Raw genomic sequence first — 88,141 nt, 5'->3', positions numbered from 1 at the left:
CGCCCAGGGCAAGATCAAGCCGGTGATAGACCGCACCATGCCCATGGCAGACCTCAAGGCGGCTTACGCGCACATGGGTTCACGGGGCGTGAAGGGCAAGCTGGTGATGGTGAACTAGGCCAAGCATGCCGCCATGCAAAACGCCCACCGAAGTGGGCGTTTTTCATTTCATGCCCACCAAGATGGGCGTTTTTTATTTGGGGTGGCTGATGGGGCTCGAACCCACGACAACAGGAATCACAATCCTGGACTCTACCAACTGAGCTACAGCCACCGGAGCCCTAGATTATAGCGGCAAGTTGAGCCAATAGTTACTGGGTGACCGCTTCAGCCGCACCAATTTTGCCCGGCGCCGGCCTGGCCACCTTGATTTCAGTCTTGAAACGCTCTTTCAAGGTGTTGTAGTAAGCCAGGCTTTCTGCCGAGGTCCACCACTGCGAGTACTGGTTGCGGTCTTGCCGGGCTGCAGCCTCGGCAGGCGCTTCGCGCGGCACGACTTTGCTGACCTTGACAATGGCATACCCTTGGGCGCCAAGATCAACGCCGGCAAAGGCCGGCAAAGCGCTGGCATCGGTGCGCAGGGCTGCATCGACCAGCTGGGCAGGCAGCTTTTGCGGGGCATCACGGGACACCAGCACGGCTTCTGACAGCACGGCAGCCGCTGGGCTGGCTTTCCAGGCAGCGAGCTTGGCGGCGCCTTCCTTGCGCGCTGCCTCGGCGCCGCGCACGGCCAGCCAACGCTGACGAACACGCTCTTTGACTTCAGCCAGGGGCATGGTCCGGGCGGGTGTGTACTGCGTCACGCGGCCTGAAACCAGCAGGTTGGGCGCCACTTCAATGGCTTCGGTGTTGCGCTTTTTCTCGGTCGCGTCAGATGCAAAAATGGCATTCAAAAACTTGGGGCTGGCCAGCACCCCTGCGGCGCCCTGAGGGGGCGTACGGGTCAGGCCAGCGGCCGTTTTGATGTCCAGCTTCAGGCGGTCGGCAACCGGCTTGAGGCTGTCCGACTGTTCGTAAACGCCATTGGTGAAGGCTTCGGCGGTTTCAGAAAACTTCTTTTGCGCCTGCTGCTTTTTCAGCTCAGCCTCCAGCTCGGGCTTCATCTCTTCAAAGCTGCGCTGCTTGGGCGCCTTGATGTCCGTCAGCTTGATGATGTGGTAGCCAAAGTCAGACTCCACCACATCGCTGATATCGCCTTTTTTCAGGGCAAAGGCCGCATCTTCAAACGGCTTGACCATGGCGCCGCGGGCAAAAAAGTCCAGATCGCCGCCGTTGGGGGCCGAACCGGAATCCTGCGAGTTCTTGCGCGCCACATCGGCAAACGAGTCCGGTGATTTTTTGACCAGCGCCAGCAGCTCGACGGCTTTGGCCTTGGCGGCCTGGCGTTCTGCAGCGGGCGCTGTTTTGGGCGAGTTAATCAAGATGTGGCTGGCGCGGCGCTCTTCAGCGCCGCTCAGGCGCTGGACATTCTGCTCGTAATAGCCTTTGAGATCCTGCTCGTTGATCGTGATGTTTTTCTTGACGGTGTCCACATCAAGGACGACGTATTCAATCGTGGCCTGCTCGGGTGCCTGGAACAGGTTTTCGTTGGCTTTGTAGAACTGTTCGAGGTCAGCATCCGTTGGACTCAACTTGGCCGCGAAATCGGCGGTGTTGAAGCGTGCCAGCTGCACCTCGCGTTTTTCAAAATAGGCGTTCAGCGCGGCATCGGCCACTGATTTGGCGCTGAACCCGGTGCCGGCAACCCCCACCAGGACCTGGCGGGTCGACAAGTCGGAACGCACGCGGGCTTCGAACATTTCGGGCGTCATGCCCTGGCTGCCTAGCAGCTGGCGATAGCGCTCCATGTCGAGTGTTCCATCCGGCTTGCGCAATGCAGCGATCTCGGGGTTCTCCTGCAGCTCGCGCGCCAGGCGCTGGTCACTGGTCGTGAGCTTGGATTGATCGGCCGCCGCCACGATGACCCGGTCGCGCACCAGGCGCTCCAGCGTGGCGTAGCGCGCTTCGGGCGAATCCAGCAGCTTGGGGTCGAGCGAAGGCATGGAAGCGCGCAGCCGGTCCACCTCGTTTTGATGCGCCCTGTCCCACTCGGACTGGATGATGTCTTTGCCGTCAACGCTGGCGACAACAGTACCTTGCTCACGCGACCGGTTGTAACCATCGAGACCGAACAAAATAAACGACGGAACAATCAGCAAAAACAGCAAGGCCATGGTGACTTTGGTGTGCTTGCGAATGGAATCAAACATCTCGAACTTCCTGTAGGGCTGACAATATGGCGGTCAATAAAACAAGGGCCATGAATGAAAAAGGCGAACCATCAGTTCGCCTTTGTTCAGTCTGTGGTGGGTGCTGACGGGCTCGAACCGCCGACCTACGCCGTGTAAGGGCGCTGCTCTACCAACTGAGCTAAGCACCCCACCTTAAACTTTTAAATCATGAGCATCAGTTCAAAGCGTCTTTAAGCGCCTTGCCCGGACGGAACTTTGGAACCTTGGCTGCCTTGATTTTAATCGCATCGCCGGTGCGCGGATTGCGGCCCGTGCGGGCAGCGCGTTTGCCCACGGCAAAAGTGCCAAAACCCACCAGAGACACAGAGCCTCCTTTTTTCAGGGTTGTCTTGACAGCGCCAATGGTTGATTCAAGCGCACGCGTAGCGGCAGCTTTGGAAATGTCGGCGTGTTTGGAAATGTGCTCTATCAGTTCAGTCTTGTTCACAAGGAGCCCCTCGGTGATAAAAGTTAATCTGGGTTGTCTCTAAAAAATATCTCCCGGGATATCGATATACAGATATCAGCGGGAGGCGGCGTGTGCAGGTTTTCTGCTGATTCCAATTAGAGCCATGGACTTCTAACGTGTCAATACAGCAGCGAGTTTTTACAACGTGCGGAGGCGGATTCTAGTCTTTTTTTCCACGCTTTCATGACTTAATCGTAAGTGCGCCGTGCAATTTTCCACTTGATGCACGCCTGATGTGAACTTGACAACACGCAATACGCAACCCGCAGATCAGCCCAGCGCCTCGGCGATGGCTTTACCCACATCGGCAGTCGTCGCCTGCCCCCCCAGGTCAGGGGTGAGCGGCGCACCACTGTGGGGAGCAAGCACTTTTTCAATGGCCGCCAGTATGGCGTCATGGGCAGCCTTGTGGCCCAAAAACTCCAGCATCATCGCGCCGCACCAGATCTGCCCGATCGGATTGGCGATGTTGCGGCCCGCGATATCGGGGGCAGAGCCATGCACCGGCTCGAACAGCGAAGGAAACTTGCGCTCGGGATTGAGGTTGGCACTGGGCGCAATGCCGATCGTGCCGGTACACGCCGGGCCCAGGTCGCTCAGGATGTCGCCAAACAGGTTGCTGGCAACCACCACGTCAAAAAAATCAGGGCGTTGCACAAAATGCGCGGTCAGGATGTCAATGTGAAACTTGTCCCACTGAACCTGCGGATACCCCTTGGCCATTTCAAGCACACGCTCATCCCAGTAAGGCATTGAAATGGAAATGCCGTTGGACTTGGTTGCGCTGGTCAGATGTTTTTTCGGGCGCGACTGCGCCAGTTCAAAGGCGAACTTCAGGACACGGTCGACACCGGTGCGCGTGAACACCGACTCCTGGAGTACAAACTCGCGCTCGGTGCCCGGGAACATTTTTCCACCAATGCTCGAATACTCGCCCTCGGTGTTTTCACGGACAATGTAAAAATCTATTTCGCCGGCTTGCCGGGGGCTGCCATCGCGGCGCACCACCGGCGCAATGATGCCGGGCATCAGACGCGCCGGACGCAGGTTGATGTACTGATCAAACTCACGGCGAAACATCAGCAGCGAGCCCCACAGGGACACATGGTCGGGAATCTTGTCGGGCCAGCCCACCGCGCCAAAATAAATCGCATCGTGCCCGCCGATCTGGTCCTTCCAGTTGTCGGGCAGCATCTGGCCATGCTTTTCAAAATAGTCCCAGCTGGAAAAGTCAAAGTGATCAAACTGCAGGTCAATGCCAAATTTTCGTGCGGCGGCGTCCAGCACGCGAATGCCTTCGGGCATCACCTCCTTGCCAATGCCGTCGCCGGCAATCACTGCGATCCTCTTTTTGCCGATGTTCTTGCTCATGGTGTGGTCCTTTGATTTAAGTTTTGAAAAAATTCAGGGCTTGCGCCAACAGCAGCGCTGGCGCTTCTTCAGCAATGTAGTGTCCGCAAGGCAGGCTGAGCCCTGACACGTCACTGGCACGCTCCCGCCAGAGGCCAGGCACGTCGAAACACTGGCCTACCGCACCATGCTCCCCCCACAGCACGCGCAGCGGCTGCTCCAGCTTGCGGCCTGCGGCCACGTCGGCGCGGTCATGCACCAGATCCAGCGTGGCCGATGCGCGGTAGTCTTCGCAAATGCTTTGGGCGGTGCCGGCAATCTGCATGCAGCGCTCGTATTCAGCCAGCGCCTCGGGCGCAAAGGCGGCCAGCCCCGCATGGCGCTTGCCCATGACGCTGCGCAGATAGCGCACCGGATCGGACGCTATGAGCGCCTCGGGCAAAGGCGGCGGCTGGATCAGAAAGAACCAGTGCCAGTAGGCCCGCGCGAAAGCATCCGAGGTGTTGTCGTACATGGCAAGGGTCGGCGCAATGTCCAGCAGCATCAGCCGCTCGACCCTGGCCGGGTGATCGGCCGCCAGCCGGTGCGCAACGCGCGCACCCCGGTCATGCGCCAGCACCTGGAAGCGCTCAAACCCGTGGTGGCGCATGACGGCCACCGCATCCAGCGCCATGGCGCGCTTGGCGTACGCAGCGTGCTGCGCATCGGCAGCCGCACGAACCGAATCACCGTAGCCGCGCAAATCCATCATGACCACGGTGAATGTTCTGGCCAGCTCGCCCGCCACGCGATGCCACATGACATGCGTTTGCGGGTGCCCGTGCAGCAAAAGCAGCGGCGCCCCGCTGCCGCCGCGCAAGGTGCGAAGCAAGCCCGCCGGGCCTTCGACATCACACGCTACAAATCCTTCAAACATCAATCCGCCTTGATGCCCTTTTGGGCGATCAGTTTCTTCCAGCCAAGGGCTCGCAAGGCAGCAGCTCGCATCAGCGTGCATTGTGTGCTTTTGGCGGGGTCAACAAAGTTCATGCGGGTCTCCTGTGTTTTAGGTCTGCTCAAGCCAGCTTGTATTCTGGGCAATTCACCGCATCGATTCAAGCAATAATCAGGCAATTGATTATTTCCAAAAAGGAACGAATGGATCGCAGTGACCTTGAGCTGGTGCTGGCCGTGCGCGATCACGGCAGCCTGAGTGCGGCGGCCTTGAGTCTGGACCTGGCACCGCCGGTGGTGACCAAGCGGCTCGCGGCGCTGGAAGCGCGCTTGGGCCAGCGGCTGTTCCAGCGAACCACCCGGCGCGTCAGCCCCACGCCCGAAGGCGAAACCGTGTGCGCGCGGGCGGCGGTGCTGCTGCAGGGCTTTAACGAGCTGGAAGCCGAACTCCAGGAGCGCCAGACAGAGCCGGCGGGGCTCATCCGCATCGCGGCGACCTTTGGTTTTGGCCGCCTGTGGCTGGGGCCGGCACTGGCCAGTTTCCAGGCGCGTTATCCGCGTTTGCAAGTGCAGTTGCTGCTGACCGAGCAGTTGCCCGACCTCGCGCTGGAAGGCTTTGACGGTGCCGTGTGGTTGTGGCCGGTCCAGGGGCGGCAGGCCGCGCAATGGGTGTCCCGGCGACTGGCCCGCAACCAGCGCGTGCTGGTGGCCTCGCCGCACTACCTGAAGCAGCATGGCACGCCGGCGAGCCTGGAGGCCTTGCAGGAGCACGCCTGCCTGATCGCCCGGGAAAACGGCAATGCAAGCGGCGATGCGGCTAGGCAGCGTTTTGATGTCTGGCAGTTGCACAAGGAGCGCGACCGGACGCCGGTGCGCGTGCGGGTCCAGGGGCCCCTGTCGAGCAACTCCGGCGAACTCGTGAGGGACTGGTGCGTGCAGGGCCGCGGCATCATGCTGCGCAGCCTGTGGGATATTTCGCCGCAACTGGCGTCGGGACAACTCGTGCGGGTGCTGCCGGCTTACTCGATGCCGGATGCCGACATTCACTGGCTGGCGCCCTACCGTGCCAGCGTGCCACGGCGCATCCGCCTGCTGATCGATTTCCTGCTGGAGCAGTTTAAAAACGACCCGTGGAAAACTACGCCACCCGCAGCTTCGCGGGCCGGACCACGAGGCTCACGCCCAGCGCCGTAAGGGCGGTCCCCAGCACCGTGGCGGCGGTGATGGGCTCGCCGAACAGCGCCCAGGCCATGATGGCCGTGGTGGGCGGCACCAGGTACAGCAGACTGGTCACCGACGTGGCGGCCCCACGCTGGATCAGCAGGTACAGCAGCGAACTGCCGCCCAGCGTCAGCGCCAGCACCGACCAGGCCATCGCCCCCAGAAACTGGTGGTTCCAGACAATGGCCTCGGACTCCAGAAACACCAGTGGCAAGGTCAGCAGCAAGGCCGCCGCCAACTGGATGGCGTTGGCGCTGCGCACATCGGCAGGTTTTACAAAACGTTTTTGGTAGAGCGTGCCGGCCGTGATGCTGAGCAGCGCAAAGACCGCGGCCCCCAACGTGAACGCGGTGACCTCGCTGCCCACGCCGAGCTTGCGCCAGACCACCAGCAGCAGGCCACCCAGACCCAGCGCCAGGCCCAGCCATTGCCGGGTCGTGACCCGGCTTTCCTGGTGACCGACGCCACCGGAAGCCCCCATCCTGGACACCCACAGCGCGGTCAGCACGGGCTGCAAACCCACAATCAGCGCCGTCAGGCCCGAGCCCATGCCCGCCTTGACGGCCACCCACACGCCGCCCAGGTAGGCCGCATGCATCAACACGCCGCTCACCCCCAGATGCAGCCACTGCCGGCCGGTTCGGGGCCAGGCCGCGCGGGCCAGGACGATCCAGACCAGGAAGCAGACGATGGACAGGAAATAACGGATCGCCAGAAAGGTCAGCGGCGGCGCATAAGGCAGGCCGTATTTGGCGACGATGAAACCGGTGCTCCAGATCAGCACGAAAACGGCGGGCATCGCCTTGACCAAGGCGCCGGGCGACGGCGAACTCATTTGGTTCGTGCGCGGATTTCCGGGATGGCTTTTTGCAGGTAGTAAACCATGGACCAGACCGTCAGGACGGCGGAGAGCCAAATCAGCCAGGTGCCCCACACGCGGGTGTTGATGATGCCCAGCAGCAGGCCGTCAAACAGCAAAAAAGGAATCGCGATCATTTGCACCGTGGTCTTGACCTTGCCCAGCATGTGCACGGCCACGCTTTTGGTGGCGCCAATCATGGCCATCCATTCGCGCAAGGCGGAAATCGCGATTTCGCGGCCGATGATGATCAGCGCCACAAACACATCGGCGCGCTGCAGATCAACCAGCACCAGCAGCGAAGCGCAGACCAGGAACTTGTCGGCCACCGGATCGAGAAACGCCCCGAACGACGAGGTCTGGTTGAGCTTGCGGGCCAGAAAGCCGTCGAGCCAGTCGGTGGCCGCAAACACCACGAACAACAAGGTGGCAATCAGGTTGCGGCTGGCGGGTGCCATGTCCAGATAGAAAACCCCCACAATCAGCGGAATCGCAACAATGCGGGTCCAGGTCATCACTGTGGGAATGGTCAAAAACATGGGGTGATTTTGGCATGAGCGGCCGCCGGCTTGCCGGCGCCCACCGCCGCAACCCTTAAATACCAGGGCTTTGGAGGAACATCGTTGCGCAAAAACGTCTGATCGCCGGCTTTGAATGCTTCAGTGCAGCGAACGCATCAGTGCAGCGCCCGGTAGATTTCTTCGGCCAGCTCTTTGGAGATGCCGTCGACCGTGGCAATGTCCTCCACACCGGCCGACGCCACGCCGCGTATGCCGCCGAAACGCTGCAACAGGCTGGCGCGTTTTTTGGGGCCAATGCCGGCAATGTCTTCGAGGCGGCTGCCGCCCACGCGCACCTTGGCACGTTTGGCGCGCATGCCGGTGATGGCAAAGCGGTGCGCCTCATCGCGGATTTGCGCGATCAGCATCAGTGCGGCCGAGTCGCGGCCCAGGTAAACCTTCTCGCGCCCGTCGGCAAACACCAGCTCTTCGAGGCCCACCTTGCGGCCCTCGCCTTTCTCGACCCCGGCAATCAGGCCCAGGTCCAGCCCCAGCTCCGCAAACACTTCGCGCGCCATGGCCACCTGGCCCTTGCCGCCGTCAATCAGCACCAGGTCGGGCAGCCGAGCGCCATGGCTGCCTGCGGGGTTGCGAACGGCTTCGGCCAGCTTGGTGTAGCGGCGCGCAAGCACCTGGCGCATGGCCGCGTAGTCGTCGCCGGGCGTGATGCCCTCGATGTTGTAGCGGCGGTACTCGGCGCTTTGCATCTTGTGGTCGTGAAACACCACGCAGGACGCCTGCGTGGCTTCGCCGGCCGTGTGTGAAATGTCAAAGCATTCGATGCGCAGCGCGTCCAGGTTGTCCATGGCCAGATCCAGCGCCTCGGCCAGCGCGCGCGTGCGGGCCTGCTGCGAGCCCTGCTCTGCCAGCAGGCGCGCCAGCTGAATGTCGGCATTTTTCTGCGCCATCTCCAGCCAGATGCGGCGCTGTTCACGCGGCTGGTGAATCGCCGTGACCTTGATGCCGGCCTGCGCGCCCAGCGCGTCCATCAGGTCCTTGTCCACCGGCTCGCTGCACACCAGCGCGGGCGGCACCGGCACATCGATATAGTGCTGCGCAATAAAGGCTTCGAGCACCAGGGCTTCCAGCGGTTTCCCGGTTTTCCCCGGCGCCGGCACGCCCGCGCCTTCAGCGTCTTCATCGAACCCGGTCATGTCGGTGGCGTGTTCCACATGCGTGGGAAAGTAGGGCCGGTCGCCCAGATGGCGGCCGCCGCGCACCATGGCCAGGTTCACACAGGCTTTGCCGCCCTGCACTTTCACGGCCAGGATGTCCACATCCTTGTCGCCACCGGTTTCCATGGACTGCTGGTGCAGCACTTTGGACAGCGCCGACATCTGGTTGCGCAGCTCGGCGGCCTGCTCAAACTCCAGCTTGTCGGCATGCGCCAGCATCTGTTTTTCCAGCTCGGTCAGGATGTCCTGGGCCTGCCCCTTCAAAAAGCGCTCGGCATTGGCCGTGTCGATGGCGTACTGCTCGGGCGACACATGGCCCACGCAGGGTGCGGAGCAGCGCTTGATCTGGTACAGCAGGCAGGGCCGGGTGCGGTTGTTGAACACCGTGTCTTCACAGACTCGCAACTTGAACACCTTTTGCAGCAGCAAAATGGTTTCCTTGACGGCCCAGGCGCTCGGGTAAGGGCCGTAGTAGCGGTGCTTTTTCTCCACCGCGCCCCGGTAATAGGCGATCCGCGGAAATTCATGCGATGCGAGCTTGAGGTAGGGGTAGCTTTTGTCGTCCCGAAACAGGATGTTGTACTTGGGGTTGAGCGTCTTGATCAGGTTGTTTTCAAGCAGCAGCGCCTCGGCCTCGGAGCGCACCACCGTGGTTTCCATGCGGACGATCTTGGTCACCATGTGCCCGATGCGCGTGCCGCCATGGTTCTTCTGGAAATAGCTGGACACCCGCTTCTTCAGGTTGCGGGCCTTGCCCACATAAAGCACCCCGCCCTCGGCATCAAAATAGCGGTACACGCCCGGCAGGGCGGGCAGCGCGGCCACTTCACTGAGCAGTTGGGGATCAAATTCGTGGGGCTTGGTCATGGGGCAACATCCGGGCGATGCCGTATTGTGGACAATCCTTTCATGAATCGCCGTCTGCAGTGGGACATTTTTTGCAAAGTCATTGACAACTTCGGGGACATTGGCGTGTGCTGGCGCCTGAGTGCCGACCTCGCCTCGCGCGGCCACCGGGTGCGGCTGTGGCTGGACGACGCCCGCGCGCTGGGCTGGATGGCCCCGGCGGGCTGCCCAGGCGTGCAGGTGCTGCCCTGGGCGCAGCCCCTGGCGCTGGACGCAGCGGGCCTGGCCGAGTCCCCGGGCGATGTGCTGGTCGAAGCCTTCGGCTGCGAAATTGCTCCTGAATTCATAGCTGCTTGCGCCCAATTGGCGAGGGAAAGAGGCCAAAAACCTGTATGGATCAACCTCGAATACCTGTCTGCCGAAAGCTATGTCGAGCGCAGCCATGCCATGCCCTCGCCCGTGCTGCGAGGTCCGGCAGCGGGCTGGACCAAGTGGTTTTTTTACCCCGGCTTCACTCCGCAAACCGGCGGCCTGCTGCGCGAGGAAAACCTGCCCGCCCGACAGGCCGCGTTCAACCGGGCCGGCTGGCTGGCGGCGCACGGCGTGGCCTGGAGCGGCGAAAAACTCGTGTCGCTGTTCTGCTACGAGCCCCCGGCGCTGGCGCAATGGCTGGGCCAGCTGGCGCAGGCCGGGCTGGAGGGGCAAGCGGTGCGCCTGCTGGTGGCGGCCGGACGCGCCGAACACGCCGTGAAGGCCCATTTTGAGAGCAAAAAAGACTTCCAGCCCGCGTCTGATGGGCGCCAGCTGCTATCGATTTCATACCTTCCCCTGCTCACGCAAACCGGGTTTGACGAGCTGCTGTGGGCCTGCGACCTCAACTTTGTACGCGGTGAAGACTCGGCGGTTCGCGCCCTGTGGGCCGGCAAACCCTTTGTCTGGCAAATTTACCCGCAGGACGATGGCGCACAGTGGCCCAAGCTGGACGCGTTTTTGGACATGCTGTCGGCGCCGCGCCCGCTGCGCGACTTTCACCGGCTGTGGAATGGTGACGGCCAGGGCCACCTGCCCACGCCAGACCTGGCCCGCTGGGGCCAGGCTGCCAGGGCCGCGCGCGCGCGCCTGCAGCAGCAGGACGATTTGGTCAGCTGCCTGCTCCAATTTGTACGAAAAAACCGTTAAAATTAAAGGCTTTGCGGAATTTGCCAGAATTGGCAATCTGCACATCCCGCCGCGGAACTTGCTTCGAGCCCGAAGCATTGAGCGGCCTACCTCAGAAACACGTTATGAAAATCGCTCAAGAAATACGCGCTGGCAACGTCATCATGCACGGCAAAGACCCGATGGTGGTGCTCAAGACCGAATACAGCCGTGGTGGGCGCAACTCCGCCACCGTCCGCATGAAGCTCAAGAGCCTGCTGAACAACTTCGGAACCGAGGTGGTGTTCAAGGCCGACGACAAGATGGACCAGGTCATCCTGGACAAGAAGGATTGCACCTACTCCTACTTCGCCGACCCGATGTACATCTGCATGGACGCCGAGTACAACCAGTACGAAGTCGAGGCCGAGAACATGGGCGACTCGCTGCACTACCTGCAGGACGGCATGGAACTCGAAGTCGTGTTCTACGAAGGCAAGGCGATCTCCGTCGAGATGCCCACCAGCGTCGAGCGCGAAATCACCTGGACCGAGCCCGCCGTCAAGGGCGACACGTCCGGCAAGGTGCTCAAGCCCGCCAAGATCGCCACCGGTTTTGAAATCGGCGTGCCGATTTTTGTGGCCCAGGGCGACAAGGTTGAAATTGACACGCGCACCGGCGAATACCGCAAGCGCGTCTGACCCGCCGCGCAGCATGATAAAAAGGCTCCTCACGGAGCCTTTTTTGTTGGGGTTAACAGCTCGGGCAGCACGGCAAGGGCTTTAGGCGTCAAAATAAATCCAACCGAACTCATCCACAATCAAGCCATGAACCACACCGAAAATTTATCCGAGCGCCGCATGGCTGACGCCTGGGCCGAGCTGCAATCATTGTCCAGCGACGAAACCCCGCTGCAACCCGATGCCTACCGCCTGGCGTTTGCCGACCCCGAGTTTTTGCTGCGCCGCGAAACCCGCAGCATCCGTTTCCAGCTGGAAATGCTCAAGCCCGAGATCGACCAGCACGCCCAGGACATTGAAAACACCGTGGTGGTATTTGGCAGCGCGCGCTTTCCGGCCCCGGAACAGGCCGATGCCCGCCTGAAGGAAGCCCAGGCCAGCGGCGACGCGGACGCCCTGGCGCTGGCCCAGCGGCATGTGCGCAATGCACGCTACTACGAGCAGGCCCGGCTGTTTGCGCGGCTGGTCGCCACCTACAGCAAGTCGTGCCCGCCGCAGGATCAGCTGTTCATCTGCACCGGCGGCGGCCCCGGCATCATGGAAGCGGCCAACCGCGGCGCCCACGACATGGGTGCGCTGACGGTGGGCCTGAACATTGCCCTGCCCCACGAGCAAACCTCCAACCCCTATGTGTCACCCACGCTGAGCTTCAAGTTTCACTACTTCGCCCTGCGCAAGATGCATTTCATGATGCGCGCCAAGGCCCTGGTGGCCTTTCCGGGCGGCTTCGGAACGCTCGATGAGCTGTTCGAGGTGATCACGCTGGTGCAGACCGGCAAGGCCAAGCCCGTGCCCATCATCCTGTTTGGCACGGACTACTGGAAGCGCCTGTTCAACTTTGACGTGCTGGTCGAAGAAGGCGCCATTTCGCCCGAGGACCTGCAGCTGTTCCAGTACGTGGACGATCCCCAGGCCGCCTGGGAGGCTATCAGGAAGTTTTATCAACTCTAGAGTAACGCGCCCCCACGTTCGCTCACTGCGTGTAGCTCTCTGCCCCCCGAGGGGGCTAATTTTCCTAGGGGCGGCCCGTCGGAAAAGTAACGCGCCCCCACGTTCGCTCACTGCGTGTAGCTCTCTGCCCCCCGAGGGGGCTAATTTTCCTAGGGGCGGCTCGTCGGAAAAGTAACGCGCCCCCACGTTCGCTCACTGCGTGTAGCTCTCTGCCCCCCGAGGGGGCTAATTTTCCTAGGGGCGGCCCGTCGGAAAATTGCCCCCATTTTCTCTGAGCAGCCAGGCCATCCGCGAGCCGGCCCCAACCACCGCGCCCGTGGCCCAGAACACACCGGCAATGCCGATCAGCGCGCCCGCCGAACCAAACAGCATGGGCATCAGGACGCTGGACGTATTGATCGCCATCATGCGCAGGCCCAGCGCCTCGCCGTGCCGCGCTTCGGGTGTGATCTGGTGCAGCATGCTCATGACCATGGGCTGCACCGCGCCCAGTGCCAGGCCCAGCAGCACGGAACATACGCCCATGGCCAGCGCTGACGGCATCAGCGGGTAGACGCCAAACAGCGCCGCCGTGACCAGCATGGCACCCGCCAGCACCGCCCATTCACGCAGGTGCGCCGCCACCGACGGCATCGCCACGCGAATGACGGTGGCGGCTATGGCAAACGCCCCCAGGATGGAGCCTATCACCGACGCGCTCAGCCCCCGCTCAAAGCCCAGCACCGGCACCACGAAGGTGTGAACATCCCAGCACGATGCCAGAAACCAGTTCACCAGCATCAGCCGGCGAAACATGGGCTCGCGCAGCAGGTCCCACGCTTTGGGCCGCGTTGCGCCGCTCGCGGCAATCACCGGCGGCAGCTCCCGCGTGCGCCTGACCAGAAACCAGCTGGCCAGCGGCAGCACCGCCATCAGGAAAAAGGCGACCCGAAAACCGGCATGATCGATCAGCAGACCGGCCGCGAACGGACCGACAAAGTTGGAAACGGCCGGACCAATCGACAACCAGCTGAAAATCTGCTTGAGCTGCAAGGGGCCTTCGGCCACCCGACCTACATGGCGCTGCAGCGAGATCACGGCGGCGCCCGTCGCGCCCCCGGTCAGCAACGCGGACAGGCAAAGCACCGGAAACACCGGAAAGGCCACGGCAAGCCCAGCCCCGACAACCGCCGCCACGACGCTGTAGCCGATGGGCCGCCTCAAACCGTGCCGGTCGGCAAACCGGCCAGCGGGCAGCGCCAGAAACACCTGGGTCAAAGCAAACAGCGCCAACAGCACCCCCACCGCGGCCGCACTGTAGCCCTGCTTGAGCGCCAGCAGCGGCGCTGCCATGCGCATGGCGGCCATGCAGGCGTGCAGGCAGATTTGCGCGAGAATCAGGCGGGCCAGTTCGGCGTTCAAGCCTCATCCGTTTCTTTGTCCAGAGGCTCCAGGGGAATCAGCCGGACCGAATCGGCCTCCGGCAGCGCCTCCACATTTCTCAGGGCCTTGCCCATCACGCGGCTGCGCTGCTCGGCGCTGCTCAGCGTGTTGAGCACGGTTTCCGTTTGTGATTTCACCTTGGCCAGCACATCGCCAAATTTGCCGAACTCGGTCTTGACCGCGCCCAGCACCTGCCACACCTCGCTGGAGCGTTTCTCCAGCGCCAGCGTGCGAAAGCCCATCTGCAGCGAATTGAGCATGGCCAGCAAGGTGGTCGGGCCGGCCAGCGTGATGCGGTGGTCGCGCTGCAGGCTCTCCATCAGGCCGGGGCGGCGCAACACTTCGGCGTACAGGCCCTCGGTCGGCAGGAACAGGATGGCAAAGTCGGTGGTGTACGGCGGCTCGATGTATTTTTCAGAAATCGACTTGGCCTCCAGCCGGATGCGCGCTTCCAGCGCCTTGCCCGCCATTTCTACGCCCGGCCCATCGGCGCGTTGTTGTGCGTCAAGCAGGGCCTCATAGTCCGCACTGGGAAATTTCGCATCAATCGGCAGCCACAGCGGCTCGCCCGAGTCGGACCGGCCCGGCAGCTTGATGGCGAAATCCACGGGATTTTTACCACCGGGGCGCGTAACGACCTGCGCCGCGTACTGATCGACGGTAAACACCTGCTCCAGCAAGGCCGACAGCTGCGCCTCGCCAAAGATGCCGCGGGTTTTGACATTGGTCAGCAAATGCTTGAGGTCGCCCACGCCCTGCGCCAGCGTCTGCATCTCACCCAGCCCCTTGTGCACCTGCTCCAGGCGGTCGGCGACCTGCTTGAAGCTCTCGCCCAGGCGGTTCTCCAGCGTGGCCTGGAGTTTTTCATCCACCGTCTTGCGCATCTCGTCGAGCTTGGTCGAATTGGTCTGCTGCAATTGCGCGAGCTGGGTCTCAAGGGTGGCGCGCACCTCCACCATGCGGCGCGCATTGGATTCGCTCAGGGACTGCAACTGGGTGCTCAGCGTGTCGGACAGGTTTTTTTGCAGCAGGCCGAGCTGCTGCGCAAACGCGTCAATCTGCGCGTTCTGCGTCCGCGTGGCTTCCGCGCCCTGCTGCAGCAGGGTTTGCTGGAAGGTGGCAAACGTGGTGCCCAGCTCCTGACGGCCGCTGCGCGAGCTTTCGCTGATCTCGCGGCGCAGTTCGTGCTCGAGTTTGTCGTGGCCCGCGGCCATGCCGGCCAGCAATTCGGTGCGGCCATTGCCAGAAGATTCAGGAGGTTTGCGCACAAGCAGCCAGACCAGCAACAGCAGGTTGGCCAGCAGCAGCGCCAGCATCCACCAGGTTTCGGGGGTGTTCATCAATGTTTTCGCTATTTATTTGATAGCTAATACCGCAGGATTTATGGGCGTCAAGGGCTTTTTATCCTTAAAAAATCCGATCAGGTTATCGGTCGCCAGGTTGGCCATGGCCAGCCGCGTGGGCACGGTGGCGCTGGCAATGTGCGGGGTGAGCACCACGTTGGGCACGGTCAGCAAGTCCGGGTGCACCTTGGGCTCGCCCTCGAACACATCCAGGCCGGCCGCCGCAATGCGTTTATCTCGCAGGGCGGCCGCCAGCGCGGCATCGTCCACAATGCCGCCGCGCGCAATGTTGATCAGTGTGGCGCTGGGCTTCATCAGGGCCAGCTCTGCCGCGCCTATGCTGTGGTGCGAAGCGGCCGAGTAAGGCAGGACCAGCACCAGGTGATCGGCCGTCTTGAGCAGCTCTTCCTTGCTGACGTAGCGGGCTTTGCACTCCGCCTCCAGTTCCGGGGCCAGGCGCGAGCGGTTGTGGTAAATCACCTTCATGCCAAAGCCGAGGGCGCCGCGTTTGGCGATGCCCTGCCCGATGCGGCCCATGCCCAGAATGCCCAGCGTGGCGCCGTGGATGTCGGCGCCTGCAAACATGTCGTAGCTCCACTGGGTCCATTTGCCGGCACGCAGGTAATGCTCGCTCTCGGTCATGCGGCGGGCGGTGGCCATGAGCAGGGCAAAACCGAAGTCGGCCGTGGTTTCGGTCAGCACATCGGGCGCATTGGTGGCCAGCACGCCGGCCGCCGTCATGGCGTCGATATCGAGGTTGTTGTAGCCGACCGCCATGGTGGAACAGATTTTGAGTTGGGGACAGGCCGCCAGCACGTCGGCGTCAATCCGGTCACTGCCGGTCATGAATGCGCCGTCTTTGTCGTGCAACTGCGCAATCAGCTCCGCCTTGGTCCAGGCCTTGTCAGCCTGGTTGGCCTGCACCTCGAAGTGCTCTTCAAGCCGGGAAATGACTTCAGGAAAAATGGCGCGCGCCACGAAAATCTTGGGTTTGCTCATGGTGTTTTTATGATTTCAAACTGGTTGATGATTGATGATTGATGGAAATCCGGTTCACCGGAACCAGATCCAGGTGATGAGGATGAACAGAGGAATCAGCACGACCCCTGACCACGCCATATAGCCAAAGAAGCTCGGCATTTTGACGCCCCGGTTTTCGGCGATGGCCTTGACCATCAGGTTGGGCGCGTTGCCAATGTAGGTATTGGCGCCCATGAACACGGCGCTCGCAGAAATGGCCGCCAGCGTGGGGGCGAGTGTGGTCATCAGTGTTTTCGGATCGCCCCCGGCCGTGTTGAAAAACACCAGGTAGGTTGGTGCGTTGTCCAGAAACGAGCTCAGGATGCCGGTGGCCCAGAAATACATGGCCGGGTCGGGCTGACCGTCGGGCCGCGTCACGCCCGACACAATGGCGCCAAACGGACCCTGGGTGCCGGCCTTGAGCATGGCAATCACCGGGATGATGGTCAGGAAAATGCCGGCAAACAGCTTGGCAACCTCGGCCATCGGCCCCCAGGAGAACTGGTTGTCGTCGTGCACCTGGCGCGGCGTGATGCGCAGGGAAATCAGGGTCACGACAATCAGGCCGATATCGCGCACCAGGCCCGGCAGGCCCACGTCGGTGCCCGCCACATTGAACCTCACCGGCGACTTCCATAAACCGCTGAGCAGCACCAGCGCCACCACCGCGCCCAGCAGCCAGAAATTGACGGCCCCATCAAAGCCGATGCGGCGGGTATCGGGCGTGGGATCGACAGGCGTCACGCCTTCCTTGTTGTAGTACCAGCGATCGAGCAGGTAAAAAATACCCAGCAAGGTGCCCAGCAGAAACAGGGTTTCAGGAAAGATGTGGCCTACGGTCCAGAAGAAATCGACACCCTTCAAGAAACCCAGAAACAGCGGTGGATCGCCCAGCGGCGTCAACGAGCCCCCGATGTTGGAGACGATGAAAATGAAGAAGACCACCACATGGGCCTTGTGGATGCGGTTGTCATTGGCACGAATCAGGGGGCGGATCAGCAGCATGGAGGCGCCGGTGGTCCCCATGAAGCTGGCCAGCACCGCGCCAATGGCCAGAATGCCGGTATTGAGCGCCGGACTGCCGTGCAGGTTGCCACGGATGAAAATGCCCCCGGCCACCGTGAACAGCGCGGTCAGCAAAATAATGAAGGGCGCGTATTCAGCCAGCAGGGCATGCACCAGATTGACGCCCGCCGCGGCCGGCCCGAACAGCAGCGCAAAAGGCAGCAAAAATGCCAGCGCCCAGGCCGCCGACACCTTGCCGTAGTGGTGGTGCCAGAACGACGGCGCCAGCAGGGGCATCACGGCAATCGACAGCAGCAGGCCGGCAAAGGGCACGGCCCACAGCGGCGTCAGGCTGCTGCCGTCAAGCTCGGCGGCCACGGACAGGCCGGGCCACGCCAACACCGCCAGCAACATCCCATACCGATATGCTTTCATCCAGGTCTCCGTTGTACGTTTTGCAAATTGCGTACGTTGTACGTTGTTAGCCGCAAGTGCCGGACCGTCATGCACCCCGCTTGCATGGCCAAGCTCAGACAATGTCAAAGACCTGGCGCAAATAGGCCAGGTATTTTTCATCGTCACACATGTTTTTCGACGGTGTATCCGACAGTTTGGCCACCGGCTGCCCGTTGCAGCGCACCATCTTGATGACGATCTGCAGCGGCTCATAGCCCAGGTCGTTGGTCAGGTTGGTTCCAATGCCAAACGCCAGCAGGCAGCGCCCCTTGAACTGTTTGTACAGCTCTATCGTCTTGGGCATGGTCAGGCCGTCGCTGAAGATCAGGGTCTTGGTGAGCGGATCCACGCGGTTCTTGAGGTAGTGGGCCAGCATGCGTTCACCCCACTGGAAGGGGTCACCGCTGTCATGGCGGGCGCCGTCGAACAGCTTGCAGAAGTACATGTCGAAGTCGCGCAAAAACGCATTCATGCCGTACACATCCGACAGTGCGATGCCCAGGTCCCCGCGGTACTCTTTGGCCCAGGACTCAAAGCCAAACACCTGGCTGTCGCGCAGACGCGGGCCCAGCGCCTGGCAAGCCTGCAGGTACTCATGCGCCATGGTGCCCAGCGGCGTCAGCCCCAGCTTCATGGCAAACAGCACATTGCTGGTGCCGGCAAACTGGCCCGGGCCGCCCCTGGCTCCGCCCCGTTCGGCGCCGGTGCCCAAACGGGCCGTCAGCGTGCGCAGGACTTCTTCATGCCAGGCCTTGCCAAACCGGCGGCGGCTGCCGTAATCGGCAATCTTCAGTTCGCTGAGCTCTTGAGCCTGCAGCAGGGCAATCTTGGTGTCCAGCCGCTGGCGGCCCTCAACATAATTGGGCAGCTTGCGGGTATTGCGGAAATACACCTCGTTGATGATGGCCAGCACCGGAATTTCAAACAGGATGGTGTGCAGCCACGGCCCCTGGATGCTCACCTCGATTTCACCCGAAGGCAGCGCCGTGACGCTCACATACTTTTCATTGAGGCGAAACAGGCCGAGGAAATCCACGAAGTCGCTTTTGATGAAGCGCAGGGACCGCAGGTAGGCCAGCTCGGCATCCTGAAAGCGCAGCATGCACAGGGACCGGATTTCCTCGCGGATTTCATTGACATGCGGCGCCAGCGGCTCGATGCCCGGGCTGCCGGCGTTGCGGCACTTGAACTTGTACTCCACCTGCGCACCCGGAAACTGGTGCAGCACCACCTGCATCATGGTGAACTTGTACAGATCGGTGTCTAGCAGGCTGGTGATGATCATGGGAAAAAGTGGTGTCCTTTAGAGCCTCTTCATTCAGGTGCCCAGAAATTCCACTTCAAACAGCAAGGTGGCGTTGGGCGGAATCACGCCGCCCGCGCCGCGTGCTCCATAGCCCAGCGCCGCGGGAATGATGAGGCGGCGCGTGCCACCCACCGACATGCCCTGCACGCCTTCGTCCCAGCCGCGAATGACCTGGCCGGCGCCCAGCGAAAACTCGAACGGCTGGCCGCGGTCTTTGCTGGAGTCGAATTTGCTGCCCTGCACGCCATCGTTGTACAGCCAGCCGGTGTAGTGCACCTTCACGTTCTGGCCGGCTTTGGCAATGGCGCCCGTGCCCAGAACGGTGTCTTCGTACTGCAGACCGGAGGGGGTGGTATTCATGGGGAATGTCTTTCGTTAAAAAAATGAAACCGATGTTTTCAGGAATCCCTGACTTTACCCGCAAGCAGCAGCAGCAGCCGCCGCCGGTCGGCCCTCATGGGAAGCGTCCTTCGATACCTCAGGACGAACGGAAGTGTGGCGGCGGGGGAACCCAAGCATTTTCCCGACAAGCCGCCCAAGGAAAATTAGCCCCCGAGGGGCTGACGTCTGCGGCTCCAGGCCAGCCTGCGCAGACTTGGACGGACCAAGAGAACACCGCGCTTCGCGGGGATAACCCCGTGCGCAGTGCCGGGCCGCCCCAAGCAAGCACAGCCCCTCGGGGACGCGAAGCGACAAGCGTGGGGGCCATTCAGTCCACCCAGGTCGTGAATTCCCGGGCGCTGATGCGCGGCGTGCGAAAGGTGTTGACGACGTGGCTCTCGTCGGCATAGCCCAGCGACATGCCGCAGACCAGCATTTCGTCCTCGCCGGCGCCGATGTGCGGCAGGATGATTTTGGCAAACCCGTTCCAGGCGGCCTGCGGACAGGTGTGCAGGCCGTGGCCGCGCGCGGCGACCATGAGGTTTTGCAAAAACATGCCGTAGTCCACCAGCGAGCCGCGGCCCATGATGCGGTCCACCGTGAACATCAGGCCCACCGGGGCGTCAAAAAACCTGAAATTGCGCTGGTGCTGGGCGTGCATCCTGTCCTTGTCGCCTTTGCCGATGCCCAGCAGGCCATAAAGGCCCCAGCCGTTCTCGCGGCGGCGGTCGATGTAGGGAGACACCCAGCTTTCAGGGTAGTAGTCGTACTCTTCCTTGTAGTGCACCGCCAGCTCGGCATTGGCGCGCAGGGCGTCGTGGGCGGCGCAAACCTGCTCGACCAGGCTGTCTTTGCCGGCGCCCTGCAGCACATAGACCTTCCAGGGCTGGGTGTTGGTGCCCGACGGTGCGCGGCTGGCCACGTCCAGCAAGTGCGTGAGCGTCTCGCGCGGCACCGGCCTGGGCAAAAAGGCGCGTGTCGACATGCGGCTGGTAATCGCTTCGTCAACGGCGTTGGGAGCAAGGTTCACGGCATCGGTCACATCATTCACTTCAGGGTCTCCAGTACAGACAATAATTTTGAAGGCAAAGGCACGGGGCGGCGGGTTTGGCGGTCTACATAAACGTGAATGAAATGGCCTTTGGCCGCCGTCGTGGCCGCACCGTCGGGCGAGGACGCGCCAAACAGGCCCACCTCGTAGCGCACGCTCGACGCGCCGATGTGCGCCACGCGGATGCCGGCCTGCACGGTGTCCGGAAATGCCAGCGGCGCAAAGTAGTTGCACTGGGTTTCGATCACCAGCCCGATCACGTCGCCGGCATGGATGTCGATCGCACCCTGCTCCACCAGGAAGCCGTTGACGGCCGTGTCAAACCAGCTGTAGTAAACGACGTTATTGACATGGCCGTACACATCGTTGTCCATCCAGCGCGTGCCTATGGAGCGGAAAGCCTTGTAGGCGCTGCGGGGTTCGGCTTGGGGGCGCATCGGGGACGTCATGGGCATCTATTTTGCCAGTGCAGGCGGTAAGGTCCCCATGGGCGCTTCCACAGTGAGAACCCAAAGAGAAGAAAGCAATTTTCCGACGGGCCGCCCCTAGGAAAATTAGCCCCCTCGGGGGGCAGAGAGCTACACGCAGTGAACAAACGTGGGGGCTTACAGACTCCAGCGCTGCCAGTATTCCAGCGCGACGCGGTAAGTATTCATTTGCACTTGCACGGTGTCCTCAAGGTTCACGCCATAACCCCCCGCCATCGAGAACGCCAGCGGAATGCGGCGCTGCCAGGCCCAGTCAAACACGCGGCGGTCGCGCGCTTCAAGGCCGTCAAAGCTCAGGCTCAAGCGGCCCAGCCGGTCGCCTTCATGCGGATCGGCCCCGGCCAGGTAGAACACCAGGCCGGGCTCAAAGCGCCGGTCCAGCTCGTCCAGCGCGTGCTCCAGTGCCTGCAGGTAGGCGGCGTCGGTGCAGCCGTCGGGCAGGTCCACATCGAGGTCGCTGGCTTCCTTGCGAAACGGAAAATTCTTCTGCCCGTGCAGCGACAGCGTGAACACGCTGGTGTCCTTGCCAAAAATGCTGGCCGTGCCGTTGCCCTGGTGCACATCGAGGTCGATCACGGCCACCCGCAAAGGCTGGCGGTCAATACGGGCCCACTCGGCTTGCATCAGCCGCGCGGACACTGCCGCGTCATTGAACACGCAAAAACCGCCGCCCTTATGGGCATAGGCGTGGTGCGTGCCCCCGGCCATGTTGGCGGCAACGCCCTCGGGTTTGTGATGCTCGCCCAGGCCCAATGCCACCCTCGCTGCCGCGACCGTGGCCCCGGCCGAACGGCGTGCCCGTTCGGCCATGGCCGGGCTCCAGGGAAAGCCGATCTCGCGCTGCGCAGAAGCGGGCAGCGTGCCGTGGCTGATGGCCTCGATATAGGCCGGGGTGTGCACCAGCGCCAACTCGCCGTCGCTGGCGGCCGGCGCCTGGGCCAGGCGCACCTGGGGCAATTCGCTGGCCACCCGGTCACGCAGCCGCTGGTACTTGCCCATGGGAAAGCGGTGCCCGGGCGGCAGGGGCAGCACAAAGTTGTCGGCATAAAAAGCTTGCAAAGCGTACCCGCCTGAAAAAGGAAACCGTCACGAAATCCATATACCCATGAAAGGGAATTGTGTCTGCACCATGAAAACCGCGCTGGCACTGCAATGCTAGGGCTTGATCTCTAAAATGCTGCATTGCAACAAAAATCACTTGCAAAACCTCGGGCAAGCCCTACACTTCAGGTCATGTTGCAGTGCAGCAATTCTGGATGGCGCAGCAACTACTTACCGTTCATCCACCCAACCCTGGAGATTTAAATATGTTGACCGCTGAACAAGTTCTGGCTTCCCAAAAAGCAACCGTTGAAACCCTGTTTGGTCTGACCAGCAAAGCCTTTGAAGGCGTTGAAAAACTGGTTGAACTGAACGTGCAGGCTTCCAAAGCCGCCCTGGCTGAAACCGCCAACACCACCCAATCCATTCTGGGCGTGAAAGACGCGCAAGAACTGCTGGCGCTGCAAGCCGGCCTGTTCCAGCCCCTGGCCGAGAAAACCGCTGCTTACAGCCGTCACCTGTACGACATCGCTGCCGGCACCAGCACTGAATTCGGCAAGGCCTTCGAAGGCCAGGCTGCTGAAGCCCAAAAGAAATTCCTGGGTCTGGTTGACAGCGCCGCCAAAAACGCACCCGCCGGCTCCGAGACCGCCGTGGCCGTGATGAAAAGCTCTGTGGCTGCTGCCAACAACGCTTTTGAGTCCGTGCAAAAAGCGGTCAAGCAAGCCAGCGACATCGCTGAAGCCAACTTCACCGCGGTCACCAACACTGCTGTGAGCGCTACCAAGACGGCCGCCAAAAAGCGTTAATCCGCTTTGAGGTGCAGGCTTTGCGCCCTGGCCGGGCTGGCAAATCTGCCCGGTTTCTGGAGCGCAAACTCTACCTCTTCTGGGGCCACCAACCGATACTCTCGTCTGACTGGATGAGAGATCAAACAGTTGTCTCCTCGGGTCCTTCCAGAAATTCATTTTCACGGACCCCTTAAAGCCCGATCGCAAGGTCGGGCTTTTTTTTGGATCAAAAAATCCCTCTAGCCCACTGTAGTTGTGCACCAGTAGCTATCAAATAAATAGCAAACTACTGGCCTCCACGTTTTTCACTTCGTGTAATGCGCTGCCCCCCGAGGGGGCCGTCGCTTGCTCGGGGCGGCCCTTCGCGGCGCTAGTGCGCCGGCACCGCCAGGGCCTCCAGCCTGGCTCTCAGCGCCGGCAAGGCCGCCTGCATCGCGGCCCGCCCGGCGTCAATGGCACGCTGGCGGGCCGAAAAGTCGGCGCTTTTAAGCCCCACCTGCGAAGGACGCACCACCACGTCGGCCTCCTTGAGCTCGTACTGGTTGATGCTTTTGCCCATGATGGCAAAGGTCTGCAGCAGGATCTGCAGGGTGCCGCCGGCCGGATTGGCTTCGGGCGGACTCGAAATATCCACGGCAATCACCAGCTCGGCCCCCATTTGTCGCGCAAAGCGCACCGGCACCGGCGACACCAGCCCCCCATCGACATACTCGCGGTCATTGATCTTGACCGGCACAAACACCGCCGGCACGGCGCTCGATGCCCGCACGGCGGTGCCGGTGTCGCCCCGCTGGAACAGCATGGCCTGCCCGCTGCCCAGGTCGGTGGCCACAATGCCCAGCGGGATGCGCATGTTTTCGATCAGGCGCCCCGCCACCAGGTCGTTGACGTAGCGGGCCAGCGCATCACCGCGAAACATGCCGCGGCCCACAATCGGCAGCATCCAGTCGGTGATCGCCACCTCTTCCATGTTCAGGGCCGTTTGCTGCAGCTGCGCGCTGCTTTTGCCGCTGGCGTACAGCGCCGCCACCAGGCTGCCGGCAGAGGTGCCCACCACCAGATCGGGCTTGAGCCCGGCCTCTTCGAGTGCGGCAATCACGCCCACATGGGCAAACCCTCGCGCCGCGCCGCCACCCAATGCCAGCCCGAGCCGGGGCGGCCGCTTGACCGTGGTTTGCACCGCCGTTGCCGGCTGGCTCGGGGGCGAAGGCGGCGTGACGGTGCAGCCGGCCAGCAACAACGCCGCCGCGCCCCAAGCCACGCATGGCGCTAGAAAACCCGCCTGGAGCCGCCTGGGTCGAGCAATCTTATCGAGAATGGTTCGTATTTGCTTTATCATTGCGGTTGTCGTAGCCATTTTTCATAGTCATTAAAGGATCATTGTCATGCTGAAAAAACTTGCCTGTCTGTCCACCCTGGTGCTGCTGGCCGCAGGCGCTGCCTCGGCCCAGGAACAGGTGGTCAATCTGTACTCGGCCCGCCACTACTCGACCGACGAAGCGCTGTACAGCAATTTCACCAAAGCCACAGGCATCAAGGTTAACCGGGTCGACGCCGATGACGCCGGCATCCTGGCACGCCTGAAGGCCGAAGGCGCGGCCTCCCCGGCTGACGTGATTTTGCTGGTCGACGCCGCCCGCCTGTACAAAGGCGAGGTCGAAGGCCTGTTTCAGCCCCTCAAGTCCAAGACGCTGGAAGCCGCCATTCCCGCGCAGTACCGCGGCAAACCCACGGCTGACGGCAGCACGCCCTGGTTTGGTTTTTCCACCCGCGCCCGCGTGATCGTCTATGACAAGGTCAAGGTCAAGAAAGAAGACGTGGACACCTACGAAGAGCTGGGCGACCCGAAAAACAAGGGCAAGGTCTGCCTGCGCTCGGGCTCCCACCCCTACAACCTCTCGCTGTTTGGCGCCGTCACCGAGCACCTCGGCGAAGCCAAGGCTGAGGCCTGGCTCAAGGGCATCGTGGACAACATGGCGCGCGCCCCCAAAGGCGGCGACACCGACCAGATCAAGGCCGTGGCGTCCGGCGAATGCGCGATTGCGGTGAGCAACTCCTATTACATCGCCCGCCTGATCCGCTCGACCAACCCCGAAGACAAGGCCGTGATGGAAAAAGTCGGCGTGGTCTTCCCCAACCAGGCGTCCTGGGGCACCCACCTGAACATCGCCGGCGGCGCCATGGCCAAGAACGCCAAGAACCCGGCCAATGCCGTCAAGTTCCTCGAGTACCTGGCCAGCACCGAAGCGCAAAACTACTTTGCCAACGGCAACAACGAATGGCCCGTGGCCAAAGGCGTGAGCGTCAGCAATGCAGCGCTGCAATCGATCAGCGGCGGCTCGTTCAACGCCGAAACCATCCCGCTGGCGGCAGTCGGCGCCAACCAGACCAAGGTGCAGCAGATGCTGGACCGGGTTGGGTTTAAGTAAGGCGCGAAGCGAAGGGCGAGGGCCCCGCGCAGCGGGATCGACCAGCGCAGCGACTGGCGAACGAGGTGCCCTCGATGGGCACCTCGTGAGAACCGCACCATCAGCCCGCCCGAGCGCGGGCTTTTTCATGAGCGATAATTGACGTTTACGTTAACGTCAATTTCAACCACTTTCTGGAGCACAACATGGAGATTGCAGGCAAGGTATTCATCGTCACTGGCGGCGCATCGGGTTTGGGCGAAGGCACGGCACGCATGCTGGCCGCCAACGGCGCCAAGGTGGTCATTGCCGACATGCAGGCCGACAAGGGCGAAGCGATTGCCAAGGAGATCGGCGGCGCGTTTGTGAAGTGCGACGTGAGCCAGGAAGCCGACGGCCAGGCCGTGGTGGCTCAAGCCGTGTCCATGGGCAAGCTGATGGGCCTCGTCAATTGCGCCGGCATCGCCCCGGCCGAAAAAACCGTCGGCAAGAACGGCGCGCACAGCCTGGCCGTGTTCAGCAAAACCATCACCGTCAACCTGCTGGGCAGCTTCAACATGATCCGCCTGGCTGCCGACGCCATGTGCAAAAACGAACCCGAAGCCACCGGCGAGCGCGGCGTGCTGATCTCCACCGCCTCGGTGGCCGCCTACGACGGCCAGATCGGCCAGGCCGCCTACAGCGCGTCCAAGGGCGGCATTGTCGGCATGACGCTGCCGATCGCGCGCGACCTGGCGCGCAACGGCATCCGCAACATGACCATCGCCCCCGGCATCTTCGGCACCCCCATGCTGTTTGGCATGCCCAAGGAAGTGCAGGACGCACTGGCCGCCGGCGTGCCCTTCCCTTCACGCCTGGGCACGCCCGAGGACTACGCCAAGCTGGCCAGGCACATCATCGAAAACGAGATGCTCAACGGCGAGGTGATCCGCCTCGACGGTGCGATCCGCCTGGCACCGCGCTGACGCAGTACTAGCCGCCGGGGTGCAACTGCGCCAGGCGGCCGGCAAACAGCGCAGAAAGCTGATCCATCACGGCCTGCACGCGCGCGGGCACGTAGCGCTTGCTCGGCAGCACCGCATAGAGCGGCGAAGCCTCGCCACGGTGATCAGGAAACAGCGGCACCAGCCCGCCGCTAGCCAGCGAATCTACCAGTGCCAGCTCGGACTGGTAGATGATGCCGCGCCCTTCCAGCGCCCATTGCAGCGCGATCGACGCGTCGTTGCAGGCCAGCCGCCCGGCTACACGCACCGGTAGCGGCGTCCCGCCCTCTCTCGCTTCGAATTGCCAAACGTCCAGCCGCCGGCCCCGTACGTCGTAGACGAAACACTCATGCTGCGTCAGCTCAGCGGGATGACATGGCACGCCCTGTCGTGCCAGATAGGCCGGGCTGGCGCAAGCCACCCGCCGCGCAGTGGCCAGCAGCCGCGCGGTATGGCTGGAATCGGCCAGTGGACCGTTGCGCAGAGCTAGGTCGATGCCCTCACGCACCAGGTCCAGATGGGCATCGCTGACCTGCAGGTCCACCGTAATCGCCGGGTGCAGCGCGGCGAATTCCCCCAACCAGTGCGCGATCAATTCACGCGCAAGCACAGCGGCCACGGTGATGCGGATGGTGCCAACCAGGCCCAGCGAGCCGGCAAGCACCCGCGACTGCCCTTCGGCAACCAGTTCAAGCGCGCGGCGCGCATGGTCAATCATCACCTCGCCTTCGGCGGTCGGCCGTACCGAGCGGGTGGTGCGCTCGAACAGGCGCACGCCCAGTGACTGCTCCAGCCGCTTGAGCGCCGCACTCACGGCCGCGGTGCTCAGGCCGCAGCGCTTGCCCGCGCTGGTCAGGCCTCCCGTCTCCGCAGTGGCCAGCAATACCCGAAGGTCGTAGAGATTGTCAAATTTCATGGAAGAGTCAATTCTTTGAGACCGCATTGTGAAGCAGCATCCCGTCCTCTATAGTAGTCTGCGGCGGATGAGAAGCCCGCCGGAACAACAACCCAAGGAGAATGCATGAAACGCCTGTTGACCTCCGTCGCACTTGCCGCCCTGCTGGCAGCCTGCGCCAGCCCCCCCAGCCAGTTCAGCTACACCGTCCCCGCGCAGCCCGAAGGCTCCTCGGGCTACACCGAAAAACCCGGCTGGGCCACCTCCAAATTTGCCGTGGCTGCGGCCAACCCGCTGGCCACCGACGCCGGCTACCAGGTGCTCAAGGCCGGTGGCTCGGCGATTGACGCCGCGATCGCGGTGCAGATGGTGCTCACGCTGGTGGAGCCGCAGTCCAGCGGCATTGGCGGTGGCGCTTTCCTGCTGCACTACAACGGCAAAACCACCGAAGCCTTTGACGGACGCGAAACCGCGCCCGCTGCGGCCGACGAAAGACTGTTCCTGGGCGCCGACGGCAAGCCCCTGCCCTTTTACGATGCCGTGGTCGGCGGCCGCTCGGTCGGCGTGCCCGGCACGGTGCGCATGCTGGAGATGGCGCACAAGCAGTACGGCAAGCTGGCGTGGCCTGCGCTGTTCGCCCCGGCCATCCGGCTGGCTGAAGACGGCTTCAAGGTCAGCGCCCGCCTCAACACCCTGCTGGCCAACGAGGTCCACCTGAAAAAAGACCCGGTCGCCGCGGCCTTCTTTTACGACCAGGCCGGCCAGGCCTGGCCGGTCGGTTATGTGCTGAAAAACCCCGAGCTCGCAGCCGTGCTCAAGCGCATCGCCGCCGGCGGCTCCAAAGCCCTGCTCGAAGGCGATGTGGCCCAGGCCATCGTCGACAAGGTGCAAAAACACCCGATCAATCCCGGCAAACTCTCCATGGCCGATCTGGCCGGCTACCAGCCCAAAAAGCGCGAGCCGATCTGCTCGGACTACAAGGCGGTGGGCAGGGACTACCGGATTTGCGGCATGCCGCCCCCAAGCTCGGGCGCGATTGCGGTCGGGCAGATCCTGGGCATTTTGAACAACACCCATGCGGCCACGCTGCCGCTGCAGGGCGGCCTGCCTTCAGCCGACTGGCTGCACCTGTACACCGAAGCCTCGCGGCTGGCGTTTGCCGACCGCGGCCAGTACCTGGGTGACCCGGACTTTGTGCAGGCGCCGGGCGGCAACTGGATGAGCCTGCTCGCGCCCGACTACCTGGCCGAGCGTGCCAAACTGATTGCCCAGCAGCCCGGCGGCCAGAGCATGAAGAGCGCCAAACCCGGCGTGCCCGGCGCCATCAAGACCGCCTATGGCGCCATGCCCGACCAGCCCGAGTACGGCACCAGCCATATCAGCATCGTGGATGCGCAGGGCAACGCGATTGCCATGACCACCACCATTGAAGACGCTTTTGGCGCGCGGCAAATGGTCAAGGGCTTTTTGCTCAACAACGAGTTGACCGATTTCAGCTTTGCCCCCACCGATGCCCAAGGCAAGCCCGTGGCCAACCGCGTGCAGGCCGGCAAACGCCCGCGCTCGTCCATGGCGCCCACGCTGGTGTTTGACAAGGCCACCGGCCAGCTGCTGATGAGCGGCGGCAGCCCGGGCGGCGCGCTGATCATTCACTACACCACCAAAACGCTGTACGGCACCCTCAACTGGGGCCTGACGCCGCAGCATGTCATCAGCCTGCCCAACTTCGGCTCGCTGGGCGGCCCCAGCCTGCTGGAAGAAAGACGCTTCCCGGCCACCACGGTGGAGGCGCTGAAAACCCGCGGCGCCGAGGTGCGCGAAATCAACATGACCAGCGGTCTGCAGGCCATCACCCGCGCCCAGATCCATGGCAACCTCATGTGGCTGGGCGGCGCCGACCCGCGGCGCGAAGGCGTGGTGATGGGCGACTGAGCCTGGGGGCGGCCTCGGGGGGACTACTTTTCCGCAGGGCCGCCCCAAGGAAAAGACGACCCCCTCGGGGGGCAGCGACCCGCGCAGCGGCGGAGCGTGGGGGTCATTCCTTCCGCCGGGCCGCCCCAAGGAAAAGACGGCCCCCTCGGGGGGCAGCGACCCGCGCAGCGGCGGAGCGTGGGGGCCATTCCTTACAATCCAGTCATGGCCATCCCCCAAGCCTTTATCCAGGAACTGCTGGCACGCGCCGACGTGGTGGATATCGTCGGGCGCCATGTGCAGCTCAAAAAAGGCGGCGCCAATTTCATGGGGCTGTGCCCCTTCCATGGCGAAAAGTCCCCGTCGTTTTCCGTCAGCCCGACCAAGCAGTTCTACCACTGCTTTGGCTGCGGCGCGAGTGGCGACGCCATCAAGTTCCTGATGGAGCACGCCGGCATGACCTTCATGGAGGCCGTCCATGACCTGGCCCAGCAGTACGGCCTGCAGGTCCCCGAAGACGATGCCAGCCCGCAGGACCGGGCCCGTGCGGCCCAGGCCCGCGAGCAGCAGGCCACGCTGAGCAGCGTGCTGGAAAAAGCCGCCGTGGCCTACATCAGGCACCTGCGCAACTCGCCGCGCGCCATTGACTACTTCAAGGGCCGCGGCCTGTCGGGCGAGATCGCCAAAACCTTTGGCCTGGGCTACGCACCCGAAGGCTGGCGCAGCCTGGCCAGCGTGTTTCCCGACTACAACGACCCCTTGCTGGTCGAAAGCGGGCTGGTGATTAGCGGCGAGGCCGGTGAGGAAAACGCCCAGGGCGAGGCCAAGCGCTACGACCGCTTCCGCGACCGCGTGATGTTCCCCATCCGCAACATCAAGGGCGAATGCATAGGCTTTGGCGGGCGCGTGCTGGGGGACGAGAAACCCAAGTACCTCAACTCGCCGGAAACCCCGGTGTTCAGCAAGGGGCGCGAGCTCTACGGCCTGTTTGAAGCTCGCCCCGCCCTGCGCGAGCACGGCTACGCGCTGGTCACCGAAGGCTATATGGACGTGGTGGCGCTGGCCCAGCTGGGCTTTGCCAATGCCGTGGCCACGCTGGGCACGGCCTGCACGTCCGAGCATGTGCAAAAACTGTTCCGTTTTACCGATTCGGTGGTTTTCAGCTTTGACGGCGACAGCGCCGGGCGCCGCGCCGCGCGCAAGGCGCTGGACGCGGCCCTGCCCTTTGCCACCGACGTGCGCACCGTCAAGTTCCTGTTTCTGCCCGCCGAGCACGACCCCGACAGCTACATCCGCGAGCACGGCAAGGACGGTTTTGCCAGCTATGTCAGCAAAGCCGTGCCGCTGAGCCGCTTCCTGCTGGAAGCCGCCAGCGAAGGCTGCGACCTGGACACCGCCGAAGGCCGCGCCCACATGGCCAGCAATGCCCGGCCGCTGTGGAGCCTGCTGCCCGATGGCGCGCTCAAACGCCAGCTGCTGGCTGAGATCGCCGACAAGGTACTCATTGACAGCCGTGAGCTGCTGCAGCTGTGGCAACCGGCGCCTGGCGACGCCAAAAATCGCTACAAAAACAGTAGCTACCAACGAACATCCGGCAAGGGCTACAGGCCAGAATCACCCTCCTATCCGGTCTCAAGCCATGATGCCCCGGAGTTTTCAGGCGCCCCGCCCGATCTGCGGGAGCCCGCCGGCTATCCGGTCGATGAACCCGCTTTTTACGCCCCCGCCGCGCCGCGCCGCTTCGGGCGCGATGCGGGCAGCGCCAGCCGGGCGCCGCGCCGCGTGGCCGGGCGGATTTTGCCCGCCAGCCGTGAAGACCGGGTGCTGCGCCTGCTGCTGACCGAGCCGGCCAGCTGGGACCGGCTCAGCGGCGAAGAACACATCCTGCTGTCGGAGCTGCCAGCGCCGCACGGGCCGCTGTTTGTCTGGCTCGAAGGCCAGCTGCACGAGCATGGGCCGCAGCCCTGGGCCGCCCTGCGCGAAGGCCTGCGCGGGCATGCGCATGAACACTACGCCACCGCCCAGCTGGCGCAGATTCCGGAAGGCATCGAGGCCGACTGGGATGAAATTCGCGGCATTCTGGTCCAGCTGGCCGATTTGAAGCTGGACAGCGAGATGGCCGAGCTGGCCGGGCGGGCGGAAACCGACCCCGCCGCTTTCCAGCGTTTACGCGAACTGAGCGAGCTGTCCAGGGCCAAAAAGGCCGCCGCAAAACAGCGCTCCACGGTATAATCTTTTTTTTGCTACGGCAAGCGCGACAGCAGCACCTCCGGCACCGGCCCCCCGAAGAACGGGAACCTCACAGGTAGAAGGGCCACCTCCCCGCAAGGACTGCACACCAAATGATCGCCCACACAACTTGCCTTAAAAATAAGCTGCCGCGTGCTCTGGATACCCTGGCACAGGCTGACTTGTTTTTTGCCCTTTCTCGTTTTGAGTTCTGAACCTTTAACCTGTACCCCGACTCCGGTCGGGCGCAAGGCGCATTTTTATTGACTGGTAACTGATCGATCGTTAAACCTGTTTTTCGACACCTGGAGGTCTCATGCCCGCTGCCAAGCCTGACAAGTCCAACAAAGCCAAGAAGCCGCAAGCCACGCAGTCCAAAGCTGCCGTGAAGCCCAAAGCTCAATCCACTGCCCAAGCGGTGGCCAGGCCTGCCGTCAAGCCGCCAGTCAAGGCAAGCGCCAAGGTTGAAAAACCCGGAAAAACCACCAAATCAGTCACAGCAAGTCCGAAATCTGCGAAATCACCGCTACCTGCCAAGCCCCTGAAGAAAGCTCCCGCCGTGCCCACCAAGTCCACCCAAGCCAAGCTAACCGAAGCAGCGAACGCCCTGCTCGCCGCCGCCGCCCCCGCGAAAAAGAAACCCGGCCGCCCGCCCAAAAACCCTGCTGCAGCCGTCGAAGGTGGCGCACCGGCATCGACCGGCGCCAAGCGTGGCCGCAAGCCCAAGAACGCCGTCAAGCCCGAGGGCGACGAAGACCTGTCGGACATCGAAGCCGAGTTTGCCGAAGAGCCCGTGGCGGAAACCACTGAAAAGGTCAAGCCGCTGCGCATGAAAATCAGCAAGGCCAAAGAGCGTGCCTTGATGAAAGAGTTTGGCCTGGACGAGACGGTCCTGTCCGAAGAAGACATGCTCAAGCGCCGCATGCGCCTGAAAACCCTGATCAAGCTCGGCAAGACGCGCGGCTACCTGACGCACGGCGAGATCAGCGACCATCTGCCCGACAAGCTGGTCGATGCCGAAACGCTGGAAGTCGTGATCTCCATGCTCAACGACATGGGCGTGGCGGTGTACGAGCAGGCGCCTGACGCCGAGACCCTGCTGCTCAACAACACCGGCCCCACGGTGGCCACCGAAGAAGAGGCCGAGGAAGAGGCCGAAGCCGCGCTGTCCACCGTGGACAGCGAGTTCGGCCGCACCACCGACCCGGTGCGCATGTACATGCGCGAAATGGGCACGGTCGAGCTGCTGACCCGCGAAGGCGAAATTGAAATTGCCAAGCGCATCGAGGGTGGCCTCATGCGCATGATGGAGGCCATCTCCGAAAGCCCGGCCACCATCGCTGAAATCCTGCGCATGGCCGAGGACATTCGCGAGGGCAAGGTCGTCATTTCCACCGTGGTGGACGGTTTTTCCAACCCCAACGAAGCCGACGACTATGTGGCCGAGGAAGACTTCGACGAGTTCGACGAAGAAGACGACGACGACGGCAAGGGCGGCTCCAAGGCGTTGACCAAAAAGCTCGAAGAGCTCAAAAAAGAAGCGCTCAGCCGCTTTGACAAAATCGCCACCCTGTTCGAGAAGGTTCACAAGACCTACGACAAGGAAGGCTACGGCACACCGACCTACGCCAAGTCACAAAAAGCATTGAGCGACGAGCTGATGACCGTCCGCTTTACCGCCAAGACGATTGAAAAGCTGTGCGATTTGCTGCGCGGCCAGGTGCTGGACGTGCGCAAGAAAGAGCGTGAGCTGCGCCGCATCATCGTCGAGAAATGCGGCATGCCGCAAGATGTCTTCATCAAGGACTTCCCGCCCAACCTGCTCAACCTCAAGTGGGTGGAAAAACAGGTCGCGTCGGGCAAGCCCTGGTCCACCGTGATGGCACGCAACATTCCGCCGATCCAGGAACTGCAGACCAAGCTGGCCGAATTGCAGGCCCGCGTGGTGGTGCCGCTGGGCCAGCTGAAAGACATCAACAAGCGCATGAACGAAGGCGAGTCCAACTCGCGCGATGCGAAGAAAGAGATGATCGAGGCCAACTTGCGCCTGGTGATCTCGATTGCCAAAAAATACACCAATCGCGGCCTGCAGTTCCTGGACCTGATCCAGGAGGGCAACATCGGTTTGATGAAAGCCGTGGACAAGTTCGAATACCGCCGCGGCTACAAATTCTCGACCTACGCCACTTGGTGGATTCGCCAGGCGATCACGCGCTCCATCGCGGACCAGGCCCGCACCATCCGCATCCCGGTACACATGATAGAGACCATCAACAAGATGAACCGCCTGTCGCGCCAGCACCTGCAGGAGTTCGGCTTTGAGCCCGACGCCAGCATCCTGGCCGCCAAGATGGAGATTCCTGAAGACAAGATCCGCAAGATCATGAAGATCGCCAAGGAGCCGATCTCGATGGAAACGCCTATCGGCGACGATGACGATTCGCACCTGGGCGATTTCATCGAAGACAGTGCCAACACCGCACCGCTGGAAGCCGCGATGCAGGCCGGCCTGCGCGATGTGGTGAAAGACATCCTCGACAGCCTGACACCGCGCGAAGCCAAGGTGCTGCGCATGCGCTTCGGCATCGAGATGTCGACCGACCACACGCTGGAAGAAGTCGGCAAGCAATTTGACGTAACGCGCGAGCGCATCCGCCAGATCGAAGCCAAGGCCTTGCGCAAGCTCAAGCACCCTTCGCGTTCGGACAAGCTGCGCAGCTTCATCGACACGCTGTAAAAACGCATCGAGGCCGCAAGGCCCCGATCGAAAGCCGCATCCCGTTTTAACGGGCTGCGGCTTTTTTCATGGAAAATTACAATAAAAAGCGCCTCACGCCCTTGTTAATTGGTCGTGAGGCGCTGTTTTTTTGATAGCTATCTCGCGAAATACGGATCAGTGCGAGAGACTTTTCATCTCCGCATACAGATCAGCTTTTCCTTCAAATCCAATGCCCGGCAACGCCGGCAGGTTCACGTACCCGTTGTCAACCCGCACACCATCCGGGAAACCACCGTAGGGCTGGAACAGGTCGGGATACGACTCGTTACCACCGAGCCCCAAGCCCGCCGCAATGGCCAGCGACATCTGGTGGCCGCCATGCGGAATGCAACGGCTGGCCGACCAGCCATAGGCCTTCAACATGTCCAGCGTGCGCAGGTACTCGACCAGCCCGTAGCTCAAAGCACAGTCGAATTGCAGCCAGTCACGGTCTGGTCGCATGCCGCCATGACGGATCAGATTGCGCGCGTCCTGCATTGAAAACAGGTTTTCTCCGGTGGCCAGACTGCCCTGGTAGACCTCGCCCAGCCGGGCCTGGAGTTCGTAATTAAGCGGGTCGCCCGCTTCTTCGTACCAGAACAGGGGGTAGGCGGAAAGCGCCTTGCCGTAGTCAATGGCCGTCTGCAAATCGAAACGGCCATTGGCATCGACCGCGAGCTGCTGCCCCGGCTGCAGCAGCTTGAGCACGGACTCGATACGCGCCATGTCTTCGGCCAGCGATGCGCCCCCAATCTTCATCTTGACGACCGAGTAACCGCGTTCCAGGTAACTGGTCATCTCGCTGCGCAAACCGTCCAGGCCCTTGCCGGGATGGTAGTAGCCACCCGCCGCATAAACGAAAACACGCGGATTGGCCTGGCCATTGCCGTAGCGCTGCGCCAGCAGTTCATACAGCGGCTTTTGTTCGATCTTTGCCACGGCATCCCACACCGCCATGTCGATGGTGCCCACGGCCACGGAACGCTCACCATGGCCGCCGGGCTTTTCGTTGGACATCATGCAGGCCCAGACCTTGTGCGGGTCGATGTTGTCGCCGCTTTCATCGAGCAGCGTGGCCGGTGCGGCCTCCATCACGCGGGGGCGAAAGCGTTCACGGATCAGGCTGCCCTGGCCATAACGGCCGTTGGAATTGAAGCCGTAGCCAATCACGGGCTTGCCGTCCCGCACCACGTCCGTCACCACCGCCACCAGGCTGAGTGTCATCTTGGAGAAGTCGATGTAGGCGTTGCGGATGTCCGACTTGATGGGTCGGGTCGATTCGATGATGTCAATAATTTTCATGAAATAAGTTCCTTAGCGCGGCAGCGATGCGCCGCCGCAAATTTGGAGGTCTTGCCCGGTGATGGCCGCAGCCTGGGAAGACAGCAGGAAAGACACCAGGGCAGCCACTTCGGCCGGGTCGATGTAGCGGCCTATGGGCGGCAGCTGTGGCGCGCTGCCGGCCCGCGCCGGGTCGCTCAGCATGGCGGTCTGCGTGGCGGCTGGCGAGACCACATTCACCGTCACGCCACTGGCCGCCACCTCGGCGGCCCAGCTGCGCGCCATCGCAATCAGCGCGGCTTTTACCGCCGCATACTGGCTGCGCCCAGCCATGCCCTGGGCCACGCGGCTGCCGATCAGCACCACCCGGCCCAGGCCACGGCTGGCCATGGCGGGCACCAGTGCCTGCGCCAGCTGTGCCGCAGACTGCACATGCAGGCGCCACATGGCTTCGCCGGCCTGCAGGTCGAGCGCGCCCAGCGGTGCCGTGCGCATCCAGCCCGCCGCATGCACCAGTGCCGTCACCGGCGGCTGGGTTTGCAAGGCCTGGAGGGCTTGGAGAGCTTGGTCAATGGTGTCGGCGTTCGCCAGGTCCACGCTGACAGGCGTGAAGTTCGCATGCACCAGCGCAGGAGCCGCCAGATCCCAGCCACTGACTCGCCACCCCTGCTCCAGCAAATGCCGCGCAATCGCCAGCCCAATACCCGAGCTGCTGCCGGTGACCAGCGCATGAGGGCTGGCAGGGGCCTCACTCGGCACGGATGCCCCCTTCGGCAATGATTTTTGCGGACCTGGCCATGTCGTCACGCTGGAAGCGCGCAAAGTCGTCCATCGACCCGCCGCCCACCAGCAGGCCCTGCTGCACCAGCTTCTCGCGCATCTCGCCGTTCAGCGCCTTGTTGACCTCGGCGTTCAACCGCTGTGCAATATCGGCGGGCAGCTTGGTCGGGCCCCACACGCCGTACCAGCTGTAGAACTCGTAACCGGGGATGGTTTCGCCCACCGTGGGCACCTCGGGCAGGGTGGACACGCGCGAAGCCGAGGTCACCGCAATGACCTTGAGCATGCCGCTCTTGTAGTAGTTGAACGAGCCCAGGATGGGGTCCACAAAGCCGCTGATCTGGCCGCCAATCAGGTCCTGGAATGCGGGCGCCGTGCCTTTGTAAGGCACGATCAGCAAGTCCAGATTGCCCGAGCGGCGCAGCAGTTCGGTGGACAGGTGCCCGGCCGAACCGGTCGAGCCTATGGCAAACGACAGCTTGCCGGGGTTCGCCTTGCCGTAGGCGATCAGGCCCTTGAGGTCTTGCACCGGCAGGTTCTTGTTGATGGCGATCGACAGCGGGGCCTTGGCGACCAGCGCCACCGGCACAAAGTCGCGCGTCACATCGTAGGGCGCAGACTTGACGGTCATCGGGGCGGTGGTGAAAGTGGACGCGTTAAACAGCAGGGTGTAGCCGTCGGCCGGCGCCTTGGCCACCGCATCGCCGCCTATCATGCCCTGACCACCTGGCTTGTTCTCCACAAAAAAACTCTGGCCTGTCTGCTCTGTCAGCTTCTGGGCCAGCATGCGGCCCACGGTGTCCAGCGTGCCGCCCGGCGGAAACGGAATGATCAGCTTGACCGACCTGGTCGGCCAGGCTTGCGCCATGGAGGCGGCGCTGACACCGAGCAAGGCGGTGGCGATCAGGGTGCGAAGGAATTGTTGGCGTTTCATGGTGTTTGTCTCCTCGAATGGGGGTGGGAACTTATTTAAGAAGACCGGCGTTGGCGACGGCCAGGCGGATCAGTTCGTTTTCTGCGGCAGACGGTGCATGGGTCGGTGGGCGCACATGAGCGCTCTCCAGCACACCGGCAAATTTCATGGCGGCTTTCATGCGGGCATGGGCTTCGCCGGTAGGCTCACCCGCGCCATAGACAGCCTCCTTGATCGGGGTGATGAGCCCCTGGATCTTCATGGCCTTGTGCAGGTCGCCTTCTTTGACGGCTTCAAACAGGTCGATGATGAGTTGGGGGATGCAACTGGCGAAACCCACCAGCGCACCATCCACGCCCTGCACCATGGAGGCCAGCAGGTACTCGTCATGGCAGGTCAGAATTGCCTTCGAGGCATCGGCATCGCGGATCGCCTTGATGTCACGTGCATATTTGCTCATCTCGCGCTGGCCCACCTTGAAGGCCCGCACGTAGGGCAGGCGCGCCAGATCGGCCAGCAGCTCGGACGAATACGAGGCCTGGGTCCGGGCGGGATAAACGTGGCAGACCAGGTCAAGCTGGGAGGCTTGCCAGATGGCATCGAAATACTGCAGCGCGTGATCCGAATGAAAGCCAAAACGCAGCCAGTGGTGGGGCGGCATCACGTCCAGCGCCTGAGCGCCCGCTTCTTTGGCCAGCCGCGCATGCTCTGCGGCTTCTGTCAGGCCTTCGCAGACAATCGAAGAAATGACGGGCATGCGTCCCTTGAGTTCGTCGGCCACGATGCGCGTGACCTGGGCGCGTTCAATCGGTGTGAGCGAAAACACTTCTCCGGTGTGGCCATTGGTCATCACGGCCACCACGCCTTTGTGGCTCGCCAGCCAGGAGGCGAGGCGGCGCAAAGCGGGTTCGTCTATGCGGTTGTCGGGGGTAAACGGGCAGGCGATGGCGGGAATAATCCCCCGATAATTGGCGATGGTTGGCATGTATGCTCCTGAGTTATAGGTTGATGAGACGACGCTGGATGATCTGCCAACCCGCCCCACCCCGTCCAATACTCGAAACGCATAGAACTATTCATTTATGGGCCCCGGCAACCGACCGCTTGATCTTGAATGGCTGGAAGACTTCCTGGCGCTGGCCGACAGCGGCAATTTCTCCCGTGCGGCGCAAGTGCGCGCCATCGCACAGCCCGCGTTCAGCCGTCACATCAAATCACTCGAAGAATGGGTGGGTGTTAATCTGTTTGACCGCAGTGCCCAGCCGGTATCTCTGACCGAGGCCGGCAAACGCTTCCACCCGTCTGTGGACGACCTGCTGCAACGGCTGGAGGTCTCGCGCCTGAAGGCCCGTGCCGCGCATGAGCAGGAGGCGATGAGCCTGCGGTTTGCCGCCACGCATGTGCTGTCATTGAGCTTTTTCCCCACCTGGCTCAGCGGCATCGAGGCGCAGTTGCGACTGGGGCCGATCCAGATCATTTCGGACAACATGGTCGCCTGCGAGGAATTGATGTTGCAGCGGCGCGTTCAGTTTTTGCTTTGCCACGGCCATTCGTCAGTACCTTGCCGTCTTGACGACATACAGTTTGCGTTTACCCGCGTCAGCGGCGACGTACTGCTTCCCGTGACGGCGCCTCTTGCCAACGGGAAACCGCAGCACTGGATCGACGATTCGCCGGAAAAAAAGGTGCCGATTCTGACCTACAGCCAGGACTCCGGCTTGGGGCGCATCATGCGCGCCCTGATGCCTTCGGCACTTGAAGAAGAACCGTTTACCACCGTGTTCACGGCCCACCACGCGGTGTTGCTGAAGACCATGGCCATGGAAGGAAGGGGCATTGCATGGCTGCCTCGGAGTCTGATCAAGGACGAACTCAGTGCAGGAAAACTATTGCCGGCCGGCAGTCCGCATTGGCATATCCCGGTCGACATCCGTCTTTTCCGACAGCGCGCCGCCTTGTCCGCGCCAGCGGAAGCATTGTGGCAGGTCGTTGACAAGAAGTGACGGAAAAAAAGCGCCTCATACCCTTGTCAATCGGGCGTTAGACGCTATTTTTTTGATAGCTTCTGCCTGTGTTCGGCAGGCGGGCTGACAGCCAAGGTGCTGCGCATGCGCTTCGGCATCGAGATGTCGACCGACCACACGCTGGAAGAAGTCGGCAAGCAGTTCGACGTGACGCGCGAGCGGATTCGCCAGATCGAAGCCAAGGCGCTGCGCAAGCTCAAGCACCCCAGCCGCAGCGACAAGCTGCGCAGCTTTATCGATACGCTCTGACCCTAGGCTGTATCAGCCCCTCGTGGACTGTCATTGCGAACTGGATACAGAATCCGTGCAACAAAAAAGCCCCAGCCCGCATGCGCGGTCTGGGGCTTTTTTTATGGTGAACCGGTCGGGCTCAGCGCACCCGCTTGGGCAACAGCGGTGCGGTGACGCCATCCACACCCACCAGCGACAACACCGTCAGCAGCGTGTTCTGCGGGCCGAGCCAGGCATTGACCGGCGAGAACCACTCGCTGGGTCCGTGCGAACCGCCGCCCACGCCGCCACCGCCCAGCGTGACGGCTGGAATGCCCAGGCTGATCGGCAGGTTGGAATCCGTGCTGGAAGCAGCGATGCTGCGCACCTCGCCGCCCACTGTGGCCACGCCTCGGCGTGCGGCATGGACCATGGGTGAATCCAGCTGCCCTGCGCCCGCCGGCCGGTCGCCAACCAGCTTGAACGCGACCTTGATCACGTCTTTTTTGTCCCAGCGTTTGTTCTCATCATCAGCGGCCTCGCGGGCCAGCGCCATGATGCGGTCTTCCAGCTTCTTAAGCTCGGCTGCGCTGTTGGAACGCATGTCCAGCCCCAGCTCGGCCTCGGCCGCAATCGCATTGACCGAGGTGCCGCCCTTGAGCGTACCCACGGTAAACGTGGTTTTCGGCTCGTCAGTTGTCCGAACGTCGCTGATCTTGGCAATCGCGCGGCCCAACGCATGCGTGGCTGACGGCAGGCCAAAGGCCGAAAAACTATGCCCGCCGGGGCCGGTATAAATGATGCGAAAGCGGCGGCTGCCGGTGGCCTGGTTCACGATACGGCCGATGTCGAGGCCGTCCAGCGAAATGAAACCGTCAATGCCCTGGTTATCGCGAAACAGCGCCTTGACGCCGCGCAGGTCTCCCAGCTCTTCTTCACCCACGGTGCCCACAAACACGATGTCACCCACGGTTTTCAGGCTCGCCTGGTTGAGCGCACGAAGCACGCTGAGCAGCGCCGCCAGACCGCGCCCGTCGTCATAAATACCCGGCGCTTCATAACGATTGCCCTTGACCTTGACCTTCACATCCGTACCTTCTGGAAACACGGTGTCCAGATGCGCGGACACCACCAGCACAGGCCCGTTGCCGCTGCCCTTGCGCACTGCAATCACGTTGCCTTCGGCGTCGATGCGGGCGTCAGCGAGGCCCAGCGCCTTCAGGCGTTTTTGATACTCATTGGCACGCACCGGCTCTTTAAACGGTGGCGCGGCGATTTCGGTCAGCTCAATCTGATCTTTGAGCGTACGCTCGTCATCGGCCTTGATAAAGTCAACCGCCTGCTTGACGCCCGCGTGGGCCGTGAGCTTCACAAACACCGCCTCGGTATCCGCATTGATCGGCGGAAGCGGCGTTTGGGGATAGGCAGCGGTCATCGCCAACGTGAGCGTGGCGGCAGTGAACAGGCGTCGTAGCATGGAGTCTCCGTTTGGGTTTATTAGAGGCTGGCGGGCACGGCTTCGACCAACCGGTAAAAAACGCCGCTGGGATCGTTGTCCAGCAGCACCAGGCGCCCTTCGACCACCACTGGGTCGATCGAATATTTCACGGCGGTGCGTGCACGCACCTCCACCATGGCTTCAGGCCCGGCCGTCTGGCAAAACGGACAGGTGGGCGACCAGGCCGAGAGCAGGAAATAGCTGTGTGTCCGCCCGGCTTCGATGGGCAGGATGTAGCCCTGCAGCTTGACGGTTTTGCCATGGAACGGCCGCAACGCAGCCGGAAAGGCCGGACCCAGCTTGCCGTTGCTCATCTTGATGGTGGCGGCACTCAGCAAGGACCAGGGCACCGCGCCCCGGACATCGGGCAGCATGGAGGTGCGCGGGTCGTGCGGGGCCGCTGCAGTGGGTTGCGCCGCGGTTTGCGCTGCTGCCGGCAACAACAGCATCAAGGTCGATAGACAAATCAAGGCCAGGAACGGTCGGGGATCGAGCTGGACAAGGCGCAGGCGTCTCATGCGATGAGTGTATCCGGTCATGCACAGCCACCGCGACCTGGCGCGCGAAGCTACGGCACTGTGCTAAAGCGATAGAGCGTGCGCCCATGGCGACTCTGGCCCGGCTGGTGAACGGCCGATGGAAACTCCGGCCGCTTGGGCGCATTGGGATGGCCCTGCGGTTCAAAGCAAAGACCTTGCTGCTGAAAATAAGCCCGGCCGCTCTTGCCTTGACCACCGGGCAACCGCTCTTGCGGCAACAGGCCCGTGTAAAACTGCAGGGTCGGCTCCGTTGACCAGACCTCCATCACGCGCCCGCTCTCTGGCGCGCTGACGCGGGCGCACAGGGCCAACGCGCCGGCCGCAGAACGGTTCACCAGATAGCAGCTGTCATAACCGTCAACCCATTCCTTCGCGGACAAGCTAGCGGCTGCCCTGGGAGACAAGCCGCGTACCCGCGTGCTCAAAGTCGTAGCCTGGCGAAAATCAAAAGGCGTATCTGCCACGGGCAGGATGTCGCCCGTTGCGATGAGGTCTGCTGTCATCCCGAAGTAGCGGTCCGCACAAATCATCACCTCGTGCTCCAGCGCGCTGCCGCTGGCCTCGCCATTGAGGTTGAAAAAAGCATGGGTAGTGAAACTGGCGACGGTGGGTTGGTCCAGCGCCATGGCTTCGTAGTCAAGAGCCAGCTCATTCGCTTCAGTGACGCTGTATATCAGACGCAGCGCCAGTGCGCCGGGAAAGCCCTCTTCACCATCGGCAAACACATACGTCATTTCTACGCTGGATGCATTGCGCTGCAGGGCATCGAAGACGCGAAAGCGTGAACCCCTGAGCCCGCCGTGCAGGCAATGCGGGCCGTTGTTGACGCCCAGCAGGTATTCCTTGTCGCCCAGCGTGAAACGGGCATTTTCAATGCGCCCCGCGTAGCGCCCCACAAACGCCCCCATGGAGGGTGCGCCACCGAGCACGCCCTCCAGGCTGTCGTAGCCGAGCACCACGTCATCAAAACGACCATGCCGGTCTGGCACGACAACCTGTTCAATCCTGGCACCGTAATTGGTGATGCCCACCACCATGCCATGCGCATTGCGCAGCGTGTAGAGGCCCACCGGTTTGCCATCGACCTCTCCCTGAAACCGCACCGGATCCAGCAATTTGAAAGCAGGCGATGAGTTCATGGTTTCAGAGCTTAAAGGCTTCGGGTTCGGTCCGGAACTAATTGGAAATAATGGTCAGCAACTCTTCACGCCAATGTCGGGCTGCTTGAGTGCGGCAGGCTGAGCGGCCACCGGGCCGCTGAGGGCAAGAAGCAGTGCCTGCAGAGCGGCTATGCCGGGCGAACACATAAAGGTCTCCTGTTGCTGTTAGGCGGGCGGCGGGTCCAAGCTTGAATTACAAGCCATTTTGGCACACAGCCATTACAGAATATGCGCAACAAGCTATCAAAAACATAGCGAATTGCCAGGCTCTGAAAACCTTAGCGCGCCACTCCCAGAAGCTGCTCCAGCAACTGCGGCTGCGCGCGCAATTGCTGCGCCGTGCCGGCATGCACCACTGTACCGCGGTCCAGCACGACCGCGCTGTCGGAGATCGCCAGAATTGCCTGCGGATGCTGCTCGACGATGATGGCCGACAAGCCCTCCTCGCGCGTGATGCGGCGAATCGCCCGCAGCAGTTCTTCCACAATGATGGGGGCCAGGCCTTCGAGTGGCTCGTCGAGCAGCAGCAGGCGCGGGTTGAGCACCAGCGCGCGGCCCACCGCCAGCATTTGCTGCTCGCCGCCCGACAGCTGCGTGCCCAGGTTGATCTTGCGCTCGGCCAGACGCGGAAACATCTCATACACCCGCTCCGGCGTCCAGCGGCCCGGCCGCGCCACGGCGGTCAGGTTTTCATGCACCGTCAGCGACTTGAAGATGTTGCGCTCCTGCGGCACCCAGCCTATGCCCACGGCCGCACGCTCATGCGAGGCCAGCTTGTGCAAAGCCAGCCCGCCCAGCGTGATGCTGCCGCCGTGCTGGCGCGTGGCGCCGGCCAGCGTGTTGATCAACGTGGTCTTGCCGGTGCCATTGCGGCCCAGCAGCGCCAGCGTTTTGCCTTCGTCCAGCACCAGCGAAATGCTATTGAGCACAATCGCTTCGCCGTAGCCGGCGCTCAGTCCTTGTGCGTTGAGAAGTTCACGTTCACTCATGATGGGCCTCCTCGCCGTGGCCCAGGTACACCGCCTTGACTTCGGGATCGTCCGCAATCTGTTCCGGATCGCCTTCGGTGAGCACCGTGCCATTGACCAGCACCGTCATGCGCGTGGCAAAGCTGAACACCAGGTCCATGTCGTGTTCGATCAGCAGCACCGACACATCGGCCGGCAGGGCCGCGACGGTTTGCAGCAGTTCCTCGCGCTCGCCGGCCGGCACACCGGCGACGGGTTCGTCGAGCAGCAGCACGCGCGGCTCGCAGGCCAGCGCAATGGCAATTTCCAGCAGGCGGCGCTTGCCGTAGGCCAGCACGCGGGTCGGCTGGTTCATCACCTCTAGCAGGTGGAATTGCTCCAGCAGCTGCCCGCAACGCTCGGCCACCGCGTCGCTGCGGCCCAGCGACTGCCACCAGCGGGCACCGAGGCCGTGCTGCTGCGACACCGTCAGCGCCAGTGTTTGCAGCGGCGTCAGCGAGTCGAACAGCTGGTTGATCTGGAACGTGCGCACCATGCCACGCTGCACGCGCTGGTGCGGGGCCAGCTGGGTGATGTCGTTGCCAAGCAGCGTGATGCGCCCTTCGGTGGGTTGCAGCACGCCCGTCAGCAGGTTGATCAGCGTAGTCTTGCCGGCGCCATTGGGGCCGATGAGCGCATGGCGCGCGCCCTTTTGCAGGTTCAGCGTCACATTGTTGGTGGCCGTGATGCCGCCAAAGCGCATCACCAGGCCGCTGGCCGACAGCACGGTCTGGTCGGTCTGGTCGGTCTGGTCGGTTTGATCGGTGTTGCCGGTGCTCATGCCTTGCCCCTCCTGAACCAGGTCCAAGGCCGCAGCAGGCGCTCGCGCCCGACCAGCACCAGCACCACGAGGAACAGGCCAATCCAGAACGTCCAGTACTGCGGCGTGATGGCCGACAGGATGTCCTGCATCAGCTTGAACACCACCGCACCGGCAACACCGCCGTACAGCCAGCCGACACCGCCCACCACCAGCACCAGCATCACATCGGCCGAGCGGTGAAAGTCAAACACGTCCAGCGAAGCAAAGCCGGTGGTCTGCGCCAGCAGGCCGCCGGCCGCGCCGGCAACCCCGGCTGACACCGTGTAGATCACGGCCAGGCGCGCATGCACCGGAATGCCGATGGCCATCGCGCGCAGCCGGTTGTCGCGAATCGCCATCAGGGTGGCGCCAAACGGCGAATGCACCAGGCGCCGGGCGAGCAAAAAAAGAATCAGGCCGACACACAGCGAGTAATACGCGGCGGTACGGCCCGACAGGTCAAACTCGAAACGACCCAGCAGCGGCCCCATCAGCACGCCTTGCAGGCCGTCGGCCCCGCCGGTGAGCCAGTCAAGCTTGTTGGCCAGCTCCAGCAGGATCAGGCCCATGCCCAGGGTGACCATCAGGCGCGTCAGGTCGCTGCCGCGCATGATGGTCAGGCTGCAGGCCGCGCCCATCAGCGTGGACACCGCAATCGCCACCGCCAGCCCGACCAGCGGATCGGGCATGACCAGCTTGGCGAACAGCGCGGCCGCGTAAGCGCCCAGGCCAAAAAATGCCGCGTGCCCCAGCGACACAATGCCGGTGAAGCCCAGGATCAGGTCCAGCGACATGGCGAACAGCGCGACGATGGCGATTTCATTGATGATCAGCGCATGGCTGGACAGCAACAGCGGCGAGGCAAAAGCCAGCAGCCACAGCACCGGCTCCCAGGGTTTCCAGCGCGAGGCATTCAGCAGGGACTGCCGCACCGGCAAGAGTGGTTTGTTGTTCATCACTTCCCTCCCTTGCGCACGAACAGGCCTTGCGGGCGCCAGATCAGGATCGCAATCATCAGGCTGTAGACGATGAAGGCGCCGAGCTTGGGGATGTAGTACTTGCCGGCCACATCGGCAATGCCCAGCAGCAGCGCGGCCAGCAGCGGCCCGGTGATGGACGAGGTGCCGCCCACAGCGACCACGATCAAAAAGTAAATCATGAATTTCAGCGGAAAGGTCGGGTCCAGCCCCAGCACTTCAGCGCCCAGCGCGCCGCCCAGCCCGGCCAGGCCCGAACCGACCGCGAAGGTGGAGAGGAACACCACATTGACATTGATGCCCAGACCGGCGGCCACGCGCTGGTCATCCACAGACGCGCGCAGGCGGCTGCCGAAGCGCGTGCGCGCCAGCACATACTGCAGCGCCAGCGTGAGCGCCGCGCACACGGCCACGATGAAGAGCCGGTAGTGCCCCATGCCGAGAATCCACGAGCCGCTGCCGATTTCGGTGCGACCGCGCAGCCAGTCAGGCAGCTGGATGATCTGCTGGGTCGAGCCCATAAAGTAGTCCATGCTGGCCACCGCCATGAAGGTCAGGCCAATGGAAAACAGCACCTGGTCCAGGTGCGGCCTGGCGTACATCGGCCGGTACAGCGTGCGCTCCAGTACCCCGCCCAGCAGCGCCGCACCCGCAAAAGCCAAGGGCAGGCACAGCAAAAATGGCACACCCAGCCGCTGCATCAGCAGCACCGTGATGTAGCCGCCCACCATGGCAAATGCGCCGTGCGCCAGGTTGATGAAATTCATCAGGCCCATGGTGACGGCCAGGCCGACCGCGAGCACAAACAGCAGCATGCCGTAGGCGATGCCGTCAAAAAGAATGGTCAACATGTTTTGGCCGGATAGTCAGAAGCTGCTTGAAGGAGGCCATTCCAGGAACGCCGCGGAACCGGCTTTGCCGGGCCGCAGGCGTTGCCCCCTGCAAGGGGGAAACAGGCTACACGCAGTGAGCCTGGATGGGGGTGTGCCACTACTTCGCCTTGCCCGGGTCTTTCACGTCCTTGATGGTTTCGAATTCGACGTTGTAGAGCTGGCCGCCGACTTTCTCAACCTTGCGGATGTAGACGTTTTGCACAATGTCACGCGACTGCGCGTCCACAAAAATCGGGCCGCGCGGGCTCTCGAACACCTGGCCCTTCATGGCTGCGAGCAAGGCCTCGCCGCCGCCTGCCCCCTTGGTGGTCTTCAGGGCTTCGTAGATCACGCGCATGCCGTCATAGCCGCCGACGGCCATGAAGTTGGGGCGCAAGCCTTTGTTGACCTTGCCGAAGGCATCGACAAACTTCTGGTTCAGCGGTGACTTATGGGCCGCCGAATAATGGTGCGAAGTCACCACGCCGGTGGCAACATCGCCCATGTCGTTAAGGATGTCGTCATCGGTCACGTCGCCGGTGGCGATCAGCTTGATGCCGGCCTTGTCCAGGCCGCGTTCGGCAAACTGTTTCATCAGCGCCGAACCGGCACCCGAAGGGACAAAGGCAAACACGGCATCGGGCTTGGCGTCACGCACTTTCTGCAGGAAAGGCGCGAAGTCAGGGTTGCGCAGCGGCACGCGCACCGCATCCACCACAGCGCCGCCGTTGAAGGTGAAGCGATCCTTGAAGGTGCGCTCGGCGTCAATGCCGGGGCCATAGTCCGACACCAGGCTCACCACCTTCTTGATGCCGTTTTTGGGCGCCCAGTCGGCAATGCCGACGGTGACCTGCGGCAGCGTGAAGCTGGTGCGCACGATGTAGGGGGAAGCCTGCGTGATGCTGGAAGTGGCCGCGGCCATCACCACCATCGGCGTTTTGGACTGCGTGGCCAGCGGCGCGGTGGCGAGCGCCAATGGCGTCAGGCCGAAACCGGCCAGCACATTGACCTTGTCGTTGACGATCATTTCCTGCGCCAGACGCTTGGTGACGTCGGGTGTGCCGGTGTCGTCCTTGATGATTAGTTCGATCTTTTTGCCCGCCACGCTGTCGCCGTTCTGCGCCATATACAGCCGGGTCGCCGCTTCAATCTGCCGACCCGTGGAGGCGAAAGGCCCCGTCATCGGCAGGAGCAGGCCTATCCTGAACTTGTTGTCCTGCGCGAGCGCTTGCGCGCTGGCGAGCGCCACGGTGGCCATCACGGCGGCCTGGATAAAGGTTCTTTTGTTCATGGATGTCTCCTGGTAATTAATGCGAACTCAATCGAACGGGATCAAAACGGGATAAAGGCGGAATCGAAAACGGAATCGGAAGTGCAATGTTGAGGCCCTCAGACCTCGGGTCTATAGGAAGAATCCAGGGTCAGCGAACCAACCACCCGTGATACGCAGGCACAGATGCGCGTGTTCTGCTGCTTCTCGTGCTCGCTCAAAAACACGTCGCGGTGATCGAGCTCGCCGTCCAGCGCGAGGACATCCATCGCGCACAAGCCGCACTCGCCGCGGCGGCAATCAAAAATGCTTTGCACGCCGGCGCTCTCCAGTGCGTCCAGCAGCGTGGTGTCGGCCGGCACCATGATGTCGACCTGATGGCGCGGCACCTGCACCCTGAAGGCCTGGGCGGCAAAACGGCCGCTGCTGCCAAAGGTTTCAAAACGCAGGTCGGCCAGCGGACGGCCGGCCTCGGCCCAGCTTTTCCTGACAGCCTCCAGCATGGACACCGGGCCGCAGGTATACAGCTGCCCGCCCGCGGGCAAGGCGCCAATGGCGGCGGCCAGGTCCATGCTTTCGCCGCGCCCGCCCGCGAAGGTCTGCAGGGCGTCGCCCAGCGCTGCGCGTAGCAACGGCAAAAACGCCAGCTCTTCCTGCGTGCGCGCGCCGTAGAGCATGCGCAGCGTGGCACCCGACTTCCGGCACTGCGCCTGGAGCTGCTGGGCCATCATCACCAGCGGGGTGATGCCAATGCCGCCGGCCACCAGCAGGTAGTGCGGCGCCGACAGGTCCAGCGGAAAATGGTTTTGCGGATCGCTGATCTGCAGCCGGTCACCCACGGCCAGCCGCCACATGGCCAGTGAGCCACCCCGGCCATCGTCCATGCGCTTGACGGCAATGCGAAAGCTCTGCCCATCGGGCAGGCCCACCAGCGAATAGGAACGGATCTGCACCTTGCCGTTGACCAGCACCTGCAGTTGCAAATGGGAGCCGGCCTGCCACTGCGCAGCGGCACCCTCTGCCGGACGGATCTCGAACTCACGCACGGTCGGGGTCGCGTCGCGCGTGGCGACAACAATGGCGTCCTGCCAGGTCTGGGTACTTCTCATGGTCAATGGTGAGGTGTGTTTAGCCGCGCCGGCGGATCAGCTTCATGGCTTTCATCGATTCAGGCATCTGCGCTCCACCCTGGCCGGACAGCGCCTGGCGCAGGTTGCGCTGGGCCAGGCGGGAGTGCTCGCGCATCAGGGCTTCGGCGCGTGTGCCCTCGCCGCGCTCAATGGCATCGAGCACCTGCCAGTGCTGGTCCTGCGCCACCACCAGCATGTCGCGCGCCTGCGGCGAGTTGGCCTGCACCACGACAAACGCCGAAGCCGACGCAAACGGCAGGCTGACCACGCGCTCCAACTGTTTGACGGTGACCGGACTGTCGGCCATCTCATAGAGCAGCGCATGAAAACGCTCGTTCAAATCCACATAGGCAGAGAAAGCCTCGTCGCTCAGGGCGGGCTGGGCCAGCACCGCGTCCACCTGCTTGAGGCAGTCTTTGGCCTCGCCCATCACCACCGCCGGCGCGCCGCGCTCGGCCGCCAGCCGCACCAGCAAACCCTCCAGCGTGCCGCGCAGTTCAATGGCGTCGGCAATGTCGCGCTCGGAAAAGGTCCGGACGGCATAACCGCCGTTGGGCAAGGCTTCGAGCAGGCCCTCCTGCTCCAGCCGCATCAGTGCCGCGCGTATCGGCGTGCGCGACACGCCGAGGCGCTCGACAATCGCCAGTTCGGCAATGCGGGTGCCGCCGGCGAGTTCGCCCGAGAGGATCAGCTCGCGCAGCTTCAGTAGCGCACGGACCTGCGCGCTTTCAGAACCAATTTGGCCTTCAGCCCTTTCAGAGACTGTACTTTTCGCTATATTTTTTATAGCACTCATAGGCTGTCATGCCGGACTTGACCCGGCATCCTGGATGTTAGGCCTGCGCGACATGGATTGCGGGTCAAGCCCGCAATGACGGAAATTTTCATGCCACGCTCCTGATGGGGATGACCGACGACGGTCTGTTCTCTTTCGCCACCATCTTGTCGATCAGCCTGCGGGCCCACATCGAGCCGGCGTCGATGTTGAGGTTGTAGAACTGGTGGTCCGGGTGTTCGTCCATGGCGATCTGCTGTGCTTCCAGTACATGCTCGTCTTCGCGGAAGATGCTGGCCACGCCCTCGCGCAGCTGATGCGTGAGGCGCTGCTCGCCCAGACAGTAGTTGCGGGCGAAGGCCCAGAAGTAGTGGCAGGTGCCGTCGGTCTCGGGCGTGATGGTGTTGAGCACAAAGCCGTTGACGCCCCTGCTGCGGTTGCTCAAGCGCGCATCGCCTGCATTGCCGCCGGGCGGCACGGCGCCTGTGCCGGCCTGGGCCACGCCCACATCAATCGTCACGGTGCAGGGCGCTTCAAACCGAATGATCTGCCAGCGGTCCACCAGGCCCTGGTAACCCAGGGAGTGGTTGATCTGCCCGGCCCAGAAAGGCGGCGCATCAATGTTTTCCATCCAGCGTGTGATGGTCGCAGTGCGATCGCCATGCGTGGCCACGAACGGGGCCTCCGCCACCGCACGCTGACCAATGCTGGAGCCGTGCACAAAGGTCTCGTGCGTGAGGTCCATCAGGTTGTCCACCACCAGGCGGTAGTCGCACTTCACCTTGATCATTTTTCCGTCACCCGCCCACTCGGCATCGTCGTTCCAGTGCAGATCGGGCACCAGCGCCGGGTCGGCCTTGGCCGGATCACCCGGCCAGACCCAGACAAAGCGGTGTTTTTCGAGCACCGGGTAAGCCCGCACACAGGCCGAAGGGTTCAGTGTTTCCTGGCTCGGCATGTGGGTGCAGCGCCCCTGGGCGCTGTAGACCAGGCCGTGGTAGCCGCAGGTGAGCTCATCGCCGTCGAGGCGGCCCATGGACAGCGGCAGCAGCCGGTGCCAGCAGGCGTCTTCCAGCGCGGCCACCGTGCCATCGGTCTTGCGGAACATCACCAGTTTTTGCTTGCAGATGGTGCGCGGCAACAACACACGCACGACTTCAACGTCATAGGCCGCGGCGTACCAGGCGTTGAGCGGAAAGGTGGGTTTTTCGGCTTTCATGGATACGCACTGTATACATAAAAGAAGAAAAATCAACAGAAAACAGCTGCTTCTAGGTGTTTTCACCAGTTTTTGTATTCATTAAAACAAATGATCAATGCCTTAATATGCAAGTTACTCACCGCCTCAACCAAGGACTCCGTATGAGCAACACCAGTAACACCGCCCCTCACCTGCCCGCGCGCTATGACCACGTGGGCAGTTTTTTGCGCCCGAAATACCTGCTTGAAGCCCGCGAACAGAAAGCCCAGGGCCAGATCACGCCCGAGCAATTGCGCCAGGTGGAAGACCGGGCCATCACCGAGATCGTGAAATTCCAGGAAGACGTGGGCCTGAAAAGCATCACCGACGGCGAGTTCCGCCGCACCTACTTTCACATTGACTTTCTGGAGCAGATCGGCGGCGTGAAGACCGACATCCCGGTGACCGTGATCCGGCCCGACGGTACCCAGGAGCTGGCTCCGCCGGTGATGCGCGTGATTGACAAGGTGCGCCACATCAAGGATATCCAGCTGGCCGACTTTCAGTACCTCAAGAGCCAGGTCTCGGCAGGCAACACACCCAAGGTGACCATTCCGTCACCAACCATGCTGCACTTTCGCGGCGGCCGGGCCGGCATCAGCAAGGAGCACTACCCCGAGCTGGAGCCGCAGTTCTACCAGGACGTGGCCAATGCCTACGGTGACGAGCTGCGCTCGCTGGCCGCTGCCGGCTGCACCTATGTGCAGATGGACGACACCAACCTGGCCTACCTGTGTGACGAAAAAATGCGCGAAGCCGCACGCCAGCGCGGCGACGACCCCAATGAGCTGCCGCACCGCTACGCCAAATTCATCAACCTCGTGGTCGCGCAAAAGCCGCCCGGCATGCTGCTGGCCATGCACCTGTGCCGCGGCAATTTCAAGAGCACGCACGCGGCATCGGGCAATTACGAGCCGGTGGCCGAAGCGCTGCTCAAAGAAATGAACCTGGACGCCTACTTCATGGAGTACGACGACGCGCGCAGCGGCGACTTCAAGCCGCTGCGTTACCTGCCCAAAGGCAAGACCGTGGTGCTCGGACTGGTCACCACCAAGTTTGGCTCACTGGAAGACAAGGACGACCTGAAACGCCGCATCGACGCAGCAGCCCGCTACGCGCCGCTGGAACAGTTGGCGCTGTCACCGCAATGCGGTTTCAGCAGCACCGTGCATGGCAACGACATTGCCGTTGAAGCGCAGCGCGCCAAGCTGCGCCTGGTGGTGGAAACAGCGCGGGAGGTTTGGGGTTCGGCCTGAGGTCGATCGCAGAGTAGCTCCAAAAAACTGCCGGGACTTGTCGGCAGCTTTTTATTGAAAAATCCGCCTGCAGCCATCGCCCTCATTACGCAATAAGCTATGTTTTCAATAGCAACTTCGGTTGTCCTTTACCCTGTCAGATAGGTGCGGGCAAACGTGTCCAGACTCACGATCGGGCAATTGAACGCCTGCTCAAACTCATCTGCCAGAGCCAGCAGGTCACGATCACCAGATACCAGCACCTGTGCGCGGCCTGCCACAGCCAAGTGCATGAATGGCAAATCCAGCAGGTCGCGGCACACTGGCACTGCCGGGGGTGGCGTAGGAATGCGTACCGTGCGGGTGTGTGGCAGGTAGTCGGCCAGCAACTCTTCCTGCTCTTGCGCAGACAAGCGAAACTTCGGATAGCCCAACACACGCACCAGTTCCAGCGCGGTGTCGGTGCTCGCCAGTGGCACAAAAGTGCCCTCCTGCCAGGCCAGGCGCAATCGTCCCGCCACGCCACCACCAAACACCAGCGCCGAGAGCACCACGTTGGTGTCTAGCACCACCCGCAAAGGAGCGGTCATGCTTTGGACGCTGGTTTTTTGGAAGCGGCCTTTTTGCGTGCAGCCGGTTTGGGCTTCGCAGACGCCGCCTTTGGGGGAGCGGCACCATAAGCCGCCGCAGACTCTGAGGCCAGGGCTGCCGATGCAGACGAAGACCGCGCCCACGCAACGGCATCTGCCACGTCGGCTTCACTTAACGCCAATTCAGCGAGCTTGGCACGCACCGCGTCGCCACGCTGTATGCGCACCGGCGTCAGGATGACTTGGCCGGCGCGGACTTCCACGTCAAAGTACTCCGTGGCACCCACGGCTTGTGTCACGCTTTTGGGGAGCGTGAGCTGGTTTTTGGAAGTGATTTTGGCAAGCATGGAAGCTCAGTCAAAGTAAGGAATCCTTACTTTAACTAAAAATCGCATTTCTGGCAAATCCCGGAGTTTTACACTGCGGACCCAAGCTTGCTTCATGCCCCTGCCTCAGTCCAGCTTGATCCCCGCCTGCGCCACCACCTCGGCCCAGCGCTTGCGCTCCTGCTTGAAAAACTGGTCCTGCTCGGCCGGGGCCATCGTCACCACTTCGGCGCCCTGCCCACTGAGCTTGGCGCGAATCTCCGGGCTGCGGATGATTTTGATCAGCTCGGTGTTCAGCCGCGCCACGATGCTCGCCGGTGTACCGCTGGCCACCAGCACCCCTTGCCAGGTGCCGGATTCAAAATTCGCAAGCCCCTGCTCCTGCAGCGTCGGCACATCGCCGATCAGCGGCATGCGGCTGCGTTTGGACACACCGAGGATCTTAAGCTTGCCGCTTTGCACAAACGGCAAGGTGGCCAGCATGCCGTTCATCAGCACCTGGGTTTGCCCGGCAATCGTGTCGCTGACGGCCTGGGCACCACCTTTGTAGGGGATGTACTGCCATTTGGCCTGGCTGGCCCGCTCCACCGCGACACCGGCCAGGTGCGGCGCGCTGCCCATGGCCGTGACGGCAAAGTTGAGCGGGGACTTCTGCGACAGGGCCACCAGCTCCTTGAGGTTGCCGGCCGGCACCGACGGGTGCACCACCAGCAGATGCGGCGAATAAGCCAGCATGGTGACGCCGCGCAGGTCTTTGCCCGGGTCAAACGCCAGCTTGGGGTAGACCGAGGGGCTGATGGCCAGCGCGCCGGTATCGCACAGCAGCAAGGTGTAGCCATCGGGCGCGGACTTGGCCACCGCATCGGCACCCAGGTTGCCGTTGGCCCCGGCCTTGTTGTCGACAATCACCGGCTGCTTGAGCGCTTCCGACAGCGACTGGCTGATGGCGCGGGCAATAATGTCCGAAGAGCCGCCCGGCGGGTAGGGCACGACGATGCGTATCGGTCGGGCCGGCCAGGCCTGGGCCTGGACGCCGGACGCGGCAAGACCCAGGGCTATCGATGAAGCGAGAGCTTGGCGACGATTCATTGACATGGCAGTTCCTTAAACAGGTTTGAATGAAGCACTGTGGCAGCGACGTTCAGGCCTTGGCCACTTCGTGCGCAGCCATCAGCTCGAGCGCGCGCACCAGCGCCGAGTGGTCCAGGTCCTGCATGCCGTTGGCGCTGCAGACCTGCATCAGCTGGGCGGCGCCGGCCGTCTGCGGCAGCGCCACACCCAGGGCGCGGGCCCCATCCAGCGCCAGGCTCAGATCCTTCTGGTGCAGGCCGATACGAAAACCCGGGTTGAAGGTGCGCTTGATCATGCGTTCGCCATGCACTTCCAGAATGCGGGACGCGGCAAAACCGCCCATCAGCGCCTGGCGTACCTTGGCAGGGTCTGCGCCGGCCTTGCTGGCAAACAGCAGGGCTTCGCCGACAGCCGCGATGTTGAGCGCCACGATGATCTGGTTGGCCACCTTGCAGGTCTGGCCGTCGCCATTGCCGCCGACCAGAGTGATGTTTTTCCCCATCAGCTCAAACAGCGGTTTCACGCGCTCGAACACCGCCTGCGGGCCGCCCACCATGATGGTCAGGCTGGCCGCTTTCGCACCGACTTCACCACCAGACACCGGGGCATCCAGGTAGTCACAGCCCAGCGCATTGATTTTCTGGGCGAACGCCTTGGTCTCCATGGGCGAAATCGAGCTCATGTCAACGACGATTTTTCCTTGGGACAAGCCCTCGGCCACGCCGTTCTTGCCGAACAGCACCGCCGCCACATCGGGTGTGTCAGGCAGCATCAGGAAAATGATGTCGGCCTGCTCGGCCACCTCGCGGGCCGAGGCGCAGGCTGTCGACTTGCCGCCCAGCAGATCGGCAGGCACGTTTCTGCGAGTGTTGAGAAACACCTCATGCCCCGCCTTGATCATATGCCCGGCCATGGGCGCACCCATGATGCCCAGGCCAATAAAGCCAAGCTTGCTCATTGAATTTCTCCAGTTATGTGATTGATGAATACTCAGGCGCGGTAGCGGTCATGCAAGGCCTGCAAGGCCGAACGGAATACACCCAGGTCGCTGCCGACGCCTACAAAAGTGGCGCCCATGTCCATGTAGCGGCGCGCATCAAGCTCGACCGGTGCCAGGATACCGGCGGGTTTGCCGCAGGCTTTGGCATCGGCAAACACGGCGGCAATGGCGGCCTGCACTTCAGGGTGGCCGGCATTGCCCAGATGGCCCAGGGCCGCCGCCAGGTCCGAGGGGCCCACAAACACGCAGTCAATACCGTCCAGCGCGGCAATTTCGCGTGCGGCGGCCACACCGGCACGGCTCTCGATTTGCACCATCACGCAGATATGCTCGTTGATCGACTTGAAGTAATCGGGGACCGTGCCATAACGGTTGCTGCGCTGGGCCACTGACACGCCTCGAATGCCTTGCGGCGGGTACCGTGTTGCGGCGACAGCGCGTCGTGCTTCTTCGGCGCTTTCGACAAAGGGAATGAGGAAGTTGTAGAAGCCGGCGTCCAGCAGGCGCTTGATTTCGATCTCGTTGTTGGACGAAGGGCGCACCACGGGCGCAGTGACGCTGTCCTTGAGCGCCATCAGCTGCGGAATGAAGGTGGCCACATCGTTCGGCGAATGCTCGCCGTCCAGCAGTACCCAGTCGAAGCCGACAACACCCAGCACCTCGGTGGTGATGGCGTTGGACAGCGACGACCAGCAGCCGATCAGTTTCTTGCCGGCCCGCAGGTCGCGCTTGAAGCTGTTGGGAAAGGATTGGTAAGGGGTCACTTGTGTCATGGGGATTTCTCTTATTGGAGCTTCAGTGGAGGTTCAGGTAATGGGGGCCGGGTTGAAAAGCACCAGGGCGTTGTGCAGTTTCCAGTGCTCGGCCCAGGTTTTCTTGCGGCCACTGGCGACTTCCAGCATGAGGTGAAAGAGCTCCCAGCCCACCTCCTCGATGCTGGCGTTGCCGTCGGCGATGCGGCCGGCGTTCACGTCCATCAGGTCGTGCCAGCGCCTGGCCAGGTCGCTGCGCGTTGCGACCTTGATCACCGGCACCTCCGCCAGGCCGTAAGGGGTGCCGCGGCCTGTGGTGAAGACATGCAGGTTGATGCCGGCGGCGAGCTGCAGGGTGCCGCAAATAAAATCACTGGCCGGTGTGGCGGCGTAGATAAGCCCTTTCTGTTTGACCTTTTCGCCCGGCGACAGCACGCCACTGATGGGGGCGCTGCCTGATTTCACGATCGATCCCATCGCCTTTTCCACGATGTTCGACAGGCCGCCTTGTTTGTTGCCCGGTGTCGTGTTGGCGCTGCGGTCCACACGGCCCTTTTGCAGGTAGGCGTCGTACCAGGCCATCTCGCGGATCATGGCTTCGGCGACTTCGGGGGTGCTTGCGCGCGAGGTCAGCTGGGCTATGCCGTCACGCACCTCAGTCGTTTCGGAGAACATTACCGTGGCACCGGCGCGCACCAGCAGGTCGGTCGCAAAGCCGACCGCAGGATTGGCGGTAACGCCAGAGAAGGCATCGCTGCCGCCGCACTGCACCCCGACAACCAGCTCGCTCGCGGGCACGGTTTCACGCCGGCGGGCATTGAGCCGCTCCAGGTGCGGCAAGGCAGTGGCCATGATGGAATCGATCATCGACATGAAGCCCACGTGGTCCTCCGACTGCAGGCAGACCACGTCGAGCGCGGCGTCGGCGGCGTTGCGCTCATCGGCAATCGCAATGCTGCCCGGGGGCAGCAGACGCTCGGGCTGGAGCTTTTCGCAGCCCAAACTGACCACCATCACCTCGCCACCAAAATTTGGATTTTGCGTGATGTTGCGCAAGGTGCGTATCGGAATGATGGCGTCGGGCGCATCGATGGCAACGCCGCAGCCGTAGCTGTGTTCGAGCCCGACCACGTCGTCCACGTTCGGGAAACGCGGCAGCAGTTCGTCCTTGATGCGCTTGACGGCGAACTCCACCACGCCCGCCACGCACTGCACTGTTGTCGTGATGGCGAGAATGTTGCGGCTGCCGACCGAGCCGTCAGGATTGCGGTAACCCTCGAAGGTGTAGCCCTCCAGCGGTGGCGGCACCGGGGGCCGCACAGTCGCCATGGGCAAATTGTCGAGCTCGCGTGCCGACGGCATCTCCAGAAGCCGCTCATGCACCCAGCTGCCGGCCGGGATGTCCTTGAGCGCATGGCCGATCACCACGTTGTAGCGCAGCACCGCACTGCCCTTGGGCAGATCAACCAGCGCGACCTTGTGCCCCTGGGGCACGTGCTCGCGCAGGCTCAGGCCATCGGCAAAAGTGGCGCCCGGTGCCAGCCCGCCATCGTTGGCAACGATGGCGACGTTGTCGCTGGTATGCATGCGGATATAGAGGGGATCTGGGCTCATGGTTTTCAGAATCTCGGCTTGACGGCGGTCCAGTCGGGGCGATAGCGCTGCATCTGGTTCACGTCATTGCGGGTGCGAATGCGGCAGCGCAGGAATGCTTCGTGCAGCTCGGCCAGCTTATCCTGGTCCAGCGTCACGCCCAGGCCCGGCTCGTCGGTGAGGTGCACGCAGCCGCCGGTGATGGGTACCTTGCCACCGGCCAGCACTTCGTCTTCCTGCCAGGGGTAGTGGGTGTCGCAGGCATAGCTCAGGTGGTGTACCGAGGCCGCCAGGTGCGTCATGGCCATGAGGCTGATGCCCAAGTGCGAGTTGGAATGCATGGACAGGCCCAAACCAAAAGTGCTGCAGGTGCGCGCCAGCGCCTGTGTGGCGCGCAGTCCGCCCCAGTAGTGGTGGTCCGACAGCACGATTTGCACCGAATTGAGCGCGACGCTGCGGCGCAGTTCATCCCAGGACGTGACAACCATGTTGGTGGCCAGCAACAGGCCCGTGGCCTTGTGCAACTCGGCCATGCCTTCCAGTCCGGGCGTGGGATCTTCATAGTACTGCAGGTCGCCCGCCAGCTCGGCGGCCACACGGATGCTGGTGGGCAGCGACCAGTTGCCGTTGGGGTCGATGCGCAGGTGGTGGCCCGGAAAGGCTGCCTTCAGCGCCTTGATGGTGGCCACCTCGGCATCGGGCTCCAGCACGCCGGCCTTGAGCTTGATGCTCTCAAAGCCGTACTGACCGATCATGCGCTGCGCCTGCGCCACAATCTGCTGCGGGTTGAGCGCCTCACCCCAAGGGTCGGGCGCGTACTCCGGGTCCACCTCGGCCGCGAATTTGTAGAACAGGTAGGCCGAGTACGGCACGGAATTGCGCACGGCCCCGCCCAGCAACTCCACGAGAGGAATGCCCAGGCTGCGCGCCTGCAGGTCAAGAAAGGCGACCTCGAAAGCAGAAAATGCGCTGTTGACCAGGTTGCTGGCCAGCGAACCGGGCGCGAGTTCCATCTCCACGGCGGCGCCCGCTTGCGCTGCCGGCGCCTGGGCCATCACACGCGCCCATAAACCGTTGAGATCGAAAGGGCTCATGTCCACCAGGCTCGCTTGTGTTTTCTGCAAAAGCGTCAAAACAGCGGCGTCGCCATAGGTCTCACCCAAGCCAACCTGGCCATCCGCCCCCTCCACCTCGATGATGGAACGCAGGCCGAAGGGCTCGTGCACACCCAGCGCATTGAGCAGTGGCGGATCCTTGATGGCGATGGGCGTGACCCGAACGGCTACGATTTTCATGGCGCGGCGGCTCACTTCAGCAGGAGGCTGGGCAACCACAGCGACAACGCGGGAACATAGGTCACCGCCGCCAAGACCAGCAGCAATGCGCCAAAGAAGGGGTACAGGGCCCTGACCACCCGCTCGATCGGCAACTTGGCTACCGCCGCGCCGACGAACAACACGCCGCCCACCGGTGGCGTGATGAGGCCCATGCCCAGGTTGACCATCATGATCATGCCGAAATGCACCGGGTCCACGCCGATGGTCGTGACGATCGGCAGCAGGATGGGCGTCATGATCAGGATCAGCGGCGCCATGTCCATGAGCGTGCCCAGTATCAGCAGCAGGATGTTGATCATCATCAGCACCACGTACTTGTTGCTCGAGATGCTGGTGAACATGCCGGTGATCTGCTGCGGGATCTGCATCAGCGTCATGATGTAGCCGAAGCTGGCAGCAAAGCCGATCAGGATCATCACGATCGCCAGCGTCTTGACCGTGCGGTGAACCAGCTTGGGCAGATCGCGCCACTTGTAGTCACGGTAAATGCACATGGTGACGAAGAAGGCCCAGAGCACCGCGATGGCGGCGGACTCGGTGGCGGTGAAGATACCGGACAGGATTCCGCCCAGGATGATGACCATGGTCATCAGGCCCCACAGCGCGTCCCCACAGATGCGCAACGCTTCGCGCATCGGAATGACCCTGCCTTTGGGAAAGTCGCGCTTTTTCGCGATGAACAGGCACAGGATGGCCAGCGTCAATCCTAGCAGCAGGCCGGGCAGCACGCCCGCCAGGAACAGCGCCGCGATGGACACCGAGCCGCCGGCCGCCAGCGAATAGATCACCGCGTTGTGGCTGGGCGGGATGAGGATGGCCTGCACCGAACCGCTGACGGTCACGGCCGTGGCGAAATCGCGCGGGTAGCCCTTTTTCGCCATCTCGGGAATCAGCACCGAACCGATGGACGCGGTGTCAGCCATCGACGAACCGGAGATCGCCCCGAAAAAGGTGGACGCCAGGATATTGACCAGCGACAGGCCGCCACGCACAAAGCCCACCAGCACGCTGGCAAAGGCCACCAGCCGGCGCGACATGCCGCCTTCGGCCATGATGGCCCCGGCCAGCACAAAGAACGGAATGGCCAGCAGTGAGAACTTGTTCACACCGCTGGCAATGGAAATCATGATGGCGTCGAACGGAATGTCGATCCACCAGGCGCCGATCAGGGCCGACAGGCCGAGCGCGTAGGCCACGGGCATGCCGATGACCATCAGGGCGAGAAAGGACCCGAGCAGAATGAATGCATCCATCAGAGTGCCTCCCCTTCTATTTTTTCATGGTCGAACGTGACCACTTCGCGCCCGCCCTGGTGGCCGAACACCATGCGCTCCAACACGAAAATGAGCGTGATGGCACCGCCCAGCGGCACCGGCAGGTAAGTCGCGCCCACCGGCATCCAGGGAATCTCGCCAATGTTCTGGCCCCAGGTTTCCATGCACAGTTTGGTGCCGTACCCGGCCATGAACAGGGCCACGACCAGCATCAGAAGGTCAATCAGCACCAGCAGCAGGCCGCGCACGCTGGCGGGCAGCCGATCGGTCACCATGGCCACGGCAATGTGGGCGTTGGCCCGGTAGGCCGCCGCCGCGCCAAAGAAGGTGAACACCACCATCAGCAAGATGGAAATGGGCTCGGGCCACTGCGAGCCCGTGCCCAGCACATAGCGGGTGAAGATGCCCCAGGGGATGATGAGGGACATCACGAAGATCGAGATGCCGGAGATCCAGATGCACGCAAGGTACAGCCGGTCGTTGAAATGCAGGGTGTGGTGTTTCATGGGAGTTCCGCAACAGGCGAAGGCCGGGAACACCGCCGTTGGCGATGCTCCCGCGAGGGGCGGCGACCGCGTTACTTGGTCGCGTCGATGCGTTTCATCAGGTCGGCAAACTTCGTGCCGTACTTGGCGCGCACAGGGGCTGTCGCGTCATAGAACAGCTTCTGGTCGACCGGCACAAACTCGACGCCGGCAGCCTTGAGCTTGGCCGAGTACTCCTCCACGCTCTTGTCCCACAACGCGCGCTGGTCCAGTTGCGCCTCGCGACCGAACTTCTTGACCAGGGCCTGGTCGGCGGGCGTGAGCTTGTCCCAGGTGACCTTGGACATCACCAGGATTTCCGGGATGATCAGGTGGTTGGTCTGCGCGTAATACTTGGTTCCAGTGGTGTAGTGGTTGGAGGTGAACATGCTCGGCGGGTTGTTTTCCGCGCCGTCGATCACGCCTGTTTGCAGCGCACTGAACACTTCGCCGTAGGCCATGGAGATGCCGTTGCCGCCCATGGCATTCATGGTGTCCACGAACAGCGGGTTGCCCATCATGCGAACCTTCACGCCCTTGAGATCGGCAGGGGTCTTGACCAGCTTCTTGGTGTACAGGCTGCGCGCGCCGCCGTCCATCCAGCCCAGTGCGACCAGGCGGGCCGGACTGGCGCTGACCTTGGCCAGCAGTTCGTCGCCAATCGGGCCATCGATCACCTTGCGCATGTGAGCGATGTCGCGGAATACGAAGGGCATGTTGAACACGTCCACGTCAGGTGCGACCGGGCCGACCACACCCAGCGAGATACGGGCGATCTGGATGGCGCCGATCTGGGTCTGCTCGACCACTTCCTTTTCCTGCCCCAGCACCGCGCCGGGGAACATTTGCATCTTGATGCGGCCATTGGTGGCGGCTTCAAGCTTCTTGCCCATGTTCTCGACGGCCACCACGGTGGGATAACCCGCCGGGTGTGTATCAGTAGCCTTGAGCATGATGTTCTGTGCGGCGGCGGTGAACGATGCGGAGAATGCGACAGCTGCAACAGCGGCGGCGACAAAGTTTCTGCGGAAGGTCATGGTTGTCTCCATTGATTGACTTGGTTAAAAACTACTGACAGAAAAGAAGGAAAATTGCGGCTCAGGCAGTCCGCGCACGCCGGGGCGCAGCGCAAACAGACCGCCGGCCAGCGGCTGGTCAGATAGATCGACTCCGTCGGGGCGAATCGATGTCACGAACAGGGTGTCCAGCCCGGCGCCGCCAAAGGCGCACATGGCGGGTTTTTTAACGGGCACGGCGAGCGAGCGGTCCAGCCTGCCTTCGGGCGTGAAGCGGTGAACCAGTCCGGCGTCGTTGCCGCAAATCCAGTAACAGCCGTCCTCATCCACCGCAGCGCCATCCGGGCGTCCCGGCAGCGGGTTCATGTCGACAAAGACGCGGCGGTTTGCCGGCGTGCCGGTTTCAGTGTCGTAGTCAAAAGCCCAAACCGTCTGCACCGAAGGATGGGAGTCCGACAAATACATGGTGCGCCCGTCCGGGCTGAAAGCCAGGCCATTGGGTGTGATGAAACCGCTCAGGAGGTTTTTCAATCCGCTATCTTTTTCATAGCTGTACACGCAGCCAGTACGGGCGCCAAGGGCCATATTGAGCACCATGGTGCCGGCCAGGAAACGCCCTTGCCGGTCGCAGCGGCCATCGTTGAAGCGCATGCCCATCTGTGCATGCCGCACCCCGGCCAGCGGCTTGGCATCGAGATGACCGTCTTCATGCGGCTGCAATTCGAACACACCGGTTTCCATGCCCGCCACCCAGCCCGCCTCCGGGCCGCGCGAGGCGATGCAGGCCAGCATTTCAGGTGCCAGCCAGTGACGGGTAGCGCCCGTGGCGGCCTGCCAGCGGCACAGCTTGCGCGCTGGAATGTCTACCCAGTAGAGCGCCTGTTCGCCCACGTGCCAGACCGGACTCTCGCCAGTGGCATTGCGCGCATCCAGAACCAGTTCGGCCTGCGTGGACATGGCCATCAGCCGGCGAAAGGACCGGCTTTGACAAAGCCGCCGCCCTGAAACAGCGCCGCGGGGTCACTCAAATCAGGCGCAGGCGTGCGGGCATAGACGGCCTCGCGGAAGATGTCCGAGCTGTCCTTCGGCACATAGCCGATATGGCGGGCCCGGCTGTTGTCCCACCAGGTCACTGCATTGTTGGACATGCCGAAGATGATGCTGTGACCCAGCACCGGCGTGGTCAGGCAGGCCGTGATCAGGCGGTGCAAATCATCAAAGCTCAGCCAGGTGGCCAGCATGCGCCGGTCTTTGGGCTCGGCAAATGACGAGCCGATGCGCACACAAGCCGTCTCGATGCCGTAGCGGTCAAAATAAAGGCGCGCCAAATCCTCACCAAAGGCCTTGCTCAGGCCGTACAGGCCGTCCGGGCGCGCAGGGCGGTCAGCGGTAATGGTTTCGTCCTGGCGGTAAAAGCCGGTCACATGGTTGGAGCTGGCAAACACCACGCGCTTGACGCCGTGCTTGCGCGCCGCTTCGTACAGGTTGTAGGCGCCCAGAATATTGGCCTGCAAAATCGGACCAAACGAGCCTTCGACCGACATGCCGCCCAGGTGCACGATGGCATCGACGCCCTTGACCATGGCATCCACGGCGGCGGCGTCGGCCAGATCGGCAAGCACCACTTCCTCGCCGGCAGCGGCAGCGCCAAACGCCTGCCGGTCCGACAGGCGCAGCACCGAGCAGTTGGACTTGAGGCGCTCGCGCAGGGCCTTGCCCAAACCACCGGCAGCCCCCGTCAACAGCAGCTTTTCATGAACTTTGATCGTCATCTTTGTCTTTTTGCCCTGCCGCTTTCGCAGACACTGGACTTTTTTTTCAAGTTTGTTAAAGTCAACCCAACCAACACATCAGTCATAGGTTGTCTGATGACTTGGAATTTTCCAATCCCACCTATTACTTGTCAACGCTTTTTTAATGGACTCAAGGAAAACCCCTAGTCACGCCGAAACCGCCCTGGCGCCGCCCGCGCCAGACGAATTGCCGCGTGTCCGCCGCCCCCGCGGCCTGGTGACGGAGATTGTTGAAAGCCTGACCAGCAGCATCCGCGAAGGCCAGCTTCAACCGGGCGCCAAACTGCCCACCGAAGCAGAAATCATGGCCCGCTTCGATGTCAGCCGCACCGTGGTCCGCGAGTCCCTGTCCCGCCTTCAGGCATCCGGGCTGGTGGAGACGCGGCATGGCATCGGCACCTTTGTGCTGCCGCCGCAGGAGCCCGGCAACTTCAAAATCAGCGCCGAAGACTTTGCAACCGTTGCCGACGTGATTTCAGTGCTGGAGCTGCGCATCAGCCTGGAAACCGAGGCCGCCGGACTGGCCGCCCAGAGGCGGACCCCGGACAACCTGCGGGCCATGGAGAGCGCCCTGCGCGCCTTCCAGGACTCCATTCACCACGACTCCGATGCCGTGCCGCCCGACTTCCAGTTCCACATGGAGGTGGCCCGCTCCACCGGCAACCGGCATTTCGCCGACCTGATGACCTACCTGGGCACCATGATCATTCCACGCACCCGCGTGAACACCGCACTCAGCGCGCCGGAGGGCCGGCTCGGCTATTTGCAGCGCGTCCACAGCGAGCACGAAAGCATTTACAACGCCATCCGCGACCAGGACGCCGATGCTGCCCGCGCCGCGATGCGCACCCACCTGTCCAACAGCCGGGAGCGGCTGCGCAGGGGCCAGAATGCGCACACCATCCAGCCGGCCAGCCCCCAGATCGATGCGACTGACCCGGCAAGCACTATTGCATAAGCCGCGATCTAGTTGTACGATGACCGATAATTAAATTATCAACCGTGATCGTCCACAGATTCGCCTTATGCCTGACATCAGCGCCCCAATACCCGCAGCAGCCCAAACACCCGCTTTCTCCCAGACTCCCCGCATCACCCGGGTCCAGGTGATTCCGGTCGCCGGGCAAGACAGCATGCTGCTCAACCTGAGCGGCGCCCATGCGCCCTTCTTCACCCGCAACCTGCTCATCCTCACCGACAGCGCCGGGCGCACCGGCGTCGGTGAAGTCCCCGGCGGCGAGAAAATCCGCAAAACACTGGAAGACGCCCGCCCCCTGATCGAAGGGCAGCCGATCGGCGCCTGGAACCAGATCCTCAACACACTGCGCATGCGCTTTGCCGAGCGCGACAGCGGCGGCCGCGGCAACCAGACCTTTGACCTGCGCGTCACCATTCACGCGGTCACCGCCGTTGAAAGCGCCCTGCTGGACCTGCTGGGGCAGTTTCTGGACGTGCCCGTGGCGGCCCTGCTCGGCGAAGGCCAGCAGCGCGACTCGGTGGCCATGCTGGGCTACCTCTTCTACATTGCCGACCGCCGACAGACAGGCCTGCCCTACGCCAGCGAGCCGGATGCCAGCGACGACTGGCTGCGTCTGCGCCATGAGCCCGCCATGGATGCGCAAGGCATCGTGCGGCTGGCGGAAGCGGCCTATGCGCGCTATGGCTTCAAGGACTTCAAGCTCAAGGGCGGCGTCTTGCGCGGCGACGAAGAAATGCAAGCCATCGTGGCCTTGTCGGAGCGCTTTCCCGACGCCCGCATCACACTGGACCCCAACGGCGGCTGGCTGCTGCAGGACGCCGTGCGGCTTTGCCGCGACCGCCACAAGGAGCTGGCATATGCCGAAGACCCCTGCGGGGCCGAAGGCGTTTTTTCGGGCCGCGAGGTGATGGCGGAATTTCGCCGTGCCACCGGCCTCATGACGGCCACCAACATGGTGGCCACCGACTGGCGCGAAATGGCGCACAGCATCCAGCTGCAATCGGTCGACATTCCGCTGGCCGACCCGCATTTCTGGACCCTGCAGGGCTCGGTGCGCGTGGCGCAGATGTGCCAGACCTGGGGCCTGACCTGGGGCTCGCACTCCAACAATCATTTTGATGTCTCGCTGGCCATGTTCACCCATGTGGCCGCGGCCGCGCCAGGCAAGGTCACGGCCATTGACACACACTGGATCTGGCAGGACGGCCAGCGCCTGACCAAGGAGCCGCTGCGCATCGTGGACGGCAGCGTGGCCGTCCCGACAAAGCCGGGGCTCGGTGTGAAACTGGACATGGCCGAGGTCGGCAAGGCCCACCAGCTCTACCTGCAGCATGGCCTGGGCGCACGCGACGATGCGATCGCCATGCAGTACCTGATTCCGAACTGGAAGTTCAACAACAAGATGCCCTGCATGGTCCGGTAAAACCCGATCCCGATTCCGCTCCCGGTTCCGTGCATTTTCAGTAGTTACAACAAGGAGACAAACCATGCATCGCCGTACCCTGATCCAGTCAGCCCTGAGCCTGACGGCCGCCGCCACCCTGCCCGCCTGGGCGCAGGACAAGTGGCCCGCCAAGCCCATCACCTACATCGTGCCCTTTCCGGCCGGCGGGACCACAGACACCCTCGGGCGCCTGATCGGGCAAAAACTGGGGCCTGCGCTGGGCACCACCATCGTGATCGACAACAAGGGCGGCGCCGGCGGCAGCGTCGGCTCCGAAGTGGCTGCCCGCGCCCCGGCCGATGGCTACACCGTACTGGGCGGCACCATCAGTTCGCACGCCATCAACGTGAGCCTGTACCCCAAGCTGGGTTATGACCCCATCAAATCCTTCGCGCCCGTGGCACTGATCGGCTCGAACCCGGTGGTGCTGGTGGTGGGCCAGAACAGTCCCTACAAAACGCTGCAGGACGTGCTCAATGCCGCCAAGGCCAAACCCAGGACGGTGTCCTCGGCCTCGGCGGGCAGCGGCACCTCGCAGCATCTGGCACTCGAGTTGCTGGGCTTCAAGTCCGGCACCCAGTTCATCCACGTGCCCTACAAAGGCAGCGGCCCGGCAATTCAGGATGTCATTGGCGGCCAGGTGGACATGATGTTTGACACCACCGTGGTCGCCGGGCCCCACATCCAGAGCGGCAAGGTGCGCGCGCTGGCCGTCACGTCCGCCAAACGGCTGGAGTCGCTGCCCAACGTTCCGACCGTCGCCGAATCCGGCGTAGCCGGTTTCGAGGTGGTGTCGTGGCAGGGTATTTTTGTGCCTGCCGGCACGCCCAAGCCCATCGTGACCCAGCTGCACACCGAAATCCTGAAAATCCTGCAGCAGCCGGAAATGCAGGACCGCCTCAAGGGCTTGGGCATGCAGCCGTCCAGCATGAGCCCCGAGCAGGTGGCCGCCTTCCAGAGAGCGGAAGTCGACAAGTGGGCGCAGGTCATCAAGGCGGCCGGCATCAAGCTCGAATAAAGACGAAGCGCAAAAAATGCGCGGTATCTAGGAGCCTCCCAGCCCGAGCAAACGCATCGCATTGCCCTTCAGGATGCCGGGCATCACCTCGCGCTTGAAACCGGCTTCCTCGAAGTCCTTCATCCAGCGGTCGGGCGTGACCAAAGGGTAGTCGCTGCCAAACAGGATGCGGTCCTTCAGCAGCGTGTTGGCGTACTGCACCAGCTGCTTCGGAAAATACTTCGGGCTCCAGCCCGACAGGTCAATCCAGACATTGGGCTTGTGTGTCGCCACGCTCAGGGCTTCGTCCTGCCAGGGAAAACTGGGATGGGCCATGACGATCTGCATGTCGGGGAAATCGATGGCCACGTCGTCCAGATGCATGGGGTTGGAATACTCCAGCCGCAAGCCGCCGCCGCAACGCATGCCGCTGCCTATGCCGCTGTGCCCGGTGTGAAAAATCGCCGGCAGCTTGTACGCATTGATCACCTCGTAAATCGGCCAGGCCATCTTGTCGTAGGGATGGTAGCCCTGCACCGTCGGGTGAAACTTGAAGCCTTTGACGCCGTGCTCTTCGATCAGCCGGCGCGCCTCGCGTGCGCCCATTTTTCCCTTGTGCGGGTCAATGCTGGCGAAGGCCATCATCATGTCGCTGTTGTTCTTGGCCGCTTCGGCAATTTCTTCGTTCGGGATGCGGCGGCGGCCCAGCTTGGATTCGCTGTCCACCGTGAACATGATCAGCCCGATCTTGCGTTCGCGGTAATAGGCAATGGTTTCTTCAATCGTCGGCCGGCGGCTGTTTTTGAAGTACTTGTCGGCGGCGCGGTCGTACTCCTCGCCATAGTTGTCAAACGGGTTCCAGCAGCTCACTTCGGCGTGGGTGTGGATGTCAATGGCGATGAGATTTTGGTAGTCCATGCGGTCTCCTGGCGTGTTCGATTTTTTTCTCAGGCATGCGGGTTAACACCGACAAAACAAGCAGAAAAATCAATTGAATTAGTTATTATTTATAACAATAATTCACTTACTTTGCAAACCTGTCCATGAACTCCAAAACCCTTTCCAACAGCACGTCCAGCGACATCCAGCTTGACACTCGCGGCGACCACCAGGAGGTCGCGGTGATCCGCCTGAGCCGCGTCGCCAAGCGCAACGCCCTCAGTGACGGCCTGATTCTGGCGCTGCGTGACATCTTTGAAAACCTGCCTGCCACCGTCCGTGCCGCCGTGATCCATGGCGAAGGCGCCCACTTCTGCGCCGGCCTGGATCTGGGCGAACTGCAGGAGCGCGACGCGGGCCAGGGCATGCACCATTCGCGCATGTGGCACGCCGCGCTGGAGCGGGTGCAGTTCGGCCCGGTTCCGGTGATTGCCGCGCTGCACGGCGCCGTGGTCGGCGGCGGGCTGGAGCTGGCCAGCGCCTGCCATATCCGCGTGGCCGACGAGTCCACCTTCTATGCGTTGCCGGAAGGCTCGCGCGGCATTTTTGTCGGCGGCGGCGGCTCGGTGCGCATCCCCAAACTGATTGGCGTCGCGCGCATGACCGACATGATGCTGACCGGCCGCGTCTACAACGCACAAGACGGTGAGCGTGCCGGTTTTGCGCAGTACCTGGTGCCCGAAGGCCAGGCCTTAGCCAAGGCCCTGGAACTGGCCGTGCGGGTGGCGCAAAACGCCCCCTTGACGAATTACGCACTGATGCATGCGCTGCCCCGGATTGCCGAGCAGCCGGCCGACCAGGGCTACCTGACGGAATCCCTGATGGCAGCGATTGTGCAGAGCGCGCCAGAAGCCAAGCAGCGAGTCCAGGCCTTTCTCGACGGCAAGGCCAACAAGGTTGCGAAGAGCTGACAGCGCGACGCACTACAAAGCACATGAACGAGACAACGACCACCCCCCGCCCGCCGAGCTATCGGCCGCTGACCTTCGGCGTGACCCGGGTCGCGCTGCGCGAAGGTCCGCACGGCACCCAATACCTGGGTGCCGACCAGCCGCTGGCCGACTACGCGCTGCGCATCACCGACCGGCTGATCCATTGGGCGCAGACCACGCCGGAGCGCACTTTCATGGCCAGGCGCGTCAAGAATGCCGACGGCAACTCCGGCGACTGGCAGCACATCAGCTACGCGCAGGCGCTGGCCAGTGCCCGCAGCATTGCGCAGGCATTGCTGGACCGCGGCCTGAATGCGGAGCGCCCGGTGGCCATTCTCAGTGAAAACGACCTGGAACACGCGCTGCTGGCGCTGGGCTGCATCTACGCCGGCGTGCCCTATTGCCCGGTCTCGCCCGCCTACGCCACCATCAGCCAGGATTACGACAAGCTGCGCCATGTATTGAACACGCTGACGCCCGGCCTGGTGTTTGCCAGCGATGCGGCGCGTTACGGCAAGGCGATTGCCGCCACCGTCGGCGACGACGTCGAGGTTGCTATCAACTCAATAGCTACTGATGACCATATGACAAGGGCTACCACCCAATTTAGCCAACTTCTTGCGACGCAAGCGACAGCGGCAACCGATGCGGCGATGCAGGCCACCGGGCCCGACACCATCGTCAAGTTCCTGTTCACATCGGGCTCGACCAAAAGCCCTAAGGCCGTGATCAACACCCAGCGCATGTGGTGCGCCAACCAGCAGCAGATGCGCCAGTCCATGCCGGTGCTGACCGAAGAGCCGCTGGTGTTGATCGACTGGCTGCCGTGGAACCACACCTTCGGCGGCAACCACAACTTCGGCATGACGATTTACAACGGCGGCACACTCTACATTGACGACGGCAAACCGACACCGGCGCTGATGGGCGAGACCCTGCGCAACCTGCGCGAGATTGCCCCGACGGTGTATTTCAATGTGCCCACGGGTTTCGAAGCGATTGCCAACGCAATGAAAACCGACCCACAGTTGCGCAAAAACCTGCTGTCGCGCGTCAGGATGTTTTTTTATGCCGGCGCCGCGCTGGCCCAGCCGATCTGGGACAGCCTGCACCAGACGCAAGAGGCCGAGATCGGCGAGCGCATCGTGATGGGCACCGGCCTGGGCATGACCGAGTCCGGCCCCTTTGGCATTTTTGTCACCAGCCCCGAGGTGAAAGCCGGCGACCTCGGCGTGCCAACGCCCGGCCTGGAACTCAAGTTGGTGCCTGTCGATGGAAAAACCGAGGTGCGTTACCGTGGCCCCAACATCACGCCCGGCTACTGGCGCGCGCCGGAGGCAACCCGGGAGTCCTTCGATGAAGAAGGCTTCTTCGCGACCGGTGATGCCGTCGCATGGATAGACAACACCGACATTCACAAAGGCCTCAAATTCGACGGCCGCATCGCCGAAGACTTCAAGCTCGCCACCGGCACCTTTGTCAGCGTCGGCCCGCTGCGCGCAAAGATTATTGCCGCCGGCGCGCCTTATGTGCAGGACGTGGTGCTGACCGGCATCAACCTCAAGGAAGTCGGCGCGCTGATTTTCCCGACAGCCGCCTGCAGAGGCCTCAGCGGTCTGGATGCTGCCGCCAGCTTGAAGAATGTGCTCGAAAGCGCACCGGTTCAGGCCAGATTCCAGCAACTGCTCGACGAACTGGCACACACTGCCACCGGCAGCGCCAGCCGCATTGCCCGGGCCCATCTGATGACCGAGCCGCCCTTGATCGACAAGGGCGAGGTCACCGACAAGGGCTCGATCAACCAGAGCGCCGTGCTCAAACACCGCGAGGCACTGGTCGAAGCGCTACATACCGGGACCTTGCCCTTCATCCTGAAACCTCAAGAGAAACATCAATCGCTATGACTACGCCGCAGATCGACACCGTTCGCCGCTACCTTGCTTGCCTGCATGCCAGCGACACCGAGGGCCTGGTCTCCACGTTCGAGCCCGATGGCATCGTGGATTCACCCTTCCTCGGCAGGATGCAGGCTGCCCCGTTCTTCGCCAAACTGAAGCAGGCTTCAGCACAAAGCGTGATCACGCTGATCGATCTGTTCACTTCGGTCGAACCCGGCGACGTGGCCGTCCGCGTCGCCGCTTACTTCCGTTACGAGTGGACGCTCAAGGACGGCAAGGTTGTCACGTTCACCTGCGTAGACGTGTTTGAGTTCAAGCGCGGAAGTGATCGCATCTCTTCCATGACCATCGTCTATGACACCCATCCGCTTCGCGAGGAAGTCGGAGACAAATACGCACGGGCAATGGAGTAAGGAATTCATGAAGACAGAGGGACAAGCTGCGCTCGTTACCGGCGGCGCCTCCGGCCTGGGAGAAGCCACGGCACGCGAGCTGGCACGCCTTGGCGCCAAGGTCGCGGTGCTCGACGTCAACATGGCGCTGGCCGAAAAGGTCGCAGCCGAAATCAATGGCGTCGCCTGCCAGTGCGACATCACCAACACCGACAGCGTGACGGCGGCGCTGGACAAGGCGGCAGCGGCCCACGGCCCGGCTCGGATTCTGATGAACATCGCCGGCATTGGCAGCGCCAAACGCATCGTCGCCAAGGACGGCTCGGCCGCGCCGCTGGAAGACTTTTCCAAAGTCATCAACGTGAACCTGATCGGCAGCTACAACATCAGCCGGTTGTTTGCGGCCGAGTGCGTAAAACTTGCGCCACTGGAAGACGGCGAACGCGGTGTGATGATGTTCACCGCCTCGGTCGCCGCGTTCGACGGCCAGGTCGGCCAGCAAGCCTACAGCGCGTCCAAGGGCGGGTTGGTCGGCATGACGCTGCCGATGGCGCGCGACCTGGCGCAGCACGGCATCCGCGTCTGCACCGTGGCGCCGGGCCTGTTTGCCACGCCGCTGATGAAGCAACTGCCCGAAGCTGTGCAGGCGTCGCTGGCGGCCTCGATTCCGTTCCCGCCGCGGCTGGGCAAACCCGAGGAATTCGCCCAGCTGGCGGCGCATGTCGTCACCAACGGCCACCTCAATGGCGAAGTGATCCGCCTGGATGGTGCGCTGCGCATGGCGCCGCGCTAACAACACCGCTTTTTCACCCCCTCATTAAAAGGAGACATGCCATGACCACACGCCGCCATTTCGTTCAATCCAGCGTCGCCCTGGCTGCGCTGGGCGCGATGCATCCCTTTGCCGCGCTCGCCCAGGCATTCGAATCCGTGAAGATCATCAACGGCTTTCCGGCCGGCGGCACGGCGGACGCGACCAGCCGCCGCGTGGGCGAAAAGCTGGCCGGCAGCTCGTACACCAAAAACTCCGCCGTGGTCGAGAATAAGCCCGGCGCCGGCGGCCGCATCGCCTGCGAAACGGTCAAGAACGCGGCACCCGACGGCGCAACGCTGCTGCTCACGCCGTACTCCTGCACATCGATCTACCCGCACATCTACAGCAAGCTGAACTACGACCCGTTCAAGGACCTGGCGCCGGTGTCCATCGCGGCGGTCATGCACCACGGGCTGGCCGTAGGTCCACTGGTACCCGCCAGCGTGAAGACCGTGAAAGACTACCTGGCGTGGGCCAAAGCCAATCCCAAGGACGCAAGCTACGGCTCGCCCGCTGCGGGCTCCACGCCTCACTTTCTGGGTGCGCTGCTGGGTATCAGCAGCGGCGTGGACCTCAAACATGTACCTTACCGCGGCTCCATCCCCGGCGTTACCGACGTGATCGGCGGCCAACTCGCATCCATGTTCACGCCCAGCGGCGACTTCCTCGCCAACCACCGTGCAGGCAAGCTGCGCCTGATCGCCACGTCAGGAGCCAAGCGCTCGCCGTTCTCGCCCGAGGTCGCCACGTTCGCCGAGCAGGGCTTCCCCGAGCTCACCACCGAAGAATGGTTCGGTTTCTACGCGCCGGCCAAAACGCCAGCCCCTGTGGTGGCGTCCGCCAACGCGGCCATCAATGCCGCGCTGAAAGAGAAAACCGTTATCGACTCGCTGACCACGTTCGGCCTGATCGCGCAAGGCTCCACGCCGGCAGAAATGGACAAGAGCCAAAAGGACGAGTACACGCGCTGGGGACCGTTGGTCAAGAAGATCGGCTTCACGGCCGAATCCTGAAGGGAGCCGCCAGCGCTTGTCGGCCCGGCTAACTATGCGATCCGGGTCCACAAACTGGTGTAAGGTCGGAAACACCCTGACTCCTTGATGACCCGATGAAGCCCCAAGAGCCGCCCGAGCCCGCGCGTGCCGCCGCCACGCCGGCGGTGGACAAGATAGACACTGGCTATCTGGAAAGCCTGACCGGTTACAACGCCCGGCGTGCGGCCCTGACCGTGATCGAAATCTTCCTGGACCGCATGGCGGTCTACAAGTTTCGGCCGGTCGATTTTTCGGTGATGTCCCTCATCACCCACAACCCGGGAATTACCTCGCGCCAGTTGTGCGCGGCGCTGGACATCCTGCCGCCCAACCTGGTCGCCATCATCAATGCGCTGGAGCGGCGCGAATTGATCTTGCGCAAACCGCACCCGCGCGATGGCCGCGCCTACGGCCTGCACCTGACCGCCAGCGGGCAAAAACTGATGCATGACGCGGAACGCACGGCGCAAGAGCTGGAGTCCGACGCCACCGCCCGCTTGACGGCGGCAGAACGCAAAACCCTGATCCGCCTGCTGCAGAAAATCTACCTGTAATGCCCGGGAGCCTGTCGGGCCTGGAAAGCATCGGCCACCACGCATCGCTCATCGCCGTGCGCCGGCGGACCCGGCCCGAAAAGCACAAGCCCTGGCGTGTTCACCGCAATTTTCAAGCCTTTTTGGCCGCCAGTCCAAATCCAACGGGCACGGGCAGCTATAAAACTAGTAGCACACCGGAATTTGCGCTATATTTGGCCCAAGCTTCGCGCTTATCGATAAACTGTGATCATCATGTGACGAGGAGAGAACACCCAATGAGTGCCAAAGAAAACGCGGCTGTCGGCCAACTGCTTGAACTGCTCGAATCGCGCTACGCACTGCGCGTGCTGTGGGCCCTGAGAGATGGCCATCCCCAGACCTTCCGCCTGCTGCAGGACAGCATTGGCAGCATCACGCCCAACACCCTCAACACCCGCATCAAGGAACTGCGTGCCGCCAGCCTGATGAGCCACGGCGACGATGGCTACATGGTCACCACGCTGGGCGCCGACCTGCTCAAGCGCCTGAACGATGTGCAGGCCTTTGCCGGCAAATGGGCGGCCAGCCAGACCAAAACCGGCAGCGTCAAGAAGAAGTAATTTCCCTGGCGCTCCCTCCCCAAGGACAGGCCCGGCGCCTGTCCTTTTTGTTGGTTGCCTGAGAAAATTCGCAGCCCAAGAATTCATATGGAAAATAGCCCCGGCCGCCCCCCGGCCTGTGCGGGAAGCTATTGTTTCAAGAGCCTTTAAAATAGCGGGTTGCCTTGTAGCGGCCAATCTGTTGTTGGCCCCTGGCACGGGCGCGAAGCCCTTGCCTTGAAAAGGGGCTTGCCACCCCCAGTTAAGCCCTTTGCCAACTCAACCTCTTTTAAATCTCTGTCTTCGAGCATGCCTGAAAACACACAACCCGAACAAAATCAAGCACTTAGCGGTGCCCCCAGCCCTGAAGAGCTGGACGCGGCCCAGGCCGCCGACGATGCCGCCGCGCTGAGCCAGGCTCAGTCCGAGCGGGCCGCCCTGCAGGCCAAGAACGCCGAGCTGGCCGACAGCTACCTGCGCGCCAAGGCCGAGGCTGAAAACGCCCGCCGCCGCGCTGACGATGAAATCGCCAAGGCCCGCAAGTTCGCTGTTGAAGCTTTTGCCGAAAGCCTGCTGCCCGTGGCCGACAGCCTGGAAGCCGGCTTGCTGCTCAAGGACGCCAGCATCGAACATATCCGCGAAGGCACCGAAGCGACGCTCAAGCAGCTCAAGAGCGCACTGGAGCGCAACAAGGTGGTGGCGATTGACCCACCGGCCGGCGCCAGGTTTGACCCGCACCAGCACCAGGCCATCAGCGTGGTGCCGCTGCCGCCCGAGTCCACGCAGGAAGCCAACACCGTGGTGAGCGTGCTGCAAAAGGGCTACCTGATTGCCGACCGCGTGCTGCGGCCCGCCCTGGTGACGGTGGCCGCACCCCAATAAAACCCGGAAATAAAGCACCGCAAGCGATGCCTGGACACTTGAAGTTTTAGAAGTTATCCACAAGTCATCAACATAGTTTTCATCACGGGCTGAAGCATTTTGGCCACCCCGCATTCAATTTGACAATTCAGGAGTAAAAAAATCATGGGAAGAATCATTGGCATCGACCTGGGCACCACCAACAGCTGCGTGGCCATCATGGAAGGCAACACCACCCGGGTCATTGAAAACTCCGAAGGCGCGCGCACCACACCGTCCATCGTGGCCTACCAGGAAGACGGTGAAGTGCTGGTTGGCGCATCGGCCAAGCGCCAGGCGGTCACCAATCCCAAGAACACGCTGTATGCCATCAAGCGCCTGATCGGCCGCAAGTTCACCGAGAAGGAAGTCCAGAAGGACATCAACCTGATGCCCTACAAGATCGCGGCCGCCGACAACGGCGACGCCTGGGTCGAAGTGCGCGGCAAGCAGATTTCGGCCCAGCAGGTCAGCGCCGACATCCTGCGCAAGATGAAAAAGACCGCCGAAGACTACCTCGGCGAGCCGGTCACCGAAGCCGTGATCACGGTGCCCGCCTACTTCAACGACGCGCAGCGCCAGGCCACCAAGGACGCCGGCCGCATCGCCGGCCTGGACGTCAAGCGCATCATCAACGAGCCCACGGCCGCGGCCCTGGCCTTCGGCCTGGACAAGCAGGAAAAGGGCGACCGCAAGATTGCCGTCTATGACCTGGGCGGCGGCACCTTCGACATCTCCATCATCGAGATCGCCGACGTCGATGGCGAGAAGCAGTTTGAAGTGCTGTCCACCAACGGCGACACCTTCCTCGGTGGCGAAGACTTCGACCAGCGCATCATCGACTTCATCATTGCCGAGTTCAAGAAAGAACAAGGCGTGGACCTGAGCAAGGACGTGCTGGCCCTGCAGCGCCTGAAGGAAGCCGCCGAAAAAGCCAAGATCGAGCTGTCCAACAGCGCGCAGACCGACATCAACCTGCCCTACATCACCGCCGACGCAACGGGTCCCAAGCACCTGAACATCAAGATGAACCGCGCCAAGCTGGAAAGCCTGGTGGAAGAGCTGCTCGAGCGCACCATTGCGCCCTGCCGCGTCGCCATCAAGGACGCCGGTGTGAGCGTGAGCGACATCCACGACGTGATTCTGGTCGGCGGCCAGACGCGCATGCCCAAGGTGCAGGAAATGGTCAAGGCGTTGTTTGGCAAGGAGCCCCGCAAGGACGTGAACCCTGACGAAGCCGTGGCCGTGGGCGCTGCCATCCAGGGCCAGGTGCTGTCGGGCGACCGTACCGACGTGTTGCTGCTCGACGTGACCCCGCTGTCGCTGGGCATCGAGACCATGGGCGGCGTGATGACCAAGATGATCAAGAAGAACACGACCATCCCGACCAAGTTTGCACAGACCTTCTCGACCGCTGAAGACAACCAGCCGGCCGTGACCATCAAGGTGTACCAGGGCGAGCGCGAAGTGGCGGCCGGCAACAAGGCGCTGGGCGAGTTCAACCTCGAAGGCATTCCGCCGGCCGCGCGCGGCGTGCCGCAGATCGAGGTGTCGTTCGACATCGATGCCAACGGCATTCTGCACGTGGGCGCCAAGGACAAGGGCACCGGCAAGGAAAACAAGATCACCATCAAGGCCAACTCGGGCCTGTCCGAAGCCGAGATCCAGCAGATGGTGAAAGACGCCGAGCTCAACGCCGAAGAAGACAAGAAGAAAGTCGAATTCGTGCAGGCCAAAAACAATGCCGAAGCCATGGTGCACAGCGTGAAGAAATCGCTGGGCGAGTATGGCGACAAGCTGGAAGCCGGCGAGAAGGAAAAGATCGAAGCCGCCATCAAGGACATGGAAGAAGCGCTCAAGGGTGACGACAAGGCCGCCATTGAAGCGAAGAACACCGCCCTGATGGAAGCCAGCCAGAAACTGGGCGAGAAAATGTACGCCGACATGCAGGCCTCGCAAGCCGCCCAGGCCGGTGGCGACGCCGCCGGTCCAGCCGAGCATGCGCATGCCAAACCGGCGGACGACAACGTGGTGGACGCCGAGGTCAAGGAAGTTAAAAAAGGCTGATGCCGGATTAAAGGTTCCAGCCCACGATGCCATGAAGCGGAAACCAGGAGCGATCCCGGCGTCCGCTTTTGCGCATCCAGCGGCCTAAAACCCCTGTTGATTCCCTTGCCCAGCCTTCGCTCACCAGAAACGCAATTTTCATGGCCAAAAAAGACTATTACGACACGCTAGGCGTTCCCAAGAATGCCAGCGATGAAGACATCAAAAAAGCTTATCGCAAGCTTGCGATGAAGCATCACCCTGACCGCAACCAGGGCGATACGGCCAAGGTCGCCGAAGAAAAGTTCAAGGAGGCCAAAGAGGCCTACGAGATGCTCTCGGACGGGAACAAACGCGCGGCCTACGACCAGTACGGCCACGCAGGCGTGGACCCGAACATGCGTGGCGGTGGCCCGGGGCCCGAAGGGTTTGGCGGCTTCGCCGAGGCCTTTGGCGATATTTTTGGCGACGTGTTCGGTGGCGGACGCGGGGGCCAGCAGCGCAGTGGCCGTCAGGTGTACCGCGGCGGCGACCTGAGCTACGCCATGGAAATCACGCTCGAAGAAGCGGCGACCGGCAAGCATGCGGAAATCCGCATCCCGAGCTGGGACGACTGCCACACCTGTCACGGCTCGGGCGCCAAGCCGGGCACCAAGGTCGTCACCTGCACGACCTGCCATGGCCACGGCGTGGTGCAGATGCGCCAGGGCTTTTTCAGCGTGCAGCAAAACTGTCCGCAGTGCAAAGGCAGCGGCAAACTGATTCCCGAGCCCTGTGTGAGCTGCCATGGCGTGGGTAAAACCAAAACCAACAAGACGCTGGATGTCAAAATCCCCGCCGGCATTGACGACGGCATGCGCATCCGCTCGACCGGCAACGGCGAGCCGGGTACCAACGGCGGCCCGCCAGGTGACCTGTACATTGAAATCCGGCTCAAGAAGCATGCAATTTTTGAGCGTGACGGCGATGATCTGCACTGCGCCGTGCCCATCAGCTTCACGACCGCCGCGCTGGGCGGCGAAATCGACGTGCCCACGCTGGCCGGCAAGGCCTCGATTGACATTCCCGAAGGCACGCAGGGGAGCAAGCAGTTCCGACTGCGCGGCAAGGGCATCAAAGGCGTGCGCTCAAGCTACCCCGGTGATCTGTACTGCCACATCACGGTCGAGACACCGGTGAAGCTCACCGAGCACCAGCGCAAACTGCTCAAGGAACTCGATGAGTCCCTGAAAAAGGGCGGCGCCAAGCATTCGCCGAGCGGAGAAGGCTGGACCGACAAGCTGAAGAGTTTCTTCAGCGCCTGATCCCGTGCACCTGGCCCTGCACTCGGCAAGGCCCGATCACCTCCTGCCTTCCGGTTCCATGACCGGAAGGCATTTTCTTGACAGCCCTTGTTTGCCCAACTGCCCGTCTTGCTGAACCCGAAAAGATACACTGTGCAGCTATGTCTTTGCATCCGGCCGACGATCAGGCCGCCCACTCCCTTGCACCTGGTTTCCCCGGCTCCATTTCTGCGCCGGCTGGAGCGGCAACCCTGAGCCGCCAGCAACGGGCTCTCCACCCCGGCTGGGTGCTCGTGCTGGCCAGTCTCTGGCTTGCCACCGTCTGCAACGTCGCCCTCTGGCGGGAGCTCACCCGCCTGCCCGGGCTGCACGGCGGGCAGCTGCTGCAGGCCAGCTTGAGTTTGGGCCTCATGATCGCTTTGACGACCTGCGGCCTGCTCGGTGCGCTGGCCTGGCGCTGGACGCTCAAGCCGGTGATCACGCTGTTCCTGTTTTCGGCAGCGTTTGGCGCCTATTTCATGATGGCCTATGGCGTGGTGATAGACCCGACCATGATGGTCAACACGCTGCAAACCGATCTGCGCGAAACCCGCGATCTGCTCAACTGGCGGATGCTGGCCAGCGTGGTGGTGCTGGCCGTGCTGCCCAGCGTGCTGCTGTGGCGCCAGCCTGTACGCCGGCTGGGCGCGCTTCGGCACACCCTGACAAACGCTATTATTTTTATAGCATCCAGCGCTTTACTGGTGCTGACGGTGATGCTTTCCTTTCAGGGGTTCTCGTCACTCATGCGCAACCACACCCATGTGCGCTACCTGATCAATCCGCTCAATTCCTTTTACGCCCTGGGCGTCATTGCCGCCAAGCCCTTCCAGCGCAACGAGACCGTTATCCTTCCCCTGGGGGAAGACGCCAGGCTGGGTGCCAGCTACGCCCGGCAAAACAAGCCGCCACTGCTGCTGCTGGTACTCGGCGAGACCGCGCGCAGTGGCAACTTTTCCATCAACGGCTACCAGCGCCCCACCACGCCCAAGCTGGCCCAGGAGACCCTCGTCAGCCAGCGCAATGCCTGGGCGTGCGGCACCAGCACAGCAGCGTCCCTGCCCTGCCTGTTTTCGCACCTGGGCCGTGAAGGCTATGACGCACGCCCGGCCAGCTACGAAGGCCTGCTGGACGTGTTGCAGCGTGCGGGGCTGGCGGTGCTCTGGATAGACAACCAGTCCGGCTGCAAAGGCGTGTGTGACCGCGTGGAGAGCACCAACACCTCCCTGCTCAAGGTCCCGGGACTTTGCGACGGCGGCGAATGCTTTGACGAAGTGATGCTTGACCGCCTGGACGAGCGCATTGCCGCCCTGTCTGCCGAGCGCCGCGCCAGGGGCGTGGTGGTGGTGATGCACCAGATGGGAAGCCATGGCCCGGCGTATTACAAGCGCTCGCCCGCTGCCTTCAAAACCTTCAAGCCGGAATGCAGCAGCAACGCCTTGCAGGAATGCGGGCACGATGAATTGATCAATGCCTACGACAACAGCATCGTCTACACCGACCACTTCCTCTCTCGCAGCATTCAGTGGCTCAAGGCCCAGGAGCCGCGTGCCGCACCCGCGCTGATTTATGCGTCCGACCATGGCGAGTCGCTCGGTGAAAACAACCTGTACTTGCACGGCATGCCCTACAGCATTGCCCCCGACGTCCAGAAGCGCGTGCCCTGGATCACCTGGCTGTCACCCTCGTTCGAGCAGCGCGCCAAGCTCAGCATGGCCTGCCTGAACCAGCGGCGCGACGCACCGATCAGCCACGACAACTACTTTCATTCGGTCCTCGGCGTGATGGATGTGCAGACCGGCGTCTACCAGCGCACGCTGGATATGTACGCGCCTTGTGTGAGGCCCTAGCTCAGGCTTTACCTCATATCTCACGTCAAAACAGGCTGCCCTGCCCATCCACCCGGGCTGGCCTGAATTGGCTCAAATCCAGCTCGGTGCGCTGGCGGTTCAGGCCCAGCCGATGGCAGGTTTTCTCAAAGCGCTGGCGTATCAGGTCGGCCCACAGGCCACTGCCCTTCATGCGCGTGGCAAAGTTGCTGTCATAGTCTTTGCCGTCGCGCATCTCGTGGATGCGCGCCATGATGCGCGCCGCGCGCTGCGGGTAGTGCATGTCGAGCCACTGTCGAAACAGCGGGCTCAGCTCCCAGGGCAGGCGCAGCACGGTGTAAAACGCCGTGCGCGCACCGGCGTCCCACGCAGCCTGCAGCACCTGCTCCATGTCGTCATTCACAAAAGGAATCTGCGGCGCCACGCTGACGCCCACGGGCACGCCCTCGGCGGCCAGCGTCTGGATGGTGCGCAAACGCCGGTGCGGCGCCGCGGCGCGCGGCTCCAGCTTGCGCGCCAGTTCGCCATCGAGCGTGGTGATGGTCACATAGACCGCAGCCAGCCTGTCGGCCGCCATGGGCGCAATCAGGTCCAGATCGTGCTCCACGCCGCTGGATTTGGTGACCAGTGAAAACGGATGGCGCGCCTGTTGCAGCACCTCGATCACACCGCGCGTGAGCCGCAACTCACGCTCCACCGGCTGGTAGCAGTCGGTGGCCGAGCCAATGTTCAGCAGCTTGGGAATATAACGCCTGGCAGCCAGTTCGCTGCGCAACACCGAGGCGATGTTGCGTTTGGCGATGATCTTGGTTTCAAAATCCAGCCCGGGCGACAGGTTCAGATAGCTGTGCGTGGGCCGCGCATAGCAGTAGGTGCAGCCGTGTTCACAGCCTCGGTAAGGGTTCAGCCCATAGTCAAAGTAAATGTCGGGCGAGTCATTCTTCGTGATGGCGCTGCGGGCGTTTTCAAAAAAGATTTCGGTTTCGATTCGTTCCGCCTCGCCCGCAGCATCTTCTTCCAGTGTGCCCCAGCCATCGTCATACGCCAGGCGCGCATCCCGCTCAAACCGGTGCGCCAGGCGCGTGGCCGTACCCCGGCCTTTGATGGCATGGATGGGAATGCTGACTTCAGTCATGACAGGCGCGATCAGGCGTGGAGTAACACCCAAGAATACGTTTAAACTGTGTTTTTATCCAGTTAAATTTCAATACCCCTTCCGGCAAGCATGAAGATGCATGAAAATGTGTCGCACCCCCATGATCAAGCGCCCCGAAAACATCCACGCCAGCTACCACGCCCATGTCTACTTCGGACCGGAGTCGGTCGAACAGGCACGCCAGCTTTGCCAGACCGCCGGTGAGCGGCTCAAGGTGAGCGTGGGCCGCATGCACGAGCGGCTGGTGGGCCCACACCCGCACTGGAGCTGCCAACTGGCGTTCGATAGCACCGAGTTTGAGCGGGTCATTGCCTGGCTGGAGCAAAACCGCAATGGCCTGGACGTGTTCGTTCATGGTTTGACAGGCAATGATCTGGAAGACCACACCACCCATGCCGCCTGGCTAGGCAACGCGTCGGAACTCAATCTGGAAATGCTCAGGCGTTAGCCAAGCAGAAAAAAAAGCGTGCCTAGGGCACGCTTTTTTTTGGTGGGTAGAACCCGTTTTCGTCAGGCCGCCAGCCGGGCCTTGGCCTCGAAATACTCGCGCTTGAGCCGGGCCACGAACTCGGCCGTGCTGCTGATCTGGTTGACGGCGCCAATCCCCTGGCCCGAGCCCCAGATGTCTTTCCAGGCTTTTTTGGCGCTGTCGCCACCGCCAAAGCTCATGCTGCTGGGGTCACTGACGGGCAGGTTGTCAGGGTCCAGCCCCGCGGCACGGATCGACGGCGCCAGGTAGTTGCCATGCACGCCGGTAAACAGGTTGGAATAAACGATGTCATCCGAGCTGCCCTGCACAATGGCCTGCTTGTAGGTCTCGGCGGCGCGCGCTTCGTGCGTGGCAATAAACGCCGAGCCAATGTAGGCAAAGTCGGCACCCATGGCTTGCGCGGCCAGCACAGCGCCACCGGTGGCAATGGAGCCACTCAGTGCCAGCGGGCCATCGAACCACTGGCGGATTTCCTGGATCAGCGCAAACGGGCTCTTCACGCCGGCATGCCCACCGGCGCCGGCCGCCACGGCAATCAGGCCGTCAGCGCCCTTTTCAATCGCCTTGCGCGCGAACTTGTTGTTGATGATGTCGTGCAGCACCACGCCGCCGTAACTGTGCGCCGCGGCATTGATGTCTTCGCGCGCGCCCAGGCTGGTGATGCAGATGGGCACCTTGTACTTGACGCACATTTCCATGTCGTGCTCCAGCCGGTCGTTGGACTTGTGCACGATCTGGTTGATGGCGAACGGCGCGGCCGGCTTGTCCGGATTTGCCTTGTTGTAGGCCGCCAGCGTCTCGGTGATCTCGGCCAGCCACTCGTCGAGCTGCGCTGCAGGGCGCGCATTGAGCGCGGGCATGGCGCCCACCACACCGGCCTTGCACTGCTCGATCACCAGCTTGGGGTTGCTGATGATGAACAGTGGCGAACCGATGATGGGCAGCGGCAAATTATTCAGCGGGGCGGGGAGTCTGGACATGGTGTACTTCGTTGGTTATTGGGGGGTTGTCATCCCGGACTTGATCCGGGATCCACGGTGGTGCGCCGCCATGGATTGCGGGTCAGGCCCGCAATGACAGACTTCAGAAGGCCTCAAGCGCCAGCGCGGTCACACTGTCAGCGCCATCCACGATGCTGTCGCGCATGCCCGGCGCCTTGCTCAGCAGGTGGTCGGCATAAAACTGTGCGGTGATGATTTTGGCCTTCATGAAGCCCGCATCCACCCCTTTGGCCAGCTCGGCCTCAGCGACCAGCAGCGCACGCGCCATCTGCCAGCCCGCCACCACATTGCCCGCAAGCATGAGATAAGGCACGCTGCCGGCAAACACCGCATTGGGGCTGGCCTTGGTATTGCCGGCCACAAAGTTGACCACGTCCACAAACGCTTCGCGCGCGGCTTGGAGGCGCCTGGCCACCGCCTTGGCCGCCGCGCCGCCTTGCTGGATGAGCTCGGCTTCCGTCACCTCGATCTGCCGGGCAACGCCCAAGGCGGTCTGGCCCCCGTCGCGTGCCGTCTTGCGGCCCACGAGGTCGTTGGCCTGGATGGCCGTGGTGCCTTCGTAAATCGTCAGGATTTTGGCGTCGCGGTAGTACTGCGCCGCGCCGGTTTCCTCAATAAAGCCCATGCCGCCGTGCACCTGCACGCCCAGCGAGGTCACCTCCAGGCTCATCTCGGTGCTGTAGCCCTTGACCAGCGGCACCATGTATTCGTAAAACGCCTGGTTCTGCTTGCGCACGTCGGCATCGGGGTGGTGGTGCGAGGCGTCGTAGGCGGCGGCGGCCACGGCGGCCATGGCGCGGCAAGCTTCGGTGTAGGCGCGCATGGTCATCAGCATGCGTTTCACATCGGGGTGGTGAATGATGGGCGCGCTGGCGTTGATGGAACCGTCGACTGGGCGGCTCTGCACCCGGTCTTTCGCGTACTGCACGGCCTTTTGGTAGGCACGCTCGGCAATCGCGATGCCCTGCATGCCCACGGCGTAACGCGCCGAGTTCATCATGATGAACATGTACTCCAAGCCGCGGTTTTCCTGGCCCACGAGGTAGCCGATGGCGCCACCGTGGTCGCCAAACTGCAGCACCGCCGTCGGGCTGGCCTTGATGCCCAGCTTGTGCTCTATGCTCACGCAGTGCGCATCGTTGCGTGCACCCAAGGAGCCATCCTTGTTGACCATGAACTTGGGCACCACGAACAGGCTGATGCCCTTGACGCCCTCGGGCGCGCCGGCCACGCGGGCCAGTACCAGGTGCACGATGTTCTCGGCCATGTCGTGCTCACCGTAGGTGATGAAGATCTTGGTGCCGAAAATCTTGTAGCTGCCATCGGGTTGCGGATCGGCCTTGGTGCGCACCAGTGCCAGGTCGGAGCCGGCCTGCGGCTCCGTCAGGTTCATGGTCCCGGTCCATTTGCCGCTGATCATGTTTTCCAGGTAGATGGCCTTGAGCTCATCCGAGCCAGCGGTCAGCAAGGCCTCGATCGCGCCGTCCGTCAGCAGCGGGCAGAGCGCAAAACTCATGTTCGCGGAGTTGAGCATCTCGCCGCAAGCCGCCCCAATCGTCTTGGGCAGGCCCTGGCCGCCGAAGTCGGTCGGGTGCTGCAGACCCTGCCAGCCGCCTTCGGCATACTGTTTGAATGCTTGCTTGAAACCCGGCGTGGTCATGACCTTGCCATCTTTCCAGCTGGAGGGGTTCTTGTCACCCTCGAAGTTCAGCGGCGCCAGCACGCCCTCGTTGAACTTGGCGCATTCTTCCAGCACAGCTTGCGCCGTATCGAAGCCGGCCTCTTCAAAGCCGGGCATCTGAGCCACCTGGTCAATGCGGGCCAGGTGCTGGATGTCGAACAGCATGTCTTTGACGGGGGCGATGTAGCTCATTTTTGTCTCCACTTATTTCACCGGCTGCCGGATGGCAGGCAGTCCAGATACAAAAAGGGCGTCAATCAAGACGCCCTTGCGGTTCAATTACAGAGCGGCGACCAGCTCGGGCACGGCCACAAACAGGTCCGCCTCCAGGCTGTAGTCGGCCACGCTGAAGATCGGCGCTTCCGGGTCCTTGTTGATCGCCACGATCACCTTGGAGTCCTTCATGCCGGCCAGGTGCTGGATGGCGCCGCTGATGCCGCAGGCCACATACAACTGCGGCGCGACAATCTTGCCGGTCTGCCCCACCTGCCAGTCGTTGGGCGCGTAGCCGGCGTCCACCGCCGCGCGGGAGGCGCCCAGCGCCGCACCCAGTTTGTCGGCCAGCGGCGTCATGATTTCATCAAACTTCTCGGCACTGCCCAGCGCGCGGCCACCGGAGACGATGATCTTGGCGGCGGTCAGCTCGGGCCGATCGCTCTTGGCGATTTCGCTGCCCATAAAACTGGATTTGCCGCTGTCGGCGACACCGGTCACGGTCTCCACGGCGGCCGAGCCACCGCTGGCAGCGGCAGCGTCAAAGCCGGTGGTGCGCACCGTGATCACCTTCTTGTCGTCCAGGCTTTGCACGATGGCAATGGCGTTGCCGGCGTAGATGGGGCGCTCGAAAGTGTCGGGGGCATCGACCTTGGTGATGTCGGAGATCTGGCCCACATCCAGCAGGGCCGCCACGCGCGGGGCGATGTTCTTGCCCGAGGCTGTGGCGGGAAACAGGATGTGCGAGTAGCCGGCTGCCAGTGCCATGATTTGCGCGGCCATGTTCTCGGCCAGGCCGTGTTCAAAGTGCGCGCCCTCGGCGTGGATGACCTTGGCCACGCCGGCTATTGCGGCGGCGGCTTGCGCTGCGGCGCCGGCGTTATGGCCGGCCACCAGGACATGGACCTCGCCCCCGCACTGGGCCGCGGCGGTGACGGTGTTGAGGGTGGCGGGCTTGATGCTGGCGTTGTCGTGTTCGGCAATTACAAGTGCTGTCATTTAGATCACCTTCGCTTCGTTTCTGAGTTTGTCGACCAGGGTGGCCACATCGGGCACCTTGATACCGGCGCTGCGCTTGGGCGGCTCGCTGACCTTCAGGGTCTTCAGGCGCGGCTTGACGTCTACGCCCAGATCCTCGGGCTTGACGGTGTCGAGCTGCTTCTTCTTGGCCTTCATGATGTTGGGCAGGGTCACGTAGCGTGGCTCATTGAGGCGCAGGTCGGTAGTGATGATGGCCGGCAGGCTCAATGAGAGGGTTTCCAGGCCGCCGTCGACTTCCCGGGTGACCTTGGCTTTGCCGTCAGCCACTTCGACCTTGGAGGCAAAGGTCGCTTGCGGCAGGCCGGCCAGCGCGGCGAGCATCTGGCCGGTCTGGTTGCAGTCGTCGTCAATCGCCTGTTTGCCCAGAATCACCAGCTGGGGTTGTTCTTTGTCGACCAGGGCCTTGAGCAGCTTGGCCACGGCCAGGGGCTGCAGCTCTTCGCTGGTCTCGACCAGGATGGCGCGGTCGGCGCCGATGGCCATGGCGGTGCGCAGGGTTTCCTGGCACTGGGTGACGCCGCAGCTCACCGCGATGATCTCGGTGACGACGCCTTTTTCCTTCAGGCGCACCGCCTCTTCGACCGCAATCTCGTCAAAGGGGTTCATGCTCATCTTGACGTTGGCAATGTCCACCCCCGTACCATCGGATTTGACGCGGACTTTGACGTTGTAATCCACAACGCGCTTGACGGGTACCAAGACCTTCATTTCACGGCTCCAGAGTTTATTGATTGACGTTGACGTAAACGTAAGCTTTGCATTTTATGCTGCGACGCGAGGATGCAGGCCGCGAGACAACTGCTTTGGAGGGTTATCCACAGCAGTCGGCAGGAAAAAGAACGGTCGTTCTATTTTTATTATAAGGGGCCCATCCCGGGGAATTAGAGCATCCGCCCCAAACAATTGTCCGGTAGGCGTCAATTGGCCGGCTTGAGCAGGCCCAGAGCAGTTACCTGGCTGCGCGCGAGTGAATCACCTGCTGTGGAAACGGAATCTCAATATTGTTTTCGCGCAGCGCCTTCAGTATGGACAAATTAATCTGGGAGCGCAGGTTTTGCTGGCCGCTTTCAGGGTCGATGATCCAGTAATTAAGGGTGAACTCCAGCCCATACGCACCGAAATTGGTCAGCGCCGCCGAAGGCTCGGGGTCGCGCAACACACGGTCCTGCGTGAGCGCCGCTTCGCTGAGCAAACGCATGACCAGCTCCACGTCGCTGTCATAGCCCACCGAGACGACCGTGGACTGCAGGACCCGCGAGTCAGCCAGCGAAAGATTTTCAATGCGGTTGCTGATGAACATTTCGTTGGGCACGATGGATTCACGGCCCGACAGCGAACGAACGATGGTGTAGCGTGCATTGATGTCGGTAACGAGCCCTTCAAAATTGTCCACGCGCACGTTGTCGCCAATGCGCACGCTGCGCTCGGCCAGCATCACAAAGCCGCTGACATAGCTGGCAGCCAGCTTCTGCAGGCCAAAGCCGATGCCCACGCCAATGGCCCCGCCGAGCACCGACAGGGCCGTGAGGTCGATGCCGACGGCCGACAAGGCCAGCAGCAAGCCGACAAACATGAGCAGCGCACGCGTGGCATTGCTGACCGCCTTGCGCAAGGACAGCTCGCCGCCTGTGGCGGAGCGCAGCAGGCGCGCCTCAATGGCCGATGAAATCCACAGGGTGATGATCAGCACCACGCCCGCCGTCAGCGCCCCCTCAATCATGGTACGCACCGACAGCGTGGAGCCGCCCACTTTCCAGGTGATCCGGTCCAGCTCCTCGAGTATGGAGGGCAGCAAGCCGCTGACCCACAGCACCACGGCAATCCATGCCACCCATGAAATGGTGCGCTCCAACGCGCGAACCAGCGGGGCATTCTTGAACGCCACCTGAAGTACCTTGACCCCCAGACGAATCACCGCCAGCGACAGCAGCACGGGAATCGCCACCTTGAACACCGCCAGCGGGAACTGGGGCGCCAGCAAGGCCTTGGCGGCATAGCCCAGGCACAGCAAAAGCAGCGGGAACATGACGCCGTCAAGAATGCTGCGGCCGAACAGGATGGAGGCTTCGTCCCTCGCGCTCAATGCACGGCGAACCACCCAGACCAAACCCCAGGCCAGTACGACGCAAGCCGCCAGTACAGCCAGTTCGGTCAGGGCCGTTGGCTGGGTTATCGCGGCAAACCAGGCGTCAAGATCATCAATGCGTGTAGATGCGGCACCTACAGTGGCCATGCTGGTTTCCTTTTGTCGATGAAGGCCTGCACGCCTTCCTGTGCCACGGCATGGATCATGTTGCACGCCATGGTCTGGCCCGCAAGCTGGTACGCGGCTTCCACGCCGGTTTCACGTTGTTGGTAAAAAAGCGCCTTGCCCATGGCAATCGCTTCCCGCGGTTTGAGCACAATGGCCTGCAGAAGTTTCTCAACCGCATCATCCAGCCCTTCGGGCGGCACCACACGGTTGACCAGGCCGCGCAAGCGCGCCTCCTCGGCCGTGATGAACTCGCCGGTCAGCAGCATTTCCATCGCCTGCTTGGCGGGCATGTTGCGCACCAGCGGCACGCTGGGCGTGGCGCAAAACAGCCCCACATCAATGCCATTGACGCCAAAACTGGCGCTGCTGGCGGCCACCGCCAGATCGCACTGCGCCACCAGCTGGCAGCCAGCCGCCGTGGCAATGCCCTGCACCCTGGCAATCACGGGCACCGGCAGCTTCTGGATCGCCAGCATCACGCGCGTGCACTGGGCAAACAGCTTCTGATAGTAGGCCAGCTCGGGCTGCACCTGCATTTCCTTGAGGTTGTGGCCGGCACAAAACGCCTTGCCCTGCGCAGCCAGCACCAGCACGCGTGCGGCCTGGTCCTGTGCCACCGTGTCGAGTGCGGCCTGCAGTGCGGCCAGCACTTCTTCACTCAGGGTGTTGAAGCTGGC

The 88,141-nt window shown here is 62.6% G+C and carries 81 protein-coding genes, 2 tRNA genes and 1 pseudogene; 29 read left to right on the top strand and 55 right to left on the bottom strand.

Translation table 11 applies throughout. The features are described 5' to 3' along the window. On the top strand, nt 1–118 hold a 118-nt coding region (locus V6M61_RS06650; protein ID WP_332775782.1), incomplete at its 5' end, for a zinc-binding dehydrogenase. Nucleotides 119–198: 80 nt separating this feature from the next. Here the strand turns inward: V6M61_RS06650 and V6M61_RS06645 are convergent. The 6 genes from V6M61_RS06645 to V6M61_RS06620 form a co-directional block, all read right to left on the bottom strand. Further along, nucleotides 199–274: transfer RNA gene (locus V6M61_RS06645), tRNA-His, on the bottom strand. Between the two features lie 37 nt (nt 275–311). Further along, nucleotides 312–2,249, bottom strand: coding sequence for a SurA N-terminal domain-containing protein (locus V6M61_RS06640; protein ID WP_332775778.1), 1,938 nt, complete (start codon nt 2,247–2,249; stop codon nt 312–314). A gap of 94 nt (nt 2,250–2,343) precedes the next feature. Next, nucleotides 2,344–2,419: transfer RNA gene (locus tag V6M61_RS06635), tRNA-Val, on the bottom strand. A gap of 26 nt (nt 2,420–2,445) precedes the next feature. Continuing rightward, nucleotides 2,446–2,718 (bottom strand): HU family DNA-binding protein, encoded by a 273-nt coding sequence (locus V6M61_RS06630; RefSeq protein ID WP_332775777.1) that lies wholly within the window; start codon nt 2,716–2,718, stop codon nt 2,446–2,448. Between the two features lie 291 nt (nt 2,719–3,009). Beyond that, nucleotides 3,010–4,098, bottom strand: a complete 1,089-nt coding sequence (locus V6M61_RS06625) for a tartrate dehydrogenase (protein ID WP_332775781.1) — start codon at nt 4,096–4,098, stop codon at nt 3,010–3,012. Nucleotides 4,099–4,126: 28 nt separating this feature from the next. Next, nucleotides 4,127–5,005 carry an alpha/beta fold hydrolase gene (locus tag V6M61_RS06620; protein WP_332775776.1) on the bottom strand — a complete coding sequence of 293 codons (879 nt, stop codon included), beginning with the start codon at nt 5,003–5,005 and terminating at the stop codon, nt 4,127–4,129. Nucleotides 5,006–5,226: 221 nt separating this feature from the next. On the opposite strand from V6M61_RS06620, the gene V6M61_RS06615 reads away from it, so the two are divergent. Further along, nucleotides 5,227–6,216 carry a LysR family transcriptional regulator gene (locus V6M61_RS06615; RefSeq protein ID WP_332775775.1) on the top strand — a complete coding sequence of 330 codons (990 nt, stop codon included), beginning with the start codon at nt 5,227–5,229 and terminating at the stop codon, nt 6,214–6,216. Here V6M61_RS06615 and V6M61_RS06610 read toward each other — a convergent pair. From V6M61_RS06610 to uvrC, 3 genes are all read right to left on the bottom strand, one after another. Continuing rightward, nucleotides 6,161–7,078 carry a DMT family transporter gene (locus V6M61_RS06610; RefSeq protein ID WP_332775774.1) on the bottom strand — a complete coding sequence of 306 codons (918 nt, stop codon included), beginning with the start codon at nt 7,076–7,078 and terminating at the stop codon, nt 6,161–6,163. The genes V6M61_RS06615 and V6M61_RS06610 overlap by 56 nt on opposite strands. After that, complete coding sequence (pgsA, locus tag V6M61_RS06605; RefSeq protein WP_332775773.1) at nt 7,075–7,641, bottom strand: CDP-diacylglycerol--glycerol-3-phosphate 3-phosphatidyltransferase; 567 nt, start codon at nt 7,639–7,641, stop codon at nt 7,075–7,077. Before pgsA ends, V6M61_RS06610 begins: the two co-directional genes overlap by 4 nt. A 137-nt stretch (nt 7,642–7,778) precedes the next feature. Next, nucleotides 7,779–9,704, bottom strand: a complete 1,926-nt coding sequence (gene uvrC / locus V6M61_RS06600) for an excinuclease ABC subunit UvrC (RefSeq protein ID WP_332775772.1) — start codon at nt 9,702–9,704, stop codon at nt 7,779–7,781. Between the two features lie 42 nt (nt 9,705–9,746). Between uvrC and earP the strand changes: the two genes are divergently transcribed. From earP to V6M61_RS06585, 3 genes are all read left to right on the top strand, one after another. Then, complete coding sequence (gene earP / locus V6M61_RS06595) at nt 9,747–10,862, top strand: elongation factor P maturation arginine rhamnosyltransferase EarP (protein WP_332775771.1); 1,116 nt, start codon at nt 9,747–9,749, stop codon at nt 10,860–10,862. A gap of 104 nt (nt 10,863–10,966) precedes the next feature. Continuing rightward, entirely contained in the window at nt 10,967–11,521 is a 555-nt protein-coding gene (efp, locus tag V6M61_RS06590) for an elongation factor P (RefSeq protein WP_332775770.1), read from the top strand. 126 nt (nt 11,522–11,647) lie between these two features. Then, entirely contained in the window at nt 11,648–12,511 is an 864-nt protein-coding gene (locus V6M61_RS06585) for a TIGR00730 family Rossman fold protein (RefSeq protein ID WP_332775769.1), read from the top strand. Nucleotides 12,512–12,745: 234 nt separating this feature from the next. On the opposite strand, the gene V6M61_RS06580 is transcribed toward V6M61_RS06585, so the two are convergent. From V6M61_RS06580 to V6M61_RS06540, 9 genes are all read right to left on the bottom strand, one after another. Further along, nucleotides 12,746–13,912 (bottom strand): MFS transporter, encoded by a 1,167-nt coding sequence (locus tag V6M61_RS06580; RefSeq protein ID WP_332775768.1) that lies wholly within the window; start codon nt 13,910–13,912, stop codon nt 12,746–12,748. After that, nucleotides 13,909–15,273: a DNA recombination protein RmuC gene (gene rmuC / locus V6M61_RS06575; protein WP_332775767.1), complete on the bottom strand. Its 1,365-nt coding sequence runs from the start codon at nt 15,271–15,273 to the stop codon at nt 13,909–13,911. The genes V6M61_RS06580 and rmuC overlap by 4 nt, the downstream gene beginning before the upstream one ends. 15 nt (nt 15,274–15,288) lie before the next feature. Beyond that, complete coding sequence (locus tag V6M61_RS06570) at nt 15,289–16,275, bottom strand: 2-hydroxyacid dehydrogenase (RefSeq protein WP_332775766.1); 987 nt, start codon at nt 16,273–16,275, stop codon at nt 15,289–15,291. A 54-nt stretch (nt 16,276–16,329) separates the two neighbouring features. After that, on the bottom strand, nt 16,330–17,736 hold the full coding sequence (locus V6M61_RS06565) for a sodium:proton antiporter (protein WP_332775765.1): 1,407 nt from the start codon (nt 17,734–17,736) through the stop codon (nt 16,330–16,332). A gap of 94 nt (nt 17,737–17,830) precedes the next feature. Then, on the bottom strand, nt 17,831–19,042 hold the full coding sequence (gene pncB / locus V6M61_RS06560) for a nicotinate phosphoribosyltransferase (RefSeq protein WP_332775764.1): 1,212 nt from the start codon (nt 19,040–19,042) through the stop codon (nt 17,831–17,833). A 33-nt stretch (nt 19,043–19,075) separates the two neighbouring features. Then, the gene (locus tag V6M61_RS06555; RefSeq protein ID WP_332775763.1) at nt 19,076–19,423 is read right to left on the bottom strand and encodes an FKBP-type peptidyl-prolyl cis-trans isomerase; all 348 of its coding nucleotides are present in this window, start codon (nt 19,421–19,423) and stop codon (nt 19,076–19,078) included. 349 nt (nt 19,424–19,772) lie between these two features. Further along, a complete protein-coding gene (locus V6M61_RS06550) occupies nt 19,773–20,429 on the bottom strand; it encodes a nitroreductase (protein WP_332775780.1) in 657 nt (218 codons plus the stop codon). Between the two features lie 62 nt (nt 20,430–20,491). Continuing rightward, nucleotides 20,492–20,944 carry an acyl-CoA thioesterase gene (locus tag V6M61_RS06545; RefSeq protein ID WP_332775779.1) on the bottom strand — a complete coding sequence of 151 codons (453 nt, stop codon included), beginning with the start codon at nt 20,942–20,944 and terminating at the stop codon, nt 20,492–20,494. Between the two features lie 156 nt (nt 20,945–21,100). Continuing rightward, nucleotides 21,101–22,042 (bottom strand): histone deacetylase family protein, encoded by a 942-nt coding sequence (locus tag V6M61_RS06540; protein ID WP_332775762.1) that lies wholly within the window; start codon nt 22,040–22,042, stop codon nt 21,101–21,103. A 248-nt stretch (nt 22,043–22,290) separates the two neighbouring features. Here V6M61_RS06540 and phaP point away from each other — a divergent pair, with 248 nt between their 5' ends. After that, nucleotides 22,291–22,833, top strand: coding sequence for a TIGR01841 family phasin (gene phaP, locus V6M61_RS06535; RefSeq protein ID WP_332775761.1), 543 nt, complete (start codon nt 22,291–22,293; stop codon nt 22,831–22,833). 352 nt (nt 22,834–23,185) lie between these two features. Here phaP and V6M61_RS06530 read toward each other — a convergent pair whose 3' ends face one another. Beyond that, on the bottom strand, nt 23,186–24,076 hold the full coding sequence (locus V6M61_RS06530; protein ID WP_332775760.1) for a patatin-like phospholipase family protein: 891 nt from the start codon (nt 24,074–24,076) through the stop codon (nt 23,186–23,188). A 124-nt stretch (nt 24,077–24,200) separates the two neighbouring features. Here V6M61_RS06530 and V6M61_RS06525 point away from each other — a divergent pair, with 124 nt between their 5' ends. After that, entirely contained in the window at nt 24,201–25,244 is a 1,044-nt protein-coding gene (locus tag V6M61_RS06525) for an extracellular solute-binding protein (protein ID WP_332775759.1), read from the top strand. Between the two features lie 185 nt (nt 25,245–25,429). After that, nucleotides 25,430–26,188 carry a 3-hydroxyacyl-CoA dehydrogenase gene (locus tag V6M61_RS06520; protein ID WP_332775758.1) on the top strand — a complete coding sequence of 253 codons (759 nt, stop codon included), beginning with the start codon at nt 25,430–25,432 and terminating at the stop codon, nt 26,186–26,188. Between the two features lie 7 nt (nt 26,189–26,195). On the opposite strand, the gene V6M61_RS06515 is transcribed toward V6M61_RS06520, so the two are convergent. Next, complete coding sequence (locus V6M61_RS06515; RefSeq protein ID WP_332775757.1) at nt 26,196–27,122, bottom strand: LysR family transcriptional regulator; 927 nt, start codon at nt 27,120–27,122, stop codon at nt 26,196–26,198. 105 nt (nt 27,123–27,227) lie between these two features. On the opposite strand from V6M61_RS06515, the gene V6M61_RS06510 reads away from it, so the two are divergent. The 3 genes from V6M61_RS06510 to rpoD all read left to right on the top strand — a co-directional run bounded on the left by V6M61_RS06510 (nt 27,228) and on the right by rpoD (nt 33,978). Then, on the top strand, nt 27,228–29,033 hold the full coding sequence (locus V6M61_RS06510) for a gamma-glutamyltransferase family protein (RefSeq protein WP_332775756.1): 1,806 nt from the start codon (nt 27,228–27,230) through the stop codon (nt 29,031–29,033). A 204-nt stretch (nt 29,034–29,237) separates the two neighbouring features. Then, complete coding sequence (dnaG, locus tag V6M61_RS06505; protein WP_332775755.1) at nt 29,238–31,244, top strand: DNA primase; 2,007 nt, start codon at nt 29,238–29,240, stop codon at nt 31,242–31,244. Nucleotides 31,245–31,557: 313 nt separating this feature from the next. Beyond that, entirely contained in the window at nt 31,558–33,978 is a 2,421-nt protein-coding gene (rpoD, locus tag V6M61_RS06500) for an RNA polymerase sigma factor RpoD (protein ID WP_332775754.1), read from the top strand. A 156-nt stretch (nt 33,979–34,134) separates the two neighbouring features. Here rpoD and V6M61_RS06495 read toward each other — a convergent pair whose 3' ends face one another. From V6M61_RS06495 to V6M61_RS06480, 4 genes are read right to left on the bottom strand one after another with little or no spacing between them, the layout of a single operon-like run. After that, nucleotides 34,135–35,301: a mandelate racemase/muconate lactonizing enzyme family protein gene (locus V6M61_RS06495; protein ID WP_332775753.1), complete on the bottom strand. Its 1,167-nt coding sequence runs from the start codon at nt 35,299–35,301 to the stop codon at nt 34,135–34,137. Between the two features lie 12 nt (nt 35,302–35,313). Next, nucleotides 35,314–36,039, bottom strand: a complete 726-nt coding sequence (locus V6M61_RS06490; protein ID WP_332775752.1) for an SDR family NAD(P)-dependent oxidoreductase — start codon at nt 36,037–36,039, stop codon at nt 35,314–35,316. Beyond that, nucleotides 36,029–36,994: a Bug family tripartite tricarboxylate transporter substrate binding protein gene (locus V6M61_RS06485; RefSeq protein ID WP_332775751.1), complete on the bottom strand. Its 966-nt coding sequence runs from the start codon at nt 36,992–36,994 to the stop codon at nt 36,029–36,031. Before V6M61_RS06485 ends, V6M61_RS06490 begins: the two co-directional genes overlap by 11 nt. Before the next feature lie 31 nt (nt 36,995–37,025). Beyond that, nucleotides 37,026–37,958, bottom strand: coding sequence for a dihydrodipicolinate synthase family protein (locus V6M61_RS06480; RefSeq protein WP_332775750.1), 933 nt, complete (start codon nt 37,956–37,958; stop codon nt 37,026–37,028). Between the two features lie 97 nt (nt 37,959–38,055). On the opposite strand from V6M61_RS06480, the gene V6M61_RS06475 reads away from it, so the two are divergent. Beyond that, nucleotides 38,056–38,976 carry a LysR family transcriptional regulator gene (locus tag V6M61_RS06475; RefSeq protein WP_332775749.1) on the top strand — a complete coding sequence of 307 codons (921 nt, stop codon included), beginning with the start codon at nt 38,056–38,058 and terminating at the stop codon, nt 38,974–38,976. Between the two features lie 81 nt (nt 38,977–39,057). Beyond that, a pseudogene (locus V6M61_RS06470) lies at nt 39,058–39,246 on the top strand (sigma factor-like helix-turn-helix DNA-binding protein); the annotation flags it as partial. Nucleotides 39,247–39,367: 121 nt separating this feature from the next. Here V6M61_RS06470 and V6M61_RS06465 read toward each other — a convergent pair. The 11 genes from V6M61_RS06465 to V6M61_RS06415 form a co-directional block, all read right to left on the bottom strand. Next, nucleotides 39,368–40,684, bottom strand: a complete 1,317-nt coding sequence (locus tag V6M61_RS06465; protein ID WP_332775748.1) for a M20/M25/M40 family metallo-hydrolase — start codon at nt 40,682–40,684, stop codon at nt 39,368–39,370. A 20-nt stretch (nt 40,685–40,704) separates the two neighbouring features. Then, a complete protein-coding gene (locus tag V6M61_RS06460) occupies nt 40,705–41,223 on the bottom strand; it encodes a hypothetical protein (RefSeq protein WP_332775747.1) in 519 nt (172 codons plus the stop codon). A gap of 50 nt (nt 41,224–41,273) precedes the next feature. Further along, nucleotides 41,274–42,383 carry an aldose epimerase family protein gene (locus V6M61_RS06455; protein WP_332775746.1) on the bottom strand — a complete coding sequence of 370 codons (1,110 nt, stop codon included), beginning with the start codon at nt 42,381–42,383 and terminating at the stop codon, nt 41,274–41,276. 299 nt (nt 42,384–42,682) lie between these two features. After that, on the bottom strand, nt 42,683–43,393 hold the full coding sequence (locus tag V6M61_RS06450; protein ID WP_332775745.1) for an ABC transporter ATP-binding protein: 711 nt from the start codon (nt 43,391–43,393) through the stop codon (nt 42,683–42,685). Further along, complete coding sequence (locus V6M61_RS06445; RefSeq protein WP_332775744.1) at nt 43,386–44,192, bottom strand: ABC transporter ATP-binding protein; 807 nt, start codon at nt 44,190–44,192, stop codon at nt 43,386–43,388. Before V6M61_RS06445 ends, V6M61_RS06450 begins: the two co-directional genes overlap by 8 nt. After that, nucleotides 44,189–45,169 (bottom strand): branched-chain amino acid ABC transporter permease, encoded by a 981-nt coding sequence (locus V6M61_RS06440; protein ID WP_332775743.1) that lies wholly within the window; start codon nt 45,167–45,169, stop codon nt 44,189–44,191. Before V6M61_RS06440 ends, V6M61_RS06445 begins: the two co-directional genes overlap by 4 nt. Next, complete coding sequence (locus V6M61_RS06435) at nt 45,169–46,041, bottom strand: branched-chain amino acid ABC transporter permease (protein WP_332775742.1); 873 nt, start codon at nt 46,039–46,041, stop codon at nt 45,169–45,171. Before V6M61_RS06435 ends, V6M61_RS06440 begins: the two co-directional genes overlap by 1 nt. A 139-nt stretch (nt 46,042–46,180) precedes the next feature. Further along, nucleotides 46,181–47,353 (bottom strand): ABC transporter substrate-binding protein, encoded by a 1,173-nt coding sequence (locus V6M61_RS06430; RefSeq protein WP_332775741.1) that lies wholly within the window; start codon nt 47,351–47,353, stop codon nt 46,181–46,183. A 98-nt stretch (nt 47,354–47,451) separates the two neighbouring features. Then, nucleotides 47,452–48,441, bottom strand: coding sequence for a PDR/VanB family oxidoreductase (locus V6M61_RS06425; protein WP_332775740.1), 990 nt, complete (start codon nt 48,439–48,441; stop codon nt 47,452–47,454). Nucleotides 48,442–48,460: 19 nt separating this feature from the next. Then, the gene (locus tag V6M61_RS06420) at nt 48,461–49,258 is read right to left on the bottom strand and encodes a GntR family transcriptional regulator (protein WP_332775739.1); all 798 of its coding nucleotides are present in this window, start codon (nt 49,256–49,258) and stop codon (nt 48,461–48,463) included. Nucleotides 49,259–49,346: 88 nt separating this feature from the next. After that, nucleotides 49,347–50,456 carry an aromatic ring-hydroxylating dioxygenase subunit alpha gene (locus V6M61_RS06415; protein ID WP_332775738.1) on the bottom strand — a complete coding sequence of 370 codons (1,110 nt, stop codon included), beginning with the start codon at nt 50,454–50,456 and terminating at the stop codon, nt 49,347–49,349. A 143-nt stretch (nt 50,457–50,599) separates the two neighbouring features. On the opposite strand from V6M61_RS06415, the gene V6M61_RS06410 reads away from it, so the two are divergent. Beyond that, the gene (locus V6M61_RS06410; protein ID WP_332775737.1) at nt 50,600–51,733 is read left to right on the top strand and encodes a 5-methyltetrahydropteroyltriglutamate--homocysteine S-methyltransferase; all 1,134 of its coding nucleotides are present in this window, start codon (nt 50,600–50,602) and stop codon (nt 51,731–51,733) included. A gap of 128 nt (nt 51,734–51,861) precedes the next feature. Here the strand turns inward: V6M61_RS06410 and V6M61_RS06405 are convergent, their stop codons facing one another. The 12 genes from V6M61_RS06405 to V6M61_RS06350 all read right to left on the bottom strand — a co-directional run bounded on the left by V6M61_RS06405 (nt 51,862) and on the right by V6M61_RS06350 (nt 62,967). Next, nucleotides 51,862–52,302: a putative toxin-antitoxin system toxin component, PIN family gene (locus V6M61_RS06405; protein ID WP_332775736.1), complete on the bottom strand. Its 441-nt coding sequence runs from the start codon at nt 52,300–52,302 to the stop codon at nt 51,862–51,864. Continuing rightward, a complete protein-coding gene (locus V6M61_RS06400; protein ID WP_332775735.1) occupies nt 52,299–52,649 on the bottom strand; it encodes an AbrB/MazE/SpoVT family DNA-binding domain-containing protein in 351 nt (116 codons plus the stop codon). Before V6M61_RS06400 ends, V6M61_RS06405 begins: the two co-directional genes overlap by 4 nt. 105 nt (nt 52,650–52,754) lie before the next feature. Continuing rightward, a complete protein-coding gene (locus V6M61_RS06395; protein ID WP_332775734.1) occupies nt 52,755–53,723 on the bottom strand; it encodes a Bug family tripartite tricarboxylate transporter substrate binding protein in 969 nt (322 codons plus the stop codon). Between the two features lie 46 nt (nt 53,724–53,769). After that, complete coding sequence (gene glxR / locus V6M61_RS06390) at nt 53,770–54,657, bottom strand: 2-hydroxy-3-oxopropionate reductase (RefSeq protein WP_332775733.1); 888 nt, start codon at nt 54,655–54,657, stop codon at nt 53,770–53,772. Between the two features lie 32 nt (nt 54,658–54,689). Continuing rightward, the gene (gene garL / locus V6M61_RS06385) at nt 54,690–55,472 is read right to left on the bottom strand and encodes a 2-dehydro-3-deoxyglucarate aldolase (protein ID WP_332775732.1); all 783 of its coding nucleotides are present in this window, start codon (nt 55,470–55,472) and stop codon (nt 54,690–54,692) included. Between the two features lie 33 nt (nt 55,473–55,505). Further along, a complete protein-coding gene (gene garD, locus V6M61_RS06380; protein WP_332775731.1) occupies nt 55,506–57,065 on the bottom strand; it encodes a galactarate dehydratase in 1,560 nt (519 codons plus the stop codon). A 5-nt stretch (nt 57,066–57,070) separates the two neighbouring features. After that, complete coding sequence (locus tag V6M61_RS06375) at nt 57,071–58,339, bottom strand: glucarate dehydratase family protein (protein ID WP_332775730.1); 1,269 nt, start codon at nt 58,337–58,339, stop codon at nt 57,071–57,073. Nucleotides 58,340–58,350: 11 nt separating this feature from the next. Further along, a complete protein-coding gene (locus tag V6M61_RS06370; protein ID WP_332775729.1) occupies nt 58,351–59,634 on the bottom strand; it encodes a TRAP transporter large permease in 1,284 nt (427 codons plus the stop codon). Then, on the bottom strand, nt 59,634–60,161 hold the full coding sequence (locus tag V6M61_RS06365) for a TRAP transporter small permease (protein ID WP_332775728.1): 528 nt from the start codon (nt 60,159–60,161) through the stop codon (nt 59,634–59,636). The genes V6M61_RS06370 and V6M61_RS06365 overlap by 1 nt, the downstream gene beginning before the upstream one ends. A 71-nt stretch (nt 60,162–60,232) precedes the next feature. Further along, complete coding sequence (locus tag V6M61_RS06360) at nt 60,233–61,216, bottom strand: TRAP transporter substrate-binding protein (RefSeq protein WP_332775727.1); 984 nt, start codon at nt 61,214–61,216, stop codon at nt 60,233–60,235. 24 nt (nt 61,217–61,240) lie between these two features. Beyond that, nucleotides 61,241–62,152, bottom strand: a complete 912-nt coding sequence (locus V6M61_RS06355) for an SMP-30/gluconolactonase/LRE family protein (RefSeq protein ID WP_332775726.1) — start codon at nt 62,150–62,152, stop codon at nt 61,241–61,243. 5 nt (nt 62,153–62,157) lie between these two features. Continuing rightward, nucleotides 62,158–62,967, bottom strand: a complete 810-nt coding sequence (locus tag V6M61_RS06350; RefSeq protein ID WP_332775725.1) for an NAD-dependent epimerase/dehydratase family protein — start codon at nt 62,965–62,967, stop codon at nt 62,158–62,160. Nucleotides 62,968–63,112: 145 nt separating this feature from the next. Between V6M61_RS06350 and V6M61_RS06345 the strand changes: the two genes are divergently transcribed. The 3 genes from V6M61_RS06345 to V6M61_RS06335 all read left to right on the top strand — a co-directional run bounded on the left by V6M61_RS06345 (nt 63,113) and on the right by V6M61_RS06335 (nt 66,429). Beyond that, nucleotides 63,113–63,946 carry a FadR/GntR family transcriptional regulator gene (locus V6M61_RS06345; protein WP_332775724.1) on the top strand — a complete coding sequence of 278 codons (834 nt, stop codon included), beginning with the start codon at nt 63,113–63,115 and terminating at the stop codon, nt 63,944–63,946. 67 nt (nt 63,947–64,013) lie between these two features. Further along, a complete protein-coding gene (gene gudD, locus V6M61_RS06340) occupies nt 64,014–65,390 on the top strand; it encodes a glucarate dehydratase (RefSeq protein ID WP_332775723.1) in 1,377 nt (458 codons plus the stop codon). Between the two features lie 64 nt (nt 65,391–65,454). Then, nucleotides 65,455–66,429: a Bug family tripartite tricarboxylate transporter substrate binding protein gene (locus tag V6M61_RS06335; RefSeq protein WP_332775722.1), complete on the top strand. Its 975-nt coding sequence runs from the start codon at nt 65,455–65,457 to the stop codon at nt 66,427–66,429. 27 nt (nt 66,430–66,456) lie between these two features. Here the strand turns inward: V6M61_RS06335 and V6M61_RS06330 are convergent, their stop codons facing one another. Beyond that, nucleotides 66,457–67,326, bottom strand: a complete 870-nt coding sequence (locus V6M61_RS06330) for an amidohydrolase family protein (protein WP_332775721.1) — start codon at nt 67,324–67,326, stop codon at nt 66,457–66,459. Nucleotides 67,327–67,451: 125 nt separating this feature from the next. Between V6M61_RS06330 and V6M61_RS06325 the strand changes: the two genes are divergently transcribed. From V6M61_RS06325 to V6M61_RS06275, 11 genes are all read left to right on the top strand, one after another. Beyond that, nucleotides 67,452–68,258 (top strand): crotonase/enoyl-CoA hydratase family protein, encoded by an 807-nt coding sequence (locus tag V6M61_RS06325; protein ID WP_332775720.1) that lies wholly within the window; start codon nt 67,452–67,454, stop codon nt 68,256–68,258. Nucleotides 68,259–68,281: 23 nt separating this feature from the next. Then, nucleotides 68,282–70,183 (top strand): feruloyl-CoA synthase, encoded by a 1,902-nt coding sequence (locus V6M61_RS06320; RefSeq protein WP_332775719.1) that lies wholly within the window; start codon nt 68,282–68,284, stop codon nt 70,181–70,183. After that, nucleotides 70,180–70,590: a nuclear transport factor 2 family protein gene (locus V6M61_RS06315; RefSeq protein ID WP_332775718.1), complete on the top strand. Its 411-nt coding sequence runs from the start codon at nt 70,180–70,182 to the stop codon at nt 70,588–70,590. Before V6M61_RS06320 ends, V6M61_RS06315 begins: the two co-directional genes overlap by 4 nt. A 7-nt stretch (nt 70,591–70,597) precedes the next feature. Beyond that, nucleotides 70,598–71,362 carry an SDR family NAD(P)-dependent oxidoreductase gene (locus tag V6M61_RS06310; protein ID WP_332775717.1) on the top strand — a complete coding sequence of 255 codons (765 nt, stop codon included), beginning with the start codon at nt 70,598–70,600 and terminating at the stop codon, nt 71,360–71,362. A gap of 41 nt (nt 71,363–71,403) precedes the next feature. Beyond that, nucleotides 71,404–72,396: a Bug family tripartite tricarboxylate transporter substrate binding protein gene (locus V6M61_RS06305; RefSeq protein ID WP_332775716.1), complete on the top strand. Its 993-nt coding sequence runs from the start codon at nt 71,404–71,406 to the stop codon at nt 72,394–72,396. Between the two features lie 95 nt (nt 72,397–72,491). Continuing rightward, the gene (locus V6M61_RS06300) at nt 72,492–72,971 is read left to right on the top strand and encodes a MarR family winged helix-turn-helix transcriptional regulator (protein WP_332775715.1); all 480 of its coding nucleotides are present in this window, start codon (nt 72,492–72,494) and stop codon (nt 72,969–72,971) included. 257 nt (nt 72,972–73,228) lie between these two features. Further along, nucleotides 73,229–73,552 (top strand): winged helix-turn-helix transcriptional regulator, encoded by a 324-nt coding sequence (locus V6M61_RS06295; RefSeq protein WP_332775714.1) that lies wholly within the window; start codon nt 73,229–73,231, stop codon nt 73,550–73,552. 288 nt (nt 73,553–73,840) lie between these two features. Next, complete coding sequence (grpE, locus tag V6M61_RS06290; protein WP_332775713.1) at nt 73,841–74,413, top strand: nucleotide exchange factor GrpE; 573 nt, start codon at nt 73,841–73,843, stop codon at nt 74,411–74,413. 144 nt (nt 74,414–74,557) lie between these two features. Further along, the gene (gene dnaK, locus V6M61_RS06285; RefSeq protein WP_332775712.1) at nt 74,558–76,498 is read left to right on the top strand and encodes a molecular chaperone DnaK; all 1,941 of its coding nucleotides are present in this window, start codon (nt 74,558–74,560) and stop codon (nt 76,496–76,498) included. Between the two features lie 140 nt (nt 76,499–76,638). Beyond that, nucleotides 76,639–77,781, top strand: coding sequence for a molecular chaperone DnaJ (gene dnaJ / locus V6M61_RS06280; protein WP_332775711.1), 1,143 nt, complete (start codon nt 76,639–76,641; stop codon nt 77,779–77,781). Between the two features lie 140 nt (nt 77,782–77,921). Continuing rightward, a complete protein-coding gene (locus V6M61_RS06275) occupies nt 77,922–79,649 on the top strand; it encodes a phosphoethanolamine transferase (protein ID WP_332775710.1) in 1,728 nt (575 codons plus the stop codon). Nucleotides 79,650–79,674: 25 nt separating this feature from the next. On the opposite strand, the gene V6M61_RS06270 is transcribed toward V6M61_RS06275, so the two are convergent. After that, nucleotides 79,675–80,763 (bottom strand): PA0069 family radical SAM protein, encoded by a 1,089-nt coding sequence (locus V6M61_RS06270; protein WP_332775709.1) that lies wholly within the window; start codon nt 80,761–80,763, stop codon nt 79,675–79,677. Nucleotides 80,764–80,884: 121 nt separating this feature from the next. On the opposite strand from V6M61_RS06270, the gene V6M61_RS06265 reads away from it, so the two are divergent. Beyond that, a complete protein-coding gene (locus tag V6M61_RS06265; RefSeq protein ID WP_442957738.1) occupies nt 80,885–81,232 on the top strand; it encodes a DOPA 4,5-dioxygenase family protein in 348 nt (115 codons plus the stop codon). A gap of 62 nt (nt 81,233–81,294) precedes the next feature. On the opposite strand, the gene V6M61_RS06260 is transcribed toward V6M61_RS06265, so the two are convergent. The 6 genes from V6M61_RS06260 to V6M61_RS06235 all read right to left on the bottom strand — a co-directional run. Then, nucleotides 81,295–82,254, bottom strand: a complete 960-nt coding sequence (locus V6M61_RS06260) for an NAD(P)H-dependent flavin oxidoreductase (protein ID WP_332775707.1) — start codon at nt 82,252–82,254, stop codon at nt 81,295–81,297. A 103-nt stretch (nt 82,255–82,357) separates the two neighbouring features. Then, entirely contained in the window at nt 82,358–84,148 is a 1,791-nt protein-coding gene (locus V6M61_RS06255) for an acyl-CoA dehydrogenase (protein WP_332775706.1), read from the bottom strand. Nucleotides 84,149–84,235: 87 nt separating this feature from the next. Then, nucleotides 84,236–85,168 carry an electron transfer flavoprotein subunit alpha/FixB family protein gene (locus V6M61_RS06250; protein ID WP_332775705.1) on the bottom strand — a complete coding sequence of 311 codons (933 nt, stop codon included), beginning with the start codon at nt 85,166–85,168 and terminating at the stop codon, nt 84,236–84,238. Next, nucleotides 85,169–85,918: an electron transfer flavoprotein subunit beta/FixA family protein gene (locus tag V6M61_RS06245; RefSeq protein WP_332775704.1), complete on the bottom strand. Its 750-nt coding sequence runs from the start codon at nt 85,916–85,918 to the stop codon at nt 85,169–85,171. Between the two features lie 241 nt (nt 85,919–86,159). Continuing rightward, nucleotides 86,160–87,443, bottom strand: coding sequence for a mechanosensitive ion channel family protein (locus V6M61_RS06240; RefSeq protein ID WP_332775703.1), 1,284 nt, complete (start codon nt 87,441–87,443; stop codon nt 86,160–86,162). Next, on the bottom strand, nt 87,431–88,141 hold a 711-nt coding region (locus V6M61_RS06235; protein ID WP_332775702.1), incomplete at its 5' end, for an enoyl-CoA hydratase. The genes V6M61_RS06235 and V6M61_RS06240, both read right to left, overlap by 13 nt.

The sequence above is a fragment of the Polaromonas sp. genome (genome assembly GCF_036676035.1).
Lineage (GTDB): Bacteria > Pseudomonadota > Gammaproteobacteria > Burkholderiales > Burkholderiaceae_C > Polaromonas.
This window is presented reverse-complemented; position numbering and strand designations above follow the sequence as displayed.

Bases quoted from the DNA above. Each gene is read 5' to 3' on its own strand.
- V6M61_RS06410 (WP_332775737.1), top strand. From the start codon at position 50,600: ATGAGCAACACCAGTAACACCGCCCCTCACCTGCCCGCGCGCTATGAC.
- V6M61_RS06515 (WP_332775757.1), bottom strand. From the start codon at position 27,122: ATGAAATTTGACAATCTCTACGACCTTCGGGTATTGCTGGCCACTGCG.
- V6M61_RS06475 (WP_332775749.1), top strand. From the start codon at position 38,056: ATGGGCCCCGGCAACCGACCGCTTGATCTTGAATGGCTGGAAGACTTC.
- dnaK (WP_332775712.1), top strand. From the start codon at position 74,558: ATGGGAAGAATCATTGGCATCGACCTGGGCACCACCAACAGCTGCGTG.
- V6M61_RS06550 (WP_332775780.1), bottom strand. From the start codon at position 20,429: ATGTCGACACGCGCCTTTTTGCCCAGGCCGGTGCCGCGCGAGACGCTC.
- V6M61_RS06295 (WP_332775714.1), top strand. From the start codon at position 73,229: ATGAGTGCCAAAGAAAACGCGGCTGTCGGCCAACTGCTTGAACTGCTC.
- dnaG (WP_332775755.1), top strand. From the start codon at position 29,238: ATGGCCATCCCCCAAGCCTTTATCCAGGAACTGCTGGCACGCGCCGAC.
- V6M61_RS06610 (WP_332775774.1), bottom strand. From the start codon at position 7,078: ATGAGTTCGCCGTCGCCCGGCGCCTTGGTCAAGGCGATGCCCGCCGTT.
- V6M61_RS06445 (WP_332775744.1), bottom strand. From the start codon at position 44,192: ATGAGCACCGGCAACACCGATCAAACCGACCAGACCGACCAGACCGAC.
- grpE (WP_332775713.1), top strand. From the start codon at position 73,841: ATGCCTGAAAACACACAACCCGAACAAAATCAAGCACTTAGCGGTGCC.
- phaP (WP_332775761.1), top strand. From the start codon at position 22,291: ATGTTGACCGCTGAACAAGTTCTGGCTTCCCAAAAAGCAACCGTTGAA.
- V6M61_RS06300 (WP_332775715.1), top strand. From the start codon at position 72,492: ATGAAGCCCCAAGAGCCGCCCGAGCCCGCGCGTGCCGCCGCCACGCCG.
- V6M61_RS06565 (WP_332775765.1), bottom strand. From the start codon at position 17,736: ATGAAAGCATATCGGTATGGGATGTTGCTGGCGGTGTTGGCGTGGCCC.
- pncB (WP_332775764.1), bottom strand. From the start codon at position 19,042: ATGATCATCACCAGCCTGCTAGACACCGATCTGTACAAGTTCACCATG.
- garD (WP_332775731.1), bottom strand. From the start codon at position 57,065: ATGAGCCCAGATCCCCTCTATATCCGCATGCATACCAGCGACAACGTC.
- V6M61_RS06400 (WP_332775735.1), bottom strand. From the start codon at position 52,649: ATGCTTGCCAAAATCACTTCCAAAAACCAGCTCACGCTCCCCAAAAGC.
- V6M61_RS06640 (WP_332775778.1), bottom strand. From the start codon at position 2,249: ATGTTTGATTCCATTCGCAAGCACACCAAAGTCACCATGGCCTTGCTG.
- V6M61_RS06345 (WP_332775724.1), top strand. From the start codon at position 63,113: ATGGACTCAAGGAAAACCCCTAGTCACGCCGAAACCGCCCTGGCGCCG.
- V6M61_RS06415 (WP_332775738.1), bottom strand. From the start codon at position 50,456: ATGAAAGCCGAAAAACCCACCTTTCCGCTCAACGCCTGGTACGCCGCG.
- V6M61_RS06435 (WP_332775742.1), bottom strand. From the start codon at position 46,041: ATGTTGACCATTCTTTTTGACGGCATCGCCTACGGCATGCTGCTGTTT.
- V6M61_RS06315 (WP_332775718.1), top strand. From the start codon at position 70,180: ATGACTACGCCGCAGATCGACACCGTTCGCCGCTACCTTGCTTGCCTG.
- V6M61_RS06430 (WP_332775741.1), bottom strand. From the start codon at position 47,353: ATGAACAAAAGAACCTTTATCCAGGCCGCCGTGATGGCCACCGTGGCG.
- V6M61_RS06255 (WP_332775706.1), bottom strand. From the start codon at position 84,148: ATGAGCTACATCGCCCCCGTCAAAGACATGCTGTTCGACATCCAGCAC.
- glxR (WP_332775733.1), bottom strand. From the start codon at position 54,657: ATGAGCAAGCTTGGCTTTATTGGCCTGGGCATCATGGGTGCGCCCATG.
- V6M61_RS06520 (WP_332775758.1), top strand. From the start codon at position 25,430: ATGGAGATTGCAGGCAAGGTATTCATCGTCACTGGCGGCGCATCGGGT.
- gudD (WP_332775723.1), top strand. From the start codon at position 64,014: ATGCCTGACATCAGCGCCCCAATACCCGCAGCAGCCCAAACACCCGCT.
- V6M61_RS06465 (WP_332775748.1), bottom strand. From the start codon at position 40,684: ATGCTACGACGCCTGTTCACTGCCGCCACGCTCACGTTGGCGATGACC.
- V6M61_RS06495 (WP_332775753.1), bottom strand. From the start codon at position 35,301: ATGAAAATTATTGACATCATCGAATCGACCCGACCCATCAAGTCGGAC.
- V6M61_RS06310 (WP_332775717.1), top strand. From the start codon at position 70,598: ATGAAGACAGAGGGACAAGCTGCGCTCGTTACCGGCGGCGCCTCCGGC.
- earP (WP_332775771.1), top strand. From the start codon at position 9,747: ATGAATCGCCGTCTGCAGTGGGACATTTTTTGCAAAGTCATTGACAAC.
- V6M61_RS06440 (WP_332775743.1), bottom strand. From the start codon at position 45,169: ATGAACAACAAACCACTCTTGCCGGTGCGGCAGTCCCTGCTGAATGCC.
- V6M61_RS06335 (WP_332775722.1), top strand. From the start codon at position 65,455: ATGCATCGCCGTACCCTGATCCAGTCAGCCCTGAGCCTGACGGCCGCC.
- V6M61_RS06480 (WP_332775750.1), bottom strand. From the start codon at position 37,958: ATGCCAACCATCGCCAATTATCGGGGGATTATTCCCGCCATCGCCTGC.
- dnaJ (WP_332775711.1), top strand. From the start codon at position 76,639: ATGGCCAAAAAAGACTATTACGACACGCTAGGCGTTCCCAAGAATGCC.
- V6M61_RS06450 (WP_332775745.1), bottom strand. From the start codon at position 43,393: ATGAGTGAACGTGAACTTCTCAACGCACAAGGACTGAGCGCCGGCTAC.
- V6M61_RS06320 (WP_332775719.1), top strand. From the start codon at position 68,282: ATGAACGAGACAACGACCACCCCCCGCCCGCCGAGCTATCGGCCGCTG.
- V6M61_RS06525 (WP_332775759.1), top strand. From the start codon at position 24,201: ATGCTGAAAAAACTTGCCTGTCTGTCCACCCTGGTGCTGCTGGCCGCA.
- V6M61_RS06585 (WP_332775769.1), top strand. From the start codon at position 11,648: ATGAACCACACCGAAAATTTATCCGAGCGCCGCATGGCTGACGCCTGG.
- V6M61_RS06425 (WP_332775740.1), bottom strand. From the start codon at position 48,441: ATGAGAAGTACCCAGACCTGGCAGGACGCCATTGTTGTCGCCACGCGC.
- V6M61_RS06375 (WP_332775730.1), bottom strand. From the start codon at position 58,339: ATGAAAATCGTAGCCGTTCGGGTCACGCCCATCGCCATCAAGGATCCG.
- V6M61_RS06355 (WP_332775726.1), bottom strand. From the start codon at position 62,152: ATGTCCACGCAGGCCGAACTGGTTCTGGATGCGCGCAATGCCACTGGC.
- efp (WP_332775770.1), top strand. From the start codon at position 10,967: ATGAAAATCGCTCAAGAAATACGCGCTGGCAACGTCATCATGCACGGC.
- V6M61_RS06395 (WP_332775734.1), bottom strand. From the start codon at position 53,723: ATGTCAATGAATCGTCGCCAAGCTCTCGCTTCATCGATAGCCCTGGGT.
- V6M61_RS06615 (WP_332775775.1), top strand. From the start codon at position 5,227: ATGGATCGCAGTGACCTTGAGCTGGTGCTGGCCGTGCGCGATCACGGC.
- rmuC (WP_332775767.1), bottom strand. From the start codon at position 15,273: ATGAACACCCCCGAAACCTGGTGGATGCTGGCGCTGCTGCTGGCCAAC.
- V6M61_RS06620 (WP_332775776.1), bottom strand. From the start codon at position 5,005: ATGTTTGAAGGATTTGTAGCGTGTGATGTCGAAGGCCCGGCGGGCTTG.
- garL (WP_332775732.1), bottom strand. From the start codon at position 55,472: ATGACACAAGTGACCCCTTACCAATCCTTTCCCAACAGCTTCAAGCGC.
- V6M61_RS06240 (WP_332775703.1), bottom strand. From the start codon at position 87,443: ATGGCCACTGTAGGTGCCGCATCTACACGCATTGATGATCTTGACGCC.
- V6M61_RS06250 (WP_332775705.1), bottom strand. From the start codon at position 85,168: ATGACAGCACTTGTAATTGCCGAACACGACAACGCCAGCATCAAGCCC.
- V6M61_RS06265 (WP_442957738.1), top strand. From the start codon at position 80,885: ATGATCAAGCGCCCCGAAAACATCCACGCCAGCTACCACGCCCATGTC.
- V6M61_RS06330 (WP_332775721.1), bottom strand. From the start codon at position 67,326: ATGGACTACCAAAATCTCATCGCCATTGACATCCACACCCACGCCGAA.
- uvrC (WP_332775772.1), bottom strand. From the start codon at position 9,704: ATGACCAAGCCCCACGAATTTGATCCCCAACTGCTCAGTGAAGTGGCC.
- V6M61_RS06325 (WP_332775720.1), top strand. From the start codon at position 67,452: ATGAACTCCAAAACCCTTTCCAACAGCACGTCCAGCGACATCCAGCTT.
- V6M61_RS06555 (WP_332775763.1), bottom strand. From the start codon at position 19,423: ATGAATACCACCCCCTCCGGTCTGCAGTACGAAGACACCGTTCTGGGC.
- V6M61_RS06270 (WP_332775709.1), bottom strand. From the start codon at position 80,763: ATGACTGAAGTCAGCATTCCCATCCATGCCATCAAAGGCCGGGGTACG.
- pgsA (WP_332775773.1), bottom strand. From the start codon at position 7,641: ATGTTTTTGACCATTCCCACAGTGATGACCTGGACCCGCATTGTTGCG.
- V6M61_RS06545 (WP_332775779.1), bottom strand. From the start codon at position 20,944: ATGACGTCCCCGATGCGCCCCCAAGCCGAACCCCGCAGCGCCTACAAG.
- V6M61_RS06305 (WP_332775716.1), top strand. From the start codon at position 71,404: ATGACCACACGCCGCCATTTCGTTCAATCCAGCGTCGCCCTGGCTGCG.
- V6M61_RS06245 (WP_332775704.1), bottom strand. From the start codon at position 85,918: ATGAAGGTCTTGGTACCCGTCAAGCGCGTTGTGGATTACAACGTCAAA.
- V6M61_RS06350 (WP_332775725.1), bottom strand. From the start codon at position 62,967: ATGACGATCAAAGTTCATGAAAAGCTGCTGTTGACGGGGGCTGCCGGT.
- V6M61_RS06365 (WP_332775728.1), bottom strand. From the start codon at position 60,161: ATGAAACACCACACCCTGCATTTCAACGACCGGCTGTACCTTGCGTGC.
- V6M61_RS06570 (WP_332775766.1), bottom strand. From the start codon at position 16,275: ATGAGCAAACCCAAGATTTTCGTGGCGCGCGCCATTTTTCCTGAAGTC.
- V6M61_RS06275 (WP_332775710.1), top strand. From the start codon at position 77,922: ATGTCTTTGCATCCGGCCGACGATCAGGCCGCCCACTCCCTTGCACCT.
- V6M61_RS06370 (WP_332775729.1), bottom strand. From the start codon at position 59,634: ATGGATGCATTCATTCTGCTCGGGTCCTTTCTCGCCCTGATGGTCATC.
- V6M61_RS06460 (WP_332775747.1), bottom strand. From the start codon at position 41,223: ATGAGACGCCTGCGCCTTGTCCAGCTCGATCCCCGACCGTTCCTGGCC.
- rpoD (WP_332775754.1), top strand. From the start codon at position 31,558: ATGCCCGCTGCCAAGCCTGACAAGTCCAACAAAGCCAAGAAGCCGCAA.
- V6M61_RS06485 (WP_332775751.1), bottom strand. From the start codon at position 36,994: ATGAAACGCCAACAATTCCTTCGCACCCTGATCGCCACCGCCTTGCTC.
- V6M61_RS06420 (WP_332775739.1), bottom strand. From the start codon at position 49,258: ATGAGTGCTATAAAAAATATAGCGAAAAGTACAGTCTCTGAAAGGGCT.
- V6M61_RS06260 (WP_332775707.1), bottom strand. From the start codon at position 82,254: ATGTCCAGACTCCCCGCCCCGCTGAATAATTTGCCGCTGCCCATCATC.
- V6M61_RS06405 (WP_332775736.1), bottom strand. From the start codon at position 52,302: ATGACCGCTCCTTTGCGGGTGGTGCTAGACACCAACGTGGTGCTCTCG.
- V6M61_RS06360 (WP_332775727.1), bottom strand. From the start codon at position 61,216: ATGACCTTCCGCAGAAACTTTGTCGCCGCCGCTGTTGCAGCTGTCGCA.
- V6M61_RS06510 (WP_332775756.1), top strand. From the start codon at position 27,228: ATGAAACGCCTGTTGACCTCCGTCGCACTTGCCGCCCTGCTGGCAGCC.
- V6M61_RS06455 (WP_332775746.1), bottom strand. From the start codon at position 42,383: ATGAACTCATCGCCTGCTTTCAAATTGCTGGATCCGGTGCGGTTTCAG.